The organism is Gemmatimonadaceae bacterium, from assembly GCA_035533755.1.
GTDB lineage: Bacteria > Gemmatimonadota > Gemmatimonadetes > Gemmatimonadales > Gemmatimonadaceae > JAGWRI01.
Genome location: DATLTC010000010.1, coordinates 1 through 115,343, shown reverse-complemented (window position 1 = coordinate 115,343; position 115,343 = coordinate 1). Strand labels below are relative to the sequence as shown.

95 protein-coding genes and 1 other RNA gene (1 of these 96 running past the window's edge) are annotated in these 115,343 nt (G+C 70.2%); 33 read left to right on the top strand and 63 right to left on the bottom strand.

Annotated features, from left to right (window positions below):
- On the top strand, positions 1–283 hold the final stretch of the coding sequence (locus VNE60_02620; protein ID HVB30401.1) for a hypothetical protein. It extends 710 nt beyond the left edge of the window; the window shows 283 of its 993 coding nt (coding positions 711–993); its start codon lies beyond the left edge, outside the window; its stop codon occupies positions 281–283.
- Positions 284–309: 26 nt separating this feature from the next.
- Positions 310–678, top strand: coding sequence for a hypothetical protein (locus VNE60_02615; protein HVB30400.1), 369 nt, complete (start codon positions 310–312; stop codon positions 676–678).
- Positions 679–822: 144 nt separating this feature from the next.
- On the opposite strand, the gene VNE60_02610 is transcribed toward VNE60_02615, so the two are convergent.
- The 19 genes from VNE60_02610 to VNE60_02520 all read right to left on the bottom strand — a co-directional run bounded on the left by VNE60_02610 (position 823) and on the right by VNE60_02520 (position 22,498).
- On the bottom strand, positions 823–2,367 hold the full coding sequence (locus tag VNE60_02610; GenBank protein ID HVB30399.1) for a hydantoinase B/oxoprolinase family protein: 1,545 nt from the start codon (positions 2,365–2,367) through the stop codon (positions 823–825).
- Entirely contained in the window at positions 2,364–4,286 is a 1,923-nt protein-coding gene (locus VNE60_02605; GenBank protein HVB30398.1) for a hydantoinase/oxoprolinase family protein, read from the bottom strand. Before VNE60_02605 ends, VNE60_02610 begins: the two co-directional genes overlap by 4 nt.
- A complete protein-coding gene (gene lnt / locus VNE60_02600; GenBank protein HVB30397.1) occupies positions 4,283–5,836 on the bottom strand; it encodes an apolipoprotein N-acyltransferase in 1,554 nt (517 codons plus the stop codon). The genes VNE60_02605 and lnt overlap by 4 nt, the downstream gene beginning before the upstream one ends.
- A 2-nt stretch (positions 5,837–5,838) precedes the next feature.
- Entirely contained in the window at positions 5,839–6,843 is a 1,005-nt protein-coding gene (locus VNE60_02595; protein HVB30396.1) for a Gfo/Idh/MocA family oxidoreductase, read from the bottom strand.
- Positions 6,840–8,312 (bottom strand): SpoIID/LytB domain-containing protein, encoded by a 1,473-nt coding sequence (locus VNE60_02590; protein ID HVB30395.1) that lies wholly within the window; start codon positions 8,310–8,312, stop codon positions 6,840–6,842. The genes VNE60_02595 and VNE60_02590 overlap by 4 nt, the downstream gene beginning before the upstream one ends.
- Entirely contained in the window at positions 8,257–9,546 is a 1,290-nt protein-coding gene (gene hemL / locus VNE60_02585) for a glutamate-1-semialdehyde 2,1-aminomutase (GenBank protein HVB30394.1), read from the bottom strand. The genes VNE60_02590 and hemL overlap by 56 nt, the downstream gene beginning before the upstream one ends.
- Positions 9,543–10,922, bottom strand: coding sequence for a 30S ribosomal protein S12 methylthiotransferase RimO (rimO, locus tag VNE60_02580; protein ID HVB30393.1), 1,380 nt, complete (start codon positions 10,920–10,922; stop codon positions 9,543–9,545). Before rimO ends, hemL begins: the two co-directional genes overlap by 4 nt.
- Positions 10,923–10,978: 56 nt before the next feature.
- Positions 10,979–11,479 carry a YajQ family cyclic di-GMP-binding protein gene (locus VNE60_02575; protein HVB30392.1) on the bottom strand — a complete coding sequence of 167 codons (501 nt, stop codon included), beginning with the start codon at positions 11,477–11,479 and terminating at the stop codon, positions 10,979–10,981.
- A gap of 151 nt (positions 11,480–11,630) precedes the next feature.
- Positions 11,631–12,491, bottom strand: a complete 861-nt coding sequence (locus VNE60_02570; GenBank protein HVB30391.1) for an RNA polymerase sigma factor RpoD/SigA — start codon at positions 12,489–12,491, stop codon at positions 11,631–11,633.
- 82 nt (positions 12,492–12,573) lie between these two features.
- Positions 12,574–13,365: a signal peptidase I gene (gene lepB, locus VNE60_02565; protein HVB30390.1), complete on the bottom strand. Its 792-nt coding sequence runs from the start codon at positions 13,363–13,365 to the stop codon at positions 12,574–12,576.
- Positions 13,366–13,485: 120 nt separating this feature from the next.
- Complete coding sequence (locus VNE60_02560; protein HVB30389.1) at positions 13,486–14,973, bottom strand: aldehyde dehydrogenase family protein; 1,488 nt, start codon at positions 14,971–14,973, stop codon at positions 13,486–13,488.
- 39 nt (positions 14,974–15,012) lie between these two features.
- On the bottom strand, positions 15,013–15,489 hold the full coding sequence (locus VNE60_02555; protein ID HVB30388.1) for a hypothetical protein: 477 nt from the start codon (positions 15,487–15,489) through the stop codon (positions 15,013–15,015).
- Between the two features lie 24 nt (positions 15,490–15,513).
- Entirely contained in the window at positions 15,514–16,899 is a 1,386-nt protein-coding gene (locus tag VNE60_02550) for a sigma-54 dependent transcriptional regulator (protein HVB30387.1), read from the bottom strand.
- A gap of 75 nt (positions 16,900–16,974) precedes the next feature.
- Positions 16,975–17,622: a hypothetical protein gene (locus tag VNE60_02545; GenBank protein ID HVB30386.1), complete on the bottom strand. Its 648-nt coding sequence runs from the start codon at positions 17,620–17,622 to the stop codon at positions 16,975–16,977.
- Between the two features lie 3 nt (positions 17,623–17,625).
- Positions 17,626–18,192 carry an RNA 2',3'-cyclic phosphodiesterase gene (thpR, locus tag VNE60_02540; GenBank protein ID HVB30385.1) on the bottom strand — a complete coding sequence of 189 codons (567 nt, stop codon included), beginning with the start codon at positions 18,190–18,192 and terminating at the stop codon, positions 17,626–17,628.
- Entirely contained in the window at positions 18,170–19,084 is a 915-nt protein-coding gene (larE, locus tag VNE60_02535) for an ATP-dependent sacrificial sulfur transferase LarE (GenBank protein HVB30384.1), read from the bottom strand. The genes thpR and larE overlap by 23 nt, the downstream gene beginning before the upstream one ends.
- A gap of 71 nt (positions 19,085–19,155) precedes the next feature.
- On the bottom strand, positions 19,156–20,922 hold the full coding sequence (locus tag VNE60_02530) for a hypothetical protein (GenBank protein HVB30383.1): 1,767 nt from the start codon (positions 20,920–20,922) through the stop codon (positions 19,156–19,158).
- A gap of 126 nt (positions 20,923–21,048) precedes the next feature.
- On the bottom strand, positions 21,049–21,558 hold the full coding sequence (locus tag VNE60_02525) for a hypothetical protein (GenBank protein HVB30382.1): 510 nt from the start codon (positions 21,556–21,558) through the stop codon (positions 21,049–21,051).
- 67 nt (positions 21,559–21,625) lie between these two features.
- Complete coding sequence (locus VNE60_02520; protein ID HVB30381.1) at positions 21,626–22,498, bottom strand: hypothetical protein; 873 nt, start codon at positions 22,496–22,498, stop codon at positions 21,626–21,628.
- On the opposite strand from VNE60_02520, the gene VNE60_02515 reads away from it, so the two are divergent.
- Positions 22,491–22,628 carry a hypothetical protein gene (locus tag VNE60_02515; GenBank protein ID HVB30380.1) on the top strand — a complete coding sequence of 46 codons (138 nt, stop codon included), beginning with the start codon at positions 22,491–22,493 and terminating at the stop codon, positions 22,626–22,628. The genes VNE60_02520 and VNE60_02515 overlap by 8 nt on opposite strands.
- A gap of 131 nt (positions 22,629–22,759) precedes the next feature.
- On the opposite strand, the gene VNE60_02510 is transcribed toward VNE60_02515, so the two are convergent.
- Positions 22,760–23,950 (bottom strand): hypothetical protein, encoded by a 1,191-nt coding sequence (locus VNE60_02510; GenBank protein HVB30379.1) that lies wholly within the window; start codon positions 23,948–23,950, stop codon positions 22,760–22,762.
- A 525-nt stretch (positions 23,951–24,475) separates the two neighbouring features.
- Here VNE60_02510 and VNE60_02505 point away from each other — a divergent pair.
- The 4 genes from VNE60_02505 (at position 24,476) to VNE60_02490 (ending at position 33,771) form a co-directional block, all read left to right on the top strand.
- Positions 24,476–24,877: a c-type cytochrome gene (locus tag VNE60_02505; GenBank protein ID HVB30378.1), complete on the top strand. Its 402-nt coding sequence runs from the start codon at positions 24,476–24,478 to the stop codon at positions 24,875–24,877.
- A gap of 11 nt (positions 24,878–24,888) precedes the next feature.
- Positions 24,889–26,346 (top strand): hypothetical protein, encoded by a 1,458-nt coding sequence (locus VNE60_02500; GenBank protein HVB30377.1) that lies wholly within the window; start codon positions 24,889–24,891, stop codon positions 26,344–26,346.
- Between the two features lie 511 nt (positions 26,347–26,857).
- Positions 26,858–33,211 (top strand): Ig-like domain-containing protein, encoded by a 6,354-nt coding sequence (locus VNE60_02495; protein ID HVB30376.1) that lies wholly within the window; start codon positions 26,858–26,860, stop codon positions 33,209–33,211.
- A gap of 2 nt (positions 33,212–33,213) precedes the next feature.
- Complete coding sequence (locus tag VNE60_02490) at positions 33,214–33,771, top strand: hypothetical protein (GenBank protein HVB30375.1); 558 nt, start codon at positions 33,214–33,216, stop codon at positions 33,769–33,771.
- Between the two features lie 27 nt (positions 33,772–33,798).
- On the opposite strand, the gene VNE60_02485 is transcribed toward VNE60_02490, so the two are convergent.
- Positions 33,799–34,560, bottom strand: coding sequence for a hypothetical protein (locus VNE60_02485; protein ID HVB30374.1), 762 nt, complete (start codon positions 34,558–34,560; stop codon positions 33,799–33,801).
- A gap of 197 nt (positions 34,561–34,757) precedes the next feature.
- Here VNE60_02485 and VNE60_02480 point away from each other — a divergent pair, with 197 nt between their 5' ends.
- Genes VNE60_02480 through VNE60_02470 form a run of 3 tightly spaced genes read left to right on the top strand, consistent with a single transcriptional unit; the run spans position 34,758 to position 37,458 of the window.
- Positions 34,758–35,705, top strand: coding sequence for a hypothetical protein (locus VNE60_02480; protein ID HVB30373.1), 948 nt, complete (start codon positions 34,758–34,760; stop codon positions 35,703–35,705).
- Positions 35,702–36,628 (top strand): ABC transporter ATP-binding protein, encoded by a 927-nt coding sequence (locus VNE60_02475; GenBank protein HVB30372.1) that lies wholly within the window; start codon positions 35,702–35,704, stop codon positions 36,626–36,628. The genes VNE60_02480 and VNE60_02475 overlap by 4 nt, the downstream gene beginning before the upstream one ends.
- Complete coding sequence (locus VNE60_02470) at positions 36,625–37,458, top strand: ABC transporter permease (GenBank protein ID HVB30371.1); 834 nt, start codon at positions 36,625–36,627, stop codon at positions 37,456–37,458. Before VNE60_02475 ends, VNE60_02470 begins: the two co-directional genes overlap by 4 nt.
- A gap of 28 nt (positions 37,459–37,486) precedes the next feature.
- Here the strand turns inward: VNE60_02470 and VNE60_02465 are convergent, their stop codons facing one another.
- Positions 37,487–39,007: a YifB family Mg chelatase-like AAA ATPase gene (locus VNE60_02465; protein HVB30370.1), complete on the bottom strand. Its 1,521-nt coding sequence runs from the start codon at positions 39,005–39,007 to the stop codon at positions 37,487–37,489.
- Between the two features lie 146 nt (positions 39,008–39,153).
- Positions 39,154–39,432 carry a hypothetical protein gene (locus VNE60_02460; GenBank protein HVB30369.1) on the bottom strand — a complete coding sequence of 93 codons (279 nt, stop codon included), beginning with the start codon at positions 39,430–39,432 and terminating at the stop codon, positions 39,154–39,156.
- A 183-nt stretch (positions 39,433–39,615) separates the two neighbouring features.
- Here VNE60_02460 and VNE60_02455 point away from each other — a divergent pair, with 183 nt between their 5' ends.
- From VNE60_02455 to VNE60_02445, 3 genes are read left to right on the top strand one after another with little or no spacing between them, the layout of a single operon-like run.
- Entirely contained in the window at positions 39,616–39,930 is a 315-nt protein-coding gene (locus tag VNE60_02455) for a hypothetical protein (protein HVB30368.1), read from the top strand.
- Between the two features lie 12 nt (positions 39,931–39,942).
- On the top strand, positions 39,943–41,715 hold the full coding sequence (locus tag VNE60_02450) for a serine/threonine-protein kinase (GenBank protein HVB30367.1): 1,773 nt from the start codon (positions 39,943–39,945) through the stop codon (positions 41,713–41,715).
- 18 nt (positions 41,716–41,733) lie between these two features.
- Positions 41,734–43,101 carry an NAD-dependent succinate-semialdehyde dehydrogenase gene (locus VNE60_02445; GenBank protein HVB30366.1) on the top strand — a complete coding sequence of 456 codons (1,368 nt, stop codon included), beginning with the start codon at positions 41,734–41,736 and terminating at the stop codon, positions 43,099–43,101.
- 1 nt (position 43,102) lies between these two features.
- On the opposite strand, the gene VNE60_02440 is transcribed toward VNE60_02445, so the two are convergent.
- Entirely contained in the window at positions 43,103–46,774 is a 3,672-nt protein-coding gene (locus VNE60_02440) for a HAMP domain-containing sensor histidine kinase (GenBank protein ID HVB30365.1), read from the bottom strand.
- A gap of 16 nt (positions 46,775–46,790) precedes the next feature.
- On the opposite strand from VNE60_02440, the gene VNE60_02435 reads away from it, so the two are divergent.
- The 14 genes from VNE60_02435 to mnmA all read left to right on the top strand — a co-directional run bounded on the left by VNE60_02435 (position 46,791) and on the right by mnmA (position 62,964).
- Complete coding sequence (locus VNE60_02435; protein ID HVB30364.1) at positions 46,791–47,534, top strand: creatininase family protein; 744 nt, start codon at positions 46,791–46,793, stop codon at positions 47,532–47,534.
- Between the two features lie 32 nt (positions 47,535–47,566).
- Entirely contained in the window at positions 47,567–48,259 is a 693-nt protein-coding gene (locus VNE60_02430; GenBank protein HVB30363.1) for a DUF6134 family protein, read from the top strand.
- 129 nt (positions 48,260–48,388) lie between these two features.
- Entirely contained in the window at positions 48,389–49,864 is a 1,476-nt protein-coding gene (locus tag VNE60_02425; protein HVB30362.1) for a TolC family protein, read from the top strand.
- A 15-nt stretch (positions 49,865–49,879) separates the two neighbouring features.
- Positions 49,880–51,166 (top strand): efflux RND transporter periplasmic adaptor subunit, encoded by a 1,287-nt coding sequence (locus tag VNE60_02420; protein ID HVB30361.1) that lies wholly within the window; start codon positions 49,880–49,882, stop codon positions 51,164–51,166.
- Entirely contained in the window at positions 51,163–51,957 is a 795-nt protein-coding gene (locus VNE60_02415; GenBank protein HVB30360.1) for an ABC transporter ATP-binding protein, read from the top strand. The genes VNE60_02420 and VNE60_02415 overlap by 4 nt, the downstream gene beginning before the upstream one ends.
- A gap of 90 nt (positions 51,958–52,047) precedes the next feature.
- Positions 52,048–53,289: an ABC transporter permease gene (locus VNE60_02410; protein HVB30359.1), complete on the top strand. Its 1,242-nt coding sequence runs from the start codon at positions 52,048–52,050 to the stop codon at positions 53,287–53,289.
- Positions 53,290–53,292: 3 nt separating this feature from the next.
- A complete protein-coding gene (locus tag VNE60_02405) occupies positions 53,293–54,549 on the top strand; it encodes an ABC transporter permease (protein HVB30358.1) in 1,257 nt (418 codons plus the stop codon).
- Between the two features lie 91 nt (positions 54,550–54,640).
- A complete protein-coding gene (locus tag VNE60_02400; GenBank protein HVB30357.1) occupies positions 54,641–55,885 on the top strand; it encodes an ABC transporter permease in 1,245 nt (414 codons plus the stop codon).
- Position 55,886: 1 nt separating this feature from the next.
- Positions 55,887–57,140: an ABC transporter permease gene (locus VNE60_02395; protein HVB30356.1), complete on the top strand. Its 1,254-nt coding sequence runs from the start codon at positions 55,887–55,889 to the stop codon at positions 57,138–57,140.
- 114 nt (positions 57,141–57,254) lie between these two features.
- On the top strand, positions 57,255–58,496 hold the full coding sequence (locus VNE60_02390; GenBank protein HVB30355.1) for an ABC transporter permease: 1,242 nt from the start codon (positions 57,255–57,257) through the stop codon (positions 58,494–58,496).
- Between the two features lie 10 nt (positions 58,497–58,506).
- Entirely contained in the window at positions 58,507–59,763 is a 1,257-nt protein-coding gene (locus VNE60_02385) for an ABC transporter permease (GenBank protein HVB30354.1), read from the top strand.
- Between the two features lie 103 nt (positions 59,764–59,866).
- On the top strand, positions 59,867–60,583 hold the full coding sequence (bshB1, locus tag VNE60_02380; protein HVB30353.1) for a bacillithiol biosynthesis deacetylase BshB1: 717 nt from the start codon (positions 59,867–59,869) through the stop codon (positions 60,581–60,583).
- Between the two features lie 115 nt (positions 60,584–60,698).
- Positions 60,699–61,856: a cysteine desulfurase family protein gene (locus VNE60_02375; GenBank protein HVB30352.1), complete on the top strand. Its 1,158-nt coding sequence runs from the start codon at positions 60,699–60,701 to the stop codon at positions 61,854–61,856.
- Positions 61,857–61,872: 16 nt separating this feature from the next.
- Entirely contained in the window at positions 61,873–62,964 is a 1,092-nt protein-coding gene (gene mnmA, locus VNE60_02370; protein ID HVB30351.1) for a tRNA 2-thiouridine(34) synthase MnmA, read from the top strand.
- A gap of 89 nt (positions 62,965–63,053) precedes the next feature.
- On the opposite strand, the gene dnaJ is transcribed toward mnmA, so the two are convergent.
- The gene (gene dnaJ / locus VNE60_02365; GenBank protein HVB30350.1) at positions 63,054–64,169 is read right to left on the bottom strand and encodes a molecular chaperone DnaJ; all 1,116 of its coding nucleotides are present in this window, start codon (positions 64,167–64,169) and stop codon (positions 63,054–63,056) included.
- Between the two features lie 9 nt (positions 64,170–64,178).
- Positions 64,179–64,727, bottom strand: coding sequence for a nucleotide exchange factor GrpE (locus VNE60_02360; GenBank protein ID HVB30349.1), 549 nt, complete (start codon positions 64,725–64,727; stop codon positions 64,179–64,181).
- 248 nt (positions 64,728–64,975) lie between these two features.
- Here VNE60_02360 and VNE60_02355 point away from each other — a divergent pair, with 248 nt between their 5' ends.
- Both VNE60_02355 and VNE60_02350 read left to right on the top strand, forming a co-directional pair.
- Positions 64,976–65,467: a MarR family transcriptional regulator gene (locus VNE60_02355; protein ID HVB30348.1), complete on the top strand. Its 492-nt coding sequence runs from the start codon at positions 64,976–64,978 to the stop codon at positions 65,465–65,467.
- 2 nt (positions 65,468–65,469) lie between these two features.
- On the top strand, positions 65,470–67,014 hold the full coding sequence (locus tag VNE60_02350) for a DHA2 family efflux MFS transporter permease subunit (protein HVB30347.1): 1,545 nt from the start codon (positions 65,470–65,472) through the stop codon (positions 67,012–67,014).
- A gap of 6 nt (positions 67,015–67,020) precedes the next feature.
- On the opposite strand, the gene VNE60_02345 is transcribed toward VNE60_02350, so the two are convergent.
- From VNE60_02345 to VNE60_02245, 21 genes are all read right to left on the bottom strand, one after another.
- Positions 67,021–68,277 carry a competence/damage-inducible protein A gene (locus VNE60_02345; protein ID HVB30346.1) on the bottom strand — a complete coding sequence of 419 codons (1,257 nt, stop codon included), beginning with the start codon at positions 68,275–68,277 and terminating at the stop codon, positions 67,021–67,023.
- A 273-nt stretch (positions 68,278–68,550) separates the two neighbouring features.
- Positions 68,551–69,270, bottom strand: a complete 720-nt coding sequence (locus tag VNE60_02340) for a CDP-alcohol phosphatidyltransferase family protein (protein ID HVB30345.1) — start codon at positions 69,268–69,270, stop codon at positions 68,551–68,553.
- A gap of 16 nt (positions 69,271–69,286) precedes the next feature.
- The gene (locus VNE60_02335; GenBank protein HVB30344.1) at positions 69,287–69,964 is read right to left on the bottom strand and encodes a GTPase domain-containing protein; all 678 of its coding nucleotides are present in this window, start codon (positions 69,962–69,964) and stop codon (positions 69,287–69,289) included.
- Positions 69,965–69,979: 15 nt separating this feature from the next.
- The gene (locus VNE60_02330) at positions 69,980–70,468 is read right to left on the bottom strand and encodes a roadblock/LC7 domain-containing protein (GenBank protein ID HVB30343.1); all 489 of its coding nucleotides are present in this window, start codon (positions 70,466–70,468) and stop codon (positions 69,980–69,982) included.
- 14 nt (positions 70,469–70,482) lie between these two features.
- Positions 70,483–70,755, bottom strand: a complete 273-nt coding sequence (locus VNE60_02325; protein HVB30342.1) for a hypothetical protein — start codon at positions 70,753–70,755, stop codon at positions 70,483–70,485.
- Positions 70,755–71,345 (bottom strand): recombination mediator RecR, encoded by a 591-nt coding sequence (gene recR, locus VNE60_02320; protein ID HVB30341.1) that lies wholly within the window; start codon positions 71,343–71,345, stop codon positions 70,755–70,757. Before recR ends, VNE60_02325 begins: the two co-directional genes overlap by 1 nt.
- 1 nt (position 71,346) lies before the next feature.
- Positions 71,347–71,652, bottom strand: a complete 306-nt coding sequence (locus VNE60_02315) for a YbaB/EbfC family nucleoid-associated protein (GenBank protein ID HVB30340.1) — start codon at positions 71,650–71,652, stop codon at positions 71,347–71,349.
- A gap of 78 nt (positions 71,653–71,730) precedes the next feature.
- Positions 71,731–73,464: a DNA polymerase III subunit gamma/tau gene (gene dnaX, locus VNE60_02310; protein ID HVB30339.1), complete on the bottom strand. Its 1,734-nt coding sequence runs from the start codon at positions 73,462–73,464 to the stop codon at positions 71,731–71,733.
- 135 nt (positions 73,465–73,599) lie between these two features.
- Positions 73,600–73,696, bottom strand: an RNA gene (gene ffs, locus VNE60_02305) — signal recognition particle sRNA small type.
- A 63-nt stretch (positions 73,697–73,759) separates the two neighbouring features.
- On the bottom strand, positions 73,760–74,788 hold the full coding sequence (locus tag VNE60_02300) for a GntG family PLP-dependent aldolase (GenBank protein ID HVB30338.1): 1,029 nt from the start codon (positions 74,786–74,788) through the stop codon (positions 73,760–73,762).
- 16 nt (positions 74,789–74,804) lie between these two features.
- Positions 74,805–75,713: a YihY/virulence factor BrkB family protein gene (locus tag VNE60_02295; protein HVB30337.1), complete on the bottom strand. Its 909-nt coding sequence runs from the start codon at positions 75,711–75,713 to the stop codon at positions 74,805–74,807.
- A 42-nt stretch (positions 75,714–75,755) separates the two neighbouring features.
- Entirely contained in the window at positions 75,756–76,187 is a 432-nt protein-coding gene (locus VNE60_02290) for a YtxH domain-containing protein (protein ID HVB30336.1), read from the bottom strand.
- Between the two features lie 40 nt (positions 76,188–76,227).
- Positions 76,228–77,640, bottom strand: a complete 1,413-nt coding sequence (locus tag VNE60_02285; GenBank protein ID HVB30335.1) for a class II fructose-bisphosphate aldolase — start codon at positions 77,638–77,640, stop codon at positions 76,228–76,230.
- 106 nt (positions 77,641–77,746) lie between these two features.
- On the bottom strand, positions 77,747–79,135 hold the full coding sequence (locus VNE60_02280) for a glucose-6-phosphate isomerase (GenBank protein HVB30334.1): 1,389 nt from the start codon (positions 79,133–79,135) through the stop codon (positions 77,747–77,749).
- Positions 79,132–79,917 carry an MBL fold metallo-hydrolase gene (locus VNE60_02275; protein HVB30333.1) on the bottom strand — a complete coding sequence of 262 codons (786 nt, stop codon included), beginning with the start codon at positions 79,915–79,917 and terminating at the stop codon, positions 79,132–79,134. Before VNE60_02275 ends, VNE60_02280 begins: the two co-directional genes overlap by 4 nt.
- A complete protein-coding gene (gene pyk / locus VNE60_02270; GenBank protein ID HVB30332.1) occupies positions 79,914–81,356 on the bottom strand; it encodes a pyruvate kinase in 1,443 nt (480 codons plus the stop codon). Before pyk ends, VNE60_02275 begins: the two co-directional genes overlap by 4 nt.
- Positions 81,357–81,369: 13 nt before the next feature.
- Complete coding sequence (gene tal, locus VNE60_02265) at positions 81,370–82,509, bottom strand: transaldolase (protein HVB30331.1); 1,140 nt, start codon at positions 82,507–82,509, stop codon at positions 81,370–81,372.
- A 138-nt stretch (positions 82,510–82,647) separates the two neighbouring features.
- The gene (locus tag VNE60_02260) at positions 82,648–83,892 is read right to left on the bottom strand and encodes a PQQ-dependent sugar dehydrogenase (protein HVB30330.1); all 1,245 of its coding nucleotides are present in this window, start codon (positions 83,890–83,892) and stop codon (positions 82,648–82,650) included.
- Between the two features lie 118 nt (positions 83,893–84,010).
- Positions 84,011–85,432, bottom strand: a complete 1,422-nt coding sequence (locus tag VNE60_02255) for a M20/M25/M40 family metallo-hydrolase (protein ID HVB30329.1) — start codon at positions 85,430–85,432, stop codon at positions 84,011–84,013.
- 147 nt (positions 85,433–85,579) lie between these two features.
- Positions 85,580–88,627: a hypothetical protein gene (locus tag VNE60_02250; protein HVB30328.1), complete on the bottom strand. Its 3,048-nt coding sequence runs from the start codon at positions 88,625–88,627 to the stop codon at positions 85,580–85,582.
- A gap of 26 nt (positions 88,628–88,653) precedes the next feature.
- Positions 88,654–89,835 carry an alanyl-tRNA editing protein gene (locus tag VNE60_02245; GenBank protein HVB30327.1) on the bottom strand — a complete coding sequence of 394 codons (1,182 nt, stop codon included), beginning with the start codon at positions 89,833–89,835 and terminating at the stop codon, positions 88,654–88,656.
- Between the two features lie 79 nt (positions 89,836–89,914).
- On the opposite strand from VNE60_02245, the gene hrpB reads away from it, so the two are divergent.
- Positions 89,915–92,419: an ATP-dependent helicase HrpB gene (gene hrpB, locus VNE60_02240; protein HVB30326.1), complete on the top strand. Its 2,505-nt coding sequence runs from the start codon at positions 89,915–89,917 to the stop codon at positions 92,417–92,419.
- A gap of 21 nt (positions 92,420–92,440) precedes the next feature.
- Here the strand turns inward: hrpB and VNE60_02235 are convergent, their stop codons facing one another.
- The 5 genes from VNE60_02235 to VNE60_02215 all read right to left on the bottom strand — a co-directional run bounded on the left by VNE60_02235 (position 92,441) and on the right by VNE60_02215 (position 95,599).
- Complete coding sequence (locus tag VNE60_02235) at positions 92,441–93,445, bottom strand: CHAD domain-containing protein (protein HVB30325.1); 1,005 nt, start codon at positions 93,443–93,445, stop codon at positions 92,441–92,443.
- A 3-nt stretch (positions 93,446–93,448) separates the two neighbouring features.
- Positions 93,449–94,282 (bottom strand): PPK2 family polyphosphate kinase, encoded by an 834-nt coding sequence (locus tag VNE60_02230; protein HVB30324.1) that lies wholly within the window; start codon positions 94,280–94,282, stop codon positions 93,449–93,451.
- A 57-nt stretch (positions 94,283–94,339) separates the two neighbouring features.
- The gene (locus tag VNE60_02225) at positions 94,340–94,708 is read right to left on the bottom strand and encodes a DUF2784 domain-containing protein (GenBank protein ID HVB30323.1); all 369 of its coding nucleotides are present in this window, start codon (positions 94,706–94,708) and stop codon (positions 94,340–94,342) included.
- Positions 94,709–94,769: 61 nt separating this feature from the next.
- Positions 94,770–94,943, bottom strand: a complete 174-nt coding sequence (locus VNE60_02220) for a hypothetical protein (protein HVB30322.1) — start codon at positions 94,941–94,943, stop codon at positions 94,770–94,772.
- A 128-nt stretch (positions 94,944–95,071) separates the two neighbouring features.
- A complete protein-coding gene (locus VNE60_02215) occupies positions 95,072–95,599 on the bottom strand; it encodes a hypothetical protein (GenBank protein ID HVB30321.1) in 528 nt (175 codons plus the stop codon).
- Positions 95,600–95,808: 209 nt separating this feature from the next.
- Between VNE60_02215 and argJ the strand changes: the two genes are divergently transcribed.
- Entirely contained in the window at positions 95,809–96,975 is a 1,167-nt protein-coding gene (argJ, locus tag VNE60_02210; protein ID HVB30320.1) for a bifunctional glutamate N-acetyltransferase/amino-acid acetyltransferase ArgJ, read from the top strand.
- On the opposite strand, the gene VNE60_02205 is transcribed toward argJ, so the two are convergent.
- The 4 genes from VNE60_02205 to VNE60_02190 form a co-directional block, all read right to left on the bottom strand.
- Entirely contained in the window at positions 96,972–97,403 is a 432-nt protein-coding gene (locus tag VNE60_02205; GenBank protein HVB30319.1) for a pyrimidine dimer DNA glycosylase/endonuclease V, read from the bottom strand. The two genes, argJ and VNE60_02205, sit on opposite strands and share 4 nt — an antisense overlap.
- Before the next feature lie 118 nt (positions 97,404–97,521).
- Positions 97,522–98,988 carry a hypothetical protein gene (locus VNE60_02200; protein HVB30318.1) on the bottom strand — a complete coding sequence of 489 codons (1,467 nt, stop codon included), beginning with the start codon at positions 98,986–98,988 and terminating at the stop codon, positions 97,522–97,524.
- A 148-nt stretch (positions 98,989–99,136) separates the two neighbouring features.
- Entirely contained in the window at positions 99,137–100,828 is a 1,692-nt protein-coding gene (locus VNE60_02195) for a M28 family metallopeptidase (GenBank protein HVB30317.1), read from the bottom strand.
- A 99-nt stretch (positions 100,829–100,927) separates the two neighbouring features.
- Positions 100,928–102,151: a saccharopine dehydrogenase family protein gene (locus VNE60_02190; protein ID HVB30316.1), complete on the bottom strand. Its 1,224-nt coding sequence runs from the start codon at positions 102,149–102,151 to the stop codon at positions 100,928–100,930.
- Between the two features lie 308 nt (positions 102,152–102,459).
- Here VNE60_02190 and VNE60_02185 point away from each other — a divergent pair, with 308 nt between their 5' ends.
- Positions 102,460–104,850 carry a DPP IV N-terminal domain-containing protein gene (locus VNE60_02185; GenBank protein HVB30315.1) on the top strand — a complete coding sequence of 797 codons (2,391 nt, stop codon included), beginning with the start codon at positions 102,460–102,462 and terminating at the stop codon, positions 104,848–104,850.
- A gap of 125 nt (positions 104,851–104,975) precedes the next feature.
- Here VNE60_02185 and VNE60_02180 read toward each other — a convergent pair whose 3' ends face one another.
- The 3 genes from VNE60_02180 to VNE60_02170 form a co-directional block, all read right to left on the bottom strand.
- Positions 104,976–108,233, bottom strand: a complete 3,258-nt coding sequence (locus tag VNE60_02180; GenBank protein HVB30314.1) for a hypothetical protein — start codon at positions 108,231–108,233, stop codon at positions 104,976–104,978.
- A 15-nt stretch (positions 108,234–108,248) separates the two neighbouring features.
- Positions 108,249–110,714 (bottom strand): DPP IV N-terminal domain-containing protein, encoded by a 2,466-nt coding sequence (locus tag VNE60_02175; GenBank protein ID HVB30313.1) that lies wholly within the window; start codon positions 110,712–110,714, stop codon positions 108,249–108,251.
- Positions 110,715–110,904: 190 nt separating this feature from the next.
- Positions 110,905–112,566 (bottom strand): alpha-L-arabinofuranosidase C-terminal domain-containing protein, encoded by a 1,662-nt coding sequence (locus VNE60_02170; GenBank protein ID HVB30312.1) that lies wholly within the window; start codon positions 112,564–112,566, stop codon positions 110,905–110,907.
- A 171-nt stretch (positions 112,567–112,737) separates the two neighbouring features.
- Here VNE60_02170 and VNE60_02165 point away from each other — a divergent pair, with 171 nt between their 5' ends.
- A complete protein-coding gene (locus VNE60_02165; protein ID HVB30311.1) occupies positions 112,738–113,118 on the top strand; it encodes a PepSY domain-containing protein in 381 nt (126 codons plus the stop codon).
- A 22-nt stretch (positions 113,119–113,140) separates the two neighbouring features.
- On the opposite strand, the gene VNE60_02160 is transcribed toward VNE60_02165, so the two are convergent.
- The 4 genes from VNE60_02160 to VNE60_02145 form a co-directional block, all read right to left on the bottom strand.
- The gene (locus VNE60_02160; protein HVB30310.1) at positions 113,141–113,611 is read right to left on the bottom strand and encodes a PaaI family thioesterase; all 471 of its coding nucleotides are present in this window, start codon (positions 113,609–113,611) and stop codon (positions 113,141–113,143) included.
- 107 nt (positions 113,612–113,718) lie between these two features.
- On the bottom strand, positions 113,719–114,345 hold the full coding sequence (locus tag VNE60_02155; protein HVB30309.1) for a MarC family protein: 627 nt from the start codon (positions 114,343–114,345) through the stop codon (positions 113,719–113,721).
- A gap of 161 nt (positions 114,346–114,506) precedes the next feature.
- On the bottom strand, positions 114,507–114,941 hold the full coding sequence (locus tag VNE60_02150; GenBank protein HVB30308.1) for a DUF6789 family protein: 435 nt from the start codon (positions 114,939–114,941) through the stop codon (positions 114,507–114,509).
- Positions 114,942–115,148: 207 nt separating this feature from the next.
- Positions 115,149–115,343 (bottom strand): hypothetical protein (locus VNE60_02145; protein HVB30307.1); only part of this gene is annotated, 195 nt, incomplete at its 5' end.

The window sequence follows — 115,343 nt, the reverse complement described above, 5'->3', positions numbered from 1 at the left end:
CCTGGAGGAGGCCGGCTCCGCGGAGGCGTACATCCGCCACCTGGCGAAGGTGGCCCCGTCCGCGGGTATCAACCGGATGGTGTTCTACCCCGCCGAGATCAAGCTCGCGTTGGAGATGGCCCTGCAAGACGAGAGCGAACGGCTGGCGACCAAGGCGGAGCTGGCCGAGCTCGAATCCGACTGGCGGCTGGCGGAAGAGATCGCGGAGATCGCCGATGGCCTCATGCTGCCGCCCGGCGTGCTCCAACACCTGGAGCGGCTGAAGGGGGGGAGCGCTGGATGACAACGTCGAGCCGTCCTCCCTGGTTCATGAAACGCCAGACAGCGCATCCGATCGAGCCCCCGCCGACGCCGGAAGAACTCGCGTGGTGGAAGGAGGCGCGTCGTCCGATCCGGCGCCGGGAGGTGGCCCGGTGGGGAATCATGCTCGGCGTTCCGCTCGCCGTCACCGCCGCCGTCAAGGACGGGGTGACGCACGTGCTGTCGTACGTGGCGCTCGGCCACGTGGCGTTGGGGATCGGGTTCGTGGTGTTCACCGGCGGCTTGATGTGGCTCGGGATCGGGTCGGTGCATATGCGGATGGCGCTCACGGAGAAGCGGATGCGCGCGGGATTGGCGCGGGAAGCGCGGCGCGAAGCGATAACGGCGCCGGATGAAACGGCGGGAACTGATAACTGAAGGCTCAAAGCTGTGAGCTGACAGCTAGGAGCTATCAGCAACGGCGCTGGGACGCATCAGGGCGCACGGTCGGCGACAGGGGCACCACAGGGTCCCCGCGCCGTTGCTAACAGCTTACAGCCAACAGCTTGCGGCTTTGAGCCTTCAGTTGGGGCGGTTGGGCGGTTCGCCCCACCCGCCCCCACCCGGTGTCTCGATCGTCACCACGTCGCCGGCCACGAGTTCCCGCCGGCACTTGGCCGGCAGCTCGGCCCCGTTGAGCAGATTCCGTCCGCGCGTGCCGTCGGCGCCGCCGGCGGCGCCCCGCGGCGCCGTGGTCCGCCGCTCGGTGATCAGCGTGACCGTGCACCGTTCCAGAGCCCGGTACCGCCGCACTACGCCGTCGCCGCCGCGATGCACGCCGGCGCCGCCCGATCCGCGCCGCACCGCGTACTCCTCGATGCGCAAGGGATATGTGTTCTCTAATGCTTCGATGGGCGTATTGAGCGTATTGCTCATCCCCACGTGCACCGCGTCGGGGCCGTCGGCCCGGGCGCTCGCGCCCTGCCCGCCGCCCAGCGTCTCGTAGAACGTCCAGCCGGCTCCGCCGAACGTGACGTTGTTCATCGTCCCCTGCCCCTGCGCCGCCACCGGCACGCCGGCGCCGGCCAGCGCCAGCATGATCGTGTCGGTGATACGCTGCGACATCTCCACGTTCCCGCCCGCCACGGCCGCCGGCCAGCGAGCGTTGAGCGCGCAGTCGTCGGGCACCACCAGCTCGATGGCGCGCGCGATGCCCTCGTTGGTGGGCACGTCGTCGTCGAGCAGCGTGCGCAGCACGAACACCGCCGCCGCGCGCGTCACGGCCAGCGGGCAGTTCACGTTGCCGCGCACGATGGGCGCACTGCCGGTGAAGTCCAGCCGCAGCGTGTGGCCCAGCGCCTGCACCCGCACCACCACCGGCACGGCGTCGTCGCTCACGCCGTCGCCTTCGAGCGCGTCGCTGGCCCGCGTGTCGAGCGCGCCCAGCGCGGCCACGCGGGCCCGCGCCCGGCGCTCGGTGTAGTCGAGCACGGCGTCGACCGCGGCATGCACCCGCTCCGCCCCCTCGCGCGCCAGCAGCGCGCGCCATCCGGCCGCGCCGGCGGCGCACGCCGCGAGCTGGGCGCGCAGGTCGCCGCGCCGCTCGTCCGGGGTGCGCACGTTGGCGAGAATGAAGTTCAGGATCATCTCGTCGAGCACGCCCCGCGCCACCAGACGCACGGGCGGGATCACCAGCCCCTCCTGCACCAGCTCGGTGGCTCCCTGCGGCATGCTGCCCGGGCTCATCCCGCCGACGTCGGCGTGATGGGCGCGCACGGCCGCGAACCCCACCGTCCCGCCGTCCTGCGCGATCGCTTCGACGAGCGTCAGATCGGGCAGGTGCGACCCGCCGCGGTACGGATCGTTGAGAATGAACACGTCGCCCGGCGCGGGGGCGCACGCCATCACGGCCCGCACCGACTCGGGCATCGCGCCCAGATGCACCGGGATGTGCGCCGCCTGCGCCACCATCAGGCCACGGGCGTCGAACAGCGCCGCCGACGCGTCGCGCCGCTCGCGGATGTTGGGCGAGAGCGCACTGCGCACGAGCACGGTGCCCATCTCCTCGGCGATCATCGCGAAGGCGTTGGCCATCACGCTCAGCTCCAGCACGTCGAAATCGCTCATCGCATCCGCTCCAGCATCCAGCCCCCGATGGGCAGCGCGCGGGCGCGCCAGCCCTCGGCCACGAGCATCGTCGCGTCGGGGAGCACCACCGAGCATGGCTCGGCGAGCTCGGCCTCGCACGCGCCGCCGTCGTCGGTGCGCGCGTCGGCGTTCCACCCCGCGCCGCCGCGCCGCTCCAGCCGCACGCTCCGCGCCGCGTCGCTCACCACGCAGCGCACGCTCACGATCTCGACGTCCACCGGCAGGTCGAACCCCACACGCTGCTTGTGCAACGCGCTGAACCGCGCGCGCGCCACCTCGGGGGCGTCGCCCGGCGCGGCCGGCACGTCCAGCTCGTGCCCCTGCCCCACGAACCGCGCCCGCAGGAACCAGCTGCGCGACCAGCCGCCGGGCCCGTCGCACCGCGCTTCGGCGTCGCGCATCGCGCGCTCCAGCGCCTCGGCGCTCAACGCACCGGCGCGGCGCATCACGCTCACCATGCCTTCGCGCCGTTCGGCGGTCATCGCCAGGCCGAGGGCGCTGAGCACGCCGGCGTGCGGCGGCACCAGCACGCGCGCCGCGCCCACGATGTCGGCGAGCCCGCACGCATGCAGCGGCCCGCCGCCGCCGAACGCGACGAGCGTGCACTGTCGCGGATCCACGCCGCGCTCCACGCTCACCCGGCGCAGGGCGCGGGCCATGGTGGCGTCGGCCGTGGCGACGATGGCGCGGGCGGTCTCCTCCGCGCTCCGGCCCAGGCGTACGGCGATCGCGGCGATGCCGTCGCGCGCGCCCTGCACATCCAGCTGCACGCCGCCGCTCATGCGCTCGGCGCGGATGTTCCCGAGCATCACGTGGGCGTCGGTGACCGTGGGCTGCACGCCGCCGCGGCCGAACGCGATCGGACCGGGCACCGACCCCGCGCTCCGCGGCCCCACGCGCAGCGCGCCGCCGTCGTCGATCCAGGCGATGCTGCCGCCGCCGGCCGACACGGTCTCGACCAGCACGCGGGGCAGCGCAATCGGCACGCCCGCCACCTCGCCGCCGGGTTCCACGAGCGGTTCGCCGTCGAGGATCAACCCGACGTCGGCGCTCGTGCCGCCGATGTCCACCGTGAGCGCGCGCGGCAGTCCCGCGGCGCGGAGCACCGCGGCCGCGCCCACCACGCCGCCCGCCGGCCCCGAGAGCGCCAGCTGCGCCGCGCCCGACGACGCGTCGTGCGCCGAACGCATGCCGCCGCTGGACGTCATCACGCCCAGCGCGGGCAGCGACATCGCGCGCAGCCGTTCGGCCAGGCGCCGCACGTAGCGGGCCACGCCGGGTCGCAGGTACGCTTCGGCGGCCGTGGTGGCCGTGCGTTCGTACTCGCGGATCTCGGGGAACACGTCGGACGAGCAGACCACGTCCACGCCGTCCAACCGCGCGCGGAGCGCCGCGGCCAGCCCCCGTTCGTGCGACGGATCGCGGTAGGCGTGCAGCAGCGCCACGGCCACGATGTCGGGCGCGAGTGCCTTCACCCGCGCCACGGCCTCGTCGATCGCCGCCGCCGTGAGGGCGCGGATGACGCCTTCGGGCGCGATGCGTTCGTCCACCGGCACCACGCAGTCGGCGGCCACGAGCGGCGGCGGCTGGTGGCGGGTGAGATCGTACAGCGAGGCGCGCACCTGGCGGCGCAGTTCGAGCAGGTCGGTGAAGCCGGCCGTGGCGCAGAGCACCACGCGCGCCCCGGCGCGTTCGAGCAGCATGTTGGTGGCCACGGTGGTGCCGTGCACCACGCGCTCCACGTCGGCGCGGCCGAGGGCGCGCAGCGACTGTTCCACGCCCTGGCTCTGATCGGCGGGCGTGCTCAACACCTTGCGCGTCTCCACCGTGCCGTCGACATCGATGGAGACGAGGTCGGTGAACGTGCCGCCGACGTCGATGCCCACCGACGCGCTCACGCCGATCTCCGACGCACGGTGCGCCGCGACCACCAGTCGCGCCCCACCAGGGCCAGCGTGGCGACCACGGACAGCAGCCCCACGATGTCTCCCATCGCGTCGTAGGGAGTGCGCACGTCGCTGGTCAGGACGTCGTACGTCTGCGCCGCCGGCACGAAGATCGGCGTGGCGGCGCGCACGCGGCCCAGCGGGTCGATCCACCCCGAGATGCCGGTGTTGGCCGACCGCACGACGGCGGTGCGGTTCTCGATGGCGCGCAGCGCGAGGTGCGCGAAGTGCTGGTACGGCGCCAGGCTGTGCCCGAACCACGCGTCGTTGGTGATGTTGATGAGGAAATCGGCGCCGTCGTTGCGGTACTGGCGCGATTCCCCGGGGAAGATCGACTCGTAGCAGATGAGCACGCCGAAGCTGCCGAACGGCAGGTGGTACACCACCGGGCCGTCGCCCACCCCGTAGCCGCCGAAATACTGGCCCGCCCAGCGGAACCACTCGGGGTTGACGAACGGCACGCGCTCCACGATCGGCACCAGGTGGCGCTTGTGATAGATGGCCTGCGTCTGGCGGCCGTAGGCATCCACCAGCAACGCGGCGTTGTAGTACTGGTAGTCGGTCTTCGAATGCCACACCAGATCGAGCATCCCGGTGAGCAGCGGCGTGCCGGACTCCATGGTCAGGTTGCGGATGCTGTCCGACCACTCCGGGTGTCGATACATGTAGTCGGGAAGGGCCACCTCCGGCCAGATCACGAGTTGCGGATGCCCTTGCGCCAGTGCCTGGTGCGTGCCGTTGGCCATGAGGCCGATGATCTTGCCGAGGTTGTCGGCCTGCCACTTCTCGTCCTCGGGCACGTTGGGCTGCACGATGCCGATGTGCGCGAGCGGCCGGAGCGGGATCGTGCGCATGCGCCAGCGGCCGTACGCCACCACTGCCACCGCCATCGCGGCGATCGCCGCGCCGCGCCGCAGGTTGCCCCGCCGGTCGCCGCGCGATAGCCACATGTCGGCCACCAGCCCGTTGGTGAGCGCAATCCAGAAGCTCACGCCGTGCACGCCGCTGAGGTCGGCGATCTGCGCCAGCACCGGCGTCCTGGCGGTGGCCAGCCCCAGCGGCAGCCAGGGAAACGCCAGCGCGGACATGTGATTGAACGCCATCTCCGATGCCACCCACACCACGGGGAGCAGCGCGGCCATGGGCCAGCGCGTGATCCGCCGCGCCACGAACAGCGCGCCCCCGGTGGCGGCCAGCGTCACCGTGATCACGAACAGCGCGCCCAGGTAGCCGAGGATGGCCAGGTTGGTGAAGATGAGCAGCGCCGTGGCGATCCAGTAGATGGCGGCGCCGTAGGCGAAGATCCCGAACCAGGTGCCGAGCCGGATGCCGGTCCACGCCGGATCGCCGCGATCGGCGGCCCTCGCGATGGCGATGGCGAGCGGCACGAGGCACACGAACGCCGGCCCCACCAGCGTGAACGGCGGGAACGCGTAGAAGAACAGCAGGGCCGACGCCAACACGGCGGCGAGCTCGGCGCGATCGGGCTTGAGGACGCGCATGGTCACAGGGTGATCTCGTGCCCCTCGTCCGCCGACCGGTAGATCGCCTCGACGACGCGATGCAGCAGGACCTGATCGGTGGGCGCCTCGTACGCCGATGCGCCGCGGACGACGGCCAGGAAGTGCGCGAGCTCGGCGCGGTACGACTGGATGAACGCGCTCTCGCGGCCGGCGGCCCCGCTGGGGGACACGTCGAACGGACGGCCGTTCAACTCCTTGACCACGCGGAGCGGCGCCAGCCGCGCGCTGCCGCGGGCGGCCAGCACCTCGAACCACCACCGCTCCTCCTGCCCCACATACGCGCTCGACACGTCGAACGCGAGCGTGGCGCCGTTGCGGCATTCGAGATGCACGAGCATCGCGTCCTCCACCGCGCCGGCAACCGCGGGCCGCTCGATGTAGGCACTCACCCGACGCGGTTCCGGGAAGTCGGCCAGCCACAGCGCCAGATCGAGCAGCGGGATGCCGTAGTCGAAGAACGCGCCACCGCCCGACTCGGCGCGCCGCTGGCGCCAACCGGCGTCGGGCCGCTTGAAGTGGTAGGCGCCGGCGCGCACGCCGTTCACGCGCCCCAACTCGCCGCCGCGGAGGAACCGGTCCAGGGCCTGCACGTCGGTGCGGAACCGGTGATTGTTGGCCACGACCATGAATCGATCGGCGCGCTGGGCGGCCTCGAGCAGGCGCTCGATGCCGCGCGCGGAGAGCGCCAACGGACGCTCGCACAGCACGTGCTTGTGCGCGGCCAGCGCGCTCGCCACGTGCGGCTCGTGCAGATGGTTGGGCGTGGCGATGATCACGGCGTCGATCTCGTCGATCTCGAGCAGGTCCTCGATGTCGGTCACGACATCGGGGATCTCGAATCGTTCGGCGAGCGCCTGCGCCTTGGCGCGGTCGTTGTCGCAGATCGCCGCCAGATGAACGCCGCGCATCTTGCTGAGCACGGGAAGATGCGCCAGCTGCGCGATGGCGCCGGCGCCCACGAGTCCAATGCGAACACTATCTGTCATTGCGCCCTCTCCGCCCGCCCCTGCTCGGCCACGGCCAGCGCCGTGCCGGGATAGTAGGTCCGCAGGATCGTCTGGAAATCCTGCCCCGCCCGCGCCCGCCCGATCGCGCCCCACTGACACATCCCCACGCCGTGACCATAGCCGCGGCCGTCGAGCACCAGGCGCACCAGCATGCCGTCGCGCGTGGGCTCGCTGGCCACGGAAAAATACGTGCTGTTGAGGATCTCGCCACCGGGTGCGCGGAGCACGAACCGCATGTCGTTACCGCGGAGCGTGTACGACCCCCGCGTGGTCTCCACGCCCAGCGTTCCCACGCGGCCCGACGGCGTGCGGCCGGTGACGCGCACGCTCCGCACCAGGCCGGGGTTGCCGCCCGGCACGGCGACGTACGCCTTGAGGTAGCGGAGCACGGCGGCGTTCAGATCGCCGGCCGAGAGCGTGCGCGTCCACGTGAACCGGGGCGCGATATCGCAGTAATACCGGTCGGTGCCCGGGATGCGGTCGCTCACCCGCTGGAGATAGGGTTCATCGGGCGCGTGCCACACCTCGGACGGCCGGGCCGTCTCGCCGCCGCACGTCGAGTGATACGGCGCGTTCACCACCCGGCCGCCGTAGGTGATCACCATCCCGCGCGTGGCCTCCACGGCGTCGTCCCCCACGCGCGTCTCGGCGTCCACGCCGCCGTATACCTGGTCGAGCACGCCGGCCGTCACGTCGTATACGTCGCCCGCGGCGTCGGACATGTGCGTGAACACGTAGCTACGCGCCGTCACCGCCTGGGCTTCCACGGCCGCCGAGTCGCCCGGCGCGCGGTCGCCGATCTCGAGCGGGACGACGCCCCGCAGGTATTCCTCCACGTCCACGCGATCAATCACCAGCATTCCGTTGTCCGAGCCCACCACGCGGATCTCGCCGTGGTAGTGCTTGCCGTTCACGATCATCAGGGCCGACGGATCGTCGGGGCGGGCGACCATCGCGCCGGGCTTCCACACCGTGGGCACGCCGTCGCTCCGCACGGCGCGCACGTCGCGCCCGTTGTGTTCCACGCGCCACGGCTCGTTGGCCAGCCCGCGGGCCACGAACGAGCGGCCGTCGGCCTCGTACCATCGCCAGGTGCCGGTGGCCGAGATACTGGCCGACGCCGCTTCGGTGAGCAGCGCCACGCGGACGATCTGCTCCCCGTCGCGCATGACCACGGGCACGCGCGGCAGGCCTTCGATGAGCAGCGGAGGACGCTCGGCTGGAGGCGCGCTCGCCGTCGGCGCGCGCGAGGTGGGGCGCGCGGCGGGCGGCGCCGGCGGCGGCACCGTGGGCGCGGGAGCGGAAGCGGGCGCCGGTGTGGGCGCGGGTTGGCGGCCGTAGATGACCGTGGTACAGGCGAGCAGCGAGCAGAGCAGCAGCGCGGCGACGCCCCTACCCACGGGCCGCGCCCAGAGCCGCATCCAGGCGCTCGATGGCGAGGGCCACATCGTCATCGCCATGCGCGGCCGACATGAACGCCGCCTCGAACGGCGACGGCGCCAGATAGACGCCGCGCGCCAGGGCTTCGTGGAAGAACCGGCGGAACAGATCGGCGTCGGCGCCGCGCGCGTCGGCGAAGTTGCGCACCGGCTCGGCGCGGAAGAAGAATCCCCACATCGAGCCGGCGTGGTCGGCGGTGAACGGCACGCCGCGCCGCGCCGCGACCTCGCGCAACCCCTGCACCAGCCGCGCCGTGCGGCCCTCGATCCTGGCGTGCAGATCGCGCGTGAGCATGCTGAGCGTGGCGTACCCCGCGGCCATGGCGAGCGGATTGCCGGAGAGCGTGCCCGCCTGATACACCGGCCCCGTCGGCGCCACCTGGTCCATGAGATCGGCGCGGCCGCCATACGCCGCCACGGGAAGGCCGCCGCCGATCACCTTGCCCAGCGTGGTGAGGTCGGGCGTCACGCCGAACCGTTCGGGCGCGCCGCCCGGCGCGATGCGGAACCCGGTCATCACCTCGTCGAAGATGAGCAGGGCGCCCGACGCGTCGGCCAAGCGCCGCAGCGCCGGCAGGAATTCCGGATCTGGCGCGATGAACCCGGCGTTGCCCACCACCGGCTCGACGATGATCGCCGCGATGCGCGGCCCCTGGGCGGCCATGAGCCGCTCCACCGCGGGCACGTCGTTGTACGGCGCCACGAGGGTCAACTCGGCCAGCGCCGCCGGCACGCCGGGGGAGTTGGGCAACCCCAGCGTGGCCACGCCCGATCCGGCGCGCACGAGGAACGAGTCGGCGTGGCCGTGGTAGCAGCCGTCGAATTTGAGAATGGCGTCGCGGCCCGTGAGCGCGCGCGCCACGCGCACCGCGCTCATCGTGGCCTCGGTGCCGCTGGACACGAACCGCATCCGCTCCAGGTGGGGCATGCGGGCGCGGATGAGTTCGCCGAGCCGCAGCTCCAACTCGGTGGGCATGCCAAAGCTCGTGCCGCGGTGCATCGCTTCGTCGAGGGCGTCGAGCACCGCCGGAGGCGCGTGCCCCAGCACGAGCGGCCCCCACGAGAGCACGAAGTCGATGTATTCGTTGCCGTCGGCGTCGATCACCCGGCAGCCGGCACCGCGCTCGGCCACCACGGGCACGCCGCCCACGCCACCGAACGCGCGCACCGGCGAGTTGACGCCGCCCGGGAAGATGCCGCGCGAGCGCTCCATGATCGCCGCCGATCGCGTGCGCTCGTTCATCGGCCGAAGCTCCCGATCGTGGCCGCGGCGGCCATGGGGAGCAGGCGCCGACGGAGCGCCGGCGCGGGGGGCGCGGAGATCACGCCCGTGACCGACGCCCGGAAGTCGTAATCGTCCACGTCGTCGATGACCACGTCCACCAGCGTGCCCGGCGCGGCGTCGGCGTCGAGCCAGGTGACGCCGTCGATGTCGTCGGCCTGCCACACCGTGCGCGCCTGCACCGTGCCGTCGTCGTTCACGCGGTCGACCATGGCCCGCACCGTGCGGCCCAGGCGCGCCTCGTAGCGATCGGCCGTGACCGAGCGCTGGACCTCGTTGAGCCGTTCCAGGCGTTCGCGCTTGAGCGATTCGGGGACGTCGTCGTCCATCTGCGCGGCGCGCGTGCCCTCCTGCGCCGAGTAGGTGAACGCGCCCACGCGGTCGAACTGCACCTCTTCGAGAAACGCCAGCAGCCGCGCGAAATCGTCGTCCGTCTCGCCGGGAAACCCCACGATGCAGGTGGTGCGGATGGCCACGTCGGGCACCACGTCGCGGATGCGGGCCACGCGGTCGCGGATCGTGGCCTGCCGTTCGGGACGGCGCATGCGCGCGAGGACGGGATCGGAGGCGTGCTGCATGGGCATGTCGAGGTACGGCACGATGCGCGGCTGGCGCGCCATCAGGTCCAGCAACTCCGGCGTGAGGCCCGCCGAATACAGGTACAGCATCCGGATCCACGGCACCGAGGTCTCGCTCACCAGCGTATCGAGCAGCTGCGGCAGGGCGATGCCGTCGCGGCGGTCGCGTCCGTAGTGGGCCAGATCCTGGGCCACGAGGTTGATCTCGCGCGCGCCCTGCGCCTCGAGCAGCTGGGCCTCGCGCACCACGTCGTCGAGCGCGAACGAGCGGTGCTTGCCGCGCATGAGCGGGATGGCGCAGAAGGCGCAGCCGTGATCGCACCCTTCGCTGATCTTGAGATAGCGGATGTGGGGGAGCTGGCCGGTGAACAGGCGCATGCCCGGATGGGGCCGCGGCGCGTCGTCGATGAGGCCGCGGGCCTGGAGCTCGGGGATCAGCCGGTCCATCTCGGCGGCGCCGAGAAAGAGATCGACCTCGGGAAGCTCGGCCTCGAGTTCGGCCTTGTGGCGCTGGACCATGCAGCCCACGGCCACCACGGCCTGGGCGCGCCCTTCGGATTTCATGCGGCCGGCCTCGACGATGGCGTCGATCGACTCCTTCTTGGCCGCGTCGATGAACCCGCAGGTGTTGATGACGATGACGTCGGCCTGCGAGGCATCGGCGGCGAATTCCGCGCCGCGGTCGGCGAGCTGCGCCAGATAGCGCTCGGAATCGACCGTGTTCTTGTCGCAGCCGAGGGTGACGAAGGAGACCTTCACGGGCTGAAAACTAGCGCGCCCCGGGGGCGCGGCACAGCCTGACCGTCGCGTTCTTGTTAGCGGTAGTTGCCGAACTGGAGTTCGACGCCGAAGTCCTGGGCCCGGAGGAGCGTCATGACCTCCTGGAGGTCGTCCTTGGAGGGGGAGGTGACGCGCACCTGCTCGCCCTGGATGGCGGCCTGGACCTTCTTGAACTTCGCGTCCTTGATGGCGGCGGCGATCTTCTTGGAGGTCTCGCCGTCGAGGGCGGTCTTGAGCTTGACCTCGCGGCGCACGGTATCGCCGCCGGCGGGCTTGACCTCGCCCACGTCGAGGTTCTTGACCGACACGCCGCGCTTGATGAGGCGCGTCTGAACCACGTCGAACAGCGATTTCATCTGGAAGTCGCTGTCGGCCGCGAGGACGAGCAGGGACTCGGCGCGCTTGAATTCGATCGTCGCCTTGGACCCTTTGAAGTCGTAACGCTGGGCGATCTCCTTCTGGGCCTGATTGACCGCGTTGTCGACTTCCTGGAGATCAACGCCGGTGGTGACGTCGAAGGACGAGGTGGATGCCATGGAGAAGACGGGAGGACGGTAGGATGGTAGGAGGGAAGGACGGACGTGCACGGACTTCTGACAATGCACGGTTTCCATGGACGCCGCTACCCCACGGCACCGCAGCGGCGATCGGTCCCCCTCCTACGCCCCTACCGCCCTACCGTCCTTCCTACCCCAAGTAGGATTCCAGCGCCCGGGCGCGACTCACATGCCGCAGCCGGCTCAGCGCCTTCTCCTTGATCTGGCGCACGCGCTCGCGGGTGATGCCGAGCAGGGCGCCGATCTCCTCGAGGGTCATGGGCTCCGCCTCGTCGCCCAGGCCGAAGTACAGGCGCAGGATCTTGGACTCGCGCTCCTTGAGGTGCGAGAGCGCCTCCTCGATCGACTCGGTGAGCGCCTTCTCGAAGGTCAGCTCGTCGGGCGTGGGGTTGAGATTGTCCGGGAGGTAGTCCAGAAGCTTGTTGTCTTCGCCGGGGGTGAGCGGAGCATCCAGCGAGAGGTGGGTCTGCGAGATCGACATCGTCTTCGCGACTTCCTCTTCGGTGATGTCCATCCCGTCGGCGATCTCGGCGTGCGTGGCCTCGCGCCCCAACTCCTGGAGCAGCACGTTGGCCCGCTTGCCGATGCGGTGGAGCGTGCCGGCCCGGTTCAGCGGCACGCGCACGATTCGCGACTGCTCGGCCAGCGCCTGGAGGATCGCCTGGCGGATCCACCACACGGCGTACGAGATGAACTTGATGCCCTTGGTCTCGTCGAACTTGTGCGCCGCCCGGATGAGCCCGAGGTTGCCCTCGTTGATCAGATCGGAGAGCGAGACGCCCTGGTTCTGGTACTTCTTGGCCACCGAGACCACGAACCGCAGGTTGGAGCGCACCAGCTTGTCGAGGGCTTCCTGATCGTGCTTGCGGATACGCTGCGCCAGCCGCACTTCTTCCTCTCGGGAGATGAGCGGATAGGCGCTGATGTCGCGCAGGTACTGATCGAGGGATCCTTCCTCGTACGATGTCTTCTTGGTGCCAGGCGAGGGCATACTGCAGCGGCTCCTGGTGGCGAAGAACTCAGAGGCTTACACGCGGGGCCCGGGGGCGGACACTAGCGGTGGGATCTCGCACTCAGTGCACGATCTCGCCCAGCCGCTTCCAGCGGACGTGGGTGACCCAGTCGAGATCCTGGGACGAGTCTGGTGCGTAGCTGTAATAGATCAGGATCGGACGGCCGGTGACCATGGAGTCGGGCACGAATCCCCAGTACCGGCTGTCCAATGAATTGTCGCGATTGTCGCCAAGAACAAAATAGTCCTTGGGCGGAACCACCAGGGGGCCCCAGTTGTTCCGGGAAGGATGATAGCTCACCGCCGCGTGCGCCGTACGGACCAGATAGTCCCGCTGCCAGGTGAACTCCTCGTTCGACGGATCGGCATCCGGGTCGCTGCGCCGCACGTAGCTCTCCTGCACCACGTGGCCGTTGCGCACCAGGATCCCGTCGTGCATCTCGAGCGTATCGCCGGGCAGCCCCACCAGCCGCTTCACGAAATTCTGCGTGGGGTCCACCGGCCAGTCGAAGACGATCACGTCGCCGTGCTTGGGATGCTCCAGCGCCGGCAGCCGGTCGTGCGTGAACGGCACCTCGGCGCCGTACGCCAACTTGTTGACGAGCAGGAAATCCCCCACCTGCAAGGTGTTCTCCATGCTCCCCGTGGGGATCTTGAACGCCTCGACGACGAACGTGCGGATGACCAGGAACAGGGCCACCGAGATCCAGAAGATCTTGGTCCATTCCCAGAGGAAGGCCAGCGGCCGCCGGCGGCCGTTCACCTGACGCAACGCGTCCGTGCGCTGCTCCGTCGTGATGTCCCGCGGAGGGAGCGCCGGCGTGGCGGAGGAATCGGTATCGTTCACTTCCATTCAGCCTCTCGTCCCGCACGCACGCGTGCTGCAACCCCGGTCTGGTCTGGAATTAATGGCGCCATGCCCCGTATGCAAGCAGGGGCGCCCCCCCGGGGCCCGGGGGGCGGTCCCGCCCGATCAGTAATTGTCGATCTGCGCGCGCTGGAGCGCGCCGGAAAAGTCCACGTACCCCACCTTGGTCTCCGAGTAGAACTCGTATACCTCCCACCCCCCCTCGCGGTGTCCGTTCCCGGTCTGCTTCACGCCGCCGAACGGCAGATGGGCCTCGGCGCCGATCGTCGGCGCGTTGATGTACGTGATCCCGTTGTCCAGCTCGTTGAGGGCGCGGAACGCCAGGTTCACGTCGCGCGTGTAGAGCGACGACGACAGGCCGTATTTCACCCCGTTGTTCACCGCGAAGGCCTCGTCGGGCGTGGACACGCGCACCACCGACAGCACGGGCCCGAAGATCTCCTCCTGCTCGATGCGCGACCCCGCCTGCACCCGGGCGAAGATCGTCGGCTCGAAGAACCAGCCCTTGTCGAGCCCCTTCCCCTTGGCGCGGCGGCCCCCGCATAGCAGGTCGGCCCCCTCCGCCTGCCCCACGTCCACGTAATGCTCCACCTTGCGCACCGCCGCCTCGTGGATCATCGGCCCCACCTCGGTGCCCGCCGCCCGCCCGTCGCCCAGCCGGAGCTCCTTCACGCGGTCCACCAGTCGCCCCAGGAAGTGATCGTGCACGCCGGACTGCAGAATCAACCGGCTGGTGGCCGTGCACCGTTGGCCGGTGGTCCCGAACGCACCCCAGAGGATGCCGTCGAGCGCCAGGTCGAGGTCGGCGTCGTCGAGCACGATCATCGCGTTCTTGCCGCCCATCTCGAGCGACAGGCGTTTATGCATCCGGCCGCACGTTTCCCCCACCAGCTTGCCGGTCTCGGTGGAGCCGGTGAACGACACCACCGGCACCTCGGGATGCTCGACCAGCGCCTTGCCGGCGTGTTCACCCATCCCGTGCACGAGCTGCACGACCTCCGGCGGAACGCCCGCCTCGAGCAGGATCTCCACGAACACGTGGCCCGTGTGCGGAACGTCCTCGGCCGGCTTGAAGATCACCGAGTTCCCGCACAACAGCGCCGGGAAGATCTTCCAGGTGGGGATGGCGAGCGGGAAGTTGAACGGCGTCACGATGCCGGCCACGCCGATCGGCCGCCGGAAGCTCATCGCCCATTTGTTGCGCAGTTCGCTCGGCACCGTGTGCCCGAACAGCCGGCGCCCCTCGGTGGCCGCGTAATACGCGGTGTCGATCCCCTCCTGGACGTCGCCCCTGGTCTCGGCCAGCGGTTTGCCCATCTCGCGGGTCATGAGATCGGCGATCTCGTCCTTGCGCGCCACCAGGATGTCGCCGGCCCGCCGCAGGGCGTCGCCGCGGGCCGGTGCCGGCGTGCGCTTCCAGAGGTCGAACCCGCGCTTGGCCGACTCCACCGCCTGCTGGACGTCGCGCGCGTCGGAGCGCGGGAAGCGCCCGATCAGGTCGCCGCTGTCGGCCGGATTCCGGTTGTCGAAATACTCGCCGCCGGCCGGGGCCACCCACTCCCCGCCAATGAAATTCTTGAATGTCGTCGTCATGAGTATCGTATCAGGAATTGGCGCGCCTCCACGGCGCGCTCACTTGCAGACCCACGTGGCCGGGTGTTGCGCATCGTGGTTGGCGTACCCGATGCGCGGCAGCACCTCGAGGGATCCCAGCACCAGCCCCCAGAGGAGAATCAGCAGTGACAGGACGTGCGCCTTGGGCGCGCGGTGGCGCCAGGTCCACACGGCGCTCCATCCGCCGCTCAGGGCCACCACGGCCACCGCGGCGAGGTACGCCGCCAACCCGAATCCGCAGCGGGACTGGTACGGCCAGAGCACGATGGCCACGCCGAGCACCACCGACAGCGCGAGGCGCGCGAACACGCCGAACGAGTGCGTTTGGCGCGCGGGGTCGCGGGCGGCCGGCGCGCCGCCGGACGGAGCGGCCGCGGGACGCGTCCCCGCGGCGCCGGCGGCCGGCTTCTCCTTGGGGAGCAGCGCGTCGTCCGACATCGACCCGAGCTGCTTGTCGATCTTGGCGAGTTCCTTGGACCAGTCACGTTCGGGCACAGCGGCTCCTTTCCATTCGCGCGCTCAGCCGGCGGTCTCGCGGCTCAATCCGTACCGCTCGAGCTTCTTATACAGATTAGACCGCGGCATCTCCAGCCCGCGGGCCGTTTCGGAAACGTTCCAATCATATTCGCGCAGCTTGGCGAGCAGGAACGCCCGCTCCGCCGCGTGCTTGAACTCCTCGAACGTACGGCAGTCGGCGAGGGCGCCGAGCCCGGCCCCACCACCACCACCATCGCCGCCGCCGCCCGGTCCCGCCAGCCGGTCCACGTCGTCGACCGCGACCTCTGGCCCCGAGGCCAGGATGAGCAGCCGCTCGATGGTGTTGCGCAGTTCGCGCACGTTGCCCGGCCAGTCGCGGGAGGCCAGGCGGTCCACGGCCTCGGAGGAGATCGTCCGCGGCGGTACGCCCTCGCGCTGCGTGAGCACGGCCACGAAGTGGGCCACGAGCAGCGGAATGTCCTCGCGGCGTTCCCGCAGCGGCGGCACGAGGATCGGCACCACGTGCAGCCGGTAGAACAGGTCTTCGCGGAATCGCCCGGCCGCGATCTCGCCTTCGAGATTCTTGTTGGTGGCGGCGAGCACGCGGACGTCCACCGACACCGGCTTGGCGCCGCCGATGCGGGTGATCACGCCGTCCTGCAGCACGCGCAACACCTTGGCCTGCGCCGCGAGGCTCATGTCACCCACCTCATCCAGGAACAGCGTGCCGCCGTTGGCCTGCTCGAACTTCCCCGCCCGGTCGGCGGTGGCGCCGGTGAACGAGCCCTTGAGGTGCCCGAACAGCTCGCTCTCGATGAGTTCCCCGGGAATGGCGGCGCAATTCACCTCCACGAACGGCTTGAGGGCCCGTGCCGAGCGCTGGTGGATGGCGCGCGCCACGAGCTCCTTGCCGGTGCCGTTCTCGCCGGTGATGAGCACGCGCGCCGGCGTGCCCGCCACCTTCTCGAGCTGGTCGATCACGGCGCGGATGGCCCGCGACCGGCCCACGATCTCGTACCGCGATTCGATGCGCTGCCGCAGTTGCGCGTTCTCCTCGTGCAGCGCCAGGTGCGAGAGCGCGTTGCGCAGCGTGACGAGGATGCGATCGGTGTCGAGCGGCTTCTCGAGAATGTCGTAGGCGCCGAGTTGCGTGGCCTCGACCGCGGTCTGGATGGTGGCGTGCCCGCTGATCATCACGACCACGGCCGTCGGATCGAACTCCCGCAGGCGGCGCAGCGCTTCGAGCCCGTCGATGCCCGCCATCTTCACGTCGAGGAACACGAGCTGCGGCCGCCACCGTTTGTACTCGGCGATGCCGTCGGCCGCATTGGCCGAGGCCCGCACGTCGTACCCCTCGAATTCGAGGAGCTGCGCGAGCGCGGCACGGATGCCCTGCTCGTCATCGACGATGAGGATGCGGCGGCTCATGCCAATCGAGGGGGACGGCGGTTCATCGGTGAAAGCTACCCCGGTGCCATCGGCGCGCCAACGCCGCGGCGGCGATCACGGCAGCCCCTTGTAGAGCGTGAGATGGCCGTTGGTGATGCGGATGTCGACCAGGTACCTGGGCGTGGCGATGGGCAGCCCATTCGCGGACAGGCTGTCGGAGCGCACCCCCTTGCTCAGGCGCGCGATGAGCTTGGGAATGACCGCCTCTGGCACGGTGAGGTTGCGCAGCGTGAGCGTGCGCACCCGGAACTCGGTGAGTCCCGGACGAATCACGTGGAAGCTGCCGGCCAGCTGCATCCGCTCGCGGTCGCCGAGCAGCGACGCCAACGGGCCCAGCACGGCGCTCGCGCCCACCTCGCGCAGCTTCACGGATGCCCGGACCAGGAGCTGGTCGCCCACCACGGCCGCCTCGGCGCTGTCCGCCTCCTCGGGCAGCGCGCCGAGCAGCGCCCGCAGCACGTAGGCCGAGGCGTCGCCGGCCGCCACGTTCTGGAACACCGGACCCTTGAGTTCGCTCAGCGTATCCAGCGCCGCCTGCGCGCGCCGCGCGCCCATGAGCGTGAGCGGCTGCCAGTCGATGTGCGCCGCGGCGGCCGGCGGCGCGGCGTGGAAGTGAGACAGCCATCGATCGCGCGTGAGCCAGGCGACGAACCCCAACAGCACGAGCAGGACGAGGCAACCGAGGCGGGCGAGGCATCCCATGGGTCACGATTCCCGGAGAGGAGAGGCGTGCAGCAATTCATACGCGGCGCCTTCCGGGCGCAACGTGCTGCACATGAGATCGATGCTGCGAATCACGGTCGGAAACGACGCGCCCGCGCCGGCGCGCGCGGCGCGGCTGAGCGCGCGCAACTGCTCCACACCCAACTGATGCTTGACCCGGGCCAGCGTCACGTGCGGGCGGAACGGACGCGCGTCGAGCGGATACCCGAACGCCTCGCACCCCATCTCGACGTCGTGATGGACCAGTTCCAGTCGAGGCTCGTTGTCCATGCCGATCCATACGATGCGAGCCCGCCGAAAGTTCGGGAACGCCCCGAAGTCGCCCACCGCCGTGGGGATCGCGGCGTGGGCGCCGGCAGCCGCGTCCATGGCGGCGGCGATCCGCGGCACCTCGTGCTCCGGCCGCTCGCCGAGAAACTTCAGCGTCAGGTGCAGGCGCCGCTCGGCCACCCACGCCAACTGCGGGGCCGCGTCACGGAGCGGCGCCGCCGCAGCGTGGACCGCCGCCCGCGTGGACTCCTCGAGGTTAATCGCGAGGAACAGGCGCACCGGACGCCGGTCGCGTGAGCGCGGAGGGAGCGCCGGTGGCCGCGGCGGGCCCAACCCCGGCCAGCACGTTCAGGGCACCCGACCGGTACCCGCGGGGGTCGATCTCCACCGCGGCGAATCCGGCGGCACGCACGGCGCGCTCCACCGCCGCCGCGCCGTCCGCCGCGAGCCACCGGCCCAGCTCGCGCGACGCGATCTCCACGCGCGCCGTGTCGCCGTGGTGCCGCACGCGCAGATCGCCCGCCACGCCGAGCCGGCGGAGCTGCTCCTCGGCCACCTCCACCTGGCGCAGGCGCTCGATCGTGACGGCGGTGCCGTACGGCAGCCGCGACGACAGGCAGGGCGAGGACGGCTGGTGCCAGCTGGGAATGCCGCGCGCGCGTGAGCGTTCGCGGATGTCGGCCTTGGTGAACCCCAACTCGGCGAGCGGCGAGCGCACGTCGTGTTCGCGTCCCGCCTGCGCGCCGGGCCGGTAATCGCCGCGATCGTCGGCGTTGGTGCCGTCCACCACCGTATGAAAGCCGCGCGCGTGCGCCGCCGGCACGAGCTTGGTCCACAGCTCGGTCTTGCAGAAGTAGCACCGATTGACCGGATTGGCCGCGTAGCGCGGGTCGTGGATCTCGTCGGTATCCAGCTCGAGCACCGGCACGCCGAAGTCGTCGGCCACTCGGCGCGCCGCGGCCCACTGCACGGCGGGGTACGAGGCGCTGCGTCCGATGATGGCGAGCATGGCGTCGCGACCCAGCGCGTCCACGGCCATGCAGGCCAGGTAGGCTGAATCCACGCCGCCGCTGAACCCCACCGCCACCCGCGCCTCGGACCGCAACCACTGGATGAGCGCCGCCTCCCTGGACTCCGCATCCTGGCTGGGCGCGAACGATTCGTGCGACATGCACGAATGGTAGTTCGCCCGGGCGCGCGTGGGCAGGGCGGCCGGGCGCTGGGCGCCGAGCCGCGCGCGCGTCAGCGCGTGCCGCCCGGCGGGCAGAACGCCTTGATCTGGTTGGCCACGAACGGCCGCAGCGTGCCGAGGTACTGGAGGAACTGGTCCGCGGCCTCCGGGGCCGCGGACCGCCCGCTGGTGAGCCGGGCCGCCGCTTCCGTCAACGACGAGTCGGCCAGCCGGGACAGGTCGCAGCGCCTGGCCGCCGGGGCTTCGTTGGCCGCGTACTGGCCCACCGAGAGCGCCGACGCGCCCAGCAGGAACTCCGCCTGCGCGCTGGGATCGAGGCGCTCCGCGAGCGCCAGGAACCGGTGCGCCCGCTCGAAGTCCGCGCGCAGCTTGGTGCCGTTGGCGGCGGCGTAGAGCGCGTTGCCGCGCGCCAGCGCGAACTGCGCCACCGTGGCCGCGCCCTCGCCGTGCGCCAGCGCGCCGTTCAGCGCCGCGAGCGCGCTGTCCGGCGCGTTGAGGGCCATGTCGTAGACGGCGAGCTGCAGGAATCCGTGGGGGAGCGCCGGGTTGGCGGCCAGCGCGACTCGCATCTCACGCGCGGCGCCCGCCACATCGCCCGCGGCGTTGAGCGACTGCGCAGCCAGGGCGTGCAGATCGGCGTTGTCGGGAAAGCGGGACAGTCCGCGGGGCAGCGCCGTGGCGTTCTCCGATTGGAGCAACTGCACGTACAACGAATACAGCGAGGCGTCGGACCGGAAGCTGGCCACGCCGGCGGCCGCCGTGGACAGCGCGCGCTCCGGCTGACTGTCGGCGCGGTAGGCGGAGGCCAGGCGCAGGTAGAAGTCGGGATCGGCTCGCGCGGCGGCGTCTTGCGCCTCGAGGCGCTCGCCCGCGGCGATGGCGGCCGGCCAGTTGCCCGTGGCCAAGTGAACCAGCCAGCGCAGCTTGAGGAGCGGCAGATCTTCCGGATTGGCGTCGGTACCCCGGACGATGATTGGCTCGGCGAGGCGGGCGTTTCCTTCGCGCGACAGCGCCTCCACCACCTGCTGGAGGAGCGACGCGTTCAGCGAATCGGTGGCCAGCAGGCGCAGCCAGGCCTGGGACGCGTCGGCAAATGCGCCGCGCGTGTCGAGGGCCAGTCCCAACTGTTCGAGGGCGATCGGATCGGCCGGCGACGCGGCGAGCATGGCCCGGGCCACGGCGATCACGGAGTCGGTGAGATTGCCCGGCATGCGCACCAGCACGCGCAGCAGACAGGCGCGGGCGAGCGTGCTCCGCGGGTACGCCGCCACCCCCTGCGCCGCCGCCTTGGCGGCGCTGTCCAACTGGCCGTCGCGCGCGAAATTCTCGCAGCGCCGCAGCGGCAGCATCTGCCGTCGCGCAGCCACCGCCTCGTCGCCCACCGCACGCGCCGCCGCGTCCACCGTGGGCGCCTCGGCCACGAGCGGCTGCGCCATCTGCGAATCGCGGACCACGGTGAGCACGGCGCGCACGCGGACGCCGGTGGCCATCCGCGTCACCGTGCCCGTGATCTGCTCGTCGGCGCGGAAGTGGCGCGCGATGTCTCGCGCTTCGGATGGGAGGAAGGTCGAGTCCTCGTCGAATCCCGACTTCTCGAGCCAGTCGGCGACGTCGCCGGCCGAGACCACGCGCAGTTCGCGGCGAGAGAACGCATCGGCCACGCGATTGCGCACGAGGTCCGCGGCCCGGTGAGCCTGCCCACGGTCGGGGCCGTGGAACGTGGGCACGATCAGGACCTGGGCGGGGAATCGGCTCTGCGCCGCGAGCGGAGCGGCGCAGCAGAGCGAAGCGAGAATCAGCGCGCGGAAAGGAGCCATGAGGCACGGCAAGAGTGGACCGGACTGGAGTATGCGCGCCGGTGCACGGATTGGGCCAGCCCGCGGGCGCGCGCCCGCACGGCGCGCGAGGGGGGCGGGCCCCGGAAGGAACCCGCCCCCGCGCGTTCATTGGGGACGCCGTTGCAGCGTCAGCTTTCCGCGCGCGCGCAGATCGGCGCGCGCGGTTCGATCCGGCAGATAGATGCGCGCCGTGCGGGCCGCTCCGACGCCGGGAACGGTGTCGATGGATGCCGAGTTGACGCCGGCAAGCGCGTGGCGTGCCGCGACAAGTTCAGCGGCCGGTCCGACCACGGAATCCGCGATTCGGAACAGCCCCTCGCCCGCGCCCGCGTCGCCGTCGCGTTCCAGGATCGCGGCCAGGGTGGCCGCGGCGGCCGCGAGGTGCTCGGGCGTCGCGGCCTCGCGCGACATCACGATCACGCTCGGGCCCAGCGCGCCGCCCCGCCGAAGGATCACCGTGCCCTGACCGAAGAGCGGTTGGTCGGCCACGGCCACGATGACCGCGACGCGTCCCGGCGGCGGCGCCGGCTGCTGCTGAGCGCCCGCCGCCGGCGCGCCGAGCGCGCCCGCGGCGACCAGCGCCCCGATGACCAATGTGTTGCCGTGCATTCGCATGTGAAACTCCTTGGAGATGACCGGGTGAGGGCCGCGGCGCGGATGCGCCGCGGCCGAACGTGGTGGGTTAGCACCGCTGTTCGATCCATGAGTCCACGACGTACCAGGTGCGGCCGCCGTCGTACGACTGTTCGATCTGGATCAGCCAGAGCGTGCATTGCGGATCGGCGGCACCCAGAAGCGCGGGGTTGTCGCCGCCGCCGTCGTCGCACGTGGTCGCATCGTAGATCAGCTGCGTGCCGCAGACCGGTTGCGTCACGACCTCGGTGGGACACGGGCCGTTGGACGCGTTGGCGACCTGATCGTCGCCGGTGTTCCAACCCCATTCGAGCAGATACCAGTGCCACCGGGTGAGGATCTGATCGACGAGGGGTATGGGCAGTTGGAACCAGGCGCGGTGATGCGCCGACGCCGACAGGGTCACGCCGCACGACCGGCCGAAGTTGATGTTCGCGATCGGCGTGACCAGCGAACCGAGGAAGGTGCAGCTGGCCGTGGTGTTCGAGAGGCATCCGATCGCGCCCTCCGAATATCCCTCGTTGGAGACGATGGTTTTCGGATTCACCACCTGTCCCCTGTCGTCGTTGGACGAGTAGGTCACGTCGGTGTGCGCGCGAACGCCGTAGTACGTGACGATCGACGTGACGGCGCCCGCCGCGCCATTTGTGAACGCCTGCGTGCTCGACGCGACGATGTACGCCCGGGGAAACGTCTCCGGCGTGATCGGCACCGTGGGCGGGACGCCCGTCTCCGCCGCGCCGCTCGGCGGGATCGGCGGCGCCGGCACGGCGCTCGGGCCCCCGGACGCGGCGGCGAATGCCGAGCGGGCCGACTCCGACCACAGGGCGTCGGTGGCCAGGAAGTCCTGCAGCGTGCGGTTGCCGCCGGCCGCCCACGCGGCGGCCGTGGCGTGGATTGCCGATTCGGCGGGCGTGAGCACGCGCGCTCCAGGGCCGGCCACCAAGGGCGCCGGCGGCGGATCGGCGGCGGGGGGCCGCGCGTCGGGGCGCGTGGGCGCGTCGGCGCACGCGGCGGCCATCGCCAACGCGAGCGCGGCGACGACGGGGTGACGACAAGTGCGGTGTATGGACATGGGAATCCTCCGGGTTTGGGACATGAGGGGAGGCCCGGCCCGGTCCATAGGCCCGTGGAACAGCGAATCAGCGCCAGCGGTGTGGCCGGCAACGACAGCGTCGATTCGCTATGGCAAGGAGTCGCGCGGCGCCGCGTCCACGCCGCACCATCGCTGCAGCGGAGCCATGCGCAGCTCCGGCACCATCGCGCTCGGGAACTGTGGCACGCCGCCGCGCCTGGCCACGCCCCAGACCAGCCAGAGCGCGTCGGCGGAACGGCCGACGAATCGCGGCGACGAGTGGACCGCCGACAGCGCGCCACGCGGCGGCAGGCGCCACGCACTGGCGTCCCAGATCGCGAGCAGCAGCGAGTCGGCGATCACGCTCCGCGCCGCGACCGCGATCGCCCCATCGGGCAGCGGGGCGACGGCCAGCCCGGCCACTGCCGGAACGCCGCCCACGCCCGGGAGGAACTCCCACGTGGCTCCCGCATCCCGGCTCACGGCGTGCTGCACGCTATCGCTGAACATCTGCGACGGACTCACCCGCCGCAGCCAGAAGAGGTGCAGCTCCGCCGACGGCATGGCGACCAGTTGCAGTTCGTTCACCATTCGCGAGCCGTAGGACAGCAGCACGGTGGGTGCGGTCCACGTGGCGCCGCCATCGGATGAACGCGCGGCGAAGACGGCGTTGGTCACCCGGAGCGCGGGGGACCACAGACTGCCGACGAACACGAGCAACAGCCGCCCGCCCCCCAGCGCCGCGAGCGCCGTGGTGTTGGGCGTTGCGGAGTGGACATCGATCCATGACACGGCCCACGCCCCGCCCGCGCGCCGGATGATCGCCACGCCATCGTGGTCGACCCCGTCGACCTGGGCGGTGGCGGGCACGGCAATGGTGGGCGCGCCGCCGACCACCACGGTGGGGGCGGTGACGGTCCACGTCATGGATGCGGCGCGGAAGACCTGGTCCGGCGTGGACCACGCGCGGCCGTCGAACGTGGCGTGCCAGATCTCGGTGGCGCTGGGTTCCGGGCCGGTGGCCGTGTCCGCGGCCGTCCCCCAGTACACGTCGGCGACACCGCGCGGCCCGGGAAGGACGCGCGGCGCGAGCATCCGCGCGACTCCGGGCGGCAACGGCATGGGGCGCGGCGTCATCGCCGAGTCGAGGAGGAGCCCGGCGAGCGCGAAGTCGCCCGCGTCGGGGCGGTGTCCCGCGGAATCAATGGAGGCGAACACCGCCGAGTCCTGCCAGATGAACGACGGGCTGCCGAACAGCGCCAGACCTGCGGGCAGCGCCAGGGCGGCCGGCTGTTCCACGTATACCGGCTGCCCCCGCGCCGTGCGCGCGCCCCGGTCGGTGGCGATGCGCCACCGGGGGCAAGGCGAGGACGGGGCGGGAGCGCGTTCCGCCGCACGTGTGTCGGTCTGGGCGTCAGCCGCGGAAACCGCGGTGAGGGCGATAAGCCCGAGAGCCGCCGACACACGGGCGACGAACGAACGGCGAGGGTGACAACCCATGATGGTATCCGGGTGAGAAGCATGGAGGCTGCGATGCGCCCGGACCGCATCGGACATGGCATGAGTATGTTACGAGAGTGGATCTTCGGCGTGACCGTTTCCCTGCCGTCGTCATCAAACGGGTGCAGTGCGCGGCGACTTGCCAGCGACGGTCCGCAAGTCGTTTGGCAGCTCTTTGTGAGATCTTTGTCTTTTTCTCAGGGATTTCCCCACGCGGCGGCGGAAGAATTCCGATGGCACGCTGTCGCGATATGTGCAGATTGACGCGCGTCACAACAGTGACAGTTCGCGATTGGGTACGACTTTTTCGAGGGCAACAGACCGATGGCTTTCTTGTTGACGCTGGCGCGCGGAACGTTCGCGGCCATGATGGTGTCCGGCGGCGGCGGCGCACACCGGCAGGCGCCGGCGGCCTCCCAACCCGATACCAGCCAGATCACCGCACAGATGGTCGCCGCCGGACGCGGCATCTTTCACGGCCAGGGTGGTTGTTTCGTGTGTCACGGCGGCAGCCTGGAAGGCTCCCCGGTGGCGCCGCCGCTGGACAAGAAGGGCAAGCCGTGGATGGCCGCCAAGGACGGAACCTTTCCCGAGATCTTCCGTGTGGTCACGCACGGCGTGCCGGGCACGGTCATGATCGCTCATCCCAATGGGATCAGCGACGCACTCGCCACTGAAGTCGCCGCCTACATCTGGGCCGTGAATCACCACTCCGTGAAGCCCTAACTGGAGGTTCCATGAACCCGAGCCACTCGCGCGCCGATCGCGCACGTATGTGGATGCCGTTCCTGTTCGCCGCTCTGCTCATCGTCGTTCCCCAGCGCGCCGCGCGCGCGCTCGATACGCACGGGTCCGTGTACGGCGCCAGCGCCGACCGCGCCGTGCTCAATCGGAGCCTGATGAGCGCCATTGCCGCCGCCCACGCCGCCATTCCGGCGTTCTCGCGGCAGACCAAGCTCGCCTGCAGCGTGTGCCACTATCAGTTCCCCGAGCTCACGCCGTTCGGCCGCATGTTCAAGCTCAACGGCTATACGATGACCGGCCTCACGTCCATCGTGGCGCCCAACGACACCGCCAGCGATCCGAGCCTCAAGCTGTCTCCGATTCCGCAGATGGCGGCGATGTTCATGGTCTCCGGCACGCACACCGGCAAGGAATTGCCCGGCACGCAGAACAACACCGCCGAGTTCCCCCAGCAGGCCAGCCTGTTCCTGGGCGGACAGATCAGTCCCACGGTCGGGATATTTTCCCAATTCACGTATGAGCCCGACGCCGGCACGTTCGGCATCGACAACACCGAATTCCGCTACGCCGACCACCACGAGGTCGCCGGCCACGACCTGCTCCTCGGGCTCACGTTGAACAACAACCCCTCGATGCAGGACCTGTGGAACACGCTGCCCGCGTGGGGCTATCCGTTCATCGGATCCGGCACCGCGCCCGGGCCGATGGCGAGCACCCTGCTGGAAGGCGGGCTGTCGCAGGCCGTGATCGGCCTCGGCGCCTATTCCATGTGGGACTCGCAGCTGTACGCCGAGGTGAGCGCCTATCGCTCGGCACCGCAGGGCGCCGCCCTGCCGGCCGACTCGACCGCCGTGAACACCACCAGCGGCCTCGCCCCGTACTGGCGCATCGCCTGGCAGCACAACTTCGCCGCCGACTACCTCATGCTCGGCACCTTCGGCCTGCACGCCGAGCTGTATCCCGCGGGCGTCAGCGGCCTCACCAACCAGTTCACCGACTGGGGCTTTGACGGACAGTACGAGCATCCCTCGGGCGACGGCGCCATCATCGCCCGGGCCCGGTGGACGCACGAGTCGCAGCACCGGAACGCGGACTTCTATGCCGCCAATCCGGCGTCACAGTCGCTGGACAACAACCTGGCCTCGTTGAACGCCAACGTCTCGTGGGCCACGTCGCTCAAGTACGGGCTGTCGCTGGGCTACTTCCAGACCACCGGCACCGCCGACGCACTCATGTATCAACCCGGCGCCGTGACCGGGAGCGCCAACGGCAGTCCCGACAGCCAGGGACTGATGGGCGAACTCACCTACAACGTGTGGCAGAACCTGCGCTTGGGGGTCCAGTACGTGGCCTACACCAAGTTCAACGGCGGGACCACCGGGTATGACGGGTCGGGCCGCTCCGCCACCGACAACAACACCCTGTACACCTACATGTGGGTGGCATTCTAATACGCCAATAGTCACCCGCGCCGCTCCGGCGGCGCGAGCACCACAGGAAACACCTGACCGCCCCGTCGAGCCGTTGCTCGGCGGGGCGGTCCGCGCATTCCGGCGGGCCACCGGCCCCATCGGTACCCATCGCGCCAGCACCCCTCCCGGTAAACCAAGCGCGGCGTGCGAGTTGCATGGGCACACATATATCGCTCGACGCCGCCAACCGGCGCCCGACCGCCGCTCCGGTGACATCGCTCACACTGTGATCCGGACGCTTGACAAGCCAACCCGTGGACGCCGACCTTAGCCCCGCTGCACAAGGCATGTCGCGCGCCCCCGCCTCCGTGGCGGAATCACTCCGTGCCCCCCCGGGACTCCGATGTTGGCTGGCCGCATCCGCCGATGGCTGCGAATCGCCGCGTACAGCGCGCTGGCGTTCAGCGGCGTCACCTGCACCGAAAGCCCAACCGCACCCGGTGGGGCCCACGGCGGACGCGCGAGCCTCCGCCTGGCCCCGAGCTTTTCCGTGCAGAGCGCCGCCGTGTACCGGACCCTCGGCCAGTTCGGACTCACGGTGGACCACATCCACATCCACATCGATCATCCGCCGGCGACGGCGTTTGACACGTTGATCGCCGTGCCCGCTGGCGCCGATTCGCTCGTGCTCGACCTGCCGGTGATCCTGAATGCGCCCACCGAGCAGCTCCTCGTGCACATCGAGCTGCTCAGCGGCAACGAGGTCCTGTTCTCGGGCACCCAGACCATCACCGCCACCGTCGGCGGCACGTCGTCCGGTCCGCCGCCCAGCATCCCGATCGTCTACGTGGGCCCCGGCGCCGGCGCCACGCACCTCGCCATCGCGCCGCGCGACACGGCCATCCGGGTCAGCGGCACCGTGGTCTACCGGTACGCCGCCACCGACGACCACAGCGCGCCGGTGAGCGGGGTGGCCGTGGCGTGGAGCACGTCCGACGCCACCCTCGGGAGCATCGACGGCAACGGCGCCTTCACGCCCAGCGGCAAGCAGGGCGTGACACGGATCGTGGCCGCCACGCCCAACGGCCTGCGCGATTCCACCACGCTCACGATCACGGCGCCGCCCACGCGGCTGGTGGTGGTGAGCGGCGCCGGGCAGACCGGCACCGCCGGCAGCGCCCTGGCCCAGCCGCTGGTGGTGCAGGCGCAGACCGCCGACGGCACCCCCGTGCCGGGCGTGGCGGTGACGTTCACGGCGCCGGCCACCGGCACCGTGAATCCAACGTCGGCGCTCACCGACGCCGCCGGCCGCGCGCAGACCACGATGACGCTGGGCACCACGGCCGGCACACAGAGTTTCGGCGCCGCCGCCGGAGGACTCACCGGCGCCACGGCCGCCGAGTCGGCCACGGCCGCCGCCGCCGCGACACTCGCCAAGGTGTCGGGCGACGCGCAGGCGGACAGCGTGGGGCACGCGCTGTCGCATCCGTTCGTGGTCAGGGTCACCGACGCGTTCGGCAATCCGGTGGCCGGCACGACCGTCGACTGGACGCGCGTGGCGGGCGCCGGCACCCTCGCCGCGGCGTCGTCGACGTCGGATTCCGCCGGGCTGGCCAGCGTCGGCTACACGCTGGGCCCCGTGGTACGCGTGGATACCGTCTCCGCCGCCGTCCACGGCATCCCGGCGTCCGCGGTGCTGTTCACCGCGTCCGGCGAGGCGACCACCGCCGCGGCGATCGCGGTGGTCTCGGGCGACGCGCAGTCGGGGACCGTCGGCACCGCGCTCGCCAACCCGCTGGTGGTGAAGGTCACCGATGCCCACGGCAACGCCGTAGCCGGCGCGCACGTGACCTGGACCGTGACCACGGGCAGCGGCACCCTCACGCCGCCGCTCGCCGTGACCGACTCGAGCGGCAAGGCGCAGACCAGCTTCGTATTCGGCGCCACCGTGGGCACGTACGTGGTCACCGCATCGGTCGGCACGTCGATCAGCACGACGTTCCACGAGATCGCCGCGGCTGGCGTGGCGGCCGTCATGACCAAGACCGCGGGCGACACCCAGACCGTGGCCGCGAGCAGCGCGGTGCCGGTGAAGCCCACCGTCAAGATCACCGATGCATCCAAGAATCCCGTCGCCGGACTCCCCGTGACCTTTGCCGTCGCGTCGGGGGGCGGCAGCGTGACCGGCGCCAGCGTCACGACTAACGCCGCCGGGCTTGCAACCGTGGGCGGATGGACCGTGGGAGCGACCGGCGCCCAGTCGCTGCACGCCACGAGCGGCAGCCTCAGCGTCACGTTCACGGCCACGCTGATCGGGACCACCAATCGCGTCGCGTCGATACTCATGACCCCGCATCTGGACACGCTCACCTCGCTCGGCGACACGTACACGCTCACGGCGCAGGCGCACGACACCGCGAATGCGGTGGTCGCGGACACGTTCACCTGGGTGAGCCGGGTGCCGGCCACCGCCACGGTGAGCAGCGCGGGCGTCGTGACGTCCGTGGCGAACGGCAGCACGTGGGTGGTGGCGAGCGACGCCAGCGGGAAGCAGGATTCGGCGCAGATCGTGGTGCAGCAACGGGTGGCGACGGTGAACATCACGCCCTCCGCGCGCAACATCTACCTCACGCGCACGTACACGCTCACGGCGGCGGCGGTGGACGGCCGCGGCCATGCCATGACGGGCACGCCCACGTTCACCTGGGCCACCAACGCGCCGGCGGTGGCCACCGTGAGCTCGGCCGGTCTCGTGACCGGCGTTGGGCTCGGCGGGGCGCAGATCAGCGCCACCACGGGTTCGATCACCGGCGTGGCGACCATCGGCATTCTCACGCCCATCACCCGCATCGTGGTGGGCCGCGATTCCTCCGCCCTGCCGGTGACCGACACCACGTCCCTCACCTCGCTCACCGCGACGCGCACGTTCACGGCCGTGGCCCACGACACGCTCGACGCGCCGATGACCGGCGTGACGTTCACCTGGACGTCCACCAACGGCTCCGTGGCCGTGCTCGATTCGATCACCGCCACCACCGCGCGCGCCACGGCGGCGGCCAACGGCCTCACGGCGATCACGGCCGTGGCGCAAGGCATCACCGGCAGCGCCACACTGAAGGTGTCGCAGGTGCTGGCGTCCATCCAGTTGACGCCGGCCGCCGACACGATCGCCGTGACCGGGTCGGCGGCGCTTGTGGCCCGCGGCCTCGACGCGCGTGGAAAGTTCATCTCGGGCGGCACGTTCACGTACACGTCGGGATCGCCGGGCGTGGCCACGGTGAATGCGAGCACCGGCGCGGTGACCGGCGTGGCCAACGGCACGGCGTTCATCACGGCATCCAGCGGGTCGATCACGTCCAATCAATCCACGATCACAGTGGGCGGGACGGTGCCGGCGGCGATCTCGTTCGGACGCGACACGCTGTCGGTGGGGCGCGGCTCGAGCGCGTCGATCCCGATCTACCTGAGCAAGCCCAATGCGGCGCCCGTCACCGTGCACCTCACCGTGGGCGACACGACGGCGTTCTGGTCGAGCGCGAACGTGGTGATCCCCGCCGGACAGACGGCGGTGAACGCCACGCTCAATGGGCACAACGCCGGCACCACGATCGTGACCGCCGTCGACAGCAGCGGCACCGGCTATTCCAGCGCCACGGCGGTGCTGGCCGTGCAGGCGTCGATGAAGCTCACCAGCACGTATTACGCGATCAACACCACCGATCAGGTGAACACGCAGGTGTTGCTGTCCGATCCGTCGCCGGCGGGCGGCACGTACGTGACGTTCAACTACGGCACCGCGGGCGTGGCGGCGGTGTCGCCGAGTCCGGCGTTCATTCCCGCCGGGCAACTGGCGGCGGACATCCAGATCACCGCGGTCGACTCCGGAACCACGACCATCACGCCCACCGCGATCGGGGTGAACGGTACGGCGTCGAACTTCACGGCGTATGGCGCGTGGCTGCGCTTCAACAACACGAGCATCCGGCTGGGCGCGGGCCAGTACGAGCCCAGCGTCTATCTGTACATCCCCACGTCCAACAACCTGCCGGTGGCGATCACGCTCACCAGCTCCGATTCGACGATCGCGGCCGTGCCCCACACGGTCACCATTCCCGGCGGCAGCAACTACGTGTATTTCACCACCACGGCGCTGGCGACTGGCACGGCCACCATCACGGCGTCGGCGCCGGGGTGGACCACGACCAACTCGCTCGCCGTGCTCAACACCGCGCCGCACGTGGGGATCTGCTGCGGCTACGCACTGGTGACCACGAGCCCGGCCGTCACGGTGGCCGTGTACTCGGAAGACTCCCTCAAGGCCGCGCACTACCGCACCAACTCGCTCGTCGTGCGCCTCCACTCCACCGACACGACGGTGATGAAGGTGCTGGACTCGGTGGTGACGATCGCCCCGGGTACGTACTACAACGGCACGGCGCGCGTGATTCCTGGCGGGCTGGGCGGATCGGCGTACATCGTGGCCAGCGCGAGCGGGCACACGAGCGACTCCACGCAGTACACCGTCACCGGGCCCAAGCTGGCGTTGAGCTGGACGGCCAATCGCCTCGGCCTCGGGCAGCAGGACGTGAACCTGTACGTGTACACGCCGAACGCCGTGACCTCCCCATTGGTGGTCAATCTGCTCAGCGCCGACACGAGCATCGTCGGCGTGCAGCCGACGGTCACGATTCCGCAGGGCAGCAATTACGCGTACTTCAATGTCCGCGGCAACGGCCTGGGCACGATGCCGATCATCGCCAGCGCCATCGGCTACCAGGCCGACACGGCCACGTACACGGTCACCACGCCGCGCGTGGTGCTGTCGGGGGGCACGACGCTCAACAACTTCGGCCCCGCGCAGGGCATCGCCGTGTACTCCGAAGACTCCGTGGGATCGGCGCACTACCGCATGACGCCGCTCACGGTGTCGCTGTCGTCCAGCGATACCACGGTGCTCCGTTCCGACTCGTCGTCGGTGACCATCGCGGCCGGCCTGTACTACGCGAATACCGCCACCGTGACCCCGACCGGCGTCGGCACGGCCAAGCTCTACGCCACGGCGGCGGGGCAGCGCGGGGACAGCAACAGCTTCACCGTCCAGACGCCCAAGCTCAATCTCACCCTCTACAACTACACGATCGGCAAGGGCCAGCACCGCAGCCCCACCGACTTCTACGCCTACACCCCCAACAGCCGTCCGACGCCGGTGACCGTGACGTTCACCCAGAAGCACGCCGCGGTGGACTCGCTCACCGCCACCTCGCTCACCATCCCGGCGGCGAGCAACTACCAGTACTTCTCGTTCTTCGGCCTGACCAAGGGCGCCGACACGATCGTCGCAACGGCCACCGGCTACCTGCCCGACACGGCGTACGTCACGGTCACCACGCCCAAGCTGGCCACCAGCGGATTGCCGGGCAGCACGACGACCACGAATCCGCCGTTCACTGTCAACGTGTACGCAGAGGACAGCATCACGAGCAGCGCCCACTACGTCTCCGACACGCTCGTCATCGCGGCGGTGTCCAGTGACACCAACGTCATCCGTCCGGCGCAACCGTACTTCCGCATTCCCAAGAACGCCTACTACGCCTCGACCACGGTGAACATCGTGGGTCCGGGCACGGCATCCATCACCTACTCCGACTCGGCGGGCACCGGCTACCTGCCCTCCACCACCAACACCGTCACGGTCACCGGCCCGTCGCTGGCGCTCAGCACGTCGAGCACCGTCCTCGGCATGCGGCAGACCACCGGCGCGTCGGGCGTGTACGTCTATGTGCCCAACGCCGTGGCCACCCCGCTGGTGGTGACCCTGGCCAGCACGGGCACGCGCGTGGCCACCGTGCCGGCTTCGGTCACCATTGCGGCCGGACAGACCTACGCCTACTTCGGCGTCACGGCGCTGGATACCGTGGGCACCATCCAGATCCAGGCCACGGCCACCGGCTACCGCGCCACCTCGATGACCGCGCAGGTCACGCAGCCCAAGTTCCAGATCTACACCAGCGGCCAGGTCAACACCACATCGCCCAAGCAGGGCGTGACGGTGTACGCCGAGGACGCCAACGGCACCACGCACTACACCACGGAGAACGTCACCGTGACGCTGGCGTCGTCCAGCCCCACGGTGGCGTCGCTCGACTCGACCACGGTCACGATCCCGGCGGGCGGCTACTACAACAACCTCGCCACCTGGTCGCCGGGGCTCGTAGGCACGGCGCAGCTCTCGGCGTCCGACACGCGCGCCGCGATCTACAAGTACAACACGGGCACGGTGAATACCGCCGTGATCAATCCGTCGCTCACGTTGGGCAACTTCAACACGCTCGGCATCGGGCAGTATGCCGACAACTACTTCTATGTCTCGGTGCCGGACAATCAGGTGAATCCGCTCACCGTGACGCTCGCGCATCCCGGCACCGCCCGCACCACGGCACCGGCCAGCGTGGTCATCCCAGCCGGGAGCAGTTACGCGTACTTCCGGGTGATCGGCGCCTCCGCGGGCACCGATACCCTCGTCGCATCGGCGTCGTCGCCCTTCCACAACCCGGCCACGGCGTACACGGTGGTGGACAGCGGACGCATCGACCCGCTCGGCGGGTGGCCCACTTCGCTCTCGTTGTCGGGCGCCGACTCGGTGGCGATCACGTTGTATGCGCGCGATCCCTCGCAGAACGTGCGTAACGTGCTCGCCGCCACCACGTGGACGCTCACGCCCAATGCGAACATCGAGTTCGTGACGGGCGGCGCGACCAGCAGCGTGATCACGAGCATCGCGGTGCCCGCCGGCGCGCAGTCGGTGACGTTCTACGTCAAGGCGCTCAGCGCCGGCACGGCGAGCGCGACGTTCACGGCCGCCAACTACAAATCGTATACCAACACCTTCACGGTGATGCCATGACCATGCGCCCACTCCGCGCGTTGATCCGCGCACTGCCCGTCACCCCATGCGTTGGCGCCGCGTTCGCGGTGGCCCTTGCCGCGGGCGCCGCGGCCGCGCAGTCAGCGCCGCCCAAGCCGGAGCAGTACACGCGCCCCCTGCCCACGCTCGCGCCGCCCCACGCGCCGCCACCTCCTGCCGCCGCGCCAGTGGTTTCCGCGGCGCGACGCGCCGCCACGCCCGCGCCGGTCAAGGCCATGAATCCGGCCAGCCCGCCGCCCATCGCGCCCGCGCCGCGCGGCGCGGCGCCTGCTGCCGCATCGCTCGCCGTTCCCGCGCCACCCGCGGCGCGCGTGCCCCCGCCGCCACCGGCCCGCGCGCCGGCACCCGCGGCGCCGAGCGTGTCGCGCTCCGTGGCCCCACCCAGCGGGCCGCCCCCCGCCGGCACGACCATGCGCTGCAAGGACGGCACCTATCTGAGCGGAACGCCCACCGCCGACCGCTGTGACGCGCGCGGCGGCGTTGCCGCGGTGTTCGCGGAGAAGGCCGCGCTGCCAATTCCGAGACCGCATCGCCCGTAGCGGAGCGTGCTACCGACCCGTGCGGCTCTACACCACAAGCGTTCCGCACGCCGGCGCCCCCGACCGAAATTCCGGCGGCGTGCGCGCCACGCTGGAGTAGAACTCCACCGCATCCAGATCTGACACGCCGAAGTCGCGGAGATCAGGCGGAAGCACGCTCGGCACGTTGGGGTCAGGCGTGTAGACGTTGATGCCATCCACGAAGATCTGTGCGAAGCATGGGCGCGGCGGTCCGCGAAATTCGTCCGGTCCTTGCTGCGTGGCGGAGGCAAGGTATTCGGAGCCATCTTCTGCGCGTACGAAGTGGGCAACACTGCGGGCGCGCAGCAGGTCCACAACGGTCTGGCCCGCGTTGCTGTCGAGTTGTGCGCGAGTGAAGAACGTCCCGCCACCGTCGGCTCGGCGACGTTCGAAGTCCGACATCCGCATATCGATTTTCCGGGCGTTCACGGCGACCAATGGGAGGTCCACGGGCAAGACGTCGAGCAGGACCTGGACCGGCGCCACCGCATCGGCACCCACCTCGACCGTGGTGACCGTCGGCCGGTAGCCGATCTTTCCCACCCTGAGCGCGTGCCTCCCGGACCTCACCCCAGCCGCGCGCAGTATGCCAGCCGAATCCGTGGCCCCAAGGCGCGCCGAGTCATCAAGGACAACGGACGCTCCCGCGATCGGCGTCCGCGTCGTTGTCTCAAGGACGCGGACCACCACGCGCTGGCCGAACGCCGAACGCAACGGCCACCACGCGGCGACGATCACGATCGTCGCCAAGACCCTGCCGAGTCGCACGCGGCCTCCCGTGAACCGTGTCTCGCCGGAATATACTGTACATACCCCCGCACCCGCCCAAGCTGACACCAAACTGACAATCACGGCGCATTCGTAAATTCTCACTACCGCGCGCCGTGTACGGCCCCTATCATCGCTTCGCAGCCGCATCGCAACGTGCGGCGTCCCCCCCGATGCGCGCGATAGAGGCACTCCCCATGGACGGGTCCGCTACCCGGCCGCGCCGATGGCGCTGGCTGGCGATCATTCCGCTCGCGATCGTGCTGTGGCTCACGATCACCGCGTCCGGGCGCGCCGCGCGACGACAGTTCTTCGCCGCGCTGCGCATCGCGCGTCCGCAGGGCGTGAGCGTGACGGTGCCCGCGTTCTCCGGCCCCACCGGCTCGCGGCGGCTGCAGGACGCCGTGGCCGGCATGCTGGCCGACAGCGCCCACGTCACCCGCGAAGCGCGCGATACGACCGTGGCCGACGCGGCAGCCGCCGCGCGCCTGGCCAGCTTCACGCCGCGGCTGCCGGCCGCCCGCAAGGATCCGCCCACGCTGTCGGTGGAGAGCGCGCGTTCGATCACGATGCGCGTGAATCGCAACGGACTGCGCACCATCTTCACCGAAGCGGGATTGTCCGCCACGGCGCTGCCGGCGGCGATCGACGGCGCCACGCTCACCATCGACACGCCGGCCGCCATCCGGGCCCGATACGGACACTGTCCGGTGGACGAAGGGCAGACGCTCACCAATCAGATCGCGCAGCGGCCGCCGGCCTCCACCGACAACGGCGATTGCGTGATCCTCGAACAGCGCCCCGTGGTCACGGCGCAGATCCCGACGGGACTCGACATGCAGCAACTGGCCGGCGTGGCCGTGGAAGTGGCCGGGATGAGCCCCAACCAGGCCAGGGATTTTCAGCAGGCGGTCACGTGGCCGGCCGCGCTCGCGCTCACCATGCCGCGCTTCATCCGGTCGTACCAGATGGTGCAGGTGCACGGCGCATCCGCGATGCTCTTAAACACGGCCGGCCGGCGCGGCCCCACGTACGAACTGCTGTGGACCGCCGGCGGACGCGTGTATTCGCTCACCGGCTACGGCAGCTCCGCCGACGCCGTCCCGCTGGCCAACTCCATGCCCGACGCGGGGACCGCCCCATGACCGCATCCACGGACTTCGCCATCGAGACGCACGCGCTGCACAAGGTGTTCGGACCGCAGGTGGCCGTGCGCAGCCTCACGCTCGCCGTGCCGCGCGGCGAGATCTTCGGGTTCCTGGGGCCCAACGGCGCCGGCAAGAGTACCTCGATCAAGATGCTGCTGGGCCTGGTGCGCCCCACCGCCGGCACGGCGTTGGTGCTCGGCGCCCCGGTGGGCGACGTCGAGGTACGGCGGCACATCGGCTTCCTGCCCGAGGATTTCCGCTTCTACGAATGGCTCACGGCCACGGAACTGGTGCGACTGCACGGGCGTTTGTGCGGGATGACCGCGGCCCAACTGCGGACGCGAGTGCCCGACGTGCTCGACCTGGTGGGGCTCACGCCGCACCGCCACCGCACGCTGCGCGGGTTCTCCAAGGGCATGCTGCAGCGCATCGGGCTGGCCCAGGCGCTGGTGCACGAGCCGCAGCTCATCTTCCTCGACGAGCCTACGTCGGGGCTCGACCCGATGGGGCGCCGCATGGTGCGCGACATTCTGCGCGCCGAACGCGACCGCGGCGCCACCGTGTTCCTCAATTCGCATCTGCTCAGCGAGATCGAGGTGACGTGCGACCGCGTGGCGTTCATCAGGGACGGCGAGGTGGTGGCCACCCGCGACCTGGGCACGGGCTGGCAGGACGAGACGCGCGTGGTCGTGCATGCCCGCCACGTGTCGAACGACGCCATGGCCGGCCTCGCGCAGTGGACTTCGGCGCCCCAGCTCGACGGCGACCAGCTCCAGTTCAGCGTGTCCGCCGAGAGCGTCCTGCCCGACGTCGTGCGGCATCTGGTGCAGACGGGGGCCGACGTGTTCCGGGTGACCCCGGAGCGACCGTCGCTCGAGGAGGTGTTCGTCACGCTCATGGGGGAGGACCGCGGACTATGAAGGCGATCTGGATCATGGCCGGCCTCACCCTGCGCGAGGCCGCGCGGCGGAAGATTCTCTGGACGGCGCTCGTGGCCGGAGCGCTGCTGCTCACCGTGTTCGCCGTGGCGATGCACCTGCAGGTGATGGAATTCCAGGGGCGCGCGATGTCGCCCTTCGTGCGCTATCAGGTGGAAGCCGGCATGCTCATGATCGGCCTCTATACCTGCGACCTGCTGGCCGTGGTGCTGACCATCCTCACGTCCATCGACACGCTGGCCGGCGAGATCAGCTCGGGAACCATCCACGCCATCGCCACCAAGCCCATCGCGCGCTGGCAGATCCTGGTGGGCAAGTTCCTGGGATTCGTGGGGATGATCTCGGCGTACGTCGTCGTCACCTTCTACGCCACGATCTGGGTGGCGTACGCCACCACGGGCGTGCTCCCGCAGCATCCCGTGCGCGGATTGCTGCTCGTCGTGTTCGAGTGCGTGCTCGCGCTCAGTCTCACGTTCATGTTCGGCACCTGGTTCTCGACGCTCACCAACGGCGTGATGGTGCTGGGGCTGCAGGGCGTGGCGTTCATGGGCGGGTGGCTGGAACAGGTGAGCGGCTTCTCGCAGAGCGTGCACATCGTGACGCTGGGGATCGTGTCGAGCCTGCTCATGCCGGGCGAGTCGCTCTGGCGCCGCGCCGCGTACGAGATGCAGACGCCCCTGGCGGGGTCGCTGTCGTTCTCGCCGTTCGCCAACGTGTCCATCCCGAGCCTCACCGCCGTGGCGTACGCCGCGGTGTATCTGGGCGTCGCGCTCGCCGTGGCGCTGTACCACTTCAATCAGAGGGATCTGTAGACGGCCGCGGGTGGGGCGGGCGCTGTCCCTACCCCACCCGCGGCCGGTACCGCAGCGCCTCCGCCACCGGCGCCGCGCCCACCTCGCGCTCGCCGGCCAGATCGGCGATCGTCCGCGCCACCTTGATCACGCGGTGATACGCCCGCGCCGACAGGCGCAGCGCGTCGGCCGCGCTGGTGAGCATGGCCCGGGCCTCGCGCGTGAGTCCGCCATGCAGGTCCAGCCACCGCCCGCCGGCGTGCGCGTTGCACCGGGCGCTATTCAACTTCGCATATCGTTGGCGCTGCACGCCGCGCGCCGCGTCCACCCGGGCGCGGATCGCCGCCGACGGCTCGCCCGCCACCGCCGACCCATCGCCGAACAGCGTCATCGGCACCGCCCCCACGCTCACGTGCATGTCGATGCGGTCGAGCAGCGGCCCCGACAGCCGCGCGCGGTACCGCTGCACCTCGCTCTCGGCGCACACGCACGCGCGCGACGGATCGCCGGCGTGGCCGCAGGGACAGGGGTTCATGGCGCCCACCAGCGTGAACCGCGCCGGGAATCCCACCGCCTGCATGGCCCGCGCGATCACCACCCGCCCGTCCTCCATAGGCTGCCGCAGCGCCTCGAGCACGTAGCGCGGAAACTCCGGCATCTCGTCCAGGAACAACACGCCGAGGTGCGCCAGGCTCACCTCGCCCGGCCGCGGGCTGCTGCCGCCCCCTACGAGCCCGGCCGTGGAGATCGTGTGATGCGGCGACCGGAACGGCCGCTCCGCGCACAGCGCGCCCGAGCCCGCAGTCAGGCCGGCCACCGAATGGATGGCCGTCACCTCCAGCGCTTCGTCGCTCGTGAGCGCCGGCAGGATGGACGGCAGCCGGCGCGCGAGCATGGTCTTGCCCGCGCCCGGCGGGCCCACCATCAGCACGTTGTGGCCGCCCGCCGCCGCGATCTCGAGCGCCCGCTTGGCGCTCTCCTGCCCCACCACGTCGGCGAAGTCCAGCCCGTCGGTGCCGCCGCGCGCCACCGGCGGCAGTGCCGGCGGCGGCAGAGAATCGGCCCGCATCCACTCCACGAGCTGGGTGAGCGTCTGCGGAGCGCACACCCTGACGCCATCCACCAGCGCCGCTTCGGCCGCGTTGTCGCTGGGCAGCACCAGGGTGCGGCCGCCGGACGCGCTCGCCGAACGCCGCGCCACCGGGAGCACGCCCCGCACCGCGCGCACGCTCCCGTCCAGTCCCAGCTCGCCCAGCACCAGCACGCGCGCCGCCATCCCTTCGGGCACCACGCCCAACGCGGTGAGCAGTCCGATGGCGATCGGGAGGTCGAACGCCGAGCCCGTCTTGTGCACATCGGCCGGGGAGAGCCCCACCGTGATGCGCCGCGGCGGCAGGGCGAGCCCCGAGTTGGCGAGCGCGGCGATCACGCGCTCACGGCTCTCCTTGACCGAGCTGGACGCCAGCCCCACGATGCTCCATTGCGGCAATCCCGGCGACACGTCCACCTCGACCGTGACGTCGTAGGCTTCTATGCCCAGCACGGCGGCCGAGCGGATGGCGGCGAGCATGCGGGGCAAGTTGGCGCGCCGGTGCGGGGGCCCCCCAACCAGATTCCCGCCGTGGGGGCCAAATCCTCGTCCCGGAACGCACGAAGGGCGCCCATCGGGGCGCCCGTCGCGCAATTGTGGGATCGGCGATTCAACCGCTCGCGGACCTACCCCGAACCGAGTTGCTTCCTCACCTCGCGCGATCCGTTCGACACGCCCAGCGCCACGCTCGCGCCGAACATGATTGCCGTGCCCCCGCCCACCAGCGGCAGCAGCCAGACGATGGGCGCCGCCACCAGGGCGGCCACTACTCCCGCCACGATCGGGGCCTTGAGCGTGTGGATGCTGTCCACGTACCGCAGCTTCTGCTCCACGAAGCGGCGCGCGGCGATGTACCCGAACACGGTGGCGGCTACGGTGGCCGCAAAGCCGATGAATTGGAACACGGGATCTCCCAGTAGCGTTCTCGTGTGTCCCTACGTCGCCGCCGCACGGAGGTTTCAGCGTGATCCGAACGTGACGGCAAACACTAGTGCCTCCCCCGGTCGGCCGATAGCTTTTCGGTGCGCCGGCGACCGGCGCGCATCCCCTGTCTCGCCCCTGCATCCCGCCCTCTCCGGAGCCGCCCGATGTACACCCTGCGCGTGATCCGACACGACCGACAGGACCTGGTGCTGGCGGACTGCACGAGCACCGTGGTGCCGGCGCGGGGCGAGACGCTGGTGCTCGACACGCTCGACGCCCGAGGCGAGGCCGCGGGGCCGAATACCTGCTGGCGGGTGGTGGCGGTGACGGTCCACGTCCCCTCTGCCAGGTCGGTGCCCGACGGCGGCGGCGCCCCGCTGCAGGTGCGGCTGGTGGAGGTGTTCGTGCGACCCGACGGCGTCGGCATCCCCGAGTTGGCCCAGAGCGCGCAGGAGATCCTCTCTGAATCCCGGATGTAGGCGGACCCCGGCGTGACGCATATCGCTTCGTCCGAGCCATACTCGGTCACCCACCAACTCCCGCCGCATCTGGCCAACTGGGAGCTGCCCCCCAACTGGGCGTGGGGCCCCGAAGGGCTGCGCTTTGGCCACCGGCATTACCAGGAGCTCGTGGACGCCCTCGGCCGCTCGCTCTCCCTGGTGAGCGTGCCCGACGCGTCGCACGAGGCCTGGCTCGCCTCCGAAGCGCGGCACCTGGCGCACCGCAATCACCCCGCCGTGCCCACGACCTACCACTACTGGGCCACGTACGGCGTGAGCCGCCATGGACCCGGCTATCTCCGCCGCTGGATCGCCGGCGAAACCGTGGGCGCGCACGTGCGCCGCGCCGGCATCGACGACGTGCCCGCCATGCTGCGCGTGCTGCGCGAGGTGGGCTCGGCGCTCACCTATCTGCACGACGCCGGCTCGACGCACGGCGCGGTGTCTCCGGAGACCGTGTGGATCGCGCCCATGGGCCGCCTCTGGATGCTCGGCTGGGAATGGGCCATTCCCACCGCCGACATCCCGGCGGGGCTGTCCCCCGACCCGGCGTGGCTGGCCACGCCCAGCGAATGGACCGGCGGCGCGTGGGCCCCCACGCCGCTCAGCGACCAGTGGCAGCTCGCCGCGCTCTGCTTCTTCGCGCTCACCGGCGAGCAGCCTCCGCCCAGCGACGTGCCGCCCATCGCGCTCGTGCGCCCCGACTGTCCGAAGTCGGTGGCCACCGTGCTCGACCGCGCGCTGCGCGAGCATCCCGACGAGCGGTTCCCCAGCGTGGCCGCCATGCTGCGCGCCGTGGATCGGGTGGTGGGCAGTCGCACCATGCTCATCTCCGGCGACGAGGACGTCGCCAAGCCGGGCGAGTCGGAGGAGGCGCGGCTGCGCTGGGCGCTGGGCGACGACTACGACGTGCTCGCCCCGTTGGGCACGGGATCGTTCGGTTCGGTGTGGCGCGTGCGCGACCTGTCGCTGGGGCGCGAGGTGGCGCTCAAACTCCTGCATCCGCACATCGCGCGCGACGAGGTGGCGGTGGGCCAGTTCCGCCGCGAGGCCCAGTTGGCGGCGCAACTCGCCCACCCGGCGATCGTCCCGATCTACGACTTCGATTCGCGCGGCAGCGTGGCGTGGTACACGATGGAGCTGGCCGAGGCCGGCTCGGTGGCCGAGCTCGTGCAGCGCGCCGGCGCCCGCCCGCTGGCCGAGATCGCGCCGCAGGTGGACCTCGTGCTCGACGGATTGGCGGCGGCGCACGCCATCGGCGTGGTGCACCGCGATCTCAAGCCCGAGAACATCGTCATCGACCGCTACCGCCGCTGGCGCATCGCCGACTTCGGCATCGCCAACATCTGGGGACAGGAGGCGCCCACCGCCGCGGGCACGCCGGCATTCGCGCCCCCCGAGCAGCTGCTCGGCGAGACGCAGGATTCGGCGGCCGACTGCTACTCGCTGGCGGCGATCGTGTACTTCGCGCTCTCCGGGGCGCCCCCGTACGGCGAGGCGGACGTGCGCTCGGTGCTGGCGCGCGCGCTGTCGGTGGATGCGGACCTCGAGCGATTTCCGGAGGAGATCGCCGACTGGCTGCGCAAGGGGCTCGACCCCGACGTGCGGCACCGCTTCCAGGACGCCGCGGTGATGAAGCGCGCCTGGCGCGTCGCCGTGCGCGCCGTGGCCCAGCGCGAACGCCGCGCGCCCTGGTGGCGCCGCTGGCTGGGGGGCGACGGCGGCACCGGGCTCTGGGGTTCGGACGAACCCGCCGGGGCATGACGCGCCAGGCATAGCCACATGCCCATCGAGACGATCGATCCGGCCACCGGCCAGCGCGTGCGGGTATTCGCCCCGCACACCGCCGCCGACGTCGAACAGCGGCTGGCGCGCGCCGCGGCGGCGGCCCGCGCCTGGCGCGACACGCCCACCGCCGAGCGCGCCCGCGTCGTGGCCAGGGCCGGCGCGCGGCTCGACGACGATCGCGAACGCTACGCGCGCCTGATGACGCTGGAGATGGGCAAGCTCATCGGCGCCGCGCGCGACGAGGCCGCCAAGTGCGCCGCCGCCTGCCGCTTCTACGCCGAGCACGCCCACACGATCCTCGCCCCCAAACGCGTGCCGGTGGACGGCGAGCAGGCGCGCGTGGAGTTCCATCCGCTGGGCGTGGTGCTGGCCGTGATGCCCTGGAACTTTCCGTTCTGGCAGGTGATCCGGTTCGCCGCCCCGGCGCTCGTGGCCGGCAACGTGGCGCTGCTCAAGCACGCGTCCAACGTGCCGCAGTGCGCGCTGGCCCTCGAAGCGCTGTTCGCCGACGCCGGCGCCCCGCCGGGCGTATTTCAGACATTACTCATACCGTCGGCCGACGTGGCCGGCCTGCTCGCCGACCCGCGCGTGGCCGCGGCCACCCTCACCGGCAGCGAGGACGCCGGCTCGCAGGTGGCGATGACGGCCGGCCGCCATCTCAAGAAGACGGTGCTCGAACTGGGCGGCAGCGATCCGTTCATCGTCATGCCCAGCGCCGACCTCGACCGCGCCGTGGAGACGGCCGTGCGCGCCCGCACCGTGAACAACGGCCAGTCATGCATCGCCGCCAAGCGGTTCATCGTCCACGAGGCCGTGGCCGACGCGTTCACCGAGCGGTTCGTGCGCGCCATGGCGGCGCTGATCGTGGGCCACCCGATGGACGACCGCACGCAGGTGGGGCCGCTGGCCAGCCCGCGCCTCGCCGCCGACCTCGAAGCGCAGGTGCGGCGCTCGGTGGAGCTTGGGGCGCGCGTGCTCACCGGCGGCCGCCGCATCGACGGGGCGGGCTCGTACTTCCAGCCCACCGTGCTCGCTGACGTGCCGCCCGGCTCGCCGGCGTACGCCGACGAACTGTTCGGCCCCGTGGCGTCGCTGTTCCGCGCCCGCGACCTCGACGACGCCATCCGGATTGCCAACGACACGCGGTTCGGGCTCGGCGCCAGCGCCTGGACGCGCGATGCCGCCGAGGCCAGGCGGTTGGCCCGCGACCTGGAGGCGGGCAGCGTGTTCGTGAACGCGATGGTCGCGTCCGACCCGCGGTTCCCGTTCGGCGGCGTGAAGACGTCGGGCTACGGCCGCGAGTTGAGCGGCTTCGGGCTGCGCGAATTCGTGAACGTGAAGACGGTGCGCGTGCGGCTGTAGCTCACGCCGGCCGGAGGACGATGCGCACCGTGGTGCCCCGGCCGACGACGCTCGCCACGTCGATCGTCCCGTCCCACCCTTCGATGAGCTGGCGGCTGATCGCCAACCCGAGCCCGCTCCCGCTCGTGCGCGTGGAGAAGTGCGGCTCGAAGATGCGCGGCAGGACCTCGGGCGCGATCCCGTGCCCGTCGTCGCGCACCTCGATCGTCACCGTCCCATTGCGGGACAGCGTGGTGGTGATCGTGGCCGCGCCCGCCAGCCGCGCGTTCTCGTAGATGTTGAGCAGCACCTCGCGCAATTCGTCGCGCTGCGCCGCCGCCAGGCACCGCGCCTCGGCCCCCTCCAGCGCCCAGCGGACATTGCCCTCGCCCATGCGCTCCAGCCCGATCAGATCCCGCACCACCGCGGCGACGTCGGTGTCCTCCACCGGCGGCCGCTCGTGCGGCGCCGCCCCGTAGCGGCTGAACGCCCGCGCGATCTCGTCCAGGTGGTCGATCTCGGCGAGAATGCGCTCCACGTTCTCGTCCAGCACCCGATCGAAGTCCACCCGCTTGTCGGCGCGCGCCCGGCGCAGATGCTGCACCCCCAACCGGATGGGCGTGAGCGGGTTCTTGATCTCGTGCGCCACCTGGCGCGCCATCTCGCCCCACGCCAGCACGCGCTCGGCGTGCGCCGTGGCGGCGCGGCTCGCTTCGAGATCGCTGGCCATGCGCTGGAACGCGTTGAACACCGGGCGGAACTCCTCCGTCGGGTTGCGCTCCAGCACCGGCGCGCGCCCGCCCGCCGCCAGGGTGAGCGCCGCCTGGCGCAGCGACCGGATGGGGCCGGCCAGCGTGCGCGCCGCGATCCCGCTCAGCCAGAACGCCGCCAACGCGCCGGCGGCCGTGGAGAACATCACCAGGATCACGAGGTCGCGGCGCCGGCGCTCCAGCGGCACGTCGTCGGCGCGCGCCGGAGCGGCGATCACGGCCGGACCCGCGGGATCGTCCACGGCGCGGAACCCGAACAAAGCGTGCGACGCCCCCAGGTGCACGTCGCGGCTCTCCGACACCTCGTCGCGCACCACGAGCGCCATCTGCATGTCGGGCTGGAGGAACCGTCCCATGGGCGCGAGCGCGGCGAGCAGCGAATCGCTGGCCCCCACCAACTCCCCGCTGCGATACAGGAACAGCGGCGCCTGCACGCGCCCGCTCTCGCTCGCCAGCCATGCCCGCTCGTCGGACACCGGCGCCACCGCGCGCAGGGTGGCCGCCACCAGCAACTCGCGGCTCTGCGCGGCGTCGGAGGCCAGTTGCTGGTACGACCACGCCGCGAACGCGACGGCGGGAATGAGGAAGAACGCGAACAGCGCCAGCGTGAGTTGCGTGCGATAGCTGCGCCGCCAGCGGCGCTGCCGGTCGCGCAGCCACCGGCCCACGGCGCCATCGGCCATCACGCTCACCAGCCAGATCAGGCCCACGATGGCCAGATCGCCCAGCACCACCAGCGCGCCGCGCTGCACGAGGGCCCCCACCGAGCGCAACTCCACTTCCACGTGCACGCGCGACGCGCCCAGCCCCGTGCGGGCCGCCCAGTCGCCGTGCAGCGCCGTGCCCTCGCGGCGCCACGCCACGCGCGGCGGACCCAGCGGCACGCGCAGCGGCGCTTCGGCCAGCTGTAGCGTGTACGGCGGCTCCGCCTCGGGCGGTTGGTCGATGCCGAGCAGCTTGGCGAACGGATCGGCGGCGATGAGCCGCGTGCGCGACGACGCCACCACCACCACCACGCCGCTGTCGGTGGGCAGCGCCATCCCCACCTCCACGGCCGGCTCGGCGATGAGCGGATACTCCACCGCCGTGTCGGCACGCAGCGCCTGGGCGACGATGGACCGCACCTGATCGAGCGGCACGTCGAACGCGGCCGCGGGAAGCGTGGCCGCCGGCGCCGAATCCGACTTCCACACCGACAGCCACACCGGGAATCCGGCCGGCGCCAGCGACGACGTGGCGTACGCGCGGAGCAGCCACCGGCGCGACGCCTCGGGCGTACCGGCCAGGTGAACGCTCGCCGCGAACCGCGAGAGCAGCGACACCACGTACGGATCGATCTCGCTCAGGCCCCGCACGTCCCGTTCGGCCAGCGCCACGCGCCCGCGCGTCGTGGCCCCCCACACGAGCGTCGCGGCGCCCAGCGCCGCCACCGTGGCCACGCTGGACACGATGGCCCGCGACCGCCGCGCGAGCGCCAGCGCGCCGATCGCGACGATCCACGGAATGGGATACCACCAGGGCCACCGCCCCGAGGATTCCCACGTGACCGGGCCCAGGATCGCCGCCAGCGCCGCCAGCGCCGGCCCCGCCCACGGCGTGAGGCCGCGGCTCGGCCGCAGCGCCAGGCTGCCCGCCGCCGCGCCCGCCAGGAGCACCGCCGTCCCGGCCAGGAAGATCGGCACCTCCCAGATCATCCACAGGGACGGATTCACGCCGTACGCCGGAATCGCGATGCCCCGCGCCAGATCGCGCATGAGGAACGGTCCCAACCCCGCGATCACCAGCACCGCCAGCCCCCACCACCAGCGTGGACGGCCGCGCGCCAGCCGGCGCACGGCCGCCAGCAGGATGAGCAGGGTGAGCACGCCGGTGATGATCAACGCTCCCGCGTTGGCGGTGAGCGCCCCGCCGATCTCCGTGTAGTACAGCGCCGGATCGAACAGTCGCGAATAGTTGGAGAAAGCCCCCAGCGGCACCAGCGCCGTGCAGGTGAGCGCCACCGCCACCGCCGCCAGGCGCCACCGGAACAGCCGCCCCACGCGCCATGTGCCCACCAGGAAGCAGGCCAGCGCAATGGCCGCCGCCAGCGCCACCGCCAGGCGCGCGCGCTCCAGCGTCTCCAGCCGCAGCGCCGCTTGGGTCACCGGCGCCGGCCGCGCGTACACGAGAAGCTGCGCGCGCGCGCGCAACGCCTGCCACTCCACCATGTCGGCCGCGGCCGGCGCGGTGGAGAACTCGAACCCCGGGATGCCCACGAGCTTCGCGATCTCGCCCGCGATCGGCGCGCTGAGCCGGTCGGCCGGCGGCGTGGCGTCCAGCAACTCGGTGGCCACGGCCCGCCGCGTCCCGCGCACCGCCACCGCATAGAGGCTGGTGTAGAACGCACTGCGCGCCACGCCGATCGTCTCGTGGAGCGAGTCCGTGCGCACGTGGATACGGCCCGCCCACGCCATCGGCTCGCCCCCCTGGTACAGCACCACGCCGGCATCCCCGCGCGGAGGGACGACCGACGCCAGGGCGCCGAACGCTGCCGCGGTGTCGAGCGGCGCGTCGAGCGCCCGTTGGGCCGAGGCCTGGAGGTCCGACGCCGCCTGGTCCACCCGGCCATCCAGGGCCGCCAGGGCATCGGCGTTGAGGGCCGAGCGTACCGAGGGCCACCGGTTGTCGATGCCGTACAGCTTCCACTGCGCGACGCCGGCCAGCCCCACCACCAGCACCAGCGCCGCCGTGGACACCGAGGCCCACAGGCGCCCGCTTCCCGGGATCGTCCGGAGCCCCGCCGCGGCGCCTGCGGTGGCGAGGGCCGCGGCCACGAGGTACTCTACGCTCGTACCGTTAAGCCATTGGCAGGCGGCAACCAGCGCCAGGGCCGCGGCCACCGGCCAGTAGGCCGCGCGCAGCCGGTCAGCGCGCGCGGCCGTCACCGCTCACCTCCATCCGATGAGTCCCACATACGCCGGTGTCCCGCGTCCGCGGCGACTCAAGGAAATGCGTCCCGCCGAGGTGGCGGCCACACTGGCCGCTGACCCGCGGCTCATCGTGCCGGTGGGCACCTGCGAGCAACACGGCCCCCACCTGCCCCTTGGCAGCGACACGATCATCGCCGAGCGCCTGGCCGACGACCTGTCCACCGAGTTCGGGGTGCTCCGCGCCCCCACCATCGAGTACGGGGTGAACGTGGCCACGGCGCGGCGATTTGCCGGCAATGCGTCGGTGCGCCGCAAGACGCTCCACCGCACCATGAACGACCTCATCGACTCGTGGGAGGCGGAGGGCGTGCGCGAATTCGTGCTGCTCACCGCGCACGAGCACGATCCCCATCTGGAAGCGCTGGAGACCGTCATCACGTCGGGCGCGCGGCTGCGGGCGGTGAACATATTCGGTCTGGAGTTCAGCGACCTGCTGGAAGGGCAGCTGGAACCCATGCACGGGGATGAGGTGGACACGTCGCTCCTGCTGTACCTCGCGCCGGAACTGGTGCAAATGTCGCTGGCGCAGGATTATACGATGTCGGCCGACGAGCTGCGACGGTACCGTCGCGGATGGTTGAAGGTACCCGGGGAGAGCCCGGGCTCAATCGGCAGACCCACCCTGGCAACGGCCGCCAAGGGACGCCTGCTGTACGAGCGGATCCGGAACCGGGTCCGGGAGCGCGTATTCGGCGCGCCGGCCGGGACGCCTTGAACCCGACCCCCCTGTCTGGGTACCCTCCACGTATGCGACTGGTCCCGCTCGCGCTCGTTCTGGCCCTCACCGCGTCCGTGCACGCCACCGCCATGGCGCAGGAAAGCCTGGTGGACGAGGGTACGCTGGTGATCACGCGCAACGGCGCCCCGGTGGGGCGGGAGGCGTACCGCATCGTGCGCGCCGCCGGCGTGGGCGGGCAGGCGTATCGCGCCACGGCCACGATCTCGTTCGACGCCAACCGCCTCACGCTCCGCCTGACCACCGATTCCGCCGGGGCGCCGCTCACGTACGAGGTGGAGGTGCACGTCCCCGGCCAGAGCCAGGTCGTGTCGCACGTGGACGGCAGCGGCCGCCCGGGGCGGTTCAGCACGCTGGTGCGCACCGTCCACGGGGAAGCGGCCCGCGACTACGTGATGGGCGACCACCCGCTCGCCCTCGACGCGAGCGCGTTCGACCCCTACTACTTCGCCACCCTCGCCCCCCACCCGGCGTCGTTCGCGGCCATCGATCCCAGGGCCGGTACACAGGCTACATTGCGATTCGAGGAACGAGGCCAGGAGTCGATCCGCGTGGGACGCAGCACGGTCGGCGCCCGGCACTACGCGCTGGTCGGCGGCAATGGCGCGACCCGGGACATCTGGGTGGACGCGCAGGGGCACCTGCTCCGCGTCACCATTGCCGCCCAGGGCCTCGTGGCTCAGCGAGACGACCTGCCGCGCTGACGCGGCCGGCGCATCGTGACATCGGAGGTGCCGCGCGCGGTGTCTAACGCGTGCGGCAGGGCCGTCTTGAAACCACGGCCGGCCCCTCGCCGTACGGCAGGCTGACCCTCACCACAGGATCCCTTCTCGATGCGTTTTTCGGTGTCTGCAGCGCTGCTCGCGCTTGTCGGTCAGGTGGCGGCCGCCCAGGGGGCGCCTCCCGCCGCCAGCACGCCCCTGTCTCTCGAGCAAGCGGTCGCGCTCGCCAGGCAGAGCAACCCCACGTACCTGCAGATGGCCACCGGCCGGCGGTCGGCCGACGCCGCGGTGCGCACCGCGTACGGCGCGTTTCTGCCCACGGTCAGTTCATCGTTCGGCGTCGGGTACCAGCAGGCCGGCAGCCAGGTGTTCAACGGCCTCACGTTCAGCGGCTCGTCCGACGCCATGACGTCGCACTACAACGTGGGCGTGAACTACAGCCTGAGCGCGGCGTCGTTCATGGACCCCAAGTTCCAGAAGGCCAACCGCGACGCCACCGAGGCCAACATCACGGGCGAGGCGGAGATCGTCCGCGCCAACGTGACCACGGCCTACCTCAACGCGCTTGGCGCGCAGGCCAACGCCGCGCTCCAGGACACGCTGGTGATCACCGCCCAGGGGCAGCTCGACCTGGCCAACGCCAAGATGGCGGTGGGACAGGGCACGATTCTCGACGTGCGCAGCGCCGAGGTGGCGCTGGGCCAGGCGCAGATCGCGGCCCTCACGGCGCACAACAGCGTCGAGGTGGCCAAGGTCACGCTGTACCAGCAGATCGGCGTGCCGGAACCGCCGGGCGGCGTCGACCTCACCACCACATTCGCCATCGAGACGCCCCACTTCTCGCTCGACTCGCTGCTCGACATGGCGCGCGGGCAGAACCCGGCCATCCGGGCGCTGCGCTCGCAGGAGCGCGCGGCCGTCCTGGGCGTGAGCACGGCGCGGTCGCGCTACACACCCACGCTCACGGTGAGCACCGGGTGGGGCGGCAATGCGTATCAGTACACCAACTCCGAGTACCTCGTGGGACGCGCGCAGGCGGCCGCCATGGGCAGCTACAACGGCTGTCTGCAGACCGACTCGATCCGCACGGCGGTGGGGCTGGGGGCGTATCCGTGCGGCTCGGCCACGCTCACCGGCGCCGAGATCCAGAGCATCCGCAGCGGCAACAGCGTTTTCCCGTTCAAGTTCACGCGCTCGCCGCTGTCCGTCTCGGCCGGGCTGTCGCTGCCCATCTTCGACGGCTTCAACCGCGAGCAGAGCGTGCAGCAGGCCATCGCGCAGAAGGAAGCGGCGGCGTACAACGTGAAGGCGCAGGAGCTGGCCACGCGGACCAACGTCACGCAGGCGTTCCTCAACCTGCAGCTCGCGTCCAAAACCATCGGCCTCCGCCAGCAGAACGCCGACAAGGCGCGTGAAGAGTTCCAGTATGCAGAGGAGCGGTACCGCGTGGGCCAGGCCACGTACCTGGACGTGACCACCGCGCACGGCACGTTCGTGCAGGCGCAGGTGGACCGGCTGAATTCCGTCTATGATTATCATCGGGCCTTCGCCGCGCTGGAAAACGCGGTGGGGCGCCCCCTCCGATAGCCCCTGAGGACCTCCATGACCAAGCGCGTGAAGTTGACCATCGGCGGTGTCGTCGTCCTCGCCCTCGGCGGCATCATCGCCGCCGCGGCCGCCAAGAAGTCCAATGCGGGCGTCTTCGTGCGCATCGAGCCGGTGCAGCGCATGAATCTGGTGGCCTCGGTGACGGCCAGCGGCCAGGTGAGCCCGCACACCAAGGTGGACCTCAGTTCCGATGTCTCGGGCAAGATCACCAAGCTCGCCGTGAAGGAGGGCGACATGGTGACCAAGGGGCAGTTCCTGCTCCAGATCGACCCGTCGCTCGCCCAGGCCACGGTCAAGCAATGGGAAGCCAACGTGGCGTCGGCCAAGGCGGCCCAGGAACAGGCCAAGGCCAACCTGATCCAGGCCCAGAAGGCCTACGACCGCTCGCTGCAGCTCAAGAAGGCCAACGCCCAGTTCGTGTCGCCCGAGTCGCTGGACCAGCTCAAGACCGCCGTGGACGTGAACCAGGCCATGCTCGAGGCCTCGGGCCACCAGGTGGACCAGGCCCAGGCGTCGCTCGAGAACGCGCAGTCGTCGCTCAACAAGACCACGATCTACGCGCCGATGTCGGGCCGCGTCACGCGGCTCAACGTCGAAGCGGGTGAGACGGCCATTCAGGGAACGCTGAACAAGGACGCCGCCACGCTGCTCACGATCAGCGACATGTCCGACCTCGAGACCAAGGTCAAGGTGGATGAGACCGACGTGGCGCGCATCGCGGTCGGCGATTCGGCCGTCGTCCAGATCGACGCCTTCCCGGACACCACCTTCCTGGGCCGGGTCACCGAGATCGCCAACAGCTCGGTCACCGGCGCCACCGCCACGGCCACCAGCAGCGACCAGGCGGTAGATTACGAGGTCACGATCCGCCTGTTGAACGTGCCCCAGGACACGCGGCCGGACTTCTCGACCACGGCCAAGGTCATCACCGACACGCGGAAGAACGCGCTGGCCATCCCCATCATCGCCCTCACGGTGCGGGAGAACCAGTCGCTGCAGAACGCCGACACGGCGGTCGGCCTGGGCAAGCCCAAGCCCAAGGTCGACGTGGGCAAGAAGGATGTGGAAGGGGTGTTCGTGGTGGGGTCCGACAACAAAGTGACGTTCCGCCCCGTAAAGGTAGGGATCGCCGGCGAGAAGGACTTCGAGGTCCTGGACGGGCTCAAGCAGGGTGAGCGCATCGTGGCCGGCACCTATCAGGCCATTCGCGACCTGAAGGACGGCATGGTGGTGAAGGAAACCAAGGTCGACACCAAGAAACCTCAGGCGGGGTCCCAGTGAGCCAGCAAACGGCGGAAGCACCGGTCAGTTCCACCGCGGAACGCGCGGCGGTGGTCTCGGAGGCCGGCAAGGCTCCCGACAGCCGGTGGGTGATCGTCACCCGCGGCATCCAGCGCCACTACGACATGGGTGGCGAGATCGTCCGGGCGCTGCGTGGCGTGGACATCGCCATCCAGCGCAACGAGTACGTGGCCATCATGGGGCCGTCGGGCTCCGGGAAGTCCACGCTCATGAACGTGATCGGCTGCCTCGACACGCCGACCTCCGGCGAATACTGGCTCAACGGCACCCTCGTCTCGCGGATGTCCGACGACCAGTTGGCCCGCATCCGGAACAAGGAGATCGGGTTCGTCTTCCAGACGTTCAACCTGCTGCCGCGCGCCACGGCCCTCCACAACGTGGAACTGCCGCTGGTATACGCCGGCATCGGCGCCGAGGAGCGCCGCAAGCGCGCCAGGCACGCGCTGGAGCGGGTACAGCTGGACGGACGCATGGACCACCGCCCCAACGAGCTCTCGGGCGGCCAGCGCCAGCGCGTGGCGATCGCCCGGGCGCTGGTCAACGAGCCCTCGATCCTGCTCGCCGACGAGCCCACCGGCAACCTCGACTCGGCCACGTCCGAGGAGATCATGAAGGTGTTCGAGGAACTCGCCAGCTCGGGCCAGACGGTGATCATGGTGACGCACGAGCCCGACATCGCGGCCCACGCGCGCCGCGTCGTGGTCCTGCGCGACGGCCTCGTGGCCACCGACGACCGCCGCGAGGCATTCACCGAACGCATCGCCACGTAACCGCGCGCCCGTAGCGCCCCATCGCGAGGCGGCGGAGGTCCTCCTTCGCCGCCTCGCGCCTTTCGAAGGCTCCCCCGTCTCCCGCCCGCCGTGCCGTTCTACGAAGCCATCCGCCTCGCCTTCGCCCAGATCCGCGTCCAGAAGCTCAAGAGCTTCTTCACGCTGCTCGGCGTCATGATCGGCGTGATGTTCCTCATCGCCGTGGTCTCGATCGTGAGCGGCATGGGCAACTACATGAAGAACGAACTGGTGGGCAAGCTCATCGCCCTCAACTCGTTCGAGCTGCGCCAGCGCCCCAACCTCAACATCGGCGACGTGAACGAGGCGGAGCGCCGCGCCTGGCGCCTGCGCCCGAGCATCTACGAGTACGACGTGCCCGAGGTGGCGGCGTCGCTCGCCACCGGCACGCTGTGGGCTGAATACAGCCAGAGCGGCGTCAACGTGGAATCGCAGTACGGCACGCCGCGCCGCGTGACCGCGTACGGCGTGAGCGATCAGTATTTCACGATCAAGCGCATGGGCGTGACCCTGGGACGCCTGCCGTCGCCGCAGGAATACATCCTCGGGTCGCCGGTGATCGTGATCGGCAAGGACGTCCAGGACCACTTCTTCCCCGATCTCAACCCGCTGGGCCGCGAGCTGAAGGTGGCCGGCGTGCCCTATTCGGTGATCGGCGTGGCCGAGACGCAGGGCAGCGCGTTCGGCATGTCGTTCGACGGGTTCCTCGTGGCGCCGGCCCGCGCGCCCATCCAGCGCCTGCTCAATCCGCACGGCGTGGTGGACGCGGTGATCGTGCAGTCGCCCACCGAGGCCGGCATCAGCGACAACGAGGAGCGGGTGCGCGAGGTGATGCGGGCCCGGCACCGCCTGCGCCCTGAGCAGGCGGACGACTTCACGCTCGAGACCTCCGATTCCGCGCTCGCGTTCTGGAAGAAGATCCAGGGCTATCTGGTGATGGCGGGCGTGGCGCTGCCGGCGATCGGGCTCGTGGTGGGCGCGATCGTGATCATGAACATCATGCTGGTGGCGGTGGCCGAACGCACCCGCGAGATCGGCATCCGCAAAGCGCTCGGCGCGCGCCGCCGCGACATCCTGCGCCAGTTCCTGGTGGAGAGCACCACGCTGGCCATGCTCGGCGCCGCCGTCGGCGTCGCCCTCGGATTCGCCCTCGCCAAGCTGATCTCCGCCCTGACCCCGCTCCCGGCATCCGTCGAGCTCTGGTCCGTGGTGGTGGGCGTGTCGGTGGGCGCCGGCGTGGGCATCATCGCCGGCGTCTATCCGGCCAGCCGCGCCGCCCTGCTCGACCCGATCGCGGCCCTGCGCCAGGAGTAGCGGATGGCTTCCCTTCTCTCCACGATCCTCAACCTTGGCGAAGGCGTCGGCATCGCCCTCGAGTCGATCCGGGCCAACAAGGTGCGTGCCGCCCTCACCATCCTCGGCATCGCCGTGGGGGTGTTCGTGGTGGTGGTGATCTCGGCGGCGGTGCACGGCATCAACGCCAGCGTGGCCAAGGACCTCGAGTCCGCGGGTCCGATGACGTTCTTCGTGTCGCGCTACCCGATCACGTTCGAAGCCTGCGACGGCACCGACGCCACCTGCAAGTGGCGCCACAACCCGCCGCTCACGATGGCCGATCAGGCGTCCATGGATCAACTGCCGAGCGTGCGCGCGGCCGGCGCGCGGCTGGACATGGCGTTCCAGGTGCGCTACGCCGACCGCTCGCTGAGCGCCGCGCAGGTCAGCGCCCTCACGTCCAACTGGATCATCATCGACGGCGGGGGCGACCTGTACCCCGGGCGCAGTTGGACCGAGAACGAGGCCAATGCCGGACAGCGGGTGGTGGTGATCAACGACATCATGGCCAAGCAGCTGTTCGGCGACTCCGACCCGATGGACAAGGTGATCACGATCCGCGACGAGCCGTTCCACGTGATCGGGATCTACCATTCCGTGGCCAGCTTCCTGTCGGGGGGCGACCGGTCGCGGGCGATCATTCCCATCCAGACGGCCTTCCGCGTGCTCAACGCGGGCCGCCGCCAGATCTCGATCACCGTGGTGCCGCTGGAGTCCGCCGGCCGCGATCAGGCGATCGACGACGTGACCGCGCTGCTGCGCCAGCGCCATGAGCTGCGCCCGGCCACCGACAACGACTTCGCGATCATCACGCAGGACAAGCTGTTCGACACCTACAACAAGGTGTTCGGCATGTTCTTCCTGGTGATGATCGTGCTCTCGGCCATCGGGCTGATCGTGGGCGGCGTGGGCGTGGTGGCGATCATGATGATCAGCGTCACGGAACGCACGCGGGAGATCGGCGTGCGCAAGGCGCTGGGCGCCACTCGCGCCATGATCCTCTGGCAGTTTCTGGTGGAGGCGGTGACGCTCACCGGCATCGGGGCCGTGATCGGGCTGGTGGCGGGGATCCTCGTGGCCCTGGTGGTGCGGTCGTACACGCCCGTGGCGGCCTCCGTGCCGCCGCTGGCCATCGTCGCGGCCCTGGGATCGAGCGCCGTGACGGGCGTGCTGTTCGGCCTGCTACCGGCCGCCCGCGCGTCGCGGCTCGACCCCGTGGACGCGCTGAGGTACGAGTAGCCCCGTCCCCGCCGTTAAGAATTGACACTTTCGCGGCCGGCGCCGCGTATGGGATGGAGTCGATTCCTCCGGTCTCCAACCCCGCGCGCCCGTGCAGCTTTTCGAAGCCGTCCGCCTCGCCCTGGCCCAGATCCGGGTCCAGAAGCTGAAGAGCTTCTTCACCCTGCTCGGCGTCATGATCAGCGTGATGTTCCTGATCGCGGTCGTGTCCATCGTCCAGGGCATGAACGTGTACGTGGAGCAGGATTTCGCCGGGAAGTTCCTCGGCATCAACACCTTCAACCTGCGGCCGTACCCCGACATCAACACCGGGAACGTCACCGACCAGGAGTGGAAGGAGTGGCAGCAGCGCCCCAAGATCACGATCGCCGACGCGATGGCGGTCAAGGCGGCGCTGCCCGACGGCACGCGCTGGGCCATGCACGACGTGCGCTGGATGAACGTGAGTTCGCGGTACGCCACCGGCGGCGCCCAGGTGCTGGCCGAAGCGGCCACGCCCGAGTACTTCAAGATCAAGGACCTCCCGGTGGCCCAGGGCCGCCTGTTCGACGAGCAGGAAGACGCCGTGGGCGCCGACGTGATCGTGATCGGCGACGCGCTCGCCGCCGAGTACTTCCCCAATCTCGATCCGGTGGGCCGCACGCTGCTGGTCCAGCGGTTCCCGTTCCGCGTGATCGGCGTGTTCACGCACCAGGGCACCGTGTTCGGGCTCAATCTCGATCGCCAGGCCATCGCGCCCTTCCACTCCGAGATGTCGCGGCTCACCGGCGCCCGCCAGAACCTCTACGGCGTGGTGGTGCAGTCCCCCACGCCGGCGCAGTTCCAGCCGCTCGAGGAAATCGTGCGCGAGGTGATGCGCAACCGGCACCAGCTGCACCCCACCGACCCCGACAACTTCGTGATGGAGAGTTCGGAGTCGGCGCTCACGCAGTGGAAGACCATCGAGCACTATCTCGTGCTCGCCGGCATGGTGCTGCCCGCCATCGGGCTGGTCGTGGGCGCGATCGTGATCATGAACATCATGCTCGTGGCGGTGGCCGAGCGCACGCGGGAGATCGGCATCCGCAAGTCGCTCGGCGCGCGGCGCCGCGACATCCTGGCGCAGTTCCTGGTCGAGAGCGCCACGCTGAGCTGCTTCGGCGCCATCCTCGGCGTCGGCCTCGGCATCACGCTGGCCAAGGTGGTGGCGATGGTCTCGCCGCTCCCCGCCGCGGTAGCGCCCTGGTCGATCGTGGTCTCGGTGGTGGTGGGCGGCGGCATCGGGGTCATCGCCGGCGCGTATCCCGCGAGCCGCGCGTCGCGGCTCGACCCCATTCTCGCCATCCGGGCCGAGTGACATGAAGCGCTTCGTGGCCAGAGTCTCCGCATTGTTCGAGGGCATCGTCATGGCCTTCGACTCCATCCGCGCCAACCGCGTGCGCGCCGGGCTGACCATCCTCGGCATCGCCGTCGGCGTGTTCGTGGTCACGGTGATGTCGGCCGCCGTGCACGGCATCAACGCCGGCGTGGCCAACAGCATCGCCGCCGCCGGGCCCACCACGTTCTTCATCACGCGCTGGCCGGCCGAGATCAACAGCTGCAACGGCTCGGCCGATTCCTGTCCGTGGCGCCGCAATCCGTCGCTCACGCTCGACCAGGCCCGGCAGATCGGGCAGCTGCCCGACGTGCGCGCCGTGACGGCGCACATCAGTTCCAACGCGGCCATCAAGTTCGCCGACCGCGAGCTGGGCGCCGTATCCGTGGACGGCTATACGCCGGAGTGGTTCGACGTGGCGGGGGGCGACATCTCGCTCGGCCGCAACTTCACGCCGCAGGAGAACGACGCCGGCGCGCCGGTGGCGCTCATCAATTCGAAGATCGTGGACAAGCTGTTCCTGGGCGAGGACCCCGTGGGCAAGACGGTGCGGCTCAACGGCAACGAATTCACCGTCATCGGCGTGTACGACCCGATCCCCAACGCGTTCGACAGCGGCGACAACGGCAAGGTCGTGGTGCCGATCCTCACCGCCTACCGCCGGCTCAACTTCGGGCTGCGCTGGCTCGACCTCACCGTCAAGCCGCAGCCGGGCGTGGACCGCGACGCGGCGATGGACGAGGTGATCGCCCTGCTCCGCGTCACGCGGCATCTCCACCCGGCCGCGCAGAACGACTTCTTCGTCTCCACGCCCGAGAAGATCCTCGAGCTGTACAACAAGATCGTGGGCGTGTTCTTCCTGGTCATGATCACGCTGTCGGCCATCGGCCTGCTGGTGGGCGGCGTGGGCGTGATCGCGATCATGATGATCAGCGTCACCGAGCGCACGCGCGAGATCGGGGTGCGCAAGGCGCTGGGCGCCACGCGCGGCGTGATCCTCTGGCAGTTCCTGGTGGAGGCGGCCACGCTGACCACGCTCGGCGCCGCGGCGGGGCTGGTGATCGGCGGGGCGATCACCTACGTCGTGCGCCACGCCACGCCCATCGACGCCACCACGCCCCCGGCGGCGATCATGATCGCCGTGCTGGGCAGTGCGTTCGCGGGGATCGTGTTCGGGTTGCTGCCCGCGGTGCGCGCGGCGAGCCTCGACCCAGTGGAAGCGCTCAGGTACGAGTGAGAGGGCGGTGCGCGCATTGAGAGTAGGACGGTAGGGTGGTAGGGGGGTCGTGGGGAACGGCGTTGCGCAGTCATCCGTCCTACTCTCCGACCGTCCTACGTGTAGTTTCCTTCCATGCGCTTCGCCGACGTGCTCCTCACGGCGTTCACGCAGATCCGCGTGAGCAAGCTGCGGTCGTTCTTCACGCTGCTCGGCATCGTCGTGAGCGTGGCGTTCCTGGTGGCGGTGGTGGCGATCATCCAGGGCATGAACGCGTACGTGAAGGAGAACATCGCCGACAACATGGTCGGCGCGAACTCCTTCATGGTGCGGCGCGACCCGATCCAGATCGGGCTCATCTCCGACGAGGACATGGATCGGGCCCGCCGGCGACCGCCGATCACGATGGCCGACGCCGCGGTCGTGGAGCAGGCGCTGCCCGGCGCGCAGGCCGTGGGGATCACCTCCGGCTGGCCCACGCCGCGATCCGACGTCCTCTGGCGCGACCAGACGCTGGGCGACGTGCTCGTCTTCGGGATCAGCGCCCCGTACCAGACGGTCCAGGACTATCGCTTCACCACCGGCCAGCCGATCACCGACATCGACGTGCGCGAGCGGCGGTACGTGGTCGCGATCGGCGCCGACGTCGCCACCAAGCTGTTCAACGGCGTCTCGGCCGTCGGCCAGCCGGTGCGCATCCGCGGCCAGCAGTTCACCGTGGTCGGCACGATCGCGCCCAAGGGGCGCGTGCTCGGCCAGTCGTTCGACGGCTTCGCGCTGATGCCGATCACGACCTTCGAGTCCGTGTACGGCCGCCGCCAGACCACGCAGGTCTCGGTGAAGATGGCGGCCGCGGCCGACATCGCGCCGGCGATGGCCACCGCCGAGGAGGCGATGCGCGTGGCCCACCACCTGCGCCCGGGGCAACCGGACAACTTCTCCGTCGAGACCTCGGACGCGTTCGTGGCCTTCTGGAAGAGCCTTACGGCCGTGCTGTTCGCCGTCGTGCCGGCGGTGGTCGCCATCGGGATCGTCGTCGGCGGCATCGTGATCATGAACATCATGCTCATGGCGGTGCGCGAGCGCACGCACGAGATCGGCATCCGCAAGTCGGTGGGCGCCACGCAGCGCGACATCCGCCGGCAGTTCCTGGCCGAGGCGGTGATGCTCGCCACGCTCGGCGGCGCGCTGGGCGCCGGGGGCGGGTTCCTGTTCGCGCAGGCGATCACCGTGCTGTCGCCGCTGCCGGCCCGCGTCACGCTCTGGTCGGTGGTGCTGGCGCTGACGCTGGGCGCCGGCGTGGGCGTGATCTTCGGGGTGTACCCGGCGGTGCGCGCGGCGCGCCTCGACCCCGTCGCGGCGCTGCACGCCGAATGAGGATGCCCGCGTGAGCCACTGGCGCCGCGTCTCCGACAGTTTCCGCGAAAACGTGGCCGTCGCGGTGGACTCGCTCCGCGTGAGCAAGACGCGGTCCGGGCTCACCATCCTCGGCGTCGTCATCGGCGTGTCCACGGTGATGGCGATGGCGTCGATCGTGCAGGGCATCCAGGAGCAGATCATCCACACGATCGAGATCGCCGGCCCCACCACCTTCTACGTGATGAAGGTGTTCTCGCAGACGCCGCTCAATCCGCAGGACCTGCCCAAGTGGGTGCGCGCGCGCCCCGACCTCACGCCCGACGAGGCGGCGCGCATCCAGGCCCTGCCCGAGGTCGGGTATGCGGGCATCTGGGGGCAGTACATTGCCCGCGTGGAGTACGACGGCGTCCGCACGCAGCCGCAGGCGGTCATCGGCGCCGATGCGCACTTCACCGACATCCAGGGCGGCAGCCTGGCCGAGGGCCGGTGGTTCACCCGCGCCGAGGAACGCACCGGGTCGTCGGTGGTCGTCATCGACGTGGACGTGGCGCGCAAGCTGTTCGGCAGCATCGACCCGATGGGCAAGTGGGTGCACGTGGGCGGCAAGCCGGTGCAGGTCGTGGGCCTGTACCAGCCCGCCGCGAACATCTTCAACCCGCCGGGCCAGAACATCGTGGCCATCGTGCCGTATCAGATGCTCGATCACCAGTTCACGCTCGACAAGACCAACATGGTGTTCATTCCGGTCAAGCCGCGCGCCGGCGTGCCGTTGGACGAGGCGCAGGGCGCGGTGATCGTGACGCTGCGCGAGGCGCGCCGGCTGCGCCCCGCCGACCATGACACCTTCGACCTGCTCACGCAGGATCAGATCCTCGACGTATTCAACAAGCTCACCGGCGTGTTCTTTCTGGTCATGATCGTGCTGAGCGCGGTGGCGTTGCTCGTGGGAGGCATCGGGGTGATGGCGGTGATGATGATCAGCGTCACCGAGCGCACGCACGAGATCGGCCTGCGCAAGGCGGTGGGCGCCACGCGCCGCGACATCCTGCAGCAGTTCCTGGTGGAGGCGGCCACGCTCACCGGCGCCGGCGGCGTGATCGGGGTCGTCGTCGGACTCGGCCTGGGCCGCGTGGCCACCGCGGCCATGCACATCAACGCCTCGGCGCCGGTGAACCTGACCCTGATCGCGGTCACCGTGTCGGTGGGGATCGGGCTGATATTCGGCGTGCTGCCGGCGCGTCGCGCGGCGCAGTTGGACCCCGTGGAGGCGTTGCGCTACGAATGAAGGTAGGAGAGTAGGACGGTAGGACGGTTGTTGGTAAACGGCGTTGAGCAGGCATCCGTCCTGGCGTCCTACCCCGTCACCGTCGTTCGCTTTAGCTTCCCTCATGCCCATCGACCTCCTCGCCATCGCGGCCCACCGCGACGACGTCGAATTGACCTGCGGCGGCACGCTGCTCATGGCCGTGGCCCGAGGTCGCAGCACCGCGATCCTCGATCTCTCGCAGGGAGAGTCGGGCACGCGCGGGTCGGCCGACCTGCGCGGCGAGGAGGCGGCGCGCGCCGCGCAGATCCTCGGCGTGGCGGTGCGCGAGAATCTGGGCCTGCCCGACGCCGGCATCGTGAACACGCCCGAGACGCGCGCCATGGTGGCCGGCGTGATTCGCCGCCTCAAACCGCGCGTCGTGATCGCGCCGTCGATCCAGGGACGGCATCCCGACCACATCGCCACCGCCCAGCTCGTGCGCGACGCCTGCTTCGTGGCGGGCCTGGCCAAGGTGTCGCCGGGCATCCCCAAGCACCGGCCGCACAAGGTCATCCACGCCATCACCTACCGGCAGGACTTCGAACGGCCCACGTTCGTGGTCGACATCTCGGAGGTGTTCGAGCAGAAGATGGAGGCCATCCGCTGCTACGCGTCGCAGTTCGACGGCGTCACGCAGGCCGGCGAGGTGTATCCCACCGGCGAGCCGCTCTACGACGTGGTGCGCCACCACGCGGCCTATTACGGTGCGCTCATCCGCACCCGGTACGGCGAGCCGTTCTACACCAGCGAGACGATGCGCGTGGACGATGTCGTGGCGCTCGAGGTCTCTACGTTTTGACGAACGGTAGGGCGGTAGGGGAGTAGGGGCGTAGGACGGATGACTGCGGAACGCCGTTTACCCCCCTCCCCCCCTACCGTCCTACCGTCCTACCGTCCATCGGTATATTCCCCTCATGCCCGACCCCATCTACCTGGACCATTCGGCCACGACTCCGGTGCGCCCGGAGGTGTTCGACGCCATGCGGCCGTTCTACGGCGCGCGGTTCGGGAACCCCTCGAGCACGCATCGCTGGGGCCGCGAGGCGCGCGCCGCTCTGGACGAGGCGCGCGAGCGCGTGGCCCGCTGCCTCGGCGCCCACGCCGACGAGATCTGCTTCACCTCGGGCGGTACCGAGTCGGACAATCTCGCCGTGCTCGGGGCCTGGCGGTGGGCACGCGAGCGCGGAAAGACGGCGGTCGTCACCACGCCCGTCGAACACAAGGCGGTGCTCGAGGCCGTGCACACCGCGGCCCATGAAGGCGCCGACGAGCGCCTGCTCGCCATGACCTCCGATGGCGTCGTCGATCGCGCGTCGTTCGATGCCATGGTGCGCGACGACGTGGCGGTGGCGTCGGTGATGTGGGTGAACAACGAGATCGGCTCCATCCAGCCCGTGCCCGAGCTGGCCGAGCGCGCCAGGGCGCGCGGCGTCGTCTTCCACACCGACGCCGTCCAGGCGTTCGGCAAGGTGGCCATCGACGCCGCCACGGTGCCGTTCGACATCCTGTCCATCTCGGGGCACAAGATCGGCGCGCCCAAGGGCTGCGGCGCACTGTTCATCCGGCGCGGCACGTCCATCGAGCCGCTCTTCCACGGCGGATCGCAGGACCGCGGCCGCCGCCCGGGCACCGAGAACGTGGCGTTCGCCGTCGGGCTCGCCACGGCCGCCGAGATCGCCATCGCCGAGCGCGAGACCGAGGCGGCGCGGCTGAGCGCGCTGCGCGACCGGCTGCAGGCGATGCTCGTGGCCCGCGTGCCCGGTCTCGTGGTGCACGCCGCCCGCGCGCCGCGGGCGCCCCACATCCTCAACGTGTCGGTGCCCGGCACCGACAGCGAGTCGATGCTCATCGCGCTCGACCTCCACGGCATCGCCTGCTCCGGCGGGTCGGCGTGCCAGAGCGGGAGCAATTCGCCGTCGTACGTGCTGACGGCGATCGGCGTGGAGCCGGCGCTGGCCGCCGCGGCCGTGCGGATGAGCCTGGGCGTGCTCACCGACGACGCGGCCGTGGAGCGCGTGGCCGAGGCGTTCCCGCGGCTCGCGGCCAAGGCGCGCGGCGCCGCCGCGGCCTGAGCGTGGACACCGGGCGATGAAGGAGCGCGTGCTGGTGGCGATGTCGGGCGGCGTCGATTCGTCGGTGGCCGCCGCCATGCTCGTGGCGCAGGGCTACGACGTCGTGGGCGCCACGATGAAGCTGTTCTGCTACGGCGACGAGATCGTCGACCGCCCCTGCTGCTCGCTCGATTCGATCAACGACGCGCGCCGCGTCTGCGAGTCGCTCGGCGTGCCGCACTACGTGCTCAACCTGGAGAGCGCGTTCTCGCACGACGTGGTCGACGACTTCGTGAGCGAGTACGCGCGCGGCCGCACGCCCATTCCGTGCGTGCGGTGCAATACGTTCACCAAGTTCCGCGACCTCGTGCGCAAGGCCGACGCCATGGAGGCGCGCTGGATCGCCACCGGCCACTACGCGCGCGTCGTGGACGGCGCGCTGCATCGGGGCGTGGACCGGTCCAAGGACCAGTCGTACTTCCTGTGGGGCATCGACCGCGGCGTGCTGCCGCGCATGCTGCTCCCCGTGGGCGCGCAGACCAAGGCCGAGACGCGCGCCGTGGCGCACCGGCTCGGCCTCGAGGTGGTGGCCGACAAGCTCGAGAGCCAGGACATCTGCTTCGTGCCCGACGGCGATCACACCAAGATCATCCGGTCCAGACTCGGCGCCGACGCGCCGTCGCTGTCGCGCGGCCCGTTCGTGCGGTCGAGCGGAGAGGTGCTCGGCTATCACGACGGCCACGCCCGATTCACGATCGGCCAGCGGCGCGGCCTGCCCGGCGGATTCGCCGAGCCGATGTTCGTGGTCGCCATCCGGCCCGACGACCGCGCCGTGGTCATCGGCCCGCGGGAGGAATTGCTGGGCCACGGCCTGATCGCCCGCGAGGTGAGCTGGCTGGTGGATCCGCCGGCCGTGGGCTCGCACCTCGAAGTGCAGGTGCGCCATCGCGCGCCGGCGGCGCGCGCCGAGGTGGTGCGTCTGGACGGTCACGAGATCGAGCTGGCGCTGGACGAGGCGGTGAGCGCGATCACGCCGGGGCAGTCGGCGGTGTTCTACGCGCGCGACGTGGTCCTGGGCGGGGGAATCATCGAGTCGGCGGCACGTGTGGGGCTGCCTATTTTGGCGTAGGACGGTAGGGGGGTAGGGGCGTAGGACGGATGACTTCGGAACGCCGTCTACCGTCCTTCAGTCCTACCGTCCTACCTCCCTACCATCGTTCAGTACTTCAGCCCGCCCGCCTCGGCAAACTCCCGCATCATCTTCTCCTGCTCGGGCGTGAGCTTCTCCGGCACCGTGACCTCGGCCTGCACGATCAGGTCGCCGCGCGCGCCGTCCTTCTCGATGCCCTGCCCCTTCACGCGAAAGCGCTTGCCCGACGGTGTGCCGGCCGGAATGCGGATGGCCACCTTGCGGCCGTCCAGCGTGCGCACGCCCACCTTGGAGCCGAGCGTGGCCTGGGCGATGTTGATAGGCACCTTGGCCACGAGATCCAGTCCCTCGCGCGCGTAGAACCGGTCGGGCGCCACCTGGATCGTGATCAGCAGGTCGCCCGGGGGCCCGTTGCGGCTGCCGCGCCCGCCCTGTCCCTTGAGGCGAATGCGCGTGCCGGTGTCGGCGCCTGCGGGCACGTTGATCAGCACCTTGCGGCGCGTCCGCGCCTCGCCCGCGCCGCCGCACGCGGCGCACCGCTCGCTGGGCACCTGGCCGCGGCCCAGGCACTGCGGGCAGGGGCGCTGGACGGCGAATCCGCCCTGCCCGAAGGCGATCGTGCCGCGCCCGCCGCACTCCGTGCAGGTCTGGAACTTGGCGCCCGGCGCGCCGCCCGACCCGTGGCAGGTCTCGCACTCCTCGGTGACCTCGAGCTCCACGGGCACCTTGCCACCCGTGGCCGCGGTGCGGAAGGGCACTTCGAGCGACCGCTCAACGTCCTGGCCGCGTTCCGGACCACGCGGCTTCTGCGCGCGCGCGCCGCCGAACATCGAGCTGAAGATGTCACCGAGGCCGCCCAGGCCGCCGATGTCCATGTCCTCGAACTTGACCCCGCCCTGCGCCTGCTGCGCGCCCGGCGTGGGGCGCCCACCACGTTGCGCGGTGAAGCCGCCGCCGAACGCGCCCAGACGGCGCATGTCGTCGTACTGTTTCCGCTTCTCGGCGTCGCCCACGACGTTGTACGCCTCCGAGATCTCCTTGAAGCGCTCGGCGGACTTCGGGTCGTTGGGATTCGTGTCGGGATGGAATTTCTTGGCCAGCTTCCGGAACTGCTTCTTGATCTCTTCCTGCTTGGCCGAAGCTGGAACCCCGAGTACCGAGTAATAGTCCTTGGTGGGCGGCATGCGGGTGGGCTAGGGTTCGTCGTGCCACTGCGTCACGACGACGCGAGCGGGGCGAAGCAACTGGCCGTTGAACAGGTACCCCACCTGATAGACCTGGGCCACGCGGTGATCCTCCTCGGGCAACTCGGCGCGGGTGGTGGCCACCGCCTCGTGCACCGCCGGGTCGAACGGATCGCCCAGCGGATTGAGGATCTCGAGGCCGTGCCCCGACAGCGACTTGAGCAGCTTCTTCTCGACCATGTCGGCGCCCTGCACCACCGTGGCCGCGTCCACCGTGGCCGGGTCGACGTGCGCAAAACGGCCCAGGTCGTCGAGGCCGTCGAGCAGGCCGCGCACGAGCATCCCCATCCCCTTGAGCTCGGCCTCCTGCCGCTCGCGCACCATGCGCTTGCGGAAGTTGTCGTATTCGGCGGCCAGGCGGAGATACTTGTCGCGCTGGTCGGCGAGCTCGGCGTCGAGCTGGGCCGCGCGCGTGTCGGGGCCCGGCTCGATGCCCGCCGTGCCGGTCACGGGCGCATCCGAGCCGTCGTCGGTGACTGCGGCCTTGGCAGTCGGCATGTCTTCGGCCCCTTTCGGCGCGTCAGCGGAATTCATCGGTCTGGTCTTGTGAGTCATCGAATGAAAGGTCGTCCCAAGGGGGCCGAGTTGCAATGTCCGTGCCTCCAAAGCCTGTCAGGACGGCGGGGGCGAGGGGGCAAGGCCCCCGGCGGCGGCGGGGGTGGCAGCCGCTCCCGGCCGATTGGCCCGCCGCCCCCCACCCCCCGCCCCCTTCCGCCGGTCGCGCCCCCCGGCATATAGTTCACATCATGCAACAGTTGCTGACCGTGAATAGCACCGCGGACGCCGACCGCTGCGCCGCCGCCGTGCTCGACGTCGGGCTCGCCGTCTCCCGCCTCGTGCGCGCCCAGGTGCGGCGCCACCGCCCGGTGGAACTCACCCTGCCGCAGGTGCGCGCCCTGGCGTTCGTCAACGCCGACCCCGACTGCGCGCCGTCGCAGCTGGCCGAATACCTGATGCTCAGCCGGCCCGCCGTCACCCGCCTGCTCGACGGCCTGGTCCAACGCAAGCTCGTCACGCGCCGGCTCGATGCCCGCGATCGCCGGCGCCTCAAGCTCGCGGTCACGCGCGCCGGCCGCTCGCATCTCGACGCCTACTTCACGCGGGCGCGCGCCGTGGTGGCCGAGCGGCTGGCCGGCCTCACGCCCAGACAGCGCGCGGCGGTGCGCCGGGCCATGACGCAGGTGCTCCCGAGCCTCGCCGCCGCGCGGACCGCGGACGACGGCGGCGAGGCCCGCTAGCGGTGGAGGACGGCCCCGGCAAATGGGTCATCGCCGCCACGGTGATGATCGGCAACATCATGGCGGTGCTCGACTCCAGCATCGTCAACGTGGCGCTGCCCGACATGGCCGGCAACCTGGGCGCCACGATCGAGGAGATCACCTGGGTGGTCACGGGCTACATCCTGGCCAACGTGCTGGTGATGCCGATCGTCGGCATGCTGAGCGCCCGCTACGGACGCAAGCGCATCTACATGCTGTCGATCGCCGTGTTCACCACGGCATCGATGCTCTGCGGGGTCTCGACCTCGCTGGGCATGCTGGTGGCCTACCGCGCGCTCCAGGGGTTGGCCGGCGGCATCCTGATCACCGTGCCGCAGGCCGTGCTGCGCGAGAGCTTCCCGTTCGAGGAGCAGGGGCTGGCGATGGGCGTGTACGGCATGGGCGTGGTGCTCGCGCCGGCCATCGGCCCCACGCTGGGCGGCTGGCTCACCGACCGCTACTCGTGGCCCTGGGTGTTCTTCATCAACGTGCCGATCGGCCTCATCAACCTGATCATGGTGCAGCGCGTGCTGCGCGACCCGCCGTATCTGGAGCGCTCGCGGGCCAAGCTCGACCTGCCGGGCCTGGCGTTCATGATCGTGGGGCTGGGCGCGTTCCAGCTCATGCTCGAGGAAGGCCAGCAGGACGACTGGTTCCAGTCCAGATTCATCGTCCGCCTGGCCGTGGTCGCCGCCGCCGGGATGGTGGCCTTCGTGTGGCGAGAACTCACCGTCGAGCGACCGGCCGTGAACCTGCGCATCCTGCGCAACCTCCCGTTCACGGCGGCCACGTTCCTGGGCGGGATCATGGGGGCCGGGCTGAGCGGCACGTTGTTCATCCTGCCGCTCTTCCTCGAGGGGCTGCTCGGCTTCACAGCCATGGACGCCGGGCTGGCGCTCATGCCGCGCAGTCTCGCCATGCTCGTCGTCATGCCCATTGCCGGCCGCCTGTACAACCGGACGGGCGCGCGGCTCATGGTCTCGATGGGCCTCGTGTTCCTGATCGTGGGCCACTGGCAGCTGGCGCACCTGACCACGCAGACCGGGATCTGGGACCTGGTGCTGCCGCAGATCTGGACGGGCACCGGCTTCAGCTTCCTGTTCGCGGCGCTGAGCACGGCGGCGCTGTCGGCCATTCCCAAAGCGCAGATGACGGCGGCCACGGGATTGTACAACGTGGTCCGGCAGGTCATGGGCAGCATCGGGATCGCCGTCTTCGCCACGCTGCTCACGAGCGGCCAGCAGCGCTACTACGCCATTCTCGCCGAGAACTCGTCGAGCCCGATCACGCGCCAGTGGCTGCACGACGTGACGGGGGCCATGCAGGGCATGGGCGCGAGCCTGGGCGTGGCTCAGCAGCGCGCCCTCGAGCTGCTCGGGCTGCGCGTGAGCGCCCAGGCCACGGTCCTGTCGTACAACTACATCTTCGTGATCGTGACACTGACGTTCGCGCTGGCGGCCCCGCTGATCGTGCTCCTGCCCCGCGCCTCCCGGACGTCGGAGCCCGTGGAGATCATGGCCGAGTAGGAGACGCTACGCCGGACCGACCTCGAGCACGCGGCGCACCAGGTTGAGCGCCGCCTGGGCGGCGCGCTGCCGCACCTCCTGCCGGTCGCCCCACGAGTGCAGGAGCACGCTGCGCACCTCCCCGGCAAAGTCCACGCCCACCCACACCGTGCCCACGGGCTTTTCCGGCGTGCCGCCGTCGGGGCCGGCGACGCCGGTGATGCCGATGCCGACCTCGGCCCCGGTGCAGTTGCGGGCGCCGGTGGCCATGGCGCGCACGACGGGCTCGCTCACCGCGCCGTGCTCGCGGATCATCGCCGCCGGCACGTCGAGCAGCGACGTCTTGATCTCGTTGGCGTAGGCGATCACGCCGCCCACGAACACATCGCTCGATCCCGGAATGTTGGTCAGGCGCTCGCCGAGCAGGCCGCCGGTGCAACTCTCGCCCACCGCGATCGAGAGGCCGCGGGCGCGGCAGGCGTCGAGCACGACGGCCGCGAGATCCGCATTCCCCTCGCCGTAGGCGTCGGTTCCGACCACGGGGCGCAGTTGCGCGGCCGCCGCCTCGAGCACGCGGTCGGCGTCGGCCGCTGGCAGGCCGCGCACGGTGACGCGGAGATCCACGCCGTCCACGTTGGGCAGGTAGGCCAGCGAGACGTCGCGACCCAGGGCGCCGGCCACCGGCTGCACGCGGTCAGCCAGCAGCGACTCGGCCACGCCGGTGGTGCGCAGGGTGCGCGACCGCACCACGCGATCGCCGGCCACGCGCTCGCTGAGCATCGGCACCAGCGTATCGGCGAGCATGCCGCGCATCTCGCGCGGGACGCCGGGGAGCATGGCCACCCAACGCCCGCGGTCGTCTTCGAGCCAGATGCCGGGCGCCGAGCCATGCTGGTTGCGGAGCTTGCGCGCGCCGGCCGGGATCATGGCCTGCAGCCGGTTGGCCGCGGGGATCTCGTGGTCGAACCGCCGGCGCCACCGCTCCGCCATCCAGGCAAAGTGCTCCTCATCGAACACCATCTCGCGCCCGAACAGCGCCGCGATGGCCGGTTTGGTGAGGTCGTCGCTGGTGGGGCCCAGGCCGCCGGTGGTGATCACGGCGCCGGCGCGGTCGAGGCCGTCGCGCACGGCGGCGGCAATGGCCTCGGCGGTGTCGCCGACGGTGGTGCGGCGGTCGATCTCCACGCCGATGGCGGCCAGTTCACGCGCCAGGTGCGCGGCGTTCGTATCGATCGTGAATCCGAGCAGCAGCTCGTCGCCGATCGTGACCAACTCGATCTTCATGCCCAGGCATCCATTCGAGATCGTGGTGACGCCATGAATCTACATGCCGGGCCGGCATCAAGAATGGATGGTTGGGCCTGATGCTCCGGATGGAACGGATCGACCGGAGAGGACACCACCAGCCGGGGCCGCGGCGGGAGATCTCGTCGAAGCGATCGCCCCTACCCCCGGCGCTACGGCTTCACGGCGACCGGTTCGTTGCGACATCTGGAGCATCCGTTCGATCCGGAGCATCCGAATGAACCCTTCGTTCTTGATTCGCGGCTCGCGACGTCAGCGCGCCGCCGCGCCGAGGAGGCGGCCGAACCGGCTCAGGTACAGCCAGAGCGAATAGAGCGTGAGCACCGTGGCGCCGACCATCATCAGCACGCCCACCGTGCCGTTGAAGTAGGCGAAGTACCGCCAGCCGTCGCCCGCCCAGCGGCGATTCATCGCGACGGTGGCGATGAAGAACCAGAAGAACGCCGAGCCCACCCAGATGAGCTGCATGGCCGTCTTCCACTTGGCGGGGCCGATGGCCGAGATCACCACGCCGCGCCCGCGGGCGATCTGCCGGAACACCGACATGAACGCCTCGCGGCCCAGGATCACGACCGGGATCCACCACGGGAGACCGATGAGGCCGAAGGGGGTGACGAACGGGAAGGCGGCGAGGCCGCTGGTCTTCATCACGGCGCCCACGGCGCCGGCCACCATGGGCGTGTGCAGCGGCGAGACGAGCGACGTCGCCGTGCCCGATCCGATGAGCACGAACATCGGCACGAGCGTGGCCACGAGCAGCAGCTTGTCGGCCAGCGGATCGAGCAGCCGGCCGAGGTCGGTCTCCTGGGCGCGGGACCGCGCCAGGTAGCCGTCGATGTAGTCGGTGATGGCGGCGATGAAGAACAGGGCCCACGCCGTGAACCGGAGCGACGACGACCCCGAGAACGGCAGCCAGGCGATGAACGGCGCCGCAACGATGCGCCCCGCGCTCAACCAGTTCGGCAGATTCACCGGAACGCCGAGCGCCTCAGGCCAGGGACTTGAGCACGAGCTTGCTCACGGCGCGCAGCGTCTCGAACACGCCGTCGCCGGTGATCGCCACCGCTTCGAAATACTGCGCGCGTTCGAGCCACTCGCCCGTGGGCAACTGCTCGATGAGATTCTCGCCGGCGTGGTAGGGATCGGGCGTCACGCGCTGGCGCGCGGGATCGACCACTTCCCACCCCGGGTTGAGCGCCCCCTGGAGTTCGCCGATCGGCGACGCATTGGGCAGGTCCCGTTTGTTGTACTGGATCACGAACGGCATCTTGGTGAGATCGTAGCCGTACTCGGCCATGTTGTCGTACAGGTTCTGCATCGCTTCCTGGTTGGCTTCCATGCGCTCGATCTGCGAATCGCCCACGAACACGATCCCATCCACGCCCTTGAGGATGAGCTTGCGGCTGGCGTTGTAGTACACCTGGCCGGGCACCGTGTAGAGGTGGAAGCGCGTCTTGAAGCCGCGGATCGTGCCGAGGTCCACGGGCAGGAAATCGAAGAACAGCGTGCGCTCGGTCTCGGTGGCGAGCGAGATGAGCTTGCCGCGCGTATCGGGCTGCACCTTGCCGTACACGTGCTCCAGGTTGCTGGTCTTGCCGCCCAACCCGGGGCCGTAATAGACAATCTTGCAGTTGATCTCGCGGGACGCGTAGTTGATCATCGACATGCTGTGGGTCTCCCGTTACTGGAACAGCTTGTCGATCTCGTCGTCGGCGCCGGCGAGAATGTTGGGGGCGGCCGGCTGACCCGCCGCGCCGCGCGCGAACACCGCTTCAAAGAGTCGGCTGAGCTCCTCGACTGTCTGCTTCATCTTGAGACGGACCAGGCCTAGAGTGGTGCGGTTGTCGAACAGCACGACCAGGATCACGCGCCGCGCGACGTCCGCCAGATACATCGATTCCTTTTCACCCTGGTGGAACAGCGAATTGAAGTCGGATTCCCCGATGAGCTTGGCCAACTGGTCGTTGGCGCTGAAATCGGCCGCCGTGAGCGTGGCGAAGGTGGTGGGATCGAACTTGGGCTGCTCGCCGACGGTGGCCACGAGCTGGCCGGTGCGGTCCACGAGCAGCGCGCACCGCGCGCTGCTGTCGGCCAGGAACCGCTGCAGCGCGTGCGTGATCGCCCCGAAGTCGTCTTCCGTGAAGGACCAGCTCGCTGAACCAACGGGCATGGGATCTCGCCTGCCTATTCGAGGGACGCCTGCATCCGCCGCAACATCCGCCGCCCGCGCCGCTGCAGCAGCGGTTGGGGCTCCCACTTCACGTACTCGGCCAGCAACTGCACGGTCTTGAGCCCCGGCCGGCCGCTCAGGTAGCCGAGCGCGGCCACCCGCCGCACCGGGCTGCTGCTGAACAGATCGCGCCGCGAGCGTTGAATCTGCGCGCTCCACGCCAGCACGCCAACCACCAGACCACCCAGGAATCCGGCCGCCAGGGCCGCCCGGTCGCCGCGTTCCATTACATCGCCCTTCGCGCCGAGAGCGCGCGGGCGATGGTCACGCCGTCCGCGTATTCCAGATCGCCGCCCACCGGCAGCCCCAGCGCGATGCGACTGATCGTCACCCCCGACGCGCCTTGGAGTTCGCGCCGCACCAGCAGGGCCGTGGCTTCCCCTTCCAGACTCGGATTCGTGGCCACGATCACCTCGCGTACCTGTCCCGCCGCCACTCGCTCCACCAGCTTCGCCACGGTGAGATCCTCCGGCCCCACGCCCTCGAGGGGCGAGAGACGGCCGCCGAGCACGTGATACACGCCGCGGAACTCCCCTGCCCGCTCGATGGCGCCGATGTCCGACGCCTCCTCCACCACGCACACCACCGACGCGTCGCGCCGCGGATCGCGACACACCACGCACAACGCCTCTTCCGTGAGGTTGAAGCACCGCTCGCACGGCCGCACCCGCTCGCCCAGCGTGAGCAGCGACTGCGCCAGCCGACGGGTCTGGTCCGCCGGCTGCTTGAGCAGATGATACGTCAGCCGGAGCGCGGTCTTGCGACCGATTCCCGGCAGCTTCGCGAATTCCGTGGCCAGCTCGTCGATCACCGACACGTCAGAAAGGCAGCTTGAACGGGAGTTGAAGTCCGCCCGTCAGCGCCCCCATGTGTTCCTGAGCCTGGACCTGCGCCTTCTTCTGCGCCTCCGTGGTCGCCACGAGGACGAGGTCCTCCAGCATCTCGACGTCGGCCGGATTCACCACGCTGGGGTCGATCTTCACGCGCCGAACCACGCCGGCGCCGTTGACCTCCACGCTCACCAGCCCGCCGCCGGCGGACCCCGTGACGGTCATCTGCTCCAGCTCGGCCTGCACCTGCTGAACCTTGCCCTGCATCTCCTGCGCCTGCTGCAGGATCTTCATGAAATCTCGCATCGAAACCGCTGCGGGGGTGGAGAGTTAAACTACGCCGTGCCAAGGGACTTAGGCAAGCCGATGGCGTCAGTCCACGACGTCCAGATCGAGGACGTCGATCGCCGCGCCGAGCACCGGATTCCGCTGCCGAAGCTTGGCCAGCCGCTCGCTCCGGATCATCTCGTCGGTCAGACGCTTGGGCGCCGCCGCCTGGGCCTCCGACATCACCGTGATCCGGGACACGCCGATGAACCATTCGCGCAGGATGGCCAGGATCTCCGACCGCTTCTCCTCGATGGCCTGGGCGTGGAAGGGGTTGGCCTCGTCCAGCCGCACGGTCACCTCGCCGCCGTCCCTGGTGGAGACGGCCGAGGGCATCGCATTTTGCAGCGCGGCGGCGAGGACGCCCATTCCCGTGGCCCTCACCCGGTCCACCAACTGGTCCCAGCGTCCGGCCAGCACGTTCAGATCCAGGGGCACCTGAGCGGCAACGGGCGAGACCGGGGCATCTGCCAGCGGGACGGGGGCCGCCTTCTGTGGGGCCGGCGCGTCCGCGGGGACTGGGCGTGGCGGGGCGGGCTCGCGAACGGCGGGCGCGGCATCGCGGCGGGGCGGCGCCGGGGCGCGTGACGGAGCCGGGGCGGCGGCCGCCGGCCGGGTGGCCGTGGCTCCGCTGGCGCCGCTCTGCCCGCCCATCGCCCGGAGCACGTCCTCGATCGCCAGCGTGCGATCCATGAGCGCGAACCGCACCAGGAGCATCTCGATCAGGATTTGCTGCTGGCCGCTCTTGCGGAACTGCGGCTCCAGGTCGGCCACGCCGGTGAGCATGCGCAGCAGGTCGCCGGCCGCGAGCTTGCCGGCGCGGGCCGACAGCGCGTGGCGGGCGGACTCCGAGACCTCGGGCGCGGTGCCGCCGAGCGTGACGGCGAGCTGCGCCCGCAGCATGTCGGCGAGGCCGGTGAGGAAGGTGCCGAAATCCACGCCGGCGTCGGCCACACGGGCCACGAACGGGAAGACGTCGCCGGCGCGCCGCTCGGCGATGAGGTCGAGGAGGGCGATGAATTCGTCTTCGGGCACGAGGCCCAGCGCCTCGCGCACGCGGGCCGCGGTGAGCGCGCCCTCGTCCATGGACAGCACCTGATCGGTGAGGCTGAGGGCGTCGCGCATCGAGCCGTCGGCGGCGCGGGCGATCATGAGCAGCGCCTCGGGCTCGGCCGTCACCTGCTCGGCGGCGAGGATCGTCTCCAGCCGGATGCGGATGTCCCCCGGGCCCATGCGCTTGAAATCGAAGCGCTGGAGGCGGCTCAGGACCGGCGCCGCGGCCTGGGCGATCTTCTGCGGCTCGGTGGTGGCGAACACGAACACCACGCGCGGCGGCGGCTCCTCGAGGATCTTGAGCAACGCGTTCCACGCCTCGCGGGTGAGCATGTGCGCCTCGTCCACGATGTACACCTTGTAGCCGTGCTCGCCGGACGGCGCGTACATGGCGCGCTCGCGCAGCTCGCGGGCGTCGTCCACGCCGCGGTTGGACGCGGCGTCGATCTCGACCACGTCGAGCGACGCGCCGCCGCTCCAGATGCGCAGGCAGGACGTGCACTGTCCGCACGGCTCCCCGTCGTCTCCCTTGGCCTCGCAGTTGAGCGCCATGGCGAGCACGCGCGCGAGCGTGGTCTTGCCCACGCCGCGGGGGCCGCAGAGCAGGTAGCCGTGGGCCACGCGGCCGCGCGCGATCGCCCCCTTGAGCGTGTTCGCGACGTGCGACTGGACGGCGACGTCGGCGAACGACTTGGGGCGGTACTTGCGGGCGAGGGCGATGGACACGGGTTGGGCAGTGGGCGGCGGGAGGTTCACTGGCAATCTACAGCCGAACCCCGGCGTCGAAAGTGACGGGCGACCGGGCCCCAAAATGCCGCGCGGGCGGTACCTCCCGGTAGGGGAGATGCACCGCCCGCGCAGTGTCCCAGGCCTGACGAAGCGACGCCAGACACTTCATGCCGCTGCTGCCTTCGGGGCCCTGACGGAGTTAGAAGGCTCACGCCCTCCGGGGCCTGGAACGATCTGAAGTTAGCCTGGGAGAGACGCCCCCTCAAGCCGCGATTTCCCGGACGAGCGGCGGTCAGGCCCTTGCCAACTCCCGGGCCAGCACCTCGGCGGCGGCGCGCACCTGATCCGCCGTCACGTCAAGATGCGTGACGGCGCGGATGCGCGTGGCCGACCACCCGGAGAGCAGCACGCCCGCGGCCGCGCATGCCTGGACCAGCGGCGCGGCCTGCCGGCCGTGGGGCAGATCGACCATCACGATGTTGGTATCCGGCGCCACGACCGTGGCCCCGCCCGCGCCCTCCACGATGCCCGCGAACGCGCGGGCATTGGCGTGGTCCTGGGCCAGCTGCGACCGGTTGTGCTCGAGCCCGTACAGCGCGCCGGCGGCGATGATGCCCGACTGGCGCATGGCGCCGCCGAACCGCTTGCGGATGCCCCACAGCGCGTCGACGGCGGGTCCGGACGCGGCCACGGCGGCGCCGATCGGCGCCCCGAGTCCCTTGGAGAACGCGACCATCACGGTGTCGGCGCAGGCGGCGAAGTCGTGGAGCGGGACGCCGGAGGCGACGGACGCGTTCCACAGGCGCGCGCCGTCCATATGCACGGGCAGCCCGAGCTCGGTGGCGAAGGCGCGGATGGCGCGCATCTCGGACAACGGCACGATCTTGCCGCCGGCGCCGTTGTGCGTGTTCTCCACGCACACGAGGCTGGGGCTGGTCATGTGGCGCGCCCTGGGGCGCACGTAGCGCCGCATGTCGTCGGCGGTGGCGACGATGCCCGACGGGGCCACGGGACGGATCTGCGCGCCGCTCAGGGCGGCCACGCCCGCCATCTCCCAGTGGACGATGTGCGCGTCCTGATCGAGGATGACCTCGGTGCCGGGCCGGGTGTGGAGGTTGACCGCCGCCTGGTTGGCCATGACGCCGCTGGGGAAGAACAGCGCGCGCTCCTTGCCGAGCAACTCGGCCACGCGCCGTTCGAGCCGCAGCGTGGTGGGGTCGCCGTCGCGCTCGTCGTCGCCCACCTCGGCATCGGCCATGGCGCGCCGCATGTCGGGGGAGGGCCGGGTGACCGTGTCGCTGCGGAGATCGATGGACGTCATGGGGAAGGGGGTGGTGTCATTCGGTGAATACCTCGCGCTGCGTGCGCCGAATGCGCCGCAGTTCGTACACCTGGCCCACCTCGCCGCCGAGGATGAGCACGATCGCCGAGTAGTACACCCAGACGACGATGATCACGACCGCGGCCAGCGTGCCGGAGTAGACGGAGGCGGTGTTGACGTGGTTGATGAAGACGGAGAAGAGCTGCTTGGCGAGCTCGAAGAAGACGCTCGTGAACATCGAGGCCACGAACGCCGTCTGCCAGCGGATCTTGCGCGCCGGCAGGTAGCGATAGATGGCGAAGAACATGAGGGCGAGGAACGTGAACGCGACGATGCGCCCGACCACGTACTCGATGGGCCCCATGGCGCTCTTGCGGAGTCCGATGTCGATGAGGATCTCCGCGCTCCGCGAGCGGGCCATGGTGAGATACGCCGAGACCATGGTGTTGGCCACGAACAGCAGCGTGGCGAAGATCGTCATGCGGATGTCGAACAGCTTGCCGTCGATGATCCCGCGCGTGGCCTCGATGTCGAACACCTCGGCGAGCACGGTGCGCAACGACGCGAACAGCCGCGTGGACAGGAACAGGAAGATGAGGGCGCTCCACAGGCCGAGCGAGTGGTGGGTGCGCAGGGCGTCGTCGAGAATGCGGTGCACCGCCACGCCCATGGCGTCGCTGTGCGGCGGGAGCATGCGATCGACGATGTCGGTGATCTCGGCATTCGACGTGGCCGCCGACATGTTGAGCGCCAGCGTCACCCCCGACACGAGGGTGATCACGAACGGGACCGACGCCAGCAGGACGTCGAACGCGATGCCGCTGGCGAGGAACAGCACGTTGTCCTCGTACGCATTGTCCCACATGCGCACGACGTAATCGCGCACCGCCCACCGGAATGCGGAGAAGCGTGGCCGCCGGGTCATGCTTCGCGCGCCGGGGGGCGGTGGATGGTGGGCGCCGATCGGCTATTCTTCGCCGTCGGCGTTCGACGACTCGACGCCGGCCTGATACGCCGCCTTGGAGGCCGCCAACCGGCGCTCCAGGTCTTCCCGCGCCTGATGCGCCGCGGCGCGCCCGGTGCCCACGGCCCGCGACACCTGCCGCTTGCCGCGCCCCACGGCCTCGCGCGCCGAGTCGATCGTGTCCTCGAGTCCCGCGCGCGCGTCCTGGTACGTCTCCTCGGCCTTGTCGCGCAGGTCCTCGGCCGCCTCGCGCGCGCGGAGCTTGATGCGGCGCCCGCGGCGCGCGATATCGCGGCGCGTCTGCTCGCCCGACTGGGGCGCGAACAACAGCGCGGCGCCGGCGCCGATGGCCAGCCCGATCAGGAACGGCGCGACCCCGGAGGAAGACTTCTCGATCACGATCTGGCGATCGTCGTTGCGCATGTGGTCGGTCATCGGTACCTCCCTGCGAGAAAGAACGCGGCGCCCGAGCGTGTCACTCGCCGGCGTCGGCATCGTCGGGCGCCGCCGCCACCGCGGCCGTCGCCCCATCGGGCGCCGGGCGATGGATCGCGGGCGCCTGCACATACTGCGCCACGACGGCCGCGGTGTTCCCGATCTTCAACTGGTCGAACAGGAACCCGAACTTCTGATCGTACGCCGCGGCCAGGGTGGCTTTGCTGTCCGCCGGCAGATCCCACAGCCGGCGCTTGAACGGACCCAGCGCCTTCTTGCGCGTCTTGTAGAAGAACTGCTCGTCGGAGTCGGTCGCCTTGCGCTCGCCCTGAGCGTTCACCGCCAGCCAGGCGTAGATCTCGTCGCGCAGCGCCGCCGGCAGATGGTCGAAGAGCATGTTCTGGAAGTTGGTGGCCAGATGGATCTCCGCCGTCTCGCGCTCGGGGAAATGGTGGAACGCGCTGTCGGGGAGCGTGGACGCGCCGTGCTGCACGGCGCCGGCGAGGCCGTACTCGTCGCGCGCCACCTTGGACAGGCGCTCCAGCGTGTCGAGATCGAGCTTCACGTCGGCGATCGTGCCGTCGGGCAGCACGACGCCGCCGTGCGACGTGCCCGACTGCACGCTGATCTTGGAGACGCCGACCATGCCCTTGGGCGCCGAACGGATGAAGCCGTTCATGTAGGCCTGCAACTCCTCGACCGTGCTGTTGGCCGTGCCCACCTCGCCGATCTCGCCGCCCACCGAGATCGTCACGCCCCTGGGCTCGGCGGCGCGCACGTGCGTCAGGATGTCGGTGCCCACCTCGTAGTTGAGCCGCTGCTGCTCGTCGAGGGTGGCCTTGCTGATGTCCACCAGCGTCGAGGTATCGATGTCGATGTTGAAGAAGCCGGCATGGATGGCCTCGGTGGCGAGCTGCTTCACGCCGCCCACCTCGGTGGCCGCATCGACGGCGAACTTCTTGGCGTTCACCTGGAAGTGGTCGCCCTGGATGAACACCGGGCCGCGGAACCCCTCGCGCAGCGCCGCCGCGAGCAGGACCGCCACGTACTCCGCCGGCCGCTGATCGGTATATGCGATCTCTGAACGCGCGATCTCGAGCAGGAAGGCGCCCGCGCGCATGCGAACGGCGGTGCGGAAGATCGACCGCGCGGTGTCGTAGGCCATGCCGCGCACGTTGATGGCGGGCACGGTGAAGCCGTGCACCGCCCCGCGGCCGCGAGCCATGTAGAGATCGTGAATGGATGCCGGGCGCACGCCCACCGCCTGCCCCAACTCCCAGAGCATCCACCGCGCGTGGGACTGGGCCACCGGATCGCCGAACACGGCGGCGCGGACCAGTTGGTCCATCGCCGGGCCGGCCAGCGGCGCGGCGTCCTTCACCTGCACGCGGCCGTTCGTCACCGATACCGCGGCGCCGAACAGGCCGTTCAGAGACTCGATCGTGTCGGGCATGGCTTCCTCGTATCCGGACCAGAGCAGCGCAGGCGCGCCGCCGGAGCCCGGAAGTCAGTCGGTCTTCGGAAGTTCACCTATGCGGCGGGCGGGATCAAGCCGTCGGTTATACCGAGGCCCGAGGATCGGGCTTGGGCAGCGTGTCCCACTCCTTGCGCGCCGCCCCGGCGTCGGCGCGGCCGAGCATGGCGTACGTGAACTGCTTGCCCAGCTCCACACCCGGTTGGTTGAGCGCGTCGACGCCGTACAGCTGGCCGGCGTAGATGGTGGCCACTTCGAGCAGCATCAACAGCGCCCCCACGTGCCAGGCGTCGGCCCGGTCGGCATGGATGGTGAGGTTGGGACGTCCGCGGCGGGCCAGCGCGCCTGCGGTGGCCCGCCGCTCGATGTCGATCAGCTCGCCCAGATGGTGGCCGCCCAGGTAGGCGAGTTCGGGCACATCCTGGTGCAGCGCGGGGATCGGCACGTCCACCGGATGCTCGCCCAGCTGGATGAAGCTGATGGTCTTGTTGGGCGTGCCCTCCATGAACAGTTGCACCTGGCTGTGCTGGTCGGTGGCGCCGTGCGAGGCGAGGGGGGTAGGGCCCACGCCGGGGTCGCCCGGCGCGCGGTGCTTGCCCAGGCTCTCGGCCCAGAGCTGCACGAACCAGGCGGCGATGTCGCGCAGGGGATCGGAGTACGGCATGAGCACGTGCACGCCGCGGCCGAGCGTGGTGTCGGCCAGCCATTGGAGCACGCCGAACACGGCGCCCGGGTTGTCGCGGAGCGTGGCGGTGTCGCACCGCGCGGCCATGTCGGCGGCCCCCGCGAGCAGCGCCGCGGTGTCCACGCCGAGCAGCGCGGCGGGGAGGACGCCCACGGGCGTGAGCACGCTGAACCGCCCCCCCACGTTGGGCGGAATGTCGAGCGCCGGCACGCCCTCCTGGCCGGCGATGTCGCGCAGCGCGCCGTTCTTGGGATCGGTGACGAACACCAGGTGGTCGCGCGCGCCGGCGCCGAACCTGGCATTGAGCTGGCCACGGACGATCAGGTACTGGGCCATGGTCTCGGCGGTGCCGCCCGATTTGGAGGTGACCAGGAACAGCGCGCGCTCGAGATCGAGCCGCGCCAGCAGCGCGGCGATGGTGCCGGGATCCACGTTGTCGAGCACGTGCAGGCGCGGCCACCCGCCCCGCTCGGCGCCCGACAGCGCATTCCAGTCGTGCTTGCAGAGGGCGGTGCGCAGGGCGATGGGGCCGAGCGCCGACCCGCCGATGCCGAGCAGGACGACGTCGTCGAACTTGCCGCGGGCGCCGGCAGCGAAGGCGGTGGACTGGGCGTGGAGCGCGGCGTTGCCGGGCAGATCCAGGAATCCCAGCGCGCCGGTGGCGCGCAACGCCCGCACGGCGCCGTGGACGCCGGCGAAGTCGCGCTGCGCGGTCTCCCAGGCGTTGGCGGAGACGCCCCCCGCCACGGCGCCGGCGAGCATGTTGGTGTAGTCGATGCGAATGGTCATGGTCCGTCGATGCGAACCGTGAGGCCGTCGAACGCGGGGCTGATGCCCCGCGGCAGCTCGGCTTCGAGATCCGCGTGAAAGTTGTCGTGCGTGAGGTGCGTGAGATACGTACGCTCGGCGCCCACCTGGCCGGCCACGCGAATGGCGTCGGGGATGCTGAGGTGGGTGGGGTGCTCGGTTCGGAAGAGGGCGTTCAGCACGAGGACGCGGGCGCCGCGGATCACCGCCATCACGTCGTCGGGGATGCTCTTGGCGTCGGTGATGTAGGCCAGGGGGCCGATGCGAAACCCGGTCACGGTCATGCGGCCGTGGGGCACGGCGAACGGGAGCACGTCGATGCCGGCCACCGAGAACAGCTCGCCGTGCCGGAACGCGATGGCCCGCCCTTCGGGCTTGGACGTGCCGGGCAGTGGGCGCACGTTCTCGTCGAACACGTAGCCGAACTTGGCGCGGAGGCTGGCCAGCGTCTGTTCCGATCCGTAGAACGGCAGCGGCCCGTCGCGGCGCACCGAGATGGCGCGGATGTCGTCGAGGCCGTGCGTATGGTCGGCATGGTCGTGGGTGAACAGCACCGCGTCCACGCGATCGATGCCGGCGGCGATGAGCTGCAGGCGCAACTCGGGCGGCGTATCGAGCAACAGACGCGCCCCGCCCTGCCCCTCCACCACCGCGCCCACGCGCGTGCGCTTGTCCCGCGGATCGGCCGAGTTGCACACCGCGCAGTGGCACCCCAGTTGGGGAACGCCAAAGCTCGTGCCGGTTCCGAGGAACGTGAGCTTCACACCGTCTCCACCTTGAGCGTATTGGTGGACCCGGGCACGTCAAACGGCACGCCGGCGGTGACGACCACGCGGTCGCCGGGCCGCGCGAGCTGCCGGCGGTTGACCACGTCGACGGCCACGCGCACCATGGCTTCGTAGGTGTCGCAGTGCGGGACGAGCTCGGGGATCACCCCCCACACGAGGCCGAGCTGCCGATACGTGCGCGCCACGTCGGTGAGCACGAGAATCGGCACGCCGGGCCGCTGCGAGGCCACGATGCGCGCGCTGAAGCCGCTCTTGGTGAACACGATCAGCACCGGCGCGTGGAGCATGCGCACGGCCGCGGCGCTCGCGGCGGCGATGGCGAACTCGTTGGAGACCTCGCCGTCCAGTTCGCGCCAGAGGTCGCGCGGCTCGGCGCTGCGGCGGCGCTCGATCTCGCGTATGATGCGCGTCATCGCCTCCACGGCGAGGCGCGGATACTGGCCGGTGGCGGTCTCGGCGGAGAGCATCACCGCGTCGGTGCCGTCGAGGATCGCGTTGGCCACGTCGCTCGCCTCGGCGCGCGTGGGCCGCGGGTTCGTGAACATCGACTCGAGCATCTGCGTGGCCGTGATCACCGGGCGGCCGAGTTTGTTGGCGATGGCGATGATGCGCTTCTGCGCGAACGGCACCTCCTCGAACGGCAACTCCACGCCGAGGTCGCCGCGGGCCACCATCACGCCGTCGGAGGCGCGCACGATGCTCTCGATGTTCTCGAGCGCCGAGTCCTTCTCGATCTTGGCCACGACGAGCAGATGGCGCGGGATGAGCGTGCGCAGCTCGGCGATGTCCTCGGCGCGGCGCACGAAGCTGAGAGCGAGGTATTCGAGCCCTTGCTCGATGGCGAACGCCACGTCCTCGCGATCCTTGTCGGTGATCGACGGCGCCGAGACCTGGACGCCGGGCAGATTCATTCCCTTGTGGCTCCTGAGGAGTCCGCCGTGCAGCACGCGCACCGCCACCTTGGGGCCATGGACCTCGAGCACCACCAGCTCGAGCAGGCCGTCGTCCACGAGCACGCGGTCGCCGTCGGTCACGTCGTCGGCCAGGCGCGCGTAGGTGACGGGGACGTCGGCGCCGTGCGCCACGTGCTCGGGCGCGAGCACGATCTCCGCGCCCTCGGCCAGTTCGAGCGGACCGGCCAGGTCGCCGATGCGGATGCGGGGCCCCTGGAGATCGCCGAGGATGGCCACCGGCTTGCCCATGGCATCGGCCACCGATCGCACCCGGGCGATGGTTTCGGCGTGCTGTTCGTGCGTGCCGTGCGAGAAGTTGACGCGGGCCACGTTCATGCCCGCTTCGATCAGTCCGGCCACGGCGTCGGCCGACGCGGTGGCGGGGCCCAGGGTGCAGACGATCTTCGTGCTGCAGAAGGCCGCCGCGCCCGGCGGCCGGTTGCGCGTATCGAGAGCTTTCACGTGTCGGACGTCCTCAGCGCGCGGCGAGATGGCGGCCGAGCGATTCGGACTTCTGCGCGAGCCCGGCGATCAGCGAATCATAGGATTTCTGGAAACTGGCCAGCCCGCTCACGAGCAGGGTGTCGGTGACGTCGTCGAGCGAGATCCCGGCGGCCCGGAGGGACGCGAGGTCGCGGCGCGCGGCGTCGAGGTTGGCATCGATCGTGCGGCGCACCTCGCCGTGATCGCGGAACGCCTCGAGGGTGGCCGGCGGCATCGTGTTGACGGTGTCGGGGCCGATGAGCTCCTCCACGTAGATCACGTCGCGATAGGCCGGGTTCTTGGTGCTCGTGCTGGCCCAGAGCGGCCGCTGCAGCCGCGCCCCCCTGGCGCGCAGCGCGTCCCAGCGCGGGCCGACGAAGCGCTCGGCGAACAACGCGTACGCGAGCTTCGCATTGGCCACCGCCGCCTTGCCCTTGAGCGCCGAGAACGCATCGGCGTGACCGGCGTCCTGGCGCGCCATGAGGTCGAGCCGCTTGTCCACCTCGGTATCGACACGACTCACGAAGAAGCTGGCCACCGAGGCGATCTCGTCGATCGGCTTGCCGCGGGAGACGCGATCTTCGAGTCCCGACAGGTAGGCCTCGATCACGCGATCGTGGGCGGCGATGGCGAACAGGAGGGTGATGTTGACGTTGATGCCCTCGGCGATGAGCTGGCGCACCGCCGTGGCGCCTTCGACCGTGCCGGGCACCTTGATCATCACGTTCGGCCGGCTGACCGTGTTCCACAGGCGCTTCGCCTCGGCGACCGTGGCCGCGGCGTCGTTGGCGGCGGCCGGCGAGACCTCGATCGAGACATAACCGTCGCCGCCCTTGGTGGCGCGGTACACCGTCGCGAACACATCGCACGCGTTGCGGACGTCGGTGGTGGCGAGCAGTTCGAACAGCTCGGGGGCCGTGTAGTCGCCCTCCAACGAGCGGATCTGCGCGTCGTAGGCGTCGCCTTCAGCCAGCGCCTTCTCGAAGATCGTGGGATTGGACGTCATCCCGGTGAGCGAATCCTGGGCGATGCGCCGGGTGAGGTCGCCGTTGTGCAGCATCGCGCGCTCGATGAAATCGAGCCAGATGGATTGGCCGGCGTCGTGCAGACGCTGGAGTCTGGTGTCGGTCATGGTAGTACTCAGTGCTGAAGGCTGGGCGGCGGGTGGGGGCACGCCCTTGTCCTGAACATACCACGCGCGGCTCGGGGACGTCACATGTTCCCGCAGCCGCGCGCGGTCGTTGCGCGAGCGCGACGCGCTCGCGTCCGGCTACCGCTCGCCCACGTACACCACGCGGAACACCCGCCCGTGCTGATCATCGGCGATGTACAGGGCGCCGTCCGGACCCTCGGCCAGCCCCGTGGGGCGCCCGCCCAGCGCGGTGAACTTGCCATCGGTGAAGAACCCGCCGGCGAACGTCTGGTACGCGCCACCCGCGGCGTTGCCGTTGAGCGGCTGGAACACCACGCGGTAGCCGGCCTGCGGCTCGGGGGCGCGGTTCCACGAGCCGTGGAAGGCGATGAACACGCCGTGCCGATACGCGGCGGGGAAGTTGCCGCCGCGGTAGAACATGAGCCCGTTGGGCGCCCAGTGCGCGGGGAACGTGGCCACCGGCCCCTTCGCCTCGGCGCACCGGCCCTGCCGGTCGTCGTGACCGCCGTATTCCGGGGCGAGCATCAACTGGTGCTTGGGCACGTCGAAGTAACAGTAGGGCCAGCCGTAGTCGCCGTGCTCCTGCACGTGGATCAGCTCCTCGGCGGGCGATTCGGCGCTGGCCATGTCGGCGTATTCGGGCCACAGGTTGAGCTGGTCGCGCCCGTGCTGCATGACCCACAGCGTGTTGTCGGCGGGGTTGATGTCCATGCCCACCGAATTGCGGATGCCGATGGCATAGTGCTCGCCCATGGCCTGCGTCTGATCCTTCTTCCGGGCGTCGAACTTCCAGATGCCGCCGCGGGTCTCGCGCTCCACGCACGGATCGATGCCCGGCACGCCCTTCTGCCGATCCTTGGCCTGGCACGCGTTGGTGGCGGTGCCGACGTTCACGTACATCACGCCATTCCGGTCGATGACGAAGGTCTTGAGCGGGTGGTTGCCGCCGGCCGGCAGATCCTTGACGATCGTGTCGGGCGGTCCCGACGGCTCGAGTTGGCCGGCGGCCATCGGATAGCGCACCACGCCGGTGCCGTTCTCGGCGTACAGGTAGCCGTCGAACAGGCGCACCTCGCTGGAACTGAAGTCGCCCCACTGTTTGCGGATGTCCGCCACGCCGTCGTGGTTGGTGTCGCGGAGCGCAGTGATGGCCGTGGCGGACCCACGACCGCCGCGGCCGGCCACGAACACGTCCCCGTTGGGCGCCACCACCATGTGGCGCGCGCCCTGCACGTTGGCGGTGAACAGGGTGGCGCAGAATCCCTTGGGAAGGTCGAGAGGGGCGCTCTGTGGCGCACAGCGCTGGGCCGTGGCGGAGAGCGGGGCGAGCGCGGCGAGGAGGGTGAATGCGAGGATCTTCATGCGGGTGGAACTCCGTGGAACGTGAGGGTTGGTACAATAGGATGGCAGGACGGTAGGGGGGTAGGGGGGTAGGACGGATGACTGCGGAACGCCGTTCCCGTCCTACCCCCCTACCCCCCTACCGTCCTACCGTCACTCGCGGCAACGGATCCGGCATGTCCGCCAGCACGTACGCCATCACGGCCATCGTCGCGATGCAGCGGCGGAAGTCGTCGGGGTCGATGACGGTCATCATGTCGGCCGCGGTGTGATGGAACCAGAAGTAGCGCGAGTCGTCCACGTTGAGCGCGAACCCGGGCACGCCGGTGTGGATCGTGGCCTCGACGTCCGCCTCGGGATCGCCGGCCACGACGTTGGACGCGCCGATGCGCGCGAGCAGGGCGCCGATCTGCTTGGCGATGACCAGCGCCGAGTCGCTGCCCTGGAAGCGGAAGCCATCGGGACGGAAGACGCCGTTGTCCGACTCCATGGCCGCCACGTGCCTGGGAAGCTCCGCCAGATGCGCGTCGTGATAGGCCCGCCCGCCGCGTCCGCCGTTCTCCTCGTTCACCCACATCACCACGCGCACCGTGCGCCGCGGCTTGAGTCCCAGGGCCTGCATCAGCCGCACGGCCTCCCAGGCGGCGAAGCTGCCACCGCCGTCGTCCATGGCGCCCTCGCCCACGTCCCACGAATCGATGTGTCCGCCCAGCACCACGACCTCATCGGGCTTCTCCGACCCCCGCAGCTCGGCCACGATGTTCCGCGACGGCGCGTCGGGCTCCGTGTGCGCCTGCATGCGCAGGGTGAGCACGATCGGATTGCCGCGGTCCTGCATCCGGTGGATCATCTCCACGTCTTCCACGCTGAGCGCGGCCGAGGGGATCTTCGGTACGCCGGGCGCGTAGCGCAGCGAGCCGGTGTGCGGGGTCTGCTGCGAGTGGGGCGTCACCGAGCGGATGAGGGCCGCGACCGCACCCACCGCGGCCGCCGCCGACGCGGCGCCGCCGCGGTACGCGACGTTGATGCGGTACCCCTCCATGGGCGGGACGTCGGTGGGAAAGGGGGAGTCGAAGATCACGATCTTCCCCTTGGCCTGGTCGGCGTGCGCGGCGAGATCGTCGAAGCTCTTCACCACGAGCACCGGGGCGGTGATGCCCTGCGGCGGCGTGGCCACGCTGCCGCCGAGCCCCAGCATGTGGAGCTGGTAGGCGCGCGGCTGCACCAACTCCGCCGATTCTTCGCCGCGCACCCAGTGCGGCACCATCACCGGCTCGCCGTGCACGTTGGCCAGGCCGTCGGCCTTCATGCGCGCCAGGATCCAGTCGATGGCGTGCTCGAGGTTGGGCGATCCGCTCAGTCGATTGCCGAAGCTGTCGGTCATGTCGGCCAACCGGCTGTACGCCGTGGTATCGGCCATGGCGGCGTCGATCAGCCGATTGGCCGGACCGCGGTACTGGTCGGCGAGCGACTGCGCGCGGGAGACGGCCGGGACGGTCAGGAGCACCGTCAGCGCGACGATCAGCGCCGCGGAACCGCGACGTGGGTTGGACTCGGGCATGAGGCGGGGGGCAGGGACGCGGGAGCCGCGGCGCCGGGGCGGCGCCGGACCGGGGAATAATACGGAATACGGGCCCACCGTTCAAACCAACTCGCTGGCGGACTGCCCACTGGCTATCGCGGCCCCGCGGTAGCCAGTGGGCAGTGCTCAGTTGGCCGGCCCCAGGATCGCGTTCGCTTGCCGGATCCGCTCGTCGAGTTCCTTCTTCAACACCGCGTAACGCTCCACGGCGTCGCGTCCGACCTTCTGGTCCGCGTCGTTGGTCATGCCGTACAGATACGTGATGTGGGTCTGCAGCTCGGGCTTGCTATACCGAATGCCCGGCGTGACCAGATGGCTGGCCAGTTCCGTGACCTTGGCCAAGGTATCGGCTGCGGCACCCGTGGCCCCGCGCAGCCGGTCCTGGGCCGCCGTCACCCGCGCCACGAGTTGGTTGACGTCGCTCACCAACGCGCGCGCCCGCAGGTTGTGGGCCAACTGCGCCCGCAGATCGGCCCTGGTCACGCCGTCGCTGGTGACGCGCGGATCCTCGATCAGCGTGAACGCCTGCGTGCTGGTATACGAGCCGACCGTGAGGCGCACCGAGTACCGGCCCGGCGCGGCCATCGGGCCGTTGGGTCCTTGGGGACGCGCCGGGCTCTCCCAGGGTCCGGGATAGCGGAGGTCCCAGGTGAAGCGGTGCATGCCGACCGTCTTCTCCACACGCGCCGCCGCGGGCCGGCCGCGGAATCCCCCCTCCCCACCACCACGGCCCACCGCAGCCGGGGCGGCGCTCGAGAACGTCTGGATCACCGTTCCCGAGCCGTCCAGGATCTGGAGCACCACGTCGCCGGCCGGCGGCGACCCGATGTAGTAGTCGATCTGCGCACCGGGCGCCGGATACTCCGGGCCCGCGGCGCCGCGGCCGCCGCCGAACCCGGCGCGCGCCCCGTGCCGCACGGCCTGTTCCGGCGTGAACAGATGCGCGGCCGAGTGCGCCACCTGCGCCGTGAGTTGGTGCAGCGGGGAGAGGTTGTCGAGAATCCAGAACGACCGGCCCTGCGTGGAGATCACGAGGTCGTTGTGCGCCACCTTGATGTCGGTAATGGGCGTGACCGGCAGGTTCATCTGGAACGACTGCCAGTGCGCGCCGTTGTCGAACGAGACGTACATCCCGAATTCGGTGCCGGCGTACAGGAGGCCGGCGCGATCGGGATCCTCGCGCACCACGCGCGTGGGCGAGTCGCCGGGGATGCCGTTCGTCCCGTTGGTGAGCAGCGTCCACGACGCGCCGTAGTCGTCGGTGCGGTAGATGTACGGCGCGAAGTCGCCGAGCAGGTAGCGGTAGATGGCGACGTACGCAGACCCCGGCCGCCGCGGGCTCGGCTCGATGTTCTGCACGCGACCGCCGGGCTGGAGCCCTTTGGGCGTCACGTTCGTCCACGTCTTGCCGTCGTCGCGCGTGACGTACACGAGGCCGTCGTTGGAGCCGGTCCAGATGATGCCGCGCTTGACCGGCGATTCGCGAATGGAATACAGCGTGCTGTACACCTCCTCGCCGGTGGCATCGCGCGTGATCGGCGTGCCGCTCGCCTCCTGCGGCTCGCCTTTCGGATTCCAGGTCAGGTCGGGGCTGATGCGCGTCCACGTCACGCCTTCGTCGCGCGTGCGATGGACGTACTGCGAGCCGTAGTACACGGTGTTCGGATCGTACGGCGACACCTCCATGGGCGACACGCGCTGGAAGCGATAGATCAGCTCGGCGCCGCCGTTACCGTACAGCGACTGGGCGCCCACCCAGTACTGCTGCTCGTTGGCCGTCTTCAAGTTGAGGCGGCTGAACTGCCCCTTGCACGAGCCGTACACGGTGTCGGGGTTGAGCGTGTTGGGGATGATCGGCCCCGTCTCGCACCCCGGGCCCTCGCGCCACTCCTGCCCGTTGCCCAGCGGCAGGCTGGGCACGATGAGTGTGTTGTCGTCCTGCTGCGCACCGTACACGCGGTACGGATACTGGCTGTCCACCGCCACCTGGTAGATCTCGGCCGTGGGCTGATTGAGTTGCGAACTCCACGTCCTGCCGCCGTCCAGCGAGACGTTGGCGCCGCCGTCGTTGGACTGGATCATCGCGTCGGAGTTGTCGGGATTGATCCAGAGGTCATGGTTGTCGCCGTGCGGCACCGGCTCGCTGCGGAAGGTCTTGCCGCCGTCGGTGCTCTTGAACCAGCCCTCGTCGCCCACGTACACCACGTCCGGATCGTTGGGATCCACGCCCAGCGTGGTGTAGTAGAACGGCCGCGTCCACAGGCTCGGCGACGCATTCACCAGCGTCCACGTGGCGCCGGAATCCTCGGAGCGGTACAGCCCGCCGCCCGGCTTGGCCTCGATCAGCGCGTAGATCCGGTTGGGCATCGCCCGCGAGATCGCGACGTTGCTGCGGCCGAACAGCTGATCGGGCAGTCCGCCGCCCAGCTTGGTCCAACTGTCCCCGCCGTCGCTGCTCTTGTAGATGCCGCCCTCGTACGCGCCGCTGACGATGGTCCACGGCTTGCGCTGGCCGTGCCACATCGCGGCGAAGATCACGCCGGGATGGCCGGGCTGCAGTTCGAGGTCCGTGGCGCCGGTGCTGTCGGAGACGTAGAGGATCTTCTGCCAGCTCTTGCCGCCGTCCCTGGTGCGATAGACGCCGCGCTCCACGTTGGGCACGAACGGATTACCCTGCGCGGCCACGTACACCAGGTCGGGATCGGTGGGGTCGATGCGCACGGTGGCGATCTGGCCCACCGCCTGGAGCCCCACGAAGGCCCACGAATGCCCGCCGTCGGTGGACTTGTAGAGGCCGCGACCGATCGAGACGTTGCTCCGGATCTTGGACGAGCCGGTGCCCACGTACACGATGTTCGGATCGGACCGCGACACCTCCACCGCCCCGATCGACGCCACGGCAAGGAAGCCGTCGGTGACGTTGCGCCAGGAGGCGCCGGCGTCGGTGGTCTTCCACACGCCGCCGCCCGTGGTGCCCATGTAGAAGGTGCGCGGCTGCGAGGGCACGCCGGTGACGGTCGTCACGCGTCCGCCGCGCTCGGGCCCGATCATCCGGTAGTGCATCCCCGACCAGAGCGCCGAGTCGTAGGTCACGCGTTGGGCGCCGGCCGCGAGCGGCAGCGCCAGGAGCATGAGCGCGGCGCGCGACGCGCCGCGAATCGTGAATGCCTGCATCGTGACTCCCCTGTTCCGATCCGCCGTCATGACACGTGATCCCATTCGGCGAGCACCGCCTGCACCACCGCGTCCCCCTGCTCCGCCCCAACCGCCCCCTGCGCCATGCGCGGCGAGCCGCCGCCCCGCCCCCCCGCCGCGCCGAGCGCGCGCTTGAGCACGGCGCCGGCTTCGAGCCCCGAGTCTTCCGACGTGCCGGCGATCACGGCGCCCGATGCCGCGATCGTGCCCACGAACGCGGCACGCGGCAGCGCGCACACCGCATGCGCCAGTCCGCGCAGGTCGTCCAGCGCGCCGTCGGCACGGCGTTCGATCACGCGACGCACGCCGCGCGCGTCGGGGGTGGCGGCGTCGTACCGCTCGCGCGCGCGATAAGCGTCCAACTCCCGCTCGATCCTGCGCCGGCTCGCTTCGACGTCGCGCGCCGCCGCGAGCTTCGCTTCCACCATCGACGGCGCATCGTCCACCGAACTGGACAGCGCCTGCGCGATGGACGACAGCGCCGCGTAGTCGGCGCGGGCCCGCCGCACCGCGCGCGCGCCGCACACGAACTCGATGCGCGTGCCCTGCTTCACCTTCTCGACGCGCCGCAACAACAGCGCGCCGATCTCGCCCGTGCCGCGCACGTGCGTGCCGCCGCAGGCGCTGCGATCCACGCCGGCAATGGTGATCACGCGGATCTCGCCGGTGCGGCCCGACGGCTTCCGCAGCCCCGGCGCCGCCGCGTCCTCGAACGACACCGACACGGCGCGCGCTTCGGCGATCACCGCATTGGCGCGATCCTCGGCGGCGTCGAGCCTGGCGCGCGGCGCGGCGTCGGTGTTCACGTCGAGCGTCGACGTCTCGTCACCGAAGTGCACGCTCACCGTCTTCCAGCCGTGGAGGTCCTCGAGCACGGCCGAGAGCAGATGCTGCCCCGTGTGCTGCTGCATGTGGTCGAACCGCCGCGCCCAGTCCACCCGGCCGTGCACGGCGCCGGCCGCCGCGTCCAACGGCCCATCGAGCAGATGGGCGATCCGGTCGTCCTCGTCCACCACGTCGGTCACGCGGCGCCCGCCCAGCGTGCCGGTGTCGAACGGCTGCCCGCCCGACGTGGGATAGAGCGCCGTCCGGTCCAGGTACACCCGGTGGCCGCCGTCCGCGACCTCGACGATCGTGGCGTCGAAGTCGGTGAGGTATGCATCCTTATAGTAGAGCCGGTCGGTCATCGCCGTCGGAGGTGGGAGGGCAGCGCTCCCTAAACATTCGCTACGGTACGCGCAATTTGAAGAGCAAGGTCCAACATCCGTGAATTCGCTCCCCATCGACGAAGCGCTCCCGGCCCTCCGCGCCGCGCTCCGCGCCCACACGAGCGCCGTGCTCCAGGCGCCACCCGGCGCCGGCAAGACGACGCGCGTTCCGCTGGCCCTGCTCGACGAGCCCTGGCTCTCGGGCCGCGCGATCGTGATGCTCGAGCCGCGGCGCCTGGCCACGCGCGCCGCTGCCCGGTACATGGCGCGCACGCTGGGCCAGCCGGTGGGTCGCACGGTGGGCTTCCGCGTGCGCGGCGAGTCGGCGGTGAGCGCCACCACGCGCGTCGAAGTGGTGACCGAAGGCATCCTCACGCGGCGCATGCAGCACGACCCGGCGCTGGACGGCGTCGGGCTGGTCATCTTCGACGAATTCCATGAGCGCAGCGTGCACGCCGACTTGGGCCTGGCGTTCGCGCTGCAGTCGCAGGCCCTGCTCCGCCCCGACCTGCGCCTGCTCGTGATGTCGGCCACGCTCGACGGCGACCCGGTGGCGGCGCTCCTCGGCGGCGCGCCGATCGTGCGCAGCGAGGGGCGGTCGTTCCCGGTGGACACGCGCTACCTGCCGCGCCGCGCCGACGCGCGCGTGGAGCCGGACGCGGCCGCCGCGGTGCAGCGCGCCCTCGCCGACGACACGGGCGACATCCTCGTCTTTCTGCCCGGCGCCGGTGAGATCCGTCGCACGAGCGAACTCCTCGCCGGCCGGTTGGCCGATCCACGGGTCCACGTGGCGCCGCTCTACGGCGACCTCCCGGCCGACGCACAGGACCAGGCCATCCAGCCCAGCCCGCCGGGCCAACGCAAGGTGGTGCTCGCCACGAGCATCGCGCAGACCAGCCTCACCATCGAAGGGGTGCGCGTGGTGATCGACGCCGGCCTCTCGCGCGGGCCCAGCTTCTCGCCGCGCAGCGGGATGACGCGGCTGGAAACAGTGCGCGTGTCGCGCGCGTCGGCCGACCAGCGCCGCGGCCGCGCCGGCCGCGTGGCGCCCGGGGTGTGCTACCGGCTGTGGAGCGCCCAGGAGGAACATCACCTGGTGGCGCACGAGTCGCCGGAGATGCTCACCGCCGACCTCGCCCCGGTGGCGCTCGAACTGGCGGCCGCCGGCATCGCCCACCCCACGGACTTGAAGTGGCTCGATCCGCCGCCGACGGCGGCGTTCCGCCAAGCGCGCGAGCTGCTCGTCGAACTGGGCGCGCTCGGCCCCGATGGCCGGATCACGCCCCACGGGACGCGGATGGCGGCGCTGGGCACCCATCCGCGGCTGGCGCACCTGATGCTGCGCGGCGCGGAACTGGGCGCGGCGGCGGACGCCGCAACGGTCGCGGCGCTGCTCGAGGAGCGCGACATCCTGCGCGGCGAGGGCGCGCCCCCGCCGGCCGACTTCACCCTGCGCGTGGACGCGCTGCGCGGACGCGGCGGCATCGCGCACATGGCCGCCGCCCGCGTGGACGGCCCGGCCGCGCACCGCGTGCGCGAGCTGGCGCAGCGGTGGCGCGCACAGCTCGAGTCGCCGCCCGGCGCCGCCGCCGAGATCCCGCTCGGCGCGCTCCTCGCGCTGGCCTACCCCGATCGCGTGGCCCAGCGCCGCGTGGGCCAGCGCACGCGCTATCTCATGCGCAACGGCCAGGGCGCGGTGCTCGGCGATGCGGCGGCATTCAGCGATGCGGAATATCTCGTGGTCACCGAGACCGACGGCCGGCAGCCGGAGAGCCGCATCTATCTGGCGGCGCCGATCGCGCTCGCCGACCTCGAGGCGCAACTCGGGGATCAGGTCACCACCGACGACGAGTACACGTGGAACGCCGAGCGCGCGGCGGTCGCGGCGCGGCGGGTGACGCGGCTGGGCGCGATCACGCTTCGCGAGGCCACGCTCGGCGAGCCCGATCCCGCCCGGGTGGCCGGCGTCATGGCGCGCGAGCTGCTGCGCCGCGGCGTGGGCAACCTGCCGTGGAGCGACGACGCGCGTTCGCTGCGGCAGCGCGTGGCGTTCCTGCGCACCACGGACGCGACGTGGCCCGATCTCTCCGACGCGGCATTGACGGCGTCGGTCGAGCAGTGGCTGTCGCCGCTTCTGCTGGGCACGCGGCGGCTGGACGACGTGCGCGCGTTGGACCTGGCCGACGCGTTGCGGAGCATGCTCTCCTGGCCGCAGCGCGCGGCGCTGGACACGCTCGCGCCCGTGCAGGTCGCCGTCCCGACCGGATCGCGCATCACGATCGACTACTCGAATGCGGAATCGCCCGTGCTGGCGGTGCGCCTGCAGGAGATGTTCGGCCTGGCCGACACGCCGCGCGTGGCGGGCGGACGCGTGCCGCTCACGCTGCATCTGCTGTCGCCGGCCCGGCGGCCGGTGCAGGTGACCACCGACCTCGCGGGATTCTGGCAGCGAAGCTACTTCGACGTTCGCAAGGACTTACGGGGCCGCTATCCGCGGCATTACTGGCCGGACGATCCGCTGGTGGCTGAACCGACCCGTCGCGCCAAACCGCGCGGCACGTGAGCGCGCCGCTGCGGCAGCGGCCTACTCGCCCGAGGGCGCCAGATCGTTCGCCAACTCGTCGATCAGACGCAGCGCCTGCGCCGCCTGACGCTTGCTCCAGTCGCGGCGAAATTGGGTGAACGCCTCGTCGCCGTGCAGGTGCGCGCGGCGCGCCACCTCCAGCAATCCGGTGCGCAGTCCGCGCCGCGACGGCCGGGCCGACCTGGGCGCCAACTCCGGCTCCACGAGCGCCACCGCCCGGCGGTGCGCGATCGCGCCCGCGATCTGCTCCACTTCCGAGAGAATGCGCTCGGCCAGCAACTGCGCGTCGTGGAATTCACCCAGCCCGTCCTGCAGGACCTTGAGCCGCTCCACCAGCTCGGCCACGCGCGGGTCCGCGTCGAGCGGCTCGAGCACGTAGCGCAGTTGCTTGCCGGCGATGCGCGCGCGATGGGCAGGCGCCACGTCCTCGGCCGATCCCACGCGCCGGAGCGCCCGGGCGAGCCGCGCGCGTTGCCGTCGCAACAGCCCGGCCATGAACGCCGCCATCGGTGGCTCCGGCTCGGGATCGTCCACGGCGATCTCGCGCCAGTAACGATCGAGTTCGTCCGCCAGCCGCTCCGTGGCGCGGGGCAGCCGCTTGGCCAGGTACGTGGCGGCGGCCCCCGCGCTCTCCACGCACTCGCCGCGCAGCCGCTCCACCAGATGCGCGTGCCCGGCGCCGGCGGCGGGGGGAAGCCCCGCCTGCGCCTGCAGCCAGGCCAGCGCCACCTCGGCATCGCGCGCCGCGTTGGTGGCGTGAGCGAGCGTACGAAAGGCGCGCCGCGACTTGCGGCCCACCGTGTCGTCGAGCACGGGCCGGCAGGCGCGCAGCCAGGTGCGCAGCCGCCGTAGCGCCACGCGCAGATCGTGCAGTGCCTCGGCGTCCGGCGCGCCGAGGCGGGCATGCGCGGCGCGCACGTCGTCGAGCAGCGCGCGCGCGATCACCCGCGCGGCGCGCCGGGCCGGCTGGGCCAGCAGCTCGGGCGTCAGCTGCGCCGTGGACATCGGTCAGTGAATCCTGAGCGACCGCACGGCGCGATCGGCCTTGGGATATCGCAGCCGGAGCCCCTCCAGCGTCCGGACGATCTCGCTGGCCACCAGCCAGTTGCGCACCTTCTTGTCGTCGGACGGCACCACGTACCAGGGAGCCCACGGTGTGCTGCAGCGGCGGAGCGCGTCCCGGTAGGCGGCGGTGTAGCCGCTCCAGCGGGCCCGATCCTCCAGATCGCCGGCGCGGAATTTCCAGTTCTTGGTCGCGTCGGTGAGGCGGTCCCTGAGGCGGTGCTTCTGCTCGTCGCGCGACACGTGCAGGAAGAACTTGAGGATGACCACCCCGTTCTCGGTGAGCATCCGCTCGAAGTCGTTGATCTGGCGGTAGCGCGCCGCCCACACCGCGTGGGACGCCAGGTGCCGCACGCGCCCCACGAGCACGTCCTCGTAGTGCGACCGATTGAAGATGCCGATCATGCCCCGCGCCGGCACGCGCGCGTGCGCGCGCCACAGAAAATCGTGGCGGGCCTCGATGTCGGTGGGTTGCTTGAAGCTGGTGACCTCGCACCCCTGCGGGTTCACGGCGCTGAAGACGTGCCGGATGGTGCCGTCCTTGCCGGCCGCGTCGCGACCCTGGAGCACGATCAGCAGCGCGTGGCGCGCGTCGGCGTAGAACACGCGCTGCAACTTGGAAAGACGCGTGACCTGCTCGCGGATCTCGTCGTCGAGCGCCTCGCCCGAGGGCGTGCCGGCGGGCGGCGCGGCGGCGTGGCTGGCCAGCCGGAGGGTGGTGCGAGCGGTGACGGCGTGCAGTGACATCACGAGTCCGAGTTGGAGGTCGGCGGTACGCACGCGGCAGGCATTCGCCGCGCGCCGCGGGCGGTGTGCCGCCCGCCGTCCATGTGGATCTTAGACGGAAGTCCGCCGCCGCGTCCAGACGATGGCATACGCCGTGACGTTCGCGGCGATCACCGCCGCCCCCAATCCCATTTGGATCCCCCGCGTCAGGCCGGCCGGATAGATGAGCGGGATCAGGTAATGGGAGATGAATCCCCCACTGTAGCCGGCCGCGCCGCCGGCGGCGCGCAGCTGGTTCTCGAGCGGGGTGAGGGGGCAGATCCAGCCCCAGAATTCGATGGCCGCCCCCCACGCAGCGGCCGGCAGGTGGAGCCACGGCATCCATCGCCAACGGAGCGCCAGATAGCCCCCCGCGATCACGAAGGCGATGAAGCCCGCGTGCGCGACGACGATCAGGTCGGCGAGCAGGCGATACCACATGGAACGGACCTCATGCCGGTTGCGGGCGGCCGCCACACGCCCGCGGCCGACCGGGCCGCGGCTAGAACTCCCGCCGCTTCATTTCCTTGAAGAAGTGCTTCCGGTCTTCGTCGTCGTCCGTCTCCGGCCCACGGGTGGCGTCCAGCGCCGCGTCGTACGTGCGACGCTTGCCCTTGGGGGCCACCGACTTGGCGGCGTTCTTCTTGGCCAGCGCGAGCAGCTGCTTCTCGTCCATATGCGTCGTCCTCCACGCCCGGTGCAGGGCGCCTGCGGGTCTCCCAACCACAGAGGACCGGCGGGGCGGCCGGTTCTGTGGAATCTAGCGACTCCCGGCCCATCCGGCGTGGGCACGCCGGCGCCCGATCACCCCACCTGCGCCATCACCCGGTCCGTGCACTCCGGGCAGATCCCGTGCGTGATCGTCGGCATCGAGGCCTGCTCGAACAGGCCCAGCCGCCGCACAGCCTCGTCGGTTTCCACCCATTCTCCGAGATCGACGCGCTTGCACCAGCCGCACATGTGCAGGAATTCGTCCGTCCGCGCAATCGCCGCGTCGAGCAGGGGGACCGTGGGGCGCGCCCACTCGCCCAGGACGTGCGTGGCGCACTCCACCGCGCCCGCAGCGGCCGGCGTGAGCACGAGCTCGAAGCGCCGCATGCGCGCCGGCGCGTCGCACCGGTAGGGCACGACGATCGTCCGCCCTTCCCGTACCCGGTCGAACAGTACGCGGTACATCGCCTCGGCCTCGGCGCCGGCCAGGTATGGCCAGAGCGACGTGCCGATCACGCCGTCGGCCAGCCTGGGCGCGCCATTCTCGGCCGCGAACGCGCGCCAGGCGTCGTTCACCCACGCCACGCGGTCGTTGGCGTCAATGAGGTACACGGAATGCACGGACGATTCTCGGACCATGGCCCGAAGCGCTGGGGACGTGAACGCGCGAGGCCGCGCCGCCCGGCCCGCGCAGCGCCGGGCAGCGAAGCCGCGGCTGGAAAGATAGTTCCGCAGACGCCGTTCGGTGGCGCCCTCCCCAACCCCGGCGGTATCTTCCCCCTCCTTCGCTCCCGTCCCATCCGCCACCACCTGCCGCCCCGACCCGCGCCATGGAGTTCCACCACCGCCCCGAGTTTCCGCGCGGATTTCGCTGCGCCAGTCGGCACATCGGACTCAAGCCCAAGGGCAAGGACCTCGCCCTGTTCGTGAGCGACGTGGATGCCGCGGCGGCCGCCGTGTTCACGCGCAATCAGTTTCCGGGCGCGCCGGTCGTGCTGGGCCGCGAGACCATCAAAGCCGGCCGCCTGCGGGCCGTGGTCGTGAACAGCAAGGTGAGCAACGTGGCCACCGGCGCGCAGGGGCTGGAGCACGCGCGGCGGATGGCGGCGGCGGCCGCCGCCGAGGTGGGCTGCGACCCGGGGCGCGTGCTCGTCAGTTCCACCGGCGTCATCGGCGTCTCGCTCCCGATCGAGAAGATCGAGCAGGGAATGCACGGCATGCGCGCCGAACTGCAGGACGATCCGCTCGTGGGCGCCCACGGCATCATGACCACCGACACCCACCCCAAGGCGCTCTCGGTGCGCGTGGGGGACGCGACCATCACCTGGGTGGCCAAAGGCTCGGGCATGATCGAGCCCAACATGGCGACGATGCTCGCCTACATCTTCACCGACGCCGCGTTCGACGCGCCGACGCTCGACCGCATGCTGCGTCGGGCCGTCCACGTGTCGTTCAACATGCTGAGCGTGGACAGCGATACCAGCACGTCCGACACCTGCGCCATCCTCGCCAACGGGCTCGCCGGCGCCGTGCCCGAGGACGCATTCGTCGAGGCCCTCACGGCCGGCTGCATCCGGATGACCGAGACGCTGGCCCGCGACGGCGAGGGCGCCAAGCACCTGCTGCGCACGATCGTGCGCGGCGCCGCCACCGACGCCGAGGCGCGTCGCGTGGCCAAGACGCTCGTCAACTCGCCCCTCATCAAGACGATGGTGTTCGGCGCCGATCCCAACGTCGGCCGCATCCTGATGGCGGTGGGCAAGTGCTTCGACTGCATGATTCATCCCGCCACCACCGACGCGTTCATCAACGGGCACGCCGTGGTGCGGGCCGGCGCGCGCGTGGACTTCGACGACGCCGAAGTGCGCGCCGCGCTGGGCCGCGACGTGGTCGATCTCGAAGTGGCGCTCGGCGTGGGCGACGCCACCGCCACCGCCTACGGCTGCGACCTCACGCAGGGCTACATCGACGAGAACGCGGCGTACTACTCGAGCTAGGCGCCACGCTCCCACGATTCCACGCCGCCCGCCACCGGGCGGAACAACGGGTGCGCGCGCACGGCGCGCACGGCGCGCAACTCGCGTAGCCAGGCCGGCCGGCGCTTGCGCACCTTGGCCGTGAGGTGCTTCCACTCGAACGCCAGCTGCCCGCGGGCCACCGGCAGGCGCTGGCGCGTACGCGCGGCGCCGAGCTTGCCGCGGTCGAACCGGTAGCCGCGGCGGTCGGCCTCGTCGCAGATCACCGCCAGATAGCTGTCCAGAGCGGCCACCGGCCGCCGCGCGGCGCGGAACCGCTCGAGCTGCGGATGATGTGTGTATCCCTTGGTGGCACCCGACAGCACGGCTCGCGCGAGCAGCCCCTCGCGCCACACGGCGACCAGGCCTGCAGCGTCGAGATATCGGGGGTGGAGACTCCAGAGTCGCATAGGGGAATGATGGCGCGGCACACCCTCGACGCCCAGTACCGCGAATGTGAGAATGCCGCCTGCCCGGAATGGCAGGCGGCATTCTCGTGCCGGATATCCGTCCTCCGGTCCTACCGTCCTACTGTCCTGCCGTCTTATCGATGAACGCCGCGACGTTCTTCTTGAACTCGGCCAGCGACGGCTCGTGCACGTACACCATGTGCCCCGACATGTACTCGGCAATCGTGATCTGGGCCCGCACCTGCTTGGGCACGCCGAGATGGTCCATCGTCCACTCGGCGGGGAAGTACGGCGTGGCCAGGTCGAACAGGCCGGCGTTGAGCAGCACGTGGAGCTTGGGATTCGCGGTCAACGTCTCGGCCAGGTCGGTGGCCACGTTCGTGTGGCCCGGCCACCCGCGCGCGAACCCGTGCTTCCAGTCCCACGGATTCACGTTGCCGCTCGTGGCGTACATCATGTCCTTGCCGAAGTTCAGATCGTCGTGCATGTACTGGTTGAACAGCGACGTGTACGCGGAGCTGATGTCGGCCGACTGCGGATCGTAGCCGGCGTTCTCGGCCAGCGGGTCGCCCGTCTCGCCGGTGAACCGCGCGTCCAGCCGCCCCAGCACCAGCCCGTGCTCGCGGAGCAGCTCCTTCTCGAACTGGCTCGCCGTCACGCGCAGGTCGGCCTTGTCGATGTAATCGCGGCTGAGGCCCGTGTACTCGTGCAACTTGTCCAGGATCGTGGCGCGATCGGCCGCCGGGAGCTTGTCGCCCTGCAGCAGCGCCTCGGCATAATCGTGCGTGGCGAACTGCTCGACCTGCGTGAGGAATGGCCGCAGCTGCGCCGGCTTGTTGGGCAGCGCGTTGTGGTACCAGGCCACGGCGGCGTACGACGGCAGGTACATGATGAACGGCTCGTCGTTGCCCGGATCGAACGTGATGGTCTGGAAATCCAGCACCGACGACAGCAGGATCACGCCGTTGAGATCGATGTTGTACCGCGACTGCAACACCGCCGAGAGCGCGGCCGACCGCGTGGTGCCGTAGCTCTCGCCCATCAGGTAGCGCGGTGAGTTCCAGCGGCCCGACTCGCTCAGGTAGCGGCTCACGAACTGGGCCAACGAACTCGCGTCCTGGTCCACGCCCCAGAAGTCGGAGCCCTTGCCCTTGCCGATCGGCTTGCTGTACCCCGTGCCGATGGGATCGATGAACACCAGATCGGCCTTGTCGAGCATGCTGTACTGGTTGTCCACCAGCTTGTACGGCGGCGGCGGGGCGTGCGCGGTGTCGGGAATGTCCACGCGCTTGGGTCCGAGCAGTCCCATGTGCACCCAGATTGACGACGAGCCCGGCCCGCCGTTGTACGCGAACATCAGCGGCCGGTGCGACTCGTCGGTCACGCCGCGCTTGCTATAGGCGATGTAATAGAGCTCGCCCGTGGGCTCGTTCTTGGCGTCACGGAGGATGATGGAGCCCACGGTGGCGTCATAGTCGATGCGCTGACCGCCGATCGTGATCGAATGCTCGGTGGTCACGTGCACTTCCTTGGGCGCGGGCGCGTGCATCGCGGCCATCGCCCCCGTGTCCGGCATCGTCATCATGCCGCCTCGTTGGGCAGAGGCCGCCGCGGGTATCGCGACCGCGGCGAGAAGTAGCGCTGCTCGTTTCATGGTCATCCGGTAGGGAGGTGAAGTGGTAGTGAGGCCGGGGTGAACCTACCGCCGGGCGGCGGAGGCGTCCACCGCCGCGCTATTGCATTTTCGCCATCATCGAATCGCGCCGCGCCTTGAACTCCGTGCCCGGCTTCCATTGGGGGATGCCCGGCGCGTTGGCCACCACATCGCCCACGCGGAAGAACACCCGCAGGTCCTCGACGGCGCCCGACAGATCCCAGTCCGGCTTCACCTCGTCGCTCACCTTGTGGTAGTCGTTGGCCGTGTACTCATCCCGCTTCTTCATGCCCCACCCGGCCGGCTTGCCGATGTAGTCGATCCCCGCATCCGGGTCGAGCGCCGGCACTCCCTGCTCCGCGAACGAGAAATGGTCCGAGCGGTAGTAGAAGCCCTTCTCGGTCTCGGGATCGGGACGCACCACGCGACCGTCGGCGGCGAGCACGTTCGTCAGCACATCGTCCAGCGTCGAATTGCCCAAGCCGATCACCGTGAGATCCTTGGTGCGGCCCCACTGGTTCAGACCGTCCATGTTGATGTCGGCCACGGTCTTGTTGAGCGGATACAGCGGGTGCGTGGCGTAGTATCTGGAGCCCAGGAGGTTCTTCTCCTCGCCGGTCACCGACAGGAAGAGAATCGACCGCTCGGGCGGCGTGGCGAGCGCGGCGTACGCCTTGGCGATCTCCAACAGCCCGCCCGATCCGCTCGCGTTGTCCAACGCGCCATTGTAGATCTGGTCGCCCTTGAGCGTGGTGTCGCGCCCCAGATGGTCCCAGTGCGCCGTGTACACCACGTATTCGTCCTTCTTCGTCGTCCCCTCGATCTTGGCCACGACGTTCTTGGACTCGATCGTCCGCACCTTGACCTTCACGTCCCAACTGGCCTTGGCGTTGAGCGCCACCGGCTTGAAGTCCTTGTGGCGCGCCGCCTCCTGCAACGAATCGAAATTCAATCCGGCGTCGCGGAACAGCTCCCGCGTCTTGTCGAGCGTGATCCACCCCTCCACCGGTACGCGGCTCTCGGCGTCCGGCGACGGGATGTCGAACTGCTCGGCGGAGAAGCTCCCCTGGACGACGCCCCACGGGTAGCCGGCCGGCCCCGTCTCGTGAATGACGATCGCGGCCGCAGCGCCCTTGGCCGAGGCGATCTCGTACTTGTACGTCCACCGCCCGTAGTACGTCATCGCCTTGCCCTTGAACATCGTCGTGTCGAGCTGCGCGGTGTCGTTGGGCAGCGTCACCTGCGGGTCGTTCACGAGCATCAGAATGGTCTTGCCCTTCACGTCCACACCCTTGTAGTCGTCCCATCCGTACTCGGGCGCCACCACGCCGTAGCCCACGAACACGATGCCCGAGTTGTCGATCTTCACGTCGGGACGATCGTGCCGCGATCCGGCCACGTAGTCGTCCAGATTCTTCATCGGCACGGTCTTGCCGCCGGCCACGATCTTCACCGACGGCGTGGACGTGTACCCGATGAGATCCACCTTCTGGATGTAGCTGCCGTCGGGATTGCCAGGCTTGAGACCGAGCGCGCGGAACTGCGCTTCCATGTACGCGGTGGCCTTGGCCTCGCCGGGCGTGCCCGGAGCCCGGCCTTCCATGGAATCGGCCGACAGGTCCTTGATGTGCTGCAGCAGCGCGGTGGCCGAGATGGCCTGCGCGGCCTTGAGCACGGCCGGGTCGGTGCCCGCCGTGGATGAGCCGGAGGGGCGGCAGGCGGCCGCGCCGAGCGCGGCCAGCGCGAGGAGCGATGCGGAGAGCGTACGCACGTGGCGAGTGGGGAAGGAGGGAGGAGGGATCGGACGGAGGGTGAGACCCCACCGCCAGAATCTCCGCGCGGCCGGACCACGCGCAAGGGGACCCGCCCCTCACCCCCAGGCCAGTTCCTGCCGCGTCACGTGGATCCCGCGCCGCTCCAGCGCCGGAAACACCAGGTCGTAGGGCACGTCGAGCGGGGTCAACACCCCGCGTCCATCGAGCGCGCCCTCCAGGATCAGGCGCGCGCCCCGGGCCAGCGTGAACCCCACGGTGCGCTGCATGGACGTGAGCCCGGTGGAGAAATCGCGCACGTCCACCAGATCGTAGATCACCCGCGCGCCGCGGCCGGCCCGCCGGCCACGCACGTCCACGCGGATGAACGTCATGTCCTGTTCGTCGTCGGCGAACTGGAACTGCGGCTGCGACGCGAGCAGCGCCGCCGTGAACTCCATCGGCACCACGCGCGCGCCGCCCACCGCCACCGGCGTCCGGTCCAGAAACCCGCTCTTCACCATCACGTCCCAGAACGCGCAGTGGCCGGCCAGCCGGCCCGTGTAGCGCGCCATCTCGCGCACGGTGCCACGCAGGCCGAACAGTTCGGCGTAGTGCACGGCGTCGCCGTTGGGATAGCACTCGAGCGGCGCCCCCACGGCCGCCACGTCGAGCCGGTGATGACGGCCGGGTTCGAACAGCGCCGCGGGATCGATGTCTACCGCGCGGCCGCCGGTGATGATCCGCGCCGGCCGATGGTACGAGCGCATCACGCCGATGGCCGACCAGGAGAATTTGTAGCGCAGCGGATTGTCGCGCGCGTTCGGTCCGGGAATGCCGGCGCCGTAGGCGTGGAATTCGTGCACTTCATCCAGTTCGCGCAGCGCGCGCGCGCCGAGGATCAGATCCAACCCGGGATCGAGTCCGAATTCGGTGAGGATGATCCGATCGCCGGCCGCGGCCGCGCGGTGGACCTCGGCGATGGCGCGTTCGGTGGCGTCGATCCGGGCCGGATCGGCCTCCTGCGGATCGCGATAGTACATGCTGCTCACCAGGCTCACGCCGCACGCGGCCGCCAACCGCCCCATGGGCAGTGCCAACGGACCCGGCAGCGCTTCGACCACGACGTCCGCGTCGCGCATGAGCGCCGACACCCCCGCCTCGTCGGTCGCGTCGAGCCGGTGGCCGGTGACGCGCGAGGCCGGGTAGCGCGCCAGGTACTCGGCGAGCGCGGGGTCGGCGTCGGCCACCACCACCCGCGTGGTCTCGTCGCCGTGGATCAGATCGTAGAGCACGGCCCGGCCCTGCGCGCCCAGACCGAGCAGCAGCACGCGGGGCGTCATGCGCGGAGGCAGCGGGAGTGCCGGGGCAGGAGTGCGATCATGGTAGCGTCGAATGTAACGTGGCGCGGTTCAGTCGGGCCGCGCGGGGCCGCCGGTCCTGGACGCCACCCATTTGAACCACGCGCGCGCCATGGATCCTCCAGGAGATCGGGGGCGAGTTCGAGTATACTTTACAATGCAGAGTACTTTTCATTACGCAACCCCTTCCGGCCCGCGCAGTTGCCCAACCCCTGCTCCCCGTTCATGTTCAGGCCGTCAGCCGCCTCCCAATACGGCCCAGCCTCCAGTCGAAGTCATTGAGGATCAACATGCGATATCGAGTCACGCTTCTCGCGACGCTGGTCGCGCTCTCCCCCGCCGCTCCCCGGAGCCTCGCCGCCCAACAGCCGCGCATCATCACCACCGCCGACTACGCCCGCGCCGAGAAGTTCATGGGCTACTACACCAGCTCGCTCGTGTTCGGCGGCACGGTGAATCCCACCTGGCTCTCCGGCGACCGCTTCTGGTACCGCACCACGACGCCGAACGGAGAGCAGTTCATCCTCGTCGACCCGGCCCACGCCACGCGCGAGCCGGCGTTCAACCAGGCAAAGGTCGCGGCCGCGCTCTCCGCGGCCTCCGGCACCTCGTACGACGCCAACCACCTGCCCTTCTTCAGCATCGACCTCTCCGAAGACGGCCGCACGGTGTCGTTCGACGCCGGCGCCCGGCACTACAGCTGCGACGTGGGCGGCAACCACTGCGCCGACGTGGGCGCGGCCACGGGCCGCGGCGGACGCGGCGCGCTCGGGCGCGGCGGTCGAGGCCGCGGCGGCGCGCCCGGCCAGCCGCCCGAGTCCCTGTCCCCCGACGGCACCAAGGCGGTGTTCATCCGCGACTGGAACCTCTACGTGCGCGACATCGCCACCGGACAGGTCACCCAGCTCACGCACGACGGCGTGGAGAACTTCGGCTACGCCACCGACAACGCCGGCTGGACCAGCAGCGACCGCCCCATCGTCCTCTGGTCGCCCGACTCCAAGCAGGTCGCCACCTACCAGCAGGATCAGCGCAACGATGGCGACATGTATCTGGTGGAGACCCGCGTGGGCCATCCCATCCTCCACGCGTGGAAGTACCCGCTGCCCGGAGACAGCATCATCACGATGATCCAGCGCGTGATCATCAACGTGGACGACGGCAAGGTGACCCGCCTCCAGATGCCCCCCGATCAGCACCGCACCTCGATCTGCGACGACATCTCCTGCGGCGGCACGCTCACCGACGCCGAATGGAGCCCCGACTCCAAGACGCTGGCGTTCCTCTCCACGTCGCGCGACCATCGCGACGAGAATCTGCGCGTGGCCGACGCCGCCACCGGCGCCGTGCGCGATATCATGGAGGAGAAGGTCCCCGACTTCTTCGAGTCGGGCTTCGACATGGTGAACTGGCACTATCTGCCCACGTCCAACGAGGTCATCTGGTACTCCCAGCGCAGCAACTGGGGGCACCTCTACCTCTATGACCTCGCCACCGGCAAGCTCAAGAACCAGATCACGAGCGGCGACTGGAAGGTGCTCCAGGTGCTGCGCGTGGATCAGCCCAACCGCCGCATCTTCTTCACGGCCGCGGGGCGCGAGAAGGGCGACCCGTACTTCGTGCACTTCTACAGCGTGAAGTTCGACGGCTCCGATTTCCGGTCGCTCACGCCCGACAGCGCCAATCACACGGTGCAGCTGGCGCCCGATGGGCGGTACTTCGTGGACACCTATTCCACGCCGCAGACGCCGGCGGTGTCGGTGCTGCGCGATGAGAACGGCACGCTCGTGGCCCATCTCGAGAAGGAGGACATCTCGCGCCTGCTCGCCACCGGCTGGAAGCCGCCGCGGACGATCATCGTCAAGGCGCGCGACGGCAAGACCGATCTGTACGGCCTGATGTTCACGCCCACGCACCTCGATCCGGCCAGGAAGTACCCGATCGTCAACCATATCTACCCGGGCCCGCAGACGGGCAGCGTGGGCACGCGCAGCTTCACGCCGGCGCGCGGCGACGATCAGGCCCTGGCCGAGTTGGGCTTCGTGGTGGTCGAGATCGACGCCATGGGCACGCCCATGCGCTCGCACTCCTTCCAGGCCGAGTACTACGGCAAGATGGGCGTCGATGGCGGCATGCCCGATCAGGTGACGGGCATGAAGCAACTCGCCCAGCGCTACAAGTACATCGACATCTCCCGGGCCGGCATCTACGGCCATTCGGGCGGCGGGCTGGCCACGGCCGACGCGATGTTCCGCTATCCCGACTTCTTCAAGGTCGGCGTTTCCGAGTCGGGCAATCACGACCAGGCGGAGTACGAGGACGACTGGGGCGAGAAGTGGCAGGGGCTGGACGTGAAGCTCCCCGACGGCACCTGGAGCTACGACGCGCAGTCCAACGAGTCGGTGGCCAAGAACCTCAAGGGCCACCTGCTCCTGGCGCACGGCACGATGGACAACAACGTGCCCCCGTACAACACGCTGCTCGTGGTGGATTCGCTGATCAAGTACAACAAGGACTTCGACCTGATCATGATCCCCAACAAGCCGCACGGCTACGGCGACGCCACCAACTACATGACGCGCCGCCGGTGGGACTACTTCGTCCGGTATCTCATGGGCGCCACGCCGCCGCACGAATATCTGATGAAGCCGCCGGCCAACGCGTTCGGACGGGGAAGATAGCGCCGCAGTACACGGCAGACAGCAGACGGACAGCGGGGAGTGGGCGGATCACCGCCCACTCCCCGCTGTGCATTTTCCACTGTACGCGGCCCGCGGATCACGGGCCACGGCCTACCGCGCCCTGATCACGGAATGATCTTCGTTCCCGTGAGCTTGTTGTACGCGGCCAGGTCGTTGGTCATCAGCGCGTCGTACGCCACCTTGGCCGCGTCGAGATCCTTCTCGATCGTCTGCAGCACCTCGATCGACGTGTTGGTGGGCTTGTAGTCCGCCCCACCGGCCACGTCGCCGCCGCCCAGACCCACCTCGGCGGACAGCCACACCAGGTTGAGATACACCTTGTCCGCCTGGACGAAGTACTTGTCGTCGCTGTTCAGATCTTCGTGCGACAGCAGCCGGAGTTCGACGCCGAGCATCTTCTGGTCCATCGCCGCCAGCGCCTCGCGGCGCGGTGCGTCGCCGGCCGCCGCCGCCTGCTGATCCTCGAGCGTCTTCCGCATCACCTCGAGCCGGTTGATCATCTTCACCGTCTCGTTCATGTCGCCCCGGATCCGGAGTTGCGCCTTGAGCGACGCCTCGAGGTCGGCCTGCGAACTGGCGATCTTCGGATCGGCCAGCAGCTCGAACGGCCGGGTGTACCGCTTGCCGTCCACCACGAGCGTTGCCGAGTAGCTGCCGGGCACGGCCATCGGGCCATTGCGCACCGGACCCTCGATGCCCCAGTGCAGCACCGGCCGCGTGTCCTTGCCCTTGAACCGCAGTTCGTCGAAGATGTGCGGGTTATCCGGGGCCACGGTGCGCAACTCCACCTGGTCGGGCCCGTCGTACTGCAGATCCCACGACGCGACGTTCTCGCCGCGGCGTCCCTGGATCTTCATCGTGCGCACCACCTCGCCGCTCGCGTCGGCAATCTGCAGGGTGAGCGAATCGGTGGGCGCCTGGCGCAGGAGATAGCGGAACTCCGCCTGGCCGCTGCGCGGCATGCGGAACGCCGGCCGCGGCACGTAGAAGTACGCGTCGGCGTTGGCCGGCACCTGGTCGGCCTGCTCCAGGGTGGTGATGTCGTGCATGATGAACACGCCGCGGCCGTACGTGGACACCACCACGTCGTGCCACAGCTTGGGCACCACGATCCAGGTCACCGGCGACGCGGGCAGCCCGGTGTCGAAGTGCGTCCAGTGGGCGCCATCGTCCATCGAGTAGTAGAACGCGTGCCCCGTGCCCGCGAACAGCATGCCCTTGCGATTCGGATTCTCGGCCACCGACATCGCGTAGTCCAGCGGGTGGTTCTGCGGCAACCCGTCGCTGATCCTGGTCCACGACTTGCCGTAGTCGCTGGTCTTGTAGATGTACGGCTTGCGGTCGTCCATCATGTGATAGTCCACCGTCATGTACGCCGTGCCGGCGTCGAACGTGGACGGGTAGATCTCGCGCACCGTGCCCCAGGGCGCCATCCCGACGTTCTTGCTCACGTCGTTCCAGCTCTTGCCGCCGTCGCGCGTATTCCAGACCTTGCCGTCGTTGGTGCCGGCCCAGATCAGGCCGCGCTCGATCGACGACGGCGCGATGGCGAACACCACCTCGCCCGCGAACTGGCCGAGGTTGTCACCCACCAGTCCGCCCGACGACATGATGCGGCTCGGATCCTTGGTCGACAGGTCGGGGCTGATCACGCTCCAGCTCTGGCCGCCGTTGCTGGTCTTGAAGATCACCTGGCAGCCGTAGTACACGGTGTTGTGATCGAACGGATCGATGGCCAGCGGCGGGGTCCAATGGCACCGGTACTTGGCGTCGTTGGGCGCCCAATCCAGCGTATGGATCCACGGGCTCACGGCGCGCGCCAGGCCGGTGCGCGCGTCGTAGCGCGACACCTCGTTGGCGTAGCAGGTGGCCCACACGATGTTCGGGTCGGTGGGATCGGGAATCGTGAACCCGGACTCGCACCCGCCCAGGCCGTGGTCCCACGTCGTCGTGCGCGTGCCCCCGAACCCGCCGCGGCCGTACGCGCCGAAGCCGCTGAAACCGCCGCGCCCACCACGTCCGGCGGCGACCTGCCCGGCGCTGTCGAAGCTGATGATGCGCGTGGCGCCGGGGAAGTCGTTGCCTTCCATGCCGTCGCTCGGGCCGCGCATCGTGCCGTCATCCTGCCGGTTGCCGTACACCCAGTAGGGCACCTGATTGTCCACGGCCACGTGGTACATCTGGGCGTTGGGCAGCGTGATCCGCGTCATCGTGCGGCCGCGCGTGGTCGTCACGCTCGCCCCGCCGTCATACGTGAGGCCGAAATGGTCGGGATCGAGCGGATCCATCCAGATGTCGTGGTTGTCGCCGCCCCACGGCTCGGTCTGGAAGGTCTTGCCGCCGTCGGTGGACTTCCAGAATGAACTGTTGGAGATGTACACCTCGTCGGCGTTGCCGCTCGAGACCACGAGATGGATGTAGTAGCCGGCCCGTCCGATGAGCAGGCGGTTCCAGCTCACGACGTGCCACGCGTGCCCGCCGTCGTCGGAGCGCCAGAGCGATCCCTGGTTAGGCGTCTGGATGAGCGCGTACACGCGGTTGGATCCCGACGGCGCCACGGCCACGTCGATCTTGCCGAGCGGCGAATGCGGGAGCCCGGCGTCTTCCACGTGCGTCCAGGTGGCGCCGCTGTCGCGCGACACGTAGATGCCGCTGCTCGCGCCGCCGCCCAGCTCGGCGTACGTGTGCATCACCACCTGCCACATCCCGGCGAACAGCACGGCCGGATTGTGCAGGTCGAGGGTGAGCCCCGAGCAGCCGGTGTTCTCGTCCACGAACAGCACGCGCGTCCAATGTTCCCCGCCGTCCATGGTGCGGAACACGCCGCGCTCCTGCTGCGGGCCGGTGGCGCGGCCCAACGCGCACGCGTAGACGATGTCGGGGTTGCTCGGGTTCACGAGGATGCGGCCGATGCGTCCCGTGTGCTCGAGCCCCATGTTCTTCCACGTCTTGCCGGCGTCGGTGGACTTGTAGATGCCGTCGCCCATGACGTCGGCGTCGCGGATGGCCCACGCTTCGCCGGTGCCCGCCCACACGATGTCGTGATCGGACGGCGCCACGGCCAGCGCGCCGATGGCCTGCACGGGTTCCTTGTCGAAGATCGGGCCGAAGCTGTGCCCGCCGTCCACCGACTTCCACACGCCGCCGGATGCCGAGCCGAGGTACCAGATGGCCGTGTCGCCGGGCACGCCGCTGATCGACGCGATGCGTCCGCCGGCCGCGGGACCGACGAGTTGGAAGTGCAACGGTTGGGGAGCGGGCGGCGGGCCGCCGCGTCCGCGCCGCTGCGCGAGCGACGGCGAGGCAGCGAGCGGCACGAGGAGCAGGCCGGCGAGCAGTGCGCGGTATCGAAGGGAGATCATGAGTGGGGTCCCGGGTCAGTGCTGGATGGGATTGGCCGTAAGAACTTCCGCATTGCGGTTGGGAGGTTCAACCCCCAACAGGTTGTGCACAAAGAAATCATCACGCTTCATGGCGCCGTAGGCGCCGCCCGACGTGTGGTCCGAGTTGGGAATCTCGAGCAGGTCGAACGTCTTGTTCGCCTTGATCAGCGCGTTCACCACCTGCACCGTGGACGACGGATCGACGTTGGTGTCCAACTCGCCGAACACCAGCATCAGCTTGCCCTTGAGCCGCCAGGCGTTCTCCATGTTGGAGCTGGCGATGTACTGCGGCCCCAGCGGCCACCCCATCCACAGCTCGTTCCACCAGATCTTGTCCATCCGATTGTCGTGACAGCCCGACGCGGAGTAGGCCACCTGGTAGAACTCGGGGTGGAAGAGCAGCGCGGCCATCGCGTTCTGGCCGCCGGCCGAGGTGCCGTAGATGCCCACGCGGGAGATATCGTACCACGGGTACCGGGCGGCCACCGCCTTGTGCCAGAGAATGCGGTCGGGGAATCCGGCGTCGGCCAGGTTGTGCCAGGCCGTGTTGTGGAACGCCCGGGAGCGGTTGTTGGTGCCCATGCCGTCGATCTGCACCACGATGAATCCCAGTTCGGCGACGTTGCGCATGCCGTTCAGCACCTGGAAGCTCTTGGGCACGAACGAGCCCTGCGGGCCGGCGTAGATGTTCTCGATCACCGGATATTTCCTGCGCGGATCGAAGTTGGTGGGCCGGAAGATGACGCCGTAGATGTCGGTCTTGCCGTCGCGTCCCTTGGCCACGAACACCTCGGGCGGCTTCCACCCCGCCTTGACGAGCGGCGCGAGGTCGCCGTGCTCGAGTTCCATCACCACCGACTGGTCGCTGGTCTGGCGCAGCTGCCCGACGGGCGCCAGGTCCACCCGCGAGTACAGATCCACGTAGTACTTGTGGTCGGGCGACCACGAGACGATGTGGTTGGCCCTGGCCGGCGTGTACGACACCAGCCCCGTGCCGTCGAAGTTGATGCGATACGAGTGCAGGAAGTACGGATCCTCGGCCGGGTCCATGCCCCCGGCGCTGAAGTAGATCTGCCGCGCCTGCTCGTCCACGCGGTCCACGGCGCGCACCACCCACGGTCCCCTGGTGATCTGGTTGATCACCTGGCCCGTGGCATCGTCGTACAGATAGAGGTGGCACCATCCGTCGCGCTCCGACATCCAGATCATCTGCTTGCCGTCGCCGATGTCGTAGCGGAACTGCCGGCCGGAATCGGTGAGGCTGCCGTTGGCGCGCGGGTAGTCGATGAACGTGTCGGAGTGCTCGTCCACGATCGCCCGCGCCGCGCCCGTGGTGCCGTCCACCTCGATCACGCGATATACCTGGTGCCCACGCTGGTTGTACTCGAAGGTGAACGCCCGGCTGTCCTTCCACCAGATCGGCACCGTCACGTTGTACGCATTGGGAAAGAGCGCGTCGCTCACCTCGACCTGCCGCTGGGTATCGAGGTTGAAGAGCACCGGACGGCGCACGTCCAGCCGGTCGCCCGGCTTCTGGTAGAAGCGCACCGAGTCCTTGGGCTGGAGCTGGTCGGGCGGCGTGGACACCACGTAGTGCACTTCACGGTGGTAGCCCGGTTCCACGCGGTAGGCCACGATCTTGCGCGAGTCGGGCGACCATTCGATGGACGCGAACGAGTAGTAGTTCCCTTCGGAGCCGTCGTAGCTCAACTCCGTGCCGGACCTGGCGCCGGCGGCGCGCACGTAGACGTTGTAGTTCCAGATGTACGCGTCGCGCGTCCCGTCGGGGGATCGTTTGGCGTCGGGCGACTCGCGCAGCGAGGGCGCCTGCTGCGCCTCGGCCAGTTCCTCCGCCGACCACTCGTCGTTCCACGGGCCCTCGTCGGGCGCGGCGTCGGTGTCGGCATCGGCGTCAAGCGCCCACGGCGACGGCGGGCTGCCCACGCCGCGGTTGCCGAATCCGCCGCGGCCGCCGCGTCCGTTGAGGGCCGGTCCTGTGTTGCGGCACTGGTAGTCGGCCAGCGCGCACCGCCAGAGCGAGCCATGGTCCACGAACTCGATGTCGCGTTCGCCGGGCGTGAACGTGAAGCGCGCGAACGGCAGCGTGACGGCGGTGAAGGTGGTGTCCATGGCGGCGGAGAGCGCCGCGGCGAGTTTGGCGTGATCGAACGCGGGCCGCTTCTCCCGGGTGGTGGCGTCCACGAGGACGAATGCGTAGCCGCCGGCCACCGTCTTTCTATAGAAGAATCGGTCGGTGCCTTCGATCCACTCGGGCGGATCCATGACGTCGAGCGCGAGCCCGCGGTATCGGGCATCGAGCGCGGCGGCGCGGGCGTAGTCGGCGGCGGTGCCCTGGGCGCGAACGGGCGGCGCCATGGCGAGGAGGGCGAGCGCGACCAACGCGACGTACGCAGCCGGGAGAGCGCGCGGGGCGATGCGGCGAGCGTGGCGGTGAGGCATGGAGCCGTCCGAATCGGTGGGCGGGTGGCGCGGCGGGCGGCGGGCCGTCGGGGGACCGAGTCCGAGGCGCCGCGCGGGCAAGGATATTGTATACGGTCGGCCAATATATGACACGCGGTACACCACCCGCGCTAGAGCCCCGCCCCACCCGGCGCGGACCCGCCGCACGGACGGTGCACCGGCCCGCCAGCTACCCCAGCCGGATCGCCAGCTTCGTCACCGACGCCGGCGGGAATCGGTACACGCCGTTCAGCTCCCGCGCCGTCAGGTCCGCCGTCACCGGCACCACCACGTCCGGATGCGCGAAGCTGTTCACGTCGTGCACGCTGCGCGCCGCGAGCGTCGTGGCCCGCATCGCCTGCACCGTGCCGCCCCGCACCACGAGCTCGGCGTCGCGCGGCTCGGTAAGCGACGCGTTGGTCACCGTGAGCGTGAGGTCGCGCCCGACCAGCGACGCCGAGCCGTTGAGCCCCCAGAAGCTCTGCCGCGTGCCGTCCTTGGCCGCCCACCCCACCCGCGGCGCCGACACCTCCGTGCGCACCGACTGCGCCCCCTGATGCGCGGCGTACATCGCGAACACGTGATAGCTGGGCGTGGCCACGAACTGATCGCCATGCGAGAAGAACAGCGAATGGATGCAGTTGATGAGCTGCGCCACGTTCGCCATCGCCACCTTGTCGGCATTCCGGTGGAAGATGTCGAGCGTGAGGCCCGTGACCAGCGCGTCGCGGATGGTGGACTGCGATTCGAACAGATGGCTCGGATCCACGATCGGCGCGCTCTTGTGCCACGCCCCCCACTCGTCCACCACCAGCTTCACGCGATGGGTCCGATCCGCTTCGCGCATCGTCTCCCAGACGGCGGCGATGACCGTCTCCATCCGGTCGGCGCTCACCAACAGGTCGTACCAGCCGCGCTCGTCGAACGCCACCGCGTCGGCGCCCGCGTCGGGCGCGCTGCAGTAGTGGTGCATGGACAGCCCCCACACGCGGTCCAGGCTGTTCCGGTCGCGCAGCGCGCCCATCAGCCGCCGCGTCCATTCCACGTCGGCCCCGCTCGGGCCCGACGCGATGAACCGCAGATCGACGCCGAACTCCGGCACCCCCCAGCCCGCGAACCGCCGGTATTCCTCGGCGTATTCCTCCGGGGTGAAGTCGCCGCCGCATCCCCAGGCCTCATTGCCCACGCCCCAATACTTGATATCGTATGGCGCCGAGTCGCCCGCCGCCGCCCGCGCCTTGGACCAGGTGGTGGCGCCGGCCGGCGCGTTGCAGTACTCCAGCCACCCATCGAACACGCGCGCCGGCAGCGTGCGCACGTTCGCCGCCATGTACGGTTGGGCGCCGATCAGCCGGCAAAAGTGCGCGAATTCGCTGGTGCCGAACGCATTCGGGTCGTACTTGGCCGGGCCGCCAGCCACGTCCTTCAGCCCCGGATCGCCCGCCCAGAAGTTGGTGCGCGTGGGGCGCTGATCGCTCGGCCCCACGCCGTCGCGCCAGTCGTACGAATCGGCAAAGCAGCCGCCCGGCCACCGCACCACGCTCGGCCTGATCACGCGCATCGCGTCCACCAGCGCTTTGCGGATGCCGCCGATGTTGGGGACCTTCGAGTCCGTCCCCACCCACACGCCGTCGTAGATCACGCCGCCCAGATGTTCCGTGAAGTGGCCGTACACCTCCGGGGCGATCGTGCCGATCGGCTCGTCCAGCAGAATTTCGATATGCGAGTCGGCCAGCGCGGCGCGCGCCCGACCGCCGAACCCTGAGGCGGCGCGCGCGATGCGCGGCAGGAACAGCGCCGCTCCACCGGCCAGCGCCGAGCGCATGAATTCTCTTCGGGGAATGTCGGCCATGCCGGAGCTCCATGGGGCGTCGAGGCGCAGCAATCGTGGGCGCGGCGGCGCCGAAGATCAAGAGGCGCCCGGCCGTCATCGCCTGGACAGCTTGCCGCGATAGCGTTCGGACATACGCTGCCGGCACCCCGGCCGGCACGCGGTCACCATGCACGAGATGGAGCACATCGCATGAAGCACCCATTCCTCGCCATCGCGCTCGCGGTCGGCGCGTTCGCCACCGCCGGCGCGCAGCAGGCTCCCACGTACAAGCGCCACATGCCCCCGGCGCTCGTCCGCGCCGCCAAGATCACCGAGGCCCAGGCCGTGGCCACGGCGCAGTCGATCCTCCCGGCAGGCAAGATCGAGGCGCTCGAACTCGAGCGCGAGGGCGGCAAGCTCATCTACTCGTTCGACATGACGGTGGCCGGCAAGAGCGGCACCGCCGAGGTCAATGTCGATGCGGCCACCGGAAAGCAGGTGGGCAAGGTGCAGTACGAGTCGGCCGCCGATGAGCGCAAGGAAGCGGCGCAGGAGAAGGCCGCCCCGAAGAAGAAGGGCGGCGGCTTCTAGCCACGCGTGTACGCGGGGCGGCTCACCGCACCATGGTCGGCGGCAGCCGCACCGCCACCACCTCGCCTCTGGCCGTCACCACGCCACGGGCGCTGACGGTGGCGTCGACGATCACCTTTCGCTCGCCGATCTCGCGCGCCCGCGCGCGGATCTCCAGCTCGGCATCGATCGGCGTGGGCTTGAGATAGTCCACCTTCAGCGCCCCGGTCACGAATCGCGGCGCGGGTTCCTGTCCGATCGCCCGCCCGGCCGCGCGTTCGCTGGCCGCGGCCGCCGTGCCCATGGCGTGGCAGTCGATGAGCGACGCGATCAGTCCGCCGTACGCGAATCCCGGCACACCGATCTGATCGGCCCGCGGCGTGTAGTGCGCCACCATGTCGGGAGCGGCCCCGTCCCACCGCGACTTGAGCTGCATGCCGTGTGGGTGGAGGCGGCCGCAGCCGTAGCAGTGCGCGAAGTCGTCGGGGTAGTAGTCCTGGATGGCAGCGTCCATGGCGAATACTAAGACGGTAGGACGGTAGGACAGTAGGGGGGCAGGACGGATGACTGCGGACGCCGTTTACCTACTACCGTCCTACCCCCCTACCCTCCTACCAGCAGTTATTTGCCGAAGCTGTCCCTGATCCCCGTGATGATGAACTGCGTGGCCACTGCCGCCAGCAGCAGGCCCATGATGCGCGTCATCACGCGAATGCCGGTCTGGCCCATGAGTTCGATCAGCCGCTCCCCCGCCCGGAGCGTCAAGTAGGACACGACCGCGGTGAGCACGATCGATCCATACACCACGAGCCCGTGCGCCCAGGAGCGTGCCTCGCCCGCCAGCACCATCGCGGTGGAGATCGCCCCGGGGCCGGCCAGCACCGGAATGGCCAGCGGCGTGACCGCCACGTCCTCCTTGGTCTGGCCCTCGGCCAACTCCTCGCTCCCCTCGTTGGTGCTGCGCTTGGCGCGCACCATGTCCAGCGCCACCAGCCACAGAATCAATCCGCCCGCGATCCGGAAGGCCGGCAGCGTGATCCCGAACGCCTCGAAGATGAACCGCCCGCCGGCCGCGAACACCACGAGCAGGAGCGCCATCGCCACGCACGCCCGGAACGCCGTGCGCCGGCGCTCCATGGCCGATTCGTTCTGCGTGATCACGAGATACGACGGCACCGCCGCGATCGGATCCACGATGAAGAGGATCGACGTGAACGTGATCAGCGCGAACTGCGCGAAGTCGCGCATCAGCGGCTCGCCGCGCGGCGAGCGTCAGGCGCGGCCGCGCGAGACAGTTCGGAAATACGTGAGAGCATGACGGCGACGGTTGGGGGCCGAGCGCTCCAGGCGCCCGGACACCTCCCAATCTCGCCCGCCCGGGAGCCGGAAAGAAGGCTCCGGCGATTCGGCTAGCCGGCTGCGGCCCCGCCGCCGTAGACGTACCCGACCACGGCGCCGTATACGAGGTGTCCCAACAGTCCGCCCGCGAGCAGCTCCAGGTCTCCGCCCGAGAACACGCCGCTGCCGGTGAGCGGTGCGAACACCAGCTGCGCCACGATGAACACGAGCACGCCGAACAGCAGACCGCGCATGAGCGGCCCGCCCGGCAGCCGCTTCTCGAGATAGCTCGCATAGATCAACGCAAACACGATCCCCACCACGAGGTCGATGATCCATCCCCCCGCCGCGCCCACGGGAATGTGCGACGAAACCGCCGACATCATGCTGCTCACGATCTCGCCGATCGCGATCTTGGGCAGCCCAATTGACGGCTCCACCATCAACAACGCGGTCATCGAAGCAGTGGCGATCGCCCCGGCGGCCGCAGCGCGTTTTGTGTCCATGTCACCTCCACAACAAGGGGGGGTTGAGCTTCACCTGAGGACGGGATCATATGGGGCGGCTTGAAATGCCACGCAAGAAACGCCCGGCGATCTTTGTAACAAGCGAATGGGGAGGAAAAGCCTTTGTAGGACAATCCCTTACGCTATCCGGGGATGCGCCGCGCGGCCCCAAGGTCCCGCCGGGGGTGGCTCGGCCGCGGAGTTTTGCTACCGGACGGCCAGCCGCTCGGGCGCCGACCCGGCCACGCGGGACCAGACCACGCGCGTCTGCTCGGCAAGCAGGATCTGGGGATAGGGATCGCGCCGATAGATGAACTCGAATGTGCCTGCCGCCGGGGCGGTGGAGCCCCCGACGTAGTTCACGCGGAACCGCATGCCTTCGGGCGAGAGCCACTCGCGGAC

Excerpts from the sequence above, each read along its gene's own strand:
- VNE60_02205 (HVB30319.1), bottom strand. The coding sequence starts at position 97,403 with ATGCGACTCTGGAGTCTCCACCCCCGATATCTCGACGCTGCAGGCCTG.
- VNE60_02290 (HVB30336.1), bottom strand. The coding sequence starts at position 76,187 with ATGACCGACCACATGCGCAACGACGATCGCCAGATCGTGATCGAGAAG.
- tal (HVB30331.1), bottom strand. The coding sequence starts at position 82,509 with ATGACCGACACCAGACTCCAGCGTCTGCACGACGCCGGCCAATCCATC.
- VNE60_02525 (HVB30382.1), bottom strand. The coding sequence starts at position 21,558 with ATGCGAATGCACGGCAACACATTGGTCATCGGGGCGCTGGTCGCCGCG.
- VNE60_02505 (HVB30378.1), top strand. The coding sequence starts at position 24,476 with ATGGCTTTCTTGTTGACGCTGGCGCGCGGAACGTTCGCGGCCATGATG.
- dnaJ (HVB30350.1), bottom strand. The coding sequence starts at position 64,169 with ATGCCGCCCACCAAGGACTATTACTCGGTACTCGGGGTTCCAGCTTCG.
- VNE60_02550 (HVB30387.1), bottom strand. The coding sequence starts at position 16,899 with ATGAGCCGCCGCATCCTCATCGTCGATGACGAGCAGGGCATCCGTGCC.
- VNE60_02165 (HVB30311.1), top strand. The coding sequence starts at position 112,738 with ATGAAGCACCCATTCCTCGCCATCGCGCTCGCGGTCGGCGCGTTCGCC.
- VNE60_02375 (HVB30352.1), top strand. The coding sequence starts at position 60,699 with ATGCCCGACCCCATCTACCTGGACCATTCGGCCACGACTCCGGTGCGC.
- VNE60_02360 (HVB30349.1), bottom strand. The coding sequence starts at position 64,727 with ATGCCGACTGCCAAGGCCGCAGTCACCGACGACGGCTCGGATGCGCCC.
- VNE60_02150 (HVB30308.1), bottom strand. The coding sequence starts at position 114,941 with ATGGACACAAAACGCGCTGCGGCCGCCGGGGCGATCGCCACTGCTTCG.
- VNE60_02610 (HVB30399.1), bottom strand. The coding sequence starts at position 2,367 with ATGAGCGATTTCGACGTGCTGGAGCTGAGCGTGATGGCCAACGCCTTC.
- VNE60_02500 (HVB30377.1), top strand. The coding sequence starts at position 24,889 with ATGAACCCGAGCCACTCGCGCGCCGATCGCGCACGTATGTGGATGCCG.
- VNE60_02455 (HVB30368.1), top strand. The coding sequence starts at position 39,616 with ATGTACACCCTGCGCGTGATCCGACACGACCGACAGGACCTGGTGCTG.
- larE (HVB30384.1), bottom strand. The coding sequence starts at position 19,084 with ATGTCGCACGAATCGTTCGCGCCCAGCCAGGATGCGGAGTCCAGGGAG.
- VNE60_02425 (HVB30362.1), top strand. The coding sequence starts at position 48,389 with ATGCGTTTTTCGGTGTCTGCAGCGCTGCTCGCGCTTGTCGGTCAGGTG.
- VNE60_02225 (HVB30323.1), bottom strand. The coding sequence starts at position 94,708 with ATGTGGTATCGCCTGCTCGCCGACCTGATCGTCGTCGCGCACGCGGGC.
- VNE60_02530 (HVB30383.1), bottom strand. The coding sequence starts at position 20,922 with ATGGCTCCTTTCCGCGCGCTGATTCTCGCTTCGCTCTGCTGCGCCGCT.
- VNE60_02490 (HVB30375.1), top strand. The coding sequence starts at position 33,214 with ATGCGCCCACTCCGCGCGTTGATCCGCGCACTGCCCGTCACCCCATGC.
- VNE60_02315 (HVB30340.1), bottom strand. The coding sequence starts at position 71,652 with ATGAAGATCCTGCAGCAGGCGCAGGAGATGCAGGGCAAGGTTCAGCAG.
- mnmA (HVB30351.1), top strand. The coding sequence starts at position 61,873 with ATGAAGGAGCGCGTGCTGGTGGCGATGTCGGGCGGCGTCGATTCGTCG.
- VNE60_02220 (HVB30322.1), bottom strand. The coding sequence starts at position 94,943 with ATGGACGAGAAGCAGCTGCTCGCGCTGGCCAAGAAGAACGCCGCCAAG.
- VNE60_02235 (HVB30325.1), bottom strand. The coding sequence starts at position 93,445 with ATGTCCACGGCGCAGCTGACGCCCGAGCTGCTGGCCCAGCCGGCCCGG.
- VNE60_02260 (HVB30330.1), bottom strand. The coding sequence starts at position 83,892 with ATGAAGATCCTCGCATTCACCCTCCTCGCCGCGCTCGCCCCGCTCTCC.
- lnt (HVB30397.1), bottom strand. The coding sequence starts at position 5,836 with ATGCGCGTCCTCAAGCCCGATCGCGCCGAGCTCGCCGCCGTGTTGGCG.
- VNE60_02395 (HVB30356.1), top strand. The coding sequence starts at position 55,887 with ATGAAGCGCTTCGTGGCCAGAGTCTCCGCATTGTTCGAGGGCATCGTC.
- VNE60_02405 (HVB30358.1), top strand. The coding sequence starts at position 53,293 with ATGGCTTCCCTTCTCTCCACGATCCTCAACCTTGGCGAAGGCGTCGGC.
- lepB (HVB30390.1), bottom strand. The coding sequence starts at position 13,365 with ATGGAAGTGAACGATACCGATTCCTCCGCCACGCCGGCGCTCCCTCCG.
- VNE60_02155 (HVB30309.1), bottom strand. The coding sequence starts at position 114,345 with ATGCGCGACTTCGCGCAGTTCGCGCTGATCACGTTCACGTCGATCCTC.
- bshB1 (HVB30353.1), top strand. The coding sequence starts at position 59,867 with ATGCCCATCGACCTCCTCGCCATCGCGGCCCACCGCGACGACGTCGAA.
- VNE60_02355 (HVB30348.1), top strand. The coding sequence starts at position 64,976 with ATGCAACAGTTGCTGACCGTGAATAGCACCGCGGACGCCGACCGCTGC.
- VNE60_02170 (HVB30312.1), bottom strand. The coding sequence starts at position 112,566 with ATGGCCGACATTCCCCGAAGAGAATTCATGCGCTCGGCGCTGGCCGGT.
- VNE60_02300 (HVB30338.1), bottom strand. The coding sequence starts at position 74,788 with ATGACGTCCATCGATCTCCGCAGCGACACGGTCACCCGGCCCTCCCCC.
- VNE60_02255 (HVB30329.1), bottom strand. The coding sequence starts at position 85,432 with ATGCCCGAGTCCAACCCACGTCGCGGTTCCGCGGCGCTGATCGTCGCG.
- VNE60_02180 (HVB30314.1), bottom strand. The coding sequence starts at position 108,233 with ATGATCTCCCTTCGATACCGCGCACTGCTCGCCGGCCTGCTCCTCGTG.
- VNE60_02335 (HVB30344.1), bottom strand. The coding sequence starts at position 69,964 with ATGTCGATGATCAACTACGCGTCCCGCGAGATCAACTGCAAGATTGTC.
- argJ (HVB30320.1), top strand. The coding sequence starts at position 95,809 with ATGGAGTTCCACCACCGCCCCGAGTTTCCGCGCGGATTTCGCTGCGCC.
- VNE60_02435 (HVB30364.1), top strand. The coding sequence starts at position 46,791 with ATGAGTCCCACATACGCCGGTGTCCCGCGTCCGCGGCGACTCAAGGAA.
- VNE60_02175 (HVB30313.1), bottom strand. The coding sequence starts at position 110,714 with ATGCCTCACCGCCACGCTCGCCGCATCGCCCCGCGCGCTCTCCCGGCT.
- VNE60_02285 (HVB30335.1), bottom strand. The coding sequence starts at position 77,640 with ATGCCCGACACGATCGAGTCTCTGAACGGCCTGTTCGGCGCCGCGGTA.
- VNE60_02465 (HVB30370.1), bottom strand. The coding sequence starts at position 39,007 with ATGCTCGCCGCCATCCGCTCGGCCGCCGTGCTGGGCATAGAAGCCTAC.
- VNE60_02190 (HVB30316.1), bottom strand. The coding sequence starts at position 102,151 with ATGACGCCCCGCGTGCTGCTGCTCGGTCTGGGCGCGCAGGGCCGGGCC.
- VNE60_02445 (HVB30366.1), top strand. The coding sequence starts at position 41,734 with ATGCCCATCGAGACGATCGATCCGGCCACCGGCCAGCGCGTGCGGGTA.
- VNE60_02330 (HVB30343.1), bottom strand. The coding sequence starts at position 70,468 with ATGCCCGTTGGTTCAGCGAGCTGGTCCTTCACGGAAGACGACTTCGGG.
- VNE60_02295 (HVB30337.1), bottom strand. The coding sequence starts at position 75,713 with ATGACCCGGCGGCCACGCTTCTCCGCATTCCGGTGGGCGGTGCGCGAT.
- VNE60_02475 (HVB30372.1), top strand. The coding sequence starts at position 35,702 with ATGACCGCATCCACGGACTTCGCCATCGAGACGCACGCGCTGCACAAG.
- VNE60_02200 (HVB30318.1), bottom strand. The coding sequence starts at position 98,988 with ATGATGACGATGCCGGACACGGGGGCGATGGCCGCGATGCACGCGCCC.
- VNE60_02250 (HVB30328.1), bottom strand. The coding sequence starts at position 88,627 with ATGCAGGCATTCACGATTCGCGGCGCGTCGCGCGCCGCGCTCATGCTC.
- VNE60_02470 (HVB30371.1), top strand. The coding sequence starts at position 36,625 with ATGAAGGCGATCTGGATCATGGCCGGCCTCACCCTGCGCGAGGCCGCG.
- VNE60_02545 (HVB30386.1), bottom strand. The coding sequence starts at position 17,622 with ATGGGATGCCTCGCCCGCCTCGGTTGCCTCGTCCTGCTCGTGCTGTTG.
- VNE60_02420 (HVB30361.1), top strand. The coding sequence starts at position 49,880 with ATGACCAAGCGCGTGAAGTTGACCATCGGCGGTGTCGTCGTCCTCGCC.
- VNE60_02570 (HVB30391.1), bottom strand. The coding sequence starts at position 12,491 with ATGCCCTCGCCTGGCACCAAGAAGACATCGTACGAGGAAGGATCCCTC.
- hemL (HVB30394.1), bottom strand. The coding sequence starts at position 9,546 with ATGAACGAGCGCACGCGATCGGCGGCGATCATGGAGCGCTCGCGCGGC.
- VNE60_02575 (HVB30392.1), bottom strand. The coding sequence starts at position 11,479 with ATGGCATCCACCTCGTCCTTCGACGTCACCACCGGCGTTGATCTCCAG.
- VNE60_02560 (HVB30389.1), bottom strand. The coding sequence starts at position 14,973 with ATGACGACGACATTCAAGAATTTCATTGGCGGGGAGTGGGTGGCCCCG.
- VNE60_02280 (HVB30334.1), bottom strand. The coding sequence starts at position 79,135 with ATGACCATTCGCATCGACTACACCAACATGCTCGCCGGCGCCGTGGCG.
- VNE60_02325 (HVB30342.1), bottom strand. The coding sequence starts at position 70,755 with ATGGAACGCGGCGACCGGGCGGCCCTGGCGGCCGGATTCCTGGGTGGT.
- VNE60_02595 (HVB30396.1), bottom strand. The coding sequence starts at position 6,843 with ATGACAGATAGTGTTCGCATTGGACTCGTGGGCGCCGGCGCCATCGCG.
- VNE60_02185 (HVB30315.1), top strand. The coding sequence starts at position 102,460 with ATGCGATATCGAGTCACGCTTCTCGCGACGCTGGTCGCGCTCTCCCCC.
- VNE60_02160 (HVB30310.1), bottom strand. The coding sequence starts at position 113,611 with ATGGACGCTGCCATCCAGGACTACTACCCCGACGACTTCGCGCACTGC.
- VNE60_02430 (HVB30363.1), top strand. The coding sequence starts at position 47,567 with ATGCGACTGGTCCCGCTCGCGCTCGTTCTGGCCCTCACCGCGTCCGTG.
- VNE60_02345 (HVB30346.1), bottom strand. The coding sequence starts at position 68,277 with ATGAAGATCGAGTTGGTCACGATCGGCGACGAGCTGCTGCTCGGATTC.
- VNE60_02245 (HVB30327.1), bottom strand. The coding sequence starts at position 89,835 with ATGACCGACCGGCTCTACTATAAGGATGCATACCTCACCGACTTCGAC.
- VNE60_02390 (HVB30355.1), top strand. The coding sequence starts at position 57,255 with ATGCGCTTCGCCGACGTGCTCCTCACGGCGTTCACGCAGATCCGCGTG.
- VNE60_02615 (HVB30400.1), top strand. The coding sequence starts at position 310 with ATGAAACGCCAGACAGCGCATCCGATCGAGCCCCCGCCGACGCCGGAA.
- VNE60_02480 (HVB30373.1), top strand. The coding sequence starts at position 34,758 with ATGGACGGGTCCGCTACCCGGCCGCGCCGATGGCGCTGGCTGGCGATC.
- VNE60_02590 (HVB30395.1), bottom strand. The coding sequence starts at position 8,312 with ATGTGGCCCTCGCCATCGAGCGCCTGGATGCGGCTCTGGGCGCGGCCC.